Origin of the sequence: Campylobacter sp. IFREMER_LSEM_CL2256, from assembly GCF_025771645.1 — a bacterium.
Taxonomy (GTDB): domain Bacteria; phylum Campylobacterota; class Campylobacteria; order Campylobacterales; family Campylobacteraceae; genus Campylobacter_D.
The window spans coordinates 1-115,343 of the sequence record NZ_JAKMQQ010000005.1; the positions used below are offsets into that span (position 1 = coordinate 1).

Below are 115,343 nucleotides of genomic sequence, written 5' to 3' on the forward strand. Positions count from 1 at the left end.
ATGAGGTGTTTTTTAGATAAATTTATATTCATTGAAAAAGTCCTTTCAAAAAATAGTTAATGTGTTTGATGGGTTATTGTTTATTTGTATATATTTGTAACATTTGTTACTAATATTTTAATAATATGGTCATAATATTAATATTTTATTTATAAATTTTTCCTTAAAAATAATTTAATATAAAAATTATCTTAAATACTTTAAACATAACAATATTAATACTTTCAATAAAAAAAATTATTGTAAAAATTTAATCTTATTTTCTAAAATACTTTTTGGGGTAAGTCCGATGAATTTTTCATTTATTTTGCCTTTTTCATCATAAAAAACTATCACAGGCACACCATAAATTCCACCCACAGCTTTAGATAAAAATGAGCTTGCTTTGGCTTCATATAAAAGTGGCAAGTCTAGCTTTTTTTCCAAAAGAATTTTTTGAGCTTCTTCTTTTGAATTAACTCCATTTAGCACCGCTAAAATAGGAAAATTTCTTTCTTTATAAAGCTCGTTTAACATAGGAATTTGTGCATTACATGCGCCACAATCTTGCGTGAAAAAAAATAAAGCATACGCTTGATTTGTATTTTGTGTTTTTAAGGTTTTTTCAAAACCATCATATTTAAAAGTATAGTTTTGATTTGAATTTAGGGTTTGAAATTCATTGTTTGAGCATGCACTAAAGAAAAAAATGCTTATTAAAGCCGAGAAGCAATAGAAGCTTTTAGTTGCGACCATGGTTTTTCTCCTATAATTTTATCTTGCACAACTCCATCTTTAATGACAAAAGTAGTTGGTACTGCAAAAACACTAAATCTTTGCCATGAGATATCTAAATCATCTTGTAAAAATATGATATTTTTATAATCATATTTTGTAGCAAATTCTTCAAAATCCTTACCTTTATCTATAGAATCAAGCGCTAGAATAGTCATTTTTTTAGGGTATTCGTTAGCTAGTTTTTCCAAAAGTGGTAAATCTTTTAAACAAGATGCACAACCTTGCTCCACAAAAGTTAAAACGATAAGATTATCAAAATCAGCTAGTTTGATTTTCTCACCTTCTAAATTTTTTGCTGCGATTTCTGGTGCTTTTAGGCCTATTTTACCGCCATTTTTATTGTTGTTTTCAAAACAAGCACTTAAAAAAACTAAACATAAACAAGCTAAAATTATACTTTTAATTTTCACTTTTCATCACTCCATGGCTTAAAATGATAGTTCTATCAGCAAAGGTTGCTAAGTCTGGATTGTGAGTGATTAAAACTATGGTTTTACCATCTTGTTTTAATTTACAAAAAAGCTCTAGAATATTTTTTTCATTTGCCTCATCTAAATTTCCAGTTGGCTCATCTGCTAATAAAATTTCAGGATCATTTACTAAAGCTCTTGCTATGCATAGTCTTTGTTGTTCCCCGCCACTTAGTTGGCTTGGTAAATGCGTAAGTCTGTGTGAAAGCCCTACTTTTTCTAGCGCCATTATAGCGTCTTTTTGCTCTATACTTGAGTGATAAAACTGCGCTAGCATAACATTTTCTAAAGCATTTAAATAAGGTATTAAATGAAATTGTTGAAAAATCAAACCTATTTTTTCTCTTCTGATTACGCTTTTTTCTTCTTCGCTTAAATTTCCAACTTCTTTATCATTTAAAAAATACTCCCCGCTACTTTGAGTATCCATCAAAGAAAGTATATTTAAAAGCGTTGATTTACCTGAACCTGATGGACCCATGATAGCTAGCCATTCACCTTGCTTTACTTCTAGGTTGATATTTTGCAAAGCTTTAACTTCATTAAAATTACGATTTAAATTTGAAATTTTTATAATATTTTTCATCACTCACCCTTTAAATTTTCACAAACATTGATTTTTAAAGCTTTTTTTAGCGGCAAAATACTTGCAAAAAATGCAAATACCAAAGAAACAAGCACCGCAAAAAATACTGAAAGCAATCTAAAATCTATACTTGCATTAAAAATCAAATACCCAAAAATATTTGCCAAAAAATATCCACAAAAAGCACCGAGTAAACTAGCACTTAAACTTAAAATAAATACTTCAGCTCCAAAGAGCTTGATGATTTCTTTATGCTTAGCTCCTAGTGCAAGGTGCAAGGCTATTTCTTTTTTTCTTGAAAAAATCACCGCACTAAGAGTGGTATTTACACTCAAAGAACTAATGAGTAAAATAGTTAAACTAATCAAAGCCATTAAAGCTTTGATCTTTTCTAAAATCACACCTTCGCTAATGGACACTGAAGCTATGACTTTGGCTTCTACATTGCCCTTGCTAAGCTCTTTTGCTTTTTGATCTAAACTTTCATAATCACCTAGCAAAATAGCTTGAGCATAATTTATCACTTCTTTAGCTGCTAACTCTTGAGCTTTTTTTAAAGAGATGATTAAAACCCCATCTTGTTCATCATTGCTTCTTAAAATAGCTTTGATTTTTACTTTGACTATTTTGGAAATGCTTGGATTATAAATTTGCAATTCTTGTCCTATTTTAAGTTCAAGTTGTTTAGCTAAATCAGCCCCTACAAAGGCACTATCTTCACTAAAATCACTCAAAGAAAAGCCTCCTTTTAAAACCTCCATAAAAGGCTTGGTAAGCTTTAAATTTGCAAAATCAACCCCAACAACTACAGCACTTGAGCTTTCAAGATTATAAAAACCATATAAAAATGGGGTTAAAGCTTTTACCTTCAAGCTTTCTTTAACTTGATTAAACTCATCCATACTTAAAAACTCATCATCTTTTGGCGTGATGATAAAATTAGCTCCATAAGCTTTTAATTCTTTAGATAATTTTGTGTCAATATCAAAATAAATATTAAAAAATGAAGCACTAACCATAGCACCCATAAACACAGCTATAAAGATAATACAAACTCTTTTATAAGAAAAAATAAGAGATTTAAAAACCTCTTGCATAAAAAAATTATTTCCCATATAAAACCTCTGAAGTAGAAAGTTTAGAAATTCCTTTGATAGAAAACAAGCATCCTAAAAATACTATAAGCACTGCAAAAAATAAACAAATTGGTAGGATAATCCAAGAAATTTCAATGGTATGTTCAAATATACTCAAGGCGATAATCTCTGACATACCTATACCAAAAGCAAAGCCCAAAACTGCTCCAATTAAAGCTACCACAACCCCTTCTAGTGCAAAAATCATATAAATTTGCAAAGTGCTAGCACCTAAAGCTTTTAAAAGTCCTATTTCGCTTTTTCTTCTAAAAATATCCGCACTCATTAAAGATGATATGGCTATGGAAGCTACGATTAAACATATAATACTAACTACTGCCATTAAAGATTGAATTTTAGACACTATTAAACTTTCTGCATCTGAAATCGCACTCACTACTTTTGTGCTAGCACCCTTAAAATCTTCTGCGATTTGATAAGCAATAGAACTTACATAAGCAGTGCAATACCACTGATCATACTCAAGCTGATCAAGACTATCTACATCGCGTCTTGCTTTTTGTGCTAAATCATTTTCAGGTATAGTCAAAGCTGAAACTTCTGCTTTAGCAAATAAACCTTCCTTTTTAGAAAGTTTTTGCGCTAAAAGTAAAGAAGTGATAATTTTATTTGAAAAAGCTTGGGTTAAATCCATAATACCAACAATTTTCACTTTAAAAAATTGTTCATTTTGCACAAGGGTGATTTCATCATCTATTTTTAAATCATACTTTTGTGCTAAATCTATTCCTAGCATTATTTCATCTAAACTATCATCTTTTGGGTAGCTTCCTTTGATTTGACTATATTTGTATAATTCTTTAATACCCGCATAAAAATCATCATCATCTTGAATCTTTATAGCCTTATCAAAATAAGTTCCTACTAAAGAGATATTTTCATAATTTGCATTTGGAGTTTGAATTTTTACTTGGGTATCTAAAAATGGTGCAAAGGCATTAATATTATTTCTCCAAAAAATTTCTTTTATAGTATGAAGCTTGTTTTCTTCTAAAAAATTTTGATTTTTCAAAGGCTCATAGATTTTATTACCCACTTCTACACTTAAACTTGCACCTTTAGGTAAAACTAAAATGTTTGACCCATAACTTCTTAATTCTTTTGTGATTTCATTACCTATACCCAAAGTAAGATTTAACATAGTAGCCATAAGCAAAGTAGCTAAAAAAATCGTTAACAAAGCTAGGGATTTTTGAATTTTATTTTGAAAAATGGAATTTTTTACAATCTTAACTTGCATAGTCATTTCCTAATAAATTATGAATTCTATATTTTGAAGTCTTATTCATATCGATGTATTTTAAAGGATCGTTTTTAAACTCTTCATAATTTTTTTCATTAGCAAAAAAATATGTTCTACCTTTATAAACGTAAGATCTTGGCGCTTTTAAATTAATTAATTCAGTATTATCAATAGGATCATAAACTTTCTTTTCTACTACTTGAGTGAAAAAATTCACCCCATCTAAAATTTCTGAAAAAGGTATGATAACCTTACCATTTTCAAATTTATACTTCATAGGGATAGGATTACACCCACCTGCCTTACCTACACTTGGTAAGAAAATTCTAACATTACATGAGATACAAATTAATTCTCCACCTTTTTTAACATACCCCATATCCCCACATATACTACAAGCATCAAAAACTGCTACTGGTGAGTCTTTATCTTCTCTTTTGTTAATTAAAAAAAATCTCACCACTTTACCCTCATCGCTAATATAAGCAAAGCGATGTAAGTTATTATCTCTTAAAATCGCTACATCAAAGACAAATTCATCATTTTCATTTGGCTCTACATAGGTTGGCTCATCTATGGTTACCGGTCTTGAAGCATGCAAATCATAAAAAAGAAAAATACAAAGACTTAAAATCATAGCACTAAAAATACTTGCACTAAAATTAGTTATAGTTGAATTTTTTGCTTGATTTTTTCTAAATTCTATATCAAAATCTTTTTTCTTGCTATTTTCACTCACTCTTTGCTTTAGAGCTAAAACAATACAAAGTCCTAACAACACAAACCATACATAAGTATAAAATTTAGCATAATATACACTTTTTGCCACATAGCTTAAATATAAACTTTCTGTTTCTACCACGCCTTCTCTCATAAGGTGTAATAAAATTTGCGCTAAAGCTTCATTTAGATAAAAAATTACGATAATAAATAAAAATAAATTTAAAAACTTGAATTTAAATTTCCTTAACCATCTTGTAAAAAGATAAACCCCAAAACACACAACAAAAGCAAGCAAAATTAACCCAAAAGAACTAATCGCTAAAGAATCTAAAAAATTAGTGCTTAATATAGGAAAGTCAATAGAAATATGTAAGTATTTTATACCAAAAGCAAAAGATAGTAAAAAAAGTAATATTGCTTGAATTTTTTCTTTTAAAAAATTATTTTTCATAAAAGAAAAAATGATAATACCCAAAAACAATAAAACAAATAAAATATCATTAGAAAAATATAGCAAATCATAACTTAGTGTTTTAGCGCTAATAAAAAAAGCAAAATAAGAAAAAACAAAACCTACAAAAGCAAGTTTAAACACTAAAGAATTTTTTAGATTATAAAAAAATAAAGCACTCAAAAGCGCATAAGAAAAAAATACTCCAAAAAAATGTACAAAATAAATCGACATAGGCTCTTCTTTGATAGAATTTATTTATAAAATCAATAATTTCATAAATAAACCCTAGCAAAAGCTAGGGAAAAATCACTTAGGTTTTCCTGTGTATTTGAAGTTATATTTAACCGAAAATGGCTCAAACCATTTACCAACACCTGTTTCTTTATCAACATGGCGTCCAAAACCTTGTTTTTCTGGACTTTCTATTAAAAATACTAACTCGTAATTTCCAATGCCTGTATCCATTTTTAAATTTGCACCATAGTGAGGGCCATCATCTGCAACCATAGGCATAAGAGTTCCTGTTTTTACTTTACCATTGTCAAGATTAGTTAGCTTATAAGCTATAGTTAAATAAGGGATCCAAAAGCCTTCTGGAAAGCCGTTTTTATTACCCTTTAATGCATGAATATCTGCTTCAAGGTGAATATCTGCCAAACTTGCTGCAAGGTCAATGCCTCTTGGCTCCATTTCGATTGGTTGTAAATAAACCGCTGCTATTTCCATACCATTTAATTCATAAGGATCGCCAATTGGCACCTCTGCTGCAAAAACTGAACTAGCTAAAATACTAGCTGCTGCGCCTAAACTTAATAAAGTTTTTTTCATATTTTTTCCCTTTTATTTGAAATTTGCTTTGTTATAAAAATACCCATAATGAGTAAGATTAAAACCATAAACTGAGGTATGATACTCTCATAGTAAGGATAAATTCCAAGCCACAAAATTCCTTCAAAATCAAAAGGAAGCAAGCTTGGGGTGATAACCTTAGCTTCTATGAGCTCACCAACGCCTTTGCCCGTAAAGACAAAGACCATATAAAAAATAATGTATGAAGTTATATAAAAAAATTGTTTTACTGGTATTTTTAAAGCACCAGCTTTTAATAAATAATAAAGTACGACAAGTATAATTAATCCGCTAGCTAATCCTATAAATATAAAACTATAATCTGTACTTGTTTTTGCATCAAACAATAAAGCCTGATAAAAAAGAATAGTTTCTGCACCTTCTCTATATACAGCTAAAAACACACTAAACCATAAGGTTTTTGCTGAATTATTTGATATAGCTTCAACTGCTTGAGTTTTTATGTGATTTGCCCATTTTTTATTTTGCGCATTTGATAAAAGCCAAAAACCCACATAAAACAATAATGCAACAGCCACAAGCATAGTAATGCCTTCTAGCAACTCTCTGCTTTGCCCTGCTTGTTCTTTAAAAATCCATGAAATAAAAAATGCTGTTACAAAACTTAAAAATACCCCACTCCAAAGTGCTGAATATACTATATTTAAACGCTTCTTATTGCCACTTTGAACTAGGTATGAAACTATAGCTACAATAATAATTAAAGCTTCCAAACCCTCTCTTAAGATAATACCCAAAGCCCATATAAATAAAGACATAGGCGAGGATTCTTGAATTTTATCCAAAGAGCTTTCTACTAAGGCACTAAGCTCATCGAAATTTTGTTTTAATTCTTCTTTAGAAGCACTTGCTTTAATAAGTGCAACACCTTTTGAAAAATAACTTTCTATTTTTAATTTTAAAGCACTATCAATAGCACCAATTTTACTTTCCATGCCACTTGCTTCAAAAATATCCAAATACACATTTTGCAAAGCATCTATACTATTTAAACTAAATCCCTCATAATTTTGTAAAATATCATTAAGAGCAATTTTCATATCATCATATACTTTAGTATAGTTTTTAGTACTCATAGTACTTTCATCAAAGCCTTTAATTTGAAGCAAAGCTAATTCTTCTTTAGGTAAAGCTAAAAACGCTTCATATAATAAATCTGATATGTTTGAAATTTCATCTCTAATAGTTTTTTCATCTAAAGTATTAGCATTGATTTTTCTTATAATAGTTCTAAGTTTAGTTTGAATTTTTTTATCCACTCCTGCCTTAGTATATCTTGCCACTAAAACTTCTACTTTTGAGTTTCTATAGTCTTCAAACAATGCTGATTGAATCAAATCTTTAGCTTTTTGATAGTCTTTATTTACAAAAGCTAATGCAGCCTGATCAAGCTTTGAAATCATTGAATCCATTAAAAATTGCAACCTTGCATCCAAAGCCGAAGCTTCTTGTAAAGCTAATAATGCTTCATCTTTTTGAGTGTCTTGCTCTTGAGCAATCAAACTTTGAGTTGAGTTTTGTGAAGTTTGTTCTTTAACATTCTCTCCAAGCAAAGCAGCAAACATCGCTTCAGCTTGTGCTTGGCGTTCTTTTTCTGCTTTTAAAGATGAGTTTTCAGCTGCTTTTTTATCATAATTTACATCACTAGCTTCAGCTTTAAGCTGGAAGCCTTTTTCTAAAATAGGAACTATTTCATCTAAATCAAAATACAAACTACTAATCAAGGCTTCTATTTTAGAAAAATCTTCTTTATCTTTATATAACTTCCTTAAATTAACAAATTTACGCTCCATAACAATGGCTTTTCTACCAACATTACGCCCAATAGAACCTTCCATGGTTTCAAAATGCTGAAAATATGCATCTTCTGCCTTTTTTTTCGCTTCTAAATTTTTATTTTCTTTGTATAAAATCATACTTTCATTTAAAATTTGTTTGATTGCTTGGGCTTCTTTTTGATAATCAATCTCTCTAGCATAAACAATAGTACAAAATAAAAAAATTATCAACAAGCTTATTTTTTTAAACACTATTTTACTCCGAAATGATATTCATTTTTAAAATCATAGTTGCAAGTATAGTACTAGCTTTCTTAAATTTAGATAAACATTATCATTATTTATTTCATAATAAATCAGATAAAAATACTACAAAATGCTACTTTTAGCTACAAAATAAGCTAAAAAATTATTATTTTTAAGAGTATTGTTTATTTTTTATTTGTTTTAATCATAAAAATAAGTTTTTCTTTGCTAATATGTGATGGTTTTAAAAATTCAAGGAGTTTTTGTGCTAGTAATTACCCATGAAAAACCAAGCAAGCTCAAAAAAATGTTAAAAAATTTAGGTTTTTGGGTGATTATAGGAATAATAGCTGGTATTAGCCTTGGTTTATTAGACAAAGAACTTGCACTAGCTAGTAAAATCGGAGTGGATTATTTTATACAAGCTTTAAAATTTTTAATAGGACCTATTATATTTTTAACTATTGTTTTAGGAGTTGTTAGCCTTGAAAGTCTAAAGCAAGTTGGAAGTATAGGTGCTAAAGCTTTATTATACTTTGAAGTAGTGAGTACTTTTGCTTTAGCTATTGGTATTTTTATGGCAAATATTATGGGACCTGGAAAAGGAATGAACCTTGATCCAAACACCCTAGATCAAGAAAGTGTAGCTCAATTTGTTAATAAAAATATAGAAATAAGTGCGCAAAATGAAATTTTACATATTTTAAAAGACGCCATACCTACTGATATCATCGCTGCTTTTAGCGAGGGAAAAACCTTGCAAATCTTAGTTATAGCCCTAGCTTGTGCTTTTATTATTTCACTTATGAGAATTGATGAGAGAAAAGCTATACAAAAAACCTTAGAAATAATGCAAAGTTTTGTTTTTAAAATCCTAGAAATCATTATGTATTTTTCTCCTATTGCTGCTTTTTCTGCGATGGCATTTTTAGTAGCAAAATATGGGCTTGACTCTTTGTTAAATTTAGGATATTTACTTGTTGTTATGCTACTTGCTTCTTTGCTTTTTATCTTTGGAGTTTTAGGACTTATTTGTTTTATTGCCAAAGTTAATATTTTTAAATTTATGCGTTTTATTTCAAGAGAAGTTTTGATAGTTTTTGCCACAAGCTCTAGCGAATCAGCATTAGCTCCACTTATGAGAAAGCTTGAAAAAGCAGGAATTTCAAAAGCCACTGTGGGTTTAGTATTGCCAACTGGATATAGTTTTAATCTTGATTGTACTAATATTTATTTGGCTATGAGTTTGATTTTCCTTGCACAAGCTTTTAATGTAGAACTTTCTTTAACGCATGAAATTAGTATTTTAATCGTACTGATGATAGCTTCAAAAGGCGCTGTTGGTGTAACTGGTTCAGGTTTTATCATACTAGGAAGCACACTTGCAGCTTTATCTAATATGCATATTGCAGAAGCTAACAATGGCTTAGGAGCAAGTTTAGGCGAGGTTTTACCCGTAGCTGCTATTTCTATACTTTTGGGTGTGGATAAATTTATGTCTGAAATTCGTGCAGTAGGAAATTTATGCGGTAATAGCGTAGCAGCTTTAATCGTAGCTATTTGGGACAAACAAATAGACTGGGAAAAATTCCGCTACGCTCTTAATAATCCTAAAGAATTTACAAACGCAGGTTTTGATTAAAAAACCTCTTTTTGTATTTTTTCCACATATTTTTCTCTTAGCTTTTGGGTATAAAAGCCTACTTTACCATCATTAATCACCTTGCTATCTGCTTTTATAACACCTAAAATCAAAAAAGTAGCCGCAGAAATAAACACCTCATCAGCCTCATATACTTCTTTCATACTAAAAGCTCTTTGATCTACTTTAAGATCAAGTTCTTTGGCAAATTTCAAGATATTTTTACGGCGAATTCCTGGTAAGATTTCATTAGAAAATGGCTTAGTAATTAAAGTTTTATCTTTTATAATAAAAGCTGAACTACTAGAAGCTTCTGTTACTAAAGCATTTTCTACCATAAAAGCTTCAAAAACCTTAGCTTTTATAGCTTCTTCTTTTGCAAGACATTGAGCCAATAAAGAAATTGATTTTATATCCCTTCTTTTCCATCTTAAATCAGATGTTGAAATAACACTTACCCCATTTTTAGCATGCTCATGCTCAATCACCTTACATTCAAAAGCAAAAGCCATAATAGTATGTTTTAATCCCTTTAAAAGAGCAAAATTTCTACTAGCAACCCCTCTAGTAACTTGCATATAAAGCCCACCTTCTTTAAGAGAGTTTTTAATGATTAATTGCTCTAAAATATTTTCAAATTCTTCTTTTGTATAAGGAATTTGTAGTTCAATTTGAGCCAAACTACGCTCAAAACGTTCCCAAAATTCTTCTTTGTCAGCTATTTTTGCATTTACCACAGGAACTACTTCATAAATTCCATCCCCAAAGATAAAACCTCTATCAAAAACACTCACTTTAGCTTCACTAGCTTTTACAAACTCATCATTTAAAAACACCACTTCCATTTCTTGCATAAGTCCTCCTTTTAATCAAATAAATCAATAATATCTTTTGGTAAATCAAGCTGATTAGAATAATAAAAATACTTAGCCAAAACTAAAATTCCTATATAAATTTCTATCTTTTCATCTAAAAATTGCTCTATGTAAGCATGGGCATTTTGAATGATTTCTTTTGTTCTATGCGGATTAGTTAAATAATAATCAAGCAAAGCTTCTACATTTTCATAATCATCATCAATCAAAGCAAAGTGCTCATTTGGAACTAGCTTTCCTTCCATAAACCAAGTTTCATAGCGCATTTTTGGAGCTAAAACTAAAGAATTTGTTCTCATCGCCCACTTTAAGTTGCTTGCTACGTCATTGCCTTCTAAAGAAAGTAAAAATTTAAACTGCGTTTGATAAGCTCTACTGATTTTAAAATTTAAATTTTTAATCCATTTTTCAGCTTGAATTTTTCTACCACCAACATGAGCAATATCGCAACGAGGATTATCAAAATACTTTTCAAAAAATTTAATACGATGAGGCTGATAAATCGCGCCTCTAAAAAAAAGCAAGTCTTTTTTATCTTCAAATTGATTTTTATCCTGTATAAAATCAAAATGTCTATTTTTATCTAATTTTAAGATGATATTATTAAAACCATTTTCAACCGGTCTTGATTTAGCTATGCTTGGATATTTAAGATTATAACTAATATCCCCAAAACCTTTAACCCATAAAAAATCATCATCAAAATACTTACTGATTGCATAAGCATCATAAGCATAAGAAGTTTTTTTAAAAGGAAATTTTCCTATTTTTTCATAATTTTCAAATTTTTTTATATCAAAAAAATCATTTTGCAGATTATAATAATTCAAGCGAGTAATAATGTTATCTAGATTTTTTAGTTTTAAAATTTCTTTTAAAATATTTTGTAATTGATTTTGATAAATTTTTCTAGGTATAAAACTTTTAGCTATGCCTTTTACATTCATCATAAATCTAGAATCTGCCATTTTTCTTCCATTTTGATATTAAAATAATATAAATTTTAACACAAGATTTCATTTACAAGACTTAAAATTTAGTTTAATTAAAAACAAAAATGTTAAAATCACAAAAATCACATACTGATTGGGTAAAAAATGAAAATACAAGAATTTATTTTAAACTTTATTTTTAAAGTTTCAAACCAACCTGTTAATTTAAAAGATTTATTAGAAGCAAACGCCTTACTTAATGAAGGCATGATGGTAGATCCTGCGAAATTAAATTTTAAATTTAAGGTGTTTAATTCTTATCTTATTTATGCATTTTTTTGCATAGCTATTTTAGTTCCTATGCTTATCATTAGTCATTATTTTTTAACAATTATTGATTTTCATATTAGTATTTTAAGTGCTGTTTTTGTAACCGCTTGTGTTTTTATTGGCTATGATATTTTTAAAATTTACACTAGAAAAGTAATAAGTAAAAGATTATTAAAAAAAGCTTGGGCTTTGCATTTTCCATATTTTGCTTATGAAAAATATTCAAAAATAGCAGAAAATATTTATAACCAAGCCATTAAAGAAGAAATCCCAAAAAACCAACTCGAGCAATATGTTTTAGAAAAAATCATTCAAACACAAGATTAATCTAAAAAGTCTAAAACTTGATTTTGAAAATATAGCGCCTCAAGCTGTCTTTGAAGCTCTTTGTTTTCCTCATCTAAAACAAGTTCTTGCGATCTTAAATCCGCTATATCTCTACTTACATAATAAATTTGATTTCTAATATAAATTTGTGGGAAAAATATCAATAAAGCAAATGCTATCATCAAACCTGCATATATTAAATTTTTAGGACTTAAATTTTTATTCTCCTCACTTACTATACTATCTAAAAGTTCATATTTATCTTCTTGGTTATACTCTTGGTTTTCTTCAAGTCTTACTTTTTCTTCTAAAATTTTTTGTTCTTGCTTGGCTAGTTTTTCTTTTTCTTTTAATTCCTCTTGAGCTTTTCTTAGTTTTTCTTGTTCGATTTTTTTTTGCTCTTTTAGTTCTTGTTTGAGTTTAGCTTTTTCTTTTCTTTTTTCTTTTAAATCTTGAAATTTTGAGGTGACAAAAACATTGCTTTGGGTAAGAATTTTAGATATTTGAATAGGATCTTTATTTTCTTGTTTTTTTTCTATTTTTCTTACTTCTTGAGTTGATTTGTTACTTTTAAGCGTTTTAGAATTTGCAATATTTTTTTTATCGAATTTTTCTTTTTGCTTTTTGAAAAAATTAAGTTGTAATTTAAAAGGCTTTTTTTCTTCTAATTTAACATTAATCAAATCTTCTTTTAAATAAATAGCAGATTGCTTCCTAGGTTTTTCTTCATACTCTTCATCAAAATCTGTAAATTTAGGTCTTTTTTTACGTTGTATTCTATTTTTTAGTATACGATCACTCTCATTAAAATTTTGCTCATATTCTTCATAAGGCCTACCTTCTTTAATAGCCCTGGAATATTTCAACATTTTTTCACGTATATTTTGCTTTTCTTTTAAAAAATCATCTTCAACCATTATTTACCTAAAATAAAAAATTCTCATTTTTGCACAACTTGATCTGCTATTATAGCTTATTTCTTCTTTGGAGGCACTTATGGCTTTTTTACTTAAAATTTTCCCAAGACTATGTCCTTTGCCACATTCGCATTTTATGGCTCTTTCATCGCAAATGCAGTCTTTTTCCCATCTTTTAAAAGTATTTTTTACTATCCTATCTTCCAAAGAATGAAAACTAATAATGGCTAATTTACAATCTTTTAATTTTGCTTTTTCTATGTTTTTAAGCAAGGATTTTAATTCGCCAAGCTCATTATTTACTTCTATGCGTAAAGCTTGAAATACAAGTAAAGCTAAAGACACATTGCGTCCTTTTAGCTTAGCATTTCCTATGATTTGACTTAATTCTTTTGCGCTTGTAATCTCTTTTTGACTTCTTGCATTGATGATTTTTTGAGCAAGCATTGAAGCAACCGGTGTTAAATCTCCATAGTCTTTAAAAATTTGCTCCAAGGCTTCCTTGCTGTAAGAATTTACCACTTCTTTAGCGCTTAAAGGATTATTTTGATCCATTCTCATATCTAAAAAATCAGAATTTAGTGAAAAACCTCTATCATTTTTGTCAAGCTGCAAAGAAGATACACCGATATCAGCTAAAATTCCTCTTAGGTTTTGCGTTGGAATTTGAGTTAAAATGTCTTTAAAACCTATATGATTAAAACTTATCCTATCTTGAAATTTTTTTAAAAATTCTTTAGAAAAATTTAAAGCTTCTAAATCTTTATCACAAGCAATTAATCTTAGTTTCTCATGAGCTTGCAATAACGCCTTAGAATGCCCTCCATAACCCAAAGTGCAATCTAAAAAATCTCCACTATCAAAATCATCAAAAGCGTCTAAAACTTCTTGCAGTAAAACAGGAATATGTGGACTTTGCAAAATAAACCTTTAAAATATTTTTTAGTATAATATCTTAGTTAAGTTTAAAACAAGGTTTTTAATGAATAAAGAAAATATCATTTCTCAAATCAGAATACTTTCTACTTCAATGTTTAAAAAAAATTTTTTTGGAATTTGCCACGGATCAGTTTCAGCAAAACTATCTCAAAGTTCTTTTATTATAAATAAAAATGACACTTTTTTAAATCAACTAGATGAAAAAAGTTTAAGTATTTTAAAATTTGCAAAAGATTATAGCTGGGATGAGGCAAGTAGCGATAGTGAAATCCATAAAAGTATATATGAGAACATACCTGAAGCCAAATTTATATGTTTTGCCTGCCCAACCTATACCTTATCTATGAGTTTAAATCATGATTTTATAACACCTCAAGATTATTTTGGTGAAATTTTTCTAGAAGAAATTCGAGTTTATAATCCTAAAAATTATGAAGATTGGGAGGATAGATCACAAACTGAAATTTATCGTTATATGTTAGAACAAAAACAAAATTTTGTTGTTGTAAAGGGCTATGGTATATTTGCCTATGGTAGAACAAGTTATGAATTAGGTAAAATTATAGATTTAATTGAAAATTCTTGCAAAATTATCCATTTAGCGGAAACAAATTTATCATAATAATTTAAAATTAATCTTTTATTAATCACAAATTATTTATAATTTATAGTTTAATTTATTTAATCAGATTGGGGTAAAAATGCTCACTTGGATGCAGCATCATAAAAAATACTTAGTTGTAACTATTTGGATTAGCGTTATTGCTTTTGTTGGAGCAGGTTTTGTTGGTTGGGGGAGTTATGATTTTAACACCGATAGATCTAGTTCTGTTGCAAAGGTAGGCGATGAAAAAATAAGTTATGATGAGTTTAATCTTAAATATTCTCAATTATTTGGCTATTATTCTCAGCTAAACAATGGCAATTACACACAAGAACAAGCACAAAAAGATGGCTTAGATACCCAAGCTATTAATGAACTTATACAAGAAAAACTACTACTTTCTTATGCTAAAACCTTGGGTTTAAATGTGAGCGAGGAAGAAATCGCTTATGATTTAGCACATCAAAAAATCTTTCATAATGCTTCAGGTGTTTTTGACAAAAATTTATACTATAATCTGCTTGCAAGAAACAACTATACACCAAAAACTTATGAAAAAATCATTCACGATGAGTTATTACTTAAAAAAATCAATGCTATTTTAAATTTGCAAATCAAACCAAATGAACTTGATATGTTTGGCGCAAGTTTTTTAATGCAAGATAGTTTAAAAGTTCAAGCTATAAAACTTGATAATAAAAACATAACAATAGATGAAAAAGAGTTAAAACAAACTTGGGAGAAAAATAAAGAGCTTTATAAGACGCAAAAAAGTTACGAGCTTGCAACTTATTTTTTAAACCCTGATATAATCAAAATTGATGACAAAGAAATCCAAGCTTACTATGAAGAAAATAAAAATGACTATAAAGATTTTGCAGGGAAAATTCTAAGTCTAGAACAAAGCAAAGATAAAGTTATAAAAGATTTAAAACTTTCTAAACTTAAACTTAAATCCAATGAAAGCTATGTGGCTTTGAGAAAGAACGAGCTTAGTTTTGATAAAAATATCACAATCAGCGATGCTGATATTTATTATCCTTTAGAAAATATACAAAAAGCTAAAGAAAATGATTTTATTAAGCCTTTTAAATTTGAAAACGGCTATATGATTGCAAAAATTATAAAAATAAATCCTATACAAACTATGACTTTTGAGCAAGCTAAAAACGAAGTAAGTAAACTTTACATTAAAGAAAAAACTAAAGCCTTATTAGAAGAAAAAGCAAAACTCGCCCTAGATAATTTCCAAGGTATAGACATAGGTACTTATAGCCGTGACTCAAGCAAAAATGCAAAAGTGGGTAATATGATGAATGATACTGAATTTAGCGAGTTTTTAATGCATGTATTTGACTCAAACAAAGCTAAATCTTATGTATTATTTGATGATAAAGCAATAGTTTATGAGATCACAAAACAAACTTTAGAAAATAAAAACAAAGAAGAAATTTACAAATTTATCATAGAGCAAAGCGCTAAACAAACTAAACAAGCTTTACTTAAGGAAGAATTATTAAAAAAACTTATAGAATTATATCCAATTCAACGCTATTATAAAGGAAATACAAATTGAATATTTTAGGAATTGATTTAGGCTCAATACAAACTTGCGCCATATTAGCACAAAAAAGCGAAGAAGGACTAAAAGTCATTGGTTTTGGAAAATCAAAATCAAATGGTATAAAAAAAGGAGCAATTACTAATATAGAACTTGCTTCAAAATCCATAGAAGAAGCAGTAGCTGATGCACAAATGATGTCAGGCGTGCATTATGATAAAGTAATTGTATCTATTTCAGGTGCTTATGCAAAAAGTGTAGATAGTATAGGTGTAGTTAATATACCAAATCATGAAATAGGTATTAAAGAAATTCACAGAGCAGTAAGCACAGCAAAGCATACTGCAAATATACCTAGTGGATATGAAATCATTCATGTATTACCTTATAATTTTAAAGTAAATGATCTTGAACATGTAGAAGATCCTTTGGGAATGAGTGGAAATCGCCTTGAAGTTTCTACGCATATTGTAATCTCACAAGAAGTGCATATTAAAAATCTAAAAAAAGCTGTGGAGCTTGCTGATCTTAGAGTAGATAACATCGTTCTTTCAGGATATGCTTCTTCTATTGCTTGCTTTGATGATAGTGAAAAAGAATTAGGCGCTATTTTAATCGATATGGGTGGAGCAGTTTGCGATATGGTCATTCATGCGGGTAATTCTATACGCTACAATGAATGCTTACAAATTGGCTCAGTAAATATCACCAATGATTTATCCATAGCTTTACATACCCCGCCAAAAGAAGCAGAAAAACTAAAATTAAATTATGCATCTTTAGCGCAAAATGAAAACTCAATTATACAAATTCCATACATGGGTGATGAAAAAAGAAAAAATGAAGTTTCAGTAGAAGTCATATCCAATGTAATTTATGCAAGAATTGAAGAAACTATTATTATTTTAGCTAAAATGCTAAGCGATAATACTTGTGCAAATCAAGCAGGAGCAGGTATAGTATTAACAGGTGGAATGACAAAATTTGCAGGACTTGACAAGCTTGCTTCAGCTTATTTTGATAATAAAGCTGTTAGAATAGCGACTGCAAAAAAAGATACTATGGATGGTTTTAAAGAAATTTTTGAAGATGCAGAAAATAGCTGTGCTATAGGTCTTTGTTTATATGGTGGTGGGCATTTTACTCCTTATGAATTAGATTCTAATGAGAAACTAAGATACAAAGGAGAGCCTGAATTTATCAATAAACAAATCAAACAAAATCTTACCATAGATGAAAACGAAGAAGAAAATAAAGATTTTGAAGAAATTTTTCAAGATCAAAAAGAATTTGAAGATGAAAAAACAGAATTAGCAAAAATAGAAACAAAGAAAGATAAAAAAACGAATTTAATGCATAAATTTTGGAATAAATTAATAAACCAGTTCTAATAGGAGACACAATGAGCGAATATCTAGTGGAAGAAATGCAACACGCAAAAGGTGCAAAAATAAAAGTCATAGGCTGCGGTGGCGGTGGCGGTAACATGATAGATCATATGGTAAATATGGGTTTACATGATCTTGATCTTATTTCAGCTAATACTGATGCACAAGCTATAGCTAAATCTTTAGCAAAAACTAGAATTCAACTAGGTGAGAAAAAAACCAAAGGTTTGGGTGCTGGAATGCAACCAGAAATTGGGGCAGAAAGCGCAAGAGAAAGTTTTGAAGAAGTAAAAGCTGCTTTAAGTCAAAGCGACATAGTATTTATTTCAGCAGGACTTGGTGGTGGAACTGGTACAGGTGCAGCTCCTGTTGTAGCACAAGCTGCTAAAGAAGTAGGTGCGCTAACTGTTTCAGTTGTAACTATGCCTTTTGCATTTGAAGGAAAACAAAGAAAAAAATTAGCAGAAGCTGGTTTAGCTGAATTAAAAAAAGAAAGTGATTCTATCATTGTAATCCAAAATGAAAAACTTCTTAGTATACTCCCAAAAAAAGCAGGTATAAAAGAAGCATTTAAACTAGTTGATGATATTTTAGCTAGAGCTGTTAGGGGTATGGTGTCTATCCTTTTAGAAGATGGCGATATTAATGTTGACTTTGCTGATGTTAGAACTGTTATGAGCCACAGAGGTTTAGCACTAATGGGCGTGGGTCATGGAGAAGGTGAAAATGCTATCATGGATGCATTATCAAGTGCTATAGAATCTCCATTATTAGACGGCATGACTATGAAAGGCGTTAAAGGCGTAATCATCCATTATAAAATTGGTCCTGAATGCTCATTGATAGAAATTTCACAAGCTACTCAAAGCATTAGCGATATAGCAGATGAAAACGCAAAAGTAATCTTTGGTGCAACGACTGATGAGAGTATGGGTGATCGCGTTGAAGTTACTATCATTGCTACAGGTTTTGAAGATAAAGCTGAAATAGAAAGTGCTAAAGAACAAGAAGAAAGTAAAAAAAATAGCTATATGAATTTACGTAAAGCTAGCGGTGGATTTGATGAAGAAGTGATTTCTCAGCTTGATGTTCCTGCTTTCTTGCGTCGCCAAATGGATTAATTTTTTAGTAAAAATCCTTATATGAATTCTTCATTATTATGTGATTTTTACGAACTAAGTATGGCTTATGCTTATTTTAAACAAAATATGCATAAGCAAATTGTTTATTTTGAAGTTTTTTTTAGAAAAGCTCCTGATAATGCTTCTTATGCTGTTTTTTGTGGATTAGAACAAATCATAAATCATATTAATCATTTTTCTTTCTCTAAAGATGACATAGATTTTTTGAAAAATACTAAAAAATTTGATGATGAATTTTTAAACTACCTTTCAACTTTAAAATTTAGTGGAGATATACTAAGCGTTAAAGAAGGTGAATGTATTTTTGCTAATACACCTTTAATGATTATCAAAGCACCTATAATAGAGGCTTTATTGTTAGAAACTTTCATACTTTTAACCCTAAATCATCAATGTCTAATTGCCACTAAAGCTAGCAGAATTACTCAAATTGCAAAAGAAAAATTGCTTTTAGAATTTGGTTCTCGTAGAGCTCATGGAGAAAGTGCGGCTTTAAATGGTGCTAGAGCTGCTTTTATAGGTGGTTTTCATGCAAGTGCTTGTACTTTAGCTGGGAAAAAATTTAATATTCCTATTAGTGGAACCATGTCTCATGCTTGGGTACAAATGTTTGATGATGAGCTAAGTGCTTTTAGAGCATATTGTCAAATTTATAAAGATAATATAAGTCTTTTGATTGATACTTATGATTATAAAAAAGGTATTGAAAATGCTATTTTAGTGTTTAATGAGTTAAATGCACAAGATTCCATACAAAATTATTCTATCCGTATTGACTCAGGAAATTTGCTTAAAATCTCTAAATATATTAGAAAAAAACTAGATTTTACTGGATTAACAAAATGCAAAATCATAGCTAGTAATACTTTAGATGAGTTTATCATAGAAAAATTACTAAAAGACAAAGCCCCAATCGATGCTTTTGGCATTGGAGAAAAGCTTATTACTTCGGCAAGTTCGCCTATTTTTGGAGCTGTTTATAAGCTTGTTGCATTAGAAAAAAACAATCAAATCATCCCTAAAATAAAAATCAGCGCAAACTCAGACAAAACAACCTTGCCACATTTTAAAAAACTCATAAGGTATTATAAAAACAATAAAGCGAGTTTTGATATTTTATATACACATGATGAAAGTATCAAAAATTACCAAGGTTATATATATAAAAATCTACATGAGCTTATTTTTAAAGATGGAAAATTAATCTATGAGCTTCCTAACTTGAAAAATATTCAAGAGTATCATAAAAAAAGTGTTGATGGCTTGGATTTTAAACTAAAAAAACTTCAAAATCCAAGTATTTATAAAGTAAAAATTTCTAAAAAATTACAAAATGTGCAAAAAACTTACTTAGAAAAAAATTAATCTTTTTCTCTAAGTTTTACCTCATCTTCTACTTCAAGTAAAAATCTATCTACAAGCTCATCTTCTTTTAATTTCGCCACTACTTCACCATGTCTTATAACTAAACCTTGATTTTTTCCAAAAGCAATCGCCACATCAGCACCCTTAGCCTCACCCAAGGCATTTACAACACAACCCATAACACTTATATTTAATGGTTCTTTTATATGCTTAGTTTTTTCTTCTACTATTTTAATCGCTTTTATCAAATCACTTTGAATTCTTCCACAAGTTGGACATGAGATGATATTTACTCCACTTTTTTGCACTCCACTATCTTGCAAAATAGCCCTTGCTACTTTAATCTCTTCTTCAAGCTCCCCTGTCATAGAAACTCTCATTGTATCGCCTATACCTTTTAAAAGCAAATTTCCTAAGGCGATCGAGCTTTTAACCGTGCTATGAAATTTAGTCCCTGCCTCAGTAACTCCTAAATGAAATGGATAATCACAAAGTGGTCTTAGAGCTTCATAAGCTTTTATGGTATTTTGCACATCTGAAGTTTTCATAGAAATTTTAATATCAAAAAAGTCTAAATCTTCTAGTAATTTTATATTATATAAAGCACTCCCAAGCATAGCTTCTATATTATAACCATATTTATCGCTAAATTGCTTTTCTATAGAGCCATGATTTACCCCTATTCTAATAGGAATTTTTCTTTGTTTGCAAGCTTGCACCACTTCTTTGATATTTTCTTTTGAGCCTATATTTCCTGGATTAATTCTCACCCCATCGATAAATTCAGCACAAAAGACTGCTAGCTTGTGATTAAAATGTATATCCACTATTAAAGGCAAGGGGCTTTTTGCTTTGATTTCTTTTAAAGCTCTTGCATCTGCCATATCCAAACAGGCTAAACGCACTATATTTGCACCAGCAAAATAAAGTCTGTTAAGCTGCTCTAGACAACCTTCAATATCTCTTGTTTTAGTAAAAAGCATAGATTGCACTGAAATAGGAGCATCTCCGCCTATTAAAACATCACCTACTTTTATTTGTCTTGTTTTGTATCTTGTCATTAAAATCACTCTAAAAATATTTTTAGAGTATTATAGCCCAAAAATGGGCTATATCATTAATCTTTTTTATTTTTATTAAGAGATTTATATTTTATATCTGTATCTCTTGTTAAAAGGGTAAAAATTTGATTTGTCAAATCTTGAGTAAGTTTTTTAGCTTCCATTTGATTTTGCAATGAAAAATCAACTAAAATTTGCTTTGCCTTGTTCTTATCTTTTTTATAAAGACTTAGATATTCTTTTTCCATAGCTTCTTGTTTTAAAGATGTGTCTTTTTCAAATTTAGCATAAGCATTTTTTACGATAGGAGCATATTTATTATAATCACTCATTACAAGAGTTTGCAACTTGCGATAAATCCAATAAATTGATTTATCATCAGCTTCATTTGTTCCTTGTTGATATCCTGCAATAAACTCATCATTACCAAAATAATAAGGCAAATACACACTCAAATCAGCCATTCCTATTGCGACATAATTTAACCTACCTATTTCTTTAGGAAGCCACGGCCTAACTTGCATAATGTGAGATTCATAAGTTCTAAACACACTCACAACACGGTAAATGTTTTCATTTTCATTGAAATTTGCATATGGATCATATTTTGTTCCATCATAGTGCGATCTTAAAGCTTTTTTTAAATCATCCACACCAAGTTTTTGCTCAGGTTGCAAAAACACATTAAAATTAGCACCATTTTTTACATCTTGATTTAAAGATGGATTAAACATTTTTTGTATCCACCAAACTCTAGGATAATTATAAGTTAAATCTCTATCATCATTTCTTGTATAAACTTTAAAAAAATCAAAATCCTTATCCACTTTAGGATTATACGCTTTATGTATTATGGCAAAATTTATTAAATTTTTAGAATGCAAGGTATTTTCATCGTTGAATTTTAGTTGTTTTAGCCTACCTTGATTCGCACTAACAAAATACGAATTATTAGGAATTTTTACAGCCATCCACTGATGTGCTGTAGCACTTTCTAAATACCAAATTTCTTTAGAATCCACAAAAGCTACTCCAAAGCCCTCAGCAGCTCCTTGTTTTTCTATAATATCACCCAATAATAAAACACCTTCTTTTGCGCTTTTAATTCTTGGAAGCAAAACATCCAAAATATCATCTTCGCTAATGCCATTTTTCTCATTATAAGGATCAAATTTTAAAAGTTCATCTTTTGCATAAATTGATTCAGTAGCACTTATTCCAACACCCATTTCATTAAAACCAGTAGCACCGTGTAATTTACTTTGCCAATTAGCTATAGTGCTATATTGAAAAGATTTAGTAGGTAAAGGGTAAGTAAAATCATTCATTCCTTGATGTGCTTTAGTGCTATAAATGCCTTTTTGATTTTCAACTCTTGGGTGGATTAGAAAAACCTGTGCCTTATCTGCTTTACTATCAGCACTTCTTGCAACCAACATAGAGCCATCTTTACTTGCTTCATTTGGTACTAAAATAGTAGTGCAAGCTAAAGCATTATTAAACAAAGCACCAAAAAGCACACAGTTTGTAAGAAAACTAAACTTTTTCATTTTCTTTCCTTTAAATTTAAGAAATTAAAAAAGTATATTCTTATCAAAATAAATTTAAAATTAAAAATAAAATATTGTTTTTATTATAAAATAATAATTATTTATAAATAAATATATTTTTCAAGAAAAATCAACTGGATCTATATCGCAAGTAATATTTTTAAAATTTAAAGCAAAATGCTCAAATTTTATAAGCTCTAGGTGAGTATTAGCACGCAATAATACATAAAAACGCCATTTTTTATTTAGCATTTCAATACCACAAACACCATAGCCTACTAATTGCACTTGTTTTAATTCTTGAACTTTATTAGCTATAAATTCACATAAATTTAAAGCTTTATTTTTATCCTCATCTTCAATAATTAGCCTTAAAAGTCTTTTAAATGGAGGATAAAGTTCATTTCTAGCATTTAATTCATCTTTTAAAAAACTATCGTAATCTTGTATATATTTTTCAAAAAAAGATCTATTTTTAGTTTGTAAAAGCACCCTACCATCACCCTTTCGACCTGCACGACCTGCTACTTGCATAGCAAGAGCCAAAGTCTCTTCCAAAGCTTTAAAATTAGGTCTAAATAAATACTCATCAAGACCCAAAATCACACTCAAATCCACGTTGTGATAATCATGTCCTTTAGCAAGCATGGAAGTACCTACTAAAATATCAATTTTTTCTTGGTTAAAATCTTTTAAAATCATATCAAGCTTTTTTACACTGCTGATCTCATCACTATCAAATCTTTTTATGATAGGATTAAACTCAGCTAATTCTTTTTCTAAAAGCTCACAAAGTTCTGCTGTGCCCATTTTTTTAGCTTCAAGCATAACTCCATTGCAAGTTGGGCAGGTTTGATCGATTTCTTTAGTGAAATTACAATAATGGCATTTTAATGCATTTTTATTTTTGTGCAAACTCAAAGCAATAGAACAAAAAGGGCATTTAATAGTATTAGCGCATTCTTTGCATAAAATTTGTCTAAAATTTGCCCTTGTAGGCAAAAATACCACGGCTTGCTTTTTATTTCTTAAGCTAATTTTTAATTCTAAAAGCAATTTTGATGAAACACTAAGCTCACTCTCATCGTATAAAAACTGCTTTTTACTTTCAAAGAAAGTTCCTTTAAGTCTAAAACAAGGATGTTTATAAAAACTTACAACACTTGGAGTAGCAGAACCCAAAAGAACTTTTATATGCATTTTTTTTGCTATAAATAAAGCCAAATCTCTGGCATTGATTTTTGGATTATTAGAAGCTTTATAAGAATTATCATGCTCTTCATCAATAATAATCAAACCTAAATTCTTAAAAGGTAAAAACAAAGCCGATCTAGCTCCCACCACTAAAAGAGCTTTTGAATTTGCTAAATCTTGCAAACATTCTTGCTTTTTTTTCTTAGTAATTTTAGAATGCCACAAGAAAAAATGCTCGCCAAAATACACTTTTAATCTTTTTTGCATTTGTGGAGTTAGAGCGATTTCTGGCATTAAAAGCAAAACTTGCTTTCCTTGCTCTAAATATTCTTTTATCAAGCTAATATAAATTTCAGTTTTACCACTTCCTGTATCGCCAAATAGCAAACTAGTTTGTTTAGTTTTTATAAATTCCAAAGCCTCTTGCTGGTTTTTACTTAAACTAGGTGCTTTTTTTATATGAATTTTTTCATTTTCATACTCTTTAATGCTTTCAAACATGCCCAAAACAAAAGCTATTTTACTAGCATAATAATAAGCAATAAATTGAGCAAGTTCGTATTGGTATTGCGTTAGTTTAAAACCTGTTTTTTCTTTTATAGCTTGGGTTTTAAAATCAGGCTTTGGGCATTTTTGTAAAATTATAGCTTTAAGATTTTTTTTCCTTGCAAGATCAATTACCACCTCATCTAAAATTTCAATTTCTTCTTCACTTTCATAAGTTAAGGTATCTAAATAATATCCTTTAATAGCAAGTTGATAAAAATTCAAAACCCATAATCCTTACAATTTAAACTCACACATTCTAAAAAAACTTTTTCACTATTATAAGAAAAATCTATGTAATTTTTAGAATTTATAAAAAATCTATATTGAGTATTTGCTATTTTCATCCACGATTTTTTAGATGAAATGATTGGTTTATCTAAAACGCTGTAAGTGCATTGTTTTGTATTTTTATAATTTTGAGAATGAGAACATACAAATAATTTTTGATTTTCACTATTTATTAAAGCTTCATCTAAAATTGCTGGAAAATCCTTACTTTCTTTAAATAAAAACTGATTTCTAAGTAAAGACAAAGAAGCATTGATAAGCTCCACCTCACTTTTTACTTGAATGAGTTTAGCATCGTTTTTTCCAAAAGAAAAATACGGATAAGCAATTACGCTAAGAATAGCAATAATCATCATACAAAAAACAAGCTCTATCAATGTAAAAGCTTTTTTTGTTTGCATTTATTTTATTTCTTCATCGATAGTATTGATAAGTTTATTGAGTTCTTTTTTTAAGATATAGTTTTCGTAGCTAAGTTTTACAAAAGCATTAATGAAATTTGCAAGCTCTATCTTGCCTGTACCTCCAGAAATTAAAGCAATTTCATCTTCAAGATGATTTGCAAATTCATTACTGCATGTTACAACAAAGTCTTTTGCATAGACATTAATTGTAACTTTTCTTTGGTTATTGTTTGCCAAGAACTGCCTCTATTTTTTTGATCACATCTTCGCTTTCAATATTTTTATTTTTAAGCTCTTCTTCTAAACGTGCGATTTGATTATTTTTAGCTTCATTTTGTGCTTTTACACTTACTAATTCATTTCTTAAATTTTCATTGATTTCACATACTTCATTATATTTAGCCAAAAGCTCATTTACTTTATCTGTCATTGTGTTGATTATTCTTTCATCATACATATTTTCTTGCCTTTATTGATTTTATATTTAGAGTATTTTAAACACATAATTGTAACAAAAAAAAATTTAATTTTGCATAGCTTTTTGTTTTAAAATTTAAATTTTTACAAAAAATTTTGTGTAAAATTAGCAAAAATACAAGTTAGGAAAATTTATGTTTGAACTTACTAGTGATTTTAAGCCAAGTCCTGATCAAAAACAAGCCATTGATGGTATAGTAAAAAGCATTAAAGCGGGTAATAAATACCAAACCTTGCTAGGTGTTACAGGCAGTGGAAAAACTTTCACTATGGCAAATATCATTAAAAACTTAAACATGCCTACTCTTATCATGAGTCACAATAAAAGTTTATGCGCGCAACTTTATAGCGAATTTAAAGGTTTTTTTGCAAATAATCATGTAGAGTATTTTATAAGCTATTATGATTATTATCAACCCGAGGCTTATATACCAAGAACCGATGTTTTTATAGAAAAAGACAGCTCTACTAATGAAGACTTAGAAAGATTAAGACTAAGCGCAAGTGCTTCGCTTTTAAGTTATGATGATGTTATTTGCATAGCTAGTGTTTCAGCAAATTATGGTTTGGGAAATCCAAGTGAGTATGTGGGTATGGTTTTGATTTTAGAGCTTAATATGCAAATAAATCAAAAAGAACTTTTAAAAAAACTTGTAGATATGGGCTATAAACGCAATGATAATTTCTTTGATAGGGCTGATTTTAGAGTAAATGGAGATATAGTAGATATATATCCAGCTTATTATGAAGATGAAGCTATTAGGCTTGAGTTTTTAGGCGATGAGCTTGAGGCGATGTATCATTATAATGTCTTAGAAAATAAAAAAGGTAAAGATTTAAAAAAATTCATACTTTACCCAACCAGTCAATTTAGCGTAGGTGAGGCTAGGCTTAAAGAGGCCATAAAAGGCATAAAAGCTGAATTAAATGAACGCCTTGCTTATTTTGAAAATGAAAATAAACTCGTAGAAGCACAAAGGTTAAAACAAAGAGTAGAATTTGACCTTGAAATGCTTCAAAGCACAGGTATGTGCAAAGGAGTTGAAAATTATGCTTTGCATTTAACAGGACTTAAAAGCGGTGATACACCTTATACGCTTTTTGATTATTTTGCCATTAAAAATCAAGATTTTTTAGTCATTGTAGATGAATCTCATGTATCTTTACCACAATTTCGCGGAATGTTTGCAGGGGATAGAAGCAGAAAACAAACTTTGGTTGATTATGGTTTTCGCTTGCCAAGTGCCTTAGATAATAGACCTTTGATGTTTGATGAATTTATTAATAAAAATTGTAAATTTTTATTTGTTTCAGCTACACCTGCACCTTTAGAACTAGAATTAAGCAAAGAAAATATTTTTTATCAAATCATGCGTCCAACAGGGCTTTTAGATCCTAAAATAGAAATCAAAGATAGTGAAAATCAAGTAGAAATTTTATACGATGAAGCTAAAAAAGTTATAGAACGCAATGAAAGAGTTTTAATAACCGTTTTAACTAAAAAAATGGCTGAAGAGCTTAGTAAATACTACTTAGAACTTGGCTTAAAAGTAAAATACATGCACTCAGAAATTGATGCAATAGAGCGTAATGAAATCATCCGTGGTTTAAGAAGTGGTGCTTTTGATATTTTAATCGGGATTAATCTTTTAAGAGAAGGACTTGACTTACCTGAAGTTTCTCTTATAGCGATTATGGATGCAGATAAAGAAGGCTTTTTAAGAAGTACCACTGCACTCATTCAAACGATGGGGCGTGCTGCTAGAAATGTCAATGGAAAAGTTTTACTTTTTGCCAAAAAAGTCACAAAATCTATGCAAGAAGCTATCGATACTACTAACGAAAGAAGGGCTTTACAAGAAGCTTATAATAAAAAACACAACATCACACCAACCTCAGTAAAAAGAAATATAGAAGAAAGTTTAAAACATGAACTTGAGCAAGGAGAAATTTATCGTAAAGGCAAAGAACTTGAAAAAATGCCTGCAAAAGAACGCGCAAAAATAGTAAAAGAGTTAAGAAAACAAATGTTAGAAGCTGCTAAAAATCTTGAATTTGAAAAAGCAGCAATGCTTAGAGATGAGATTAATAAATTAAGAACTTTATAAACTCTTATTATTTAAGATTATTTTCATAATATTTTTAATAAACTAAAAATAAATAATAAATTTAAAGTGAAACTATGCTCAAATTTCTTTTGCTTGCCATGTCAATATTTTCTTTCTATGCATGCTCTAATCCAAATGACAAATTTGATGCAATGGGGATTTTTGAAAGTGATGAGATAATTGTCTCTAGTGAAATACAGGGAAAAATTTTAGAATTTAATATCCAAGAAGGACAAAAACTACAAAAAAACCAGATAATAGGAAAAGTAGATAGTGTTTCTTTGGAGTTAAAAAAGAAAGAACTTTATCATATTATTGAAGCGTTAAAACTACAAAAACTAGATATAAAAAACCAACTCTCACCTTTATTTCAGCAACTCAAAGACACCTTAGTAGATAAAAAACGCTATTATACACTTTTGAAAAATGAGGCAATTTCTCAAAAAGAATATGATGATATTAATGCAAAATATTCATTATTAGAAAAAGAGATCGATGCTAAAAAAGAAAATCTAACTCTTAAAAACGCTTCTATAGACGAACAAATTCAAACTGCATTGATTCAAATTGCTATCTTAGAAGATAGTATTGCCAAAAGCTTTATAAGATCTCCTATTTATGGCACTGTTTTAGAAAAGTATGCTTTCGCTGGAGAATTAAGTAAAAATCAAGCGTTATTTAAAATAGCAGATTTATCAAACTTATATCTTAAAGCTTATATCATCAATCAAGATTACAACAAAATAAAGCTTAAAGATAAGGTTAAAATAATTTCTGACACGGACAAAAGCTATCAAGGTGTTGTATCTTATATTTCACAAAAAGCTGAATTTACACCAAAGACTATCATGAGTAAAGATGAGAGAGAAAATCTTGTTTATATGATAAAAATAAATGTCAAAAATGATGGTTATTTAAAAATTGGAACCTATGCCGAAGTACATTTTTACCATGATTGAAGTTAAAAATCTTTACAAAAGTTATAATAATAAGAAAGTTCTAAGTGATATTAATTTTAATCTAAATGATGGTGAAATTTTAGGCATTATTGGAGCAGATGGATCTGGCAAAAGTACTTTGTTAAAAATTTTAAGCACTCTTGTATTGCCCGATACAACAAAAACTAAAATTTATGGATACGATCTAGTAAAAGACTATCAACAAATTCGAAAAATAATAGCCTATATGAGTCCTTGTTTTAGCCTCTGTGGCGATCTTAGTATAGAAGAAAATATAGATTTTTTTGCCAAAATTCACTCTTGCAATTGGAAAGAAAATTTACAAGAAATATTACCTATATATCAGCAACTGCAACAAGTAAAAAATAGAAAAGCAAGCGCTCTTTCTGGAGGAATGAAACAAAAGTTAGCTCTATGTTGCGCTCTCATTCATAAACCAAAACTTTTAATACTAGATGAACCTACAACTGGAGTGGATCCTTGTTCAAGAAAAGATTTTTGGGATATATTGTTGTCTTTAAACAAAAGTATTGTCATAACAAGTTCTTATATGGATGAAATTGCAAGATCAGATAAAATCGCTTTTATACAAAATGGTAAATTTATAAGATTAGACAAACCAAAAACACTATGTGAAAATATTCAATCAGAAATTTATGCTCTAGAAGGAATAAAAATCAAAAATATTATGACAATTTTAAAAAATGATGATAATGTAAAAAAATTTTATGCTTTTAAAGAAAATATTCATATTGTTTTTAAAGAACATACTAATATTTCTAAATGGTTATCTATAATAGAAAAAAAATGCAATCAAAAACTTTCCTTATATAAAATCAATGCAAATCTTGAAGATTGTTTTATGGAATTAAACTATGGATAGTGTTATAAAAACTTCTAATCTTTGTAAATATTTTGGAACCTTTAAAGCAGTAGATGATCTAAATTTTGAAGTTCACAAAGGAGAAATATTTGCCTTTTTAGGAGCCAATGGAGCAGGAAAAACCACTGCTATAAAAATGCTTTGTGGCTTGAGTTTACCAACAAGTGGAAATGCTTTTATTGGTGGATATGATGTATATAAAGATAGTGAAAAAATCAAACAAAATATAGGTTATATGAGTCAAAAATTTTCGCTTTATGAAGATCTAAGTGTTTTTGAAAATATAGAATTATTTGGCACAATATATGGTTTAAACACTAAAACAATAAGAGAAAACGGGGACTCATTGTTAAATTTTTTAAATATATATGCCTACAAAAACAAGCTTGTAAAAGATCTATCTTTAGGTTTTAAACAAAAGCTAGCCTTTTGCGTAGCAACTTTACACAAGCCAAAGATTATTTTTTTAGATGAACCCACAAGTGGTGTAGATCCAAAAACAAGAAGGGATTTTTGGGAGCTTATTTACAAAGCAAGCAATGAAAATATTTCTATTTTTATCACAACGCACTATATGGATGAAGCAGAATATTGCGATAGAATAAGCATTATGATAGATGGCAAAATTAAAATTTTAGATACTCCCAAAAATCTAAAAAGAACATATAATGCTAAAGATATACAAGAAATATTTTTTCAATTAGCAAAAGAAGCAAAAAGATCTTAATATGAATATTTTTCTAGCTATTGTTAAAAAAGAGAGTTTGCATATTATAAGAGATAAAAGGACTATGTTGATAGTATTTTTCATGCCTATAGTGCAAATTTTACTCTTTGGTTTTGCACTTACCATGGAAGTAAACCATATAAAATTTAGCATTTTAAATTTATCAAAAGATAATACTAGTAAACAAATATCTCAAACACTAATAAATAATCCTTATTTTGAATTTATACAAACTTACCATAACATTAAACAAAAGCAAGATGATTTTAAAAACTCTAAAATAGATATGACTCTTATATTTGATCATAATTTTGCAAAAAATCAAATAATTCAAATTTTAATCGATGCAAGCGATCCTAATAGGGCTAGCATTATCAATGCTTATATTGAAAATATTTTATTAGAACAACTTGATGTACAAAATTTCAATATACGTTTTTTATATAATCCTAGTTCTAAAAGTCAATATGTATTTATACCTGGACTAATGGGTATGATTTTAATGTTAATTTGCGCGATGATGACTAGCATATCCATAGTGCGCGAAAAAGAAAATCAAACCATGCAAATGCTACTTAGTGCCCCAATAAGACCTTTTATAATTATATTTGCAAAAATGTTACCGTATTTTTTTATTTCTAATATTAGCTTATTTATTATTTTGTTGTTATCGGTTTTTGTTTTAAATATACATATTCAAGGAAATCTTTTTATCTTGCTTTGTTTTTGTATGTTATACATTTTTCTAGCTTTAAGCATAGGGCTTTTTGTATCATGTATAACAAAAACACAAGCAAGCGCTATGTTAATATGTGGAATGGTATTTTTAATCCCTATAATTTTACTTTCAGGTATGATATTTCCCACTGAAAGCATGCCAAAAATTCTAGAATTTTTCACCCATTTGATCCCTGCAAAATGGTTTATCATAGGCATTAAAAAAATTATGTTTATGGATGTTAGTTTAAGCTTTTTATTAAAAGAACTTATTATTTTATTGTCGATGAGTTTTATTTTCCTATTTGCAAGCATTAAAAAATTTAAAGATAGGATTGAATAATGCTGTTAAAAGCTTTATTAAAAAAGGAATTTTTACAATTTAAACGTAATAAATTTTTACCACGATTGGTTTTGATTTATCCTTTAGTTCTAATACTTATTATGCCATGGGCAACAAATCTTGAAGTTAAAAATATCAATATAGCAGTAATTGACTGGGATAAAAGTCAGAGTACTAAAAATATAATAAATACTATTGCTAATAACAAATATTTTGACAAAATATACACATTTTCCACGTACCAAGATGCTAAAAAATGTATAGAAAATAACATTTGTGATGCAATATTAGAATTTAACTCAAATTTTGAGCGCGATTTTTTCAAAGAAAACAAATTAAATTTATCTCTTTATATTAATGCTATAAATGGAGTAAAAGCCAATATAAGCTTAATCTATATAAATAAAATCATCACTTCAAGCTTAAATTTAAAACAAGACAAAATTAATATCTTAAGCAATTTCAAATTTAATCCAAATCTTAATTACCAACATTATATGATTCCTGCTTTAAGCACTATAGTACTCACTTTACTTTGTGGTTTTTTACCCGCAATTAACATTGTAAGTGAAAAAGAAAAGGGAAATATTGAACAAATAAATGTTAGTCCTATTTCTAAATTTAATTTTATACTAGCCAAGCTCATTATGTACTGGATAATTGGTATAGTTGCCTTTAGCATATGTCTTTTGGTTTCATTTTTTGTTTATGATTTGTATCCTAAGAGTAATGTGTTGTTACTATGTGCTGTGGTGTTTATTTATATTTTGGCTATTTCTGGATTTGGGATTATCATTTCTAACTATTCTAATACCATAGCACAAGCTATGTTTGTAATTTTTTTCTTCATGATGATTTTTATATTAATGAGTGGCCTTTTTACTTCTATACTTTCTATGCCAAAGTGGGCTTATGCTTTAAGCCATCTAAATCCATTAAAATACTTTATAGAATCTTTAAGAATGATTTTTCTAAAAGAAGTTAATATAACAAATTTATATTCTAATTTTATAATACTTGGTATGTTTGCGATTATATTCAACTGTTTTGCTATAATAAGTTACAAAAAAAGAAGCTAAAAGCCTTAAAAAAGGCTTTTATTTATTTGCTCTTTCTATATATTCTCCACGCACAGTATCAACGCGAATTACTTCCCCTTCTAATACATGGAAAGGAATTTGCACTACTGCACCTGTTTCTAAAGTAGCTGGCTTTTTGTTTGAACCTTGAGTATCACCTTTAAAATTTGGTGCTGTTTCGATAATTTTAAGCTCCATTACTTGAGGCACTTCCACACCTATTGCTTTTCCATTGTGGAATAAAACATCCACCATAGTTCCATCAAGCATCCATTTTTTAGCTTCACCCACATCTTCATCGCTAATTGCAACTTGCTCATAAGTTTGAGTATCCATAAATTGACAATTTTCACCATCATCGTATAGATATTGCATTTGTTTTTCTTCTAAATTTGGAGATTCACATTTATCTCCTGCATGGAAAGTTTTTTCTAAAACCTTACCATCGATAAAAGATTTAATTTTAATACGAACAAAAGCAGGACCTTTTCCTGGTTTTACATGTTGATATTCTACGATTTTAAAAGGAATACCATCAATTTCTATTTTTAAACCTTTTTTTAAATCTCCCATTCCATAAGAAGCCATATATTTTCCTTAATTTTAAAATTAAAAAATAATTGTAACAATTAAGGCTTATAAAAAGCCTTAAATTTCTGCATATTCTGCAAAAATACAAGCATCAACTGCCCTTAATTCCTCAAGCAAAGCTTTTGAAATTTTTGCATCAAGCAAAATCACAGCTAAAGCTTTTCCAAAGCCATTTCTACCAAGTCTAAAATCAGCTATATTGACATTATTTTTAGCTAAAATTCCGCTAACATTAGCAATAACTCCTGGTATATCATTATTATTTAAAATTATCATTTTCCCTTTTGGTTTAAAATCTACATCAAAGCCATTTAACTCTACTATCCTTTGTTCATTTTCACCAAAAATAGTCCCTGAGATAGAAAGGTTAGAATTATCTGTAATTACCTTTATCGTGATTTTGTTACTATAACCACTACTTGGTAAAATACAAGAAGAAAGTTCCACGCCCTTATCTTTAGCTACAAAATGTGCGTTAATATAATTAATATTTTCACCTAAAATTCCTCTTAAAACACTCACTGTTGCAAAAGTTAGCAAAGACTCATTATACTCACTAATTTGTCCTTCACTTTCAAGTTTAATAGCCTTAATAGGAGTTTTATCAAGCTGAGCAGCCAAAAAGCCCATTTTAGAAATAAGCTCAATATAAGGTGCTACAAAACTTGGCAAATCTTCAGTTTTAATTGGTAAATTTAAAGCATTAGGATAAGAAATTCCTCTTGCGGCATTTAAAGCTTGCTCACATGCTTGGATAGCTATATTTTCTTGACTTTCTAAGGTATTTGCACCAAGATGAGAAGTAACAGAAACATTTTCAAAGTCTAAAAATGGATGATTAGTTGCAGGTTCTTTATTAAACACATCGATACCAAGCCAAGCTATTTTACCACTTTTTAATCCTTCACGCAAAGCATCTTCATTATAAAGACCACCTCTAGCACAATTTATCAATCTTACGCCATCTTTCATTTTAGAAATTTCTTCAAAAGAAATCATATCTGTTGTTTCTTTTGTTTTTGGTGTATGTATAGTAATAAAATCACTTTGAGTTAAAATTGTATCTAAAGAATTCACGCACTCAATACCCAAATCAGTCATTTTAGAAGCTACCACATAAGGATCATAAGCTATAACTTTCATACCAAAAGCTTTTGCGCGTACAGCTACTCTTGAACCTATATTACCAAAACCTATAACCCCTAAAGTTTTGTTCATAAGTTCAACACCATACCACTTTTCTCTTTCCCATCTTCTTTGTGTTTTTAAAAAATTATGAGCATTTACAAAAGATCTTGCAGAGCATAATAGATGATTCATAGTAAGTTCAACTGCTGCTATGGTATTAGCCGTTGGCACATTCATAACTATAATGCCTTTTTTAGAACATTCATCTATATCAACATTATCAACTCCAACACCTGCTCTAACTAAAGCTTTTAAATTAGAACATGCATTGATAAATTTCAAATCCACATCTGTTGAACTTCTAGTAATAGCTACATCCACATCACTTAATTTTGTTAAAAGCTCATCTTTAGGTAAATGCGCTGCTTCAATAAGTTCTACATCATCAGCTTTTCTTAAAAGCTCCACACCCTTGTCTAATATTGCATCACATACAATAATTTTTTTCATAACCAAACCTCCTTTAATTTTGCATTTATGTTGTAAATTTTTAATTTGTCGATCAGTGCGTTTAAAACTTTTTCATTATTTGTATCTAAATAAATTGCCACTTCATCTTTGCTTTGTGTTAAAGTGTATTTGATAAAAAAAGAATGCAATGTTTGCTTTAAACAAAACATAGAATAAACATCATTTTTATTTACATCGAGCATATAAAATTTTTGTTTTGGTTTTACTACAGAATCATCCATATTAAAACTCATATAAAATTCATTCGCTGCTGGAGAAAAATCATTAACTTTAAGATTTGAAAGTTTATCTTGCCAAGTTTGTGGTAATTCTTTTTTTATCTCATCAAAAGAATATTTAACATTTTGTGAGATAGGTAAATTTCCAACACTTACATATCTCACCATAAAAACAAAAGCAACAATCAAAACTAGGCTTAAAAAGCCTAAAATACCATAAAGGGTATATTTTTTCATTTGTTATTATGAAAGTTGATCTTTGATAATATCACCTAAAGTTACTTTATCATTATCATTGATTTCATTTAACGCTTCTCTTTCTTTCATTCTTGCAAGACTTTTTACGCTTAAACGAATTCTATTTTTCTTTTCATCAATGAAAACAATTAAAGCTTCTATTGTATCGCCTACTTTTAAACTTGAAAAATCAATATTACCTAAATCTTCTTTGTGAATTAGCGCATCAACGCCCTCTTCAAGCTCTACAAAAACTCCAAAATCCTTAATATCTCTAATTTTTCCTGAGATAATATCATTTACTTGGTGTTTTTGAGCATAAACTTGCACAGGACTTTTTTGCAATTCTTTAGTACTTAAAGAAATTTTTTGATTTTCTTTATCTAGCTTGATGATTTTAACTTCTATAACATCACCAACTTTATACATATCTTTGCATTTATCGTTTCTATTCCATGAAGCATCTTCATTATGCAACAAACCTTCTAAGTTTGCAATTTTTACAAAGGCACCAAAATTAGTCACAGAAGTAACACTACCTTTTACCACATCACCTACTTTATGTGATTTTAAAAACTCATCAAAAGGTTTTGCTAATAAATTTTTTAAAGAAACTCTAAGTCTTCTTTCTTTAGCATTAATCTCAATTACTTCCACATCAAGCTCTTGGCCTTCGCTAATATAATCTTTTGGATTTTTAGCATTTTTATCCCAAGAAATTTCACTTATATGTAAAAATCCTTCTATATCATTTCCCAAATCAACAAAAGCACCATATGGCTCTATATTTGAAACCGTAACCTTAATAGTGTCACCAACCTCTAAACCATCTTTAATTTCATCCCAAGGATCAGGCATAGCAAGTTTGATAGATAAAGAAAGATGTTTTTTATCTTTATCATATTTAATCACTTTTACAGGAACCTTATCACCCTCATTATATAATGAACTAGGATTTACCGGTCCTTTATAAGAAATTTCACTATAGTGAACCAAACCATCAACACCGCCTACATCAACAAACATACCATAGGTAGTGATTTTTTTAACAATACCTTCTATGATTTCTTCTTGATTTAACACATTTGAGATAATCTCTTTGCGTTTTTTTCTTTCTTCATCTACTATTTTTTTTCTAGAAACTACTATACTTTGAGCTTCTTTATCAATTTTGATGATTTTAACTTTGAAAGTTTTATTGATGATGTTATTTGAATCTTTAAAGCTACTTTGTGATTTTGGCAAGAAAAATTCTACTCCATTTTCATCCACAGCTACAAAACCGCCTCTATTTTTACCAATGATTTTTACATCAATCATACTTTCATCATCTTTATAATTATCAATAAATTCTTTAACTTTTTGCTTTCTTAAAGCTTTTTTATGAGAAAGTAAAGATCTGCCACCGCGAGAACCCACTATAGCAACTTCTAATGTATCGCCTTCTTTGAAGATAAATTCGCCTTTGTCGTTTTGAATTTCTTCTATTGCCAAAATACCTTCTGATTTTTGCCCTACATTTACAAATACTTCATCGCCTTTAATCGCGACAATTATACCCTGTGTAGTTGCCTCCTCATCAGACTTGAAAGATTCCTCGAGCATTTGCTCAAAATCTTCTTCTATAATAATATCCTCTAGTCTGTTTTGAACTTTTTTGTTCACCTCGCTCATCGTGGTCCTTTGTTTTAAATTTTAATTCTTGATTATAGTATTGTTTTCTTTAAACTTAGTTAATTTTGGTGTATTCTTTGATTTTTTCCAAAACCAAGTCAATTACCCAATCCGGTGTAGAAGCACCTGCGCTAATACCGCATTTTTCTTTGCCACTAAACCATTCTTTTTGAATTTCCTTTTCATTTTCGATTAAATAGCTATCCTCGCAGTAATTTTTTGCTATTAAAAAAAGTTGCTTAGTATTAGCTGAATTTTTTCCTCCAACTATTATCATTACATCACTTTTTTTAGCAAGTTCATTGATTGCTTCTTGATTTTTAAAAGTCGCATCACATATGGTATTAAAAACGCGCACTTCCTTAACCCTAAGCATTAAAAAATTCACAATTTCCATAAATTTTTCTATCTTTTTTGTAGTTTGTGATACTACTGCGATTTTAGAAGGTAATTTAATATCAAATAATTCTTTTTCATCAAGAACCACATAAGCTTTAGTGCTTACATAACTTCTAACCCCTTTTACTTCAGGATGATTTTCATCTCCAAAAATCACAACTTCATAACCTTCATTGCTCATTTGCTCACAAATTTTTTGAGGTTTAGTTACAAAAGGACAAGTTGCATCAAAAATTTCTATATCTTTTTGCTTTAATTTTTCTAAATCTTGCTTTGTAATACCATGGGTTCTAATGATAGCTTTTTTTTCTGTGCTTAATTCATTAATATCATTTAATGTTTTAACATTATAATTTTTCCAAAGTCTTGTGATTTCTTCATTATTATGGATTAAAGGGCCTATGGTGGCTGCATCTTTAATCTGCTCGGCTTTTTTAATAGCTCTTTTTACTCCAAAACAAAATCCATAACTTTTTGCTAATTCAATCTCCAAATTTAGCTCCTATTTGCTTTAAAATCTCAATAAAATTTGGAAAAGAAGTTTTGATGCATTCACTATCATCTACTTCCATTCCACATCTTAAACCTAAAATTAAAAAACTCATCGCGATTCTATGATCTCCAAAGCTTTCTATTTTAGCACTTTTAACTTCGCCACCTTCTACTTCAAAACCATCTTCTAATTCTTTTACTTTTATGCCACATTTTTGCAAATTTAATACAATTGATTTGATTCTATCACTTTCTTTTACGCGTAATTCTTTAGCATTTTTTATAATGCTTTTTCCTTTTGCACAAGCAAAAGCTATGGCCAAAGCTGGAATTTCATCAATCAGCCATGCGATATTTTCACTCACACTTACTGCCTTTAAAGGCGCACTTTCAACACAAATTTCTCCAATACTTTCAAAATCTTCATTGATAATACTATAAGTGATTTTTACACCCATTTTTTCTAAAATTTTAAAGGCTTCAATACGTGTTTTATTTAACAAAACATTTTTTAAAACTACTTTTGAATGAGGTAAAATACAAGCAGCTAAGGCAAAATAAAAGGCTGATGATGGATCATTTGGTACACATACTTCAAATGCTTTTAATTTTTCTTTTAAAGGATTGATTTTGATAAAAGTTTTATCCTCATTTAAATACTCAATGCAAGCCCCCATTTTATTAAGTATAATCTCACTATGATCTCTTGAAAGCTCAATTTCTTTAAAATAACTTTCTTTTTTGGCAAATAAAGCTGCTAAGATTAAAGCTGATTTTACCTGAGCTGAAGCAATATTACTACTAAAATCAAAACCATCCAACTTAGCTCCTTGTATACAAATAGGCGCTAAATTTGCATTAGCTCTTCCATAAATTTTAGCTCCTAAACTCATCAAAGGCTCACTTACACGTCTCATCGGCCTAGCATTTAAATAACAATCCCCACTAAGTACAAAAAATTCATCTTCAATAGCGCTTAAAAGACCTATTAAAAGTCTCATAGCTGTACCTGAATTTCCACAATCTAAAACATAATTTGGAGATTTTATATATTTTGGAGCTTTAATGCAAATTAATCCATCAATTTCTTCAACCTCAGCTCCCAAAGCTTGAATGATTACTAAAGTATGTAAAGTATCTTGGGCTTTTAAATAATTTTTAATCTTACAAGTTCCTTGAGTAAGCAAAGAAAAGATAGCAAAGCGATGAGATATAGACTTATCAGAAGCTATATCTTCAAGCTCTGCTGTAAAAGAACTAATAGGACTGATTTTCATCGAAGTTTTAAACCATACTCATCATCTAAAGCTTTGATGATTTTATCAATATATTCAAGAATAATATTATCTTCTAAGGTTTTTTCAAAATCTCTAAATACTAAATTAATAGTCAAGCTATAAAAATCGCCTAAATTCTCATCTGTATATAAATCTACTACTCTAAAACTTTCTAATCTTTCAATATCTAATTTAGCAATGGTATGTTTGATTTTTTCATATTCAAAACCCTTAGGTATAACTATACTTAAGTCCCTGCTCATAGATGGAAATTTAGAATAAGCTTTAGCGGTTTTAAAGTCTTGTTTTAAGCCTTCTAAATCAAGCTCACAAATATAAGTTTTAACCAGATCTCTTTTATTTTCTATACTTAAATGCACTCTACCTATAAACCCTATACGCTTGCCATTTTTATATACATTTGCTTGCTCATATGGGCTTAAAAATACATATTCTGATTTTTGCAAACTAAAATCACCTATAATGCTTTTTAATTCTGCTAAAAAAGTATAAAAATCTACCAAAACAGGCTTAGCCTTATTTGTGATTTTAGCTTCTTCTTTGTAGCCACTAAAGATCATTGCAAATTTAGCATGCTCGTTTGAAAACTCATCAAAAACACTACCACATTCAAAAAGTTTGATTTTCTTTTTTGAATTTCTTAGATTAAAACTTGCTGCATTTAAAAGATGATTTATCAAAGTGCTTCTTAAAGTATTAAGCTCATTGGTGATAGGATTAATGAGTTTGTTTTTAATACATTTAAATCCTAATTGACTTAATTCTTCTTCATTATCTAAAACATAATGCACACTTTCAAAATACCCATTACTACTTGCTTTTAATCTTAAATTTTTAAGCTCTTGATAATCAAAATATACTTGATTTAGGCGATTTTTTTCTTTAAATTCTAAAGCTTTTGATGGGATATTATCAATGCCAATAATTCTTACTATTTCTTCACTAATATCAGCTATATTTGCTATATCACTGCGATGAAGTGGGATTTTGATATTAAATTGCTCATCATTTACCACACTTATTTCAAAGCCTAGTTTTTTAAGAATTTTTACTAAATTATTTTTATCTATAGGCATACCAATGATTTTATCAATCTCTGCACCAAAAATACCAATAATATTTGCTTCATTTTCTTTAAAAACTTGTTGACTTCCAGAAAAAACACTCATCGTGCTAATTTTCAAGCACTCATTAAATAAATACTCCATTCCCAAAGAAAGCTTAGGCTCACTACCTCTTAAAGAACGATATATAGTGTCATTTTTCTTTTTATAAAAGGCTATTGCATTTGCTATAGTTTGAGGATGAGTATAGCTTGCTTCTATAATGATGATTTTACTTTCATCATTGATTTTAAATTTATCTTCTTGCTCTATACCTGCTAAAGCAATCAATTCATCTTTATAATAAACTCCATATTCTCCATGTTCTTGAGTTTTAATTTCTAAAACAATCTTTTCATCGATTTGACAATCTTGACAAAGCTTATGAAAATCATAAGCACAAAAAATCACTCCACTTGCATGAGTTGCATATGTTAAAAGATTTTCTATATTATTATTTTTATATGCTTCAATCAAGGCAAGGCGAATTTGTATCGTAATATTTAGCTTAAATTCTTCTTTAATCTCTAATGCTTTATAAGTAAAAAAGCCTTCAACATCGCTTTGATTTTTAACACTTAGTATTCTTCCTATACCTACGCTATTTTCACTTTCTTTTAAAGAATTTAATTCTTTTAAATTTAAATCAAGTGCTGCGCTTAAATCTCTAGCAACACCATATAAGCTCAAGCAATCTCCACGATTTGGAGTAAGTTCAATTTCAATTAATTCATCATTAAAAAGTTCATAATCATTTAAAGCTTTTCCTAGAACTAATTCTCCCATGCTTTCATCTAAAACCATAATGCCTTCATTGCTTTTTCCAAAACCAAGCTCACTAGAAGAGCAAATCATACCCATAGATTCAACCCCTCTAAGTTTGGCAGGTTTTATCTCAAGTCCATTTGGAAGCACTGCACCCACTAAAGATACGGCTACAAATTGATCTTTATCAACATTTTTTGCCCCACAAACAATTTGTAAAATTTCATTCCCAACATCTACTTTACAAATATTCAATTTATCTGAATTTTCATGTTTAACTTTTTCTAAAACCTTACCTACTACAACTTTTTGGGGAGCTTTAACACTTTTGAAACTATCAACTTCTAATCCTATAGAATTTAAAGTATTTACTATAGTTTGCGTCGATATTTCACTTAAATCAATCCATTCATTTAACCAATTTCTACTAATAATCATCTAAATTGCTCCAATAATCTTAAATCACCTTCAAACATAGAACGCAAATCAGGAATTTTATGTAAAAGCATAGCAAAACGCTCCACACCCAAACCAAAAGCATAGCCACTTACATTTTTATAACCAACAAATTTATAAACATTAGGATCAACAACACCACATCCTAAAACTTCAAGCCATCCTGTTTGCTTACAAACCCTACATCCACAACCTTTACAAAATACACAAGAAATATCTACTTCAGCAGATGGCTCTGTAAAAGGAAAAAAGCTAGGTCTAAAACGCACTTTTACATCACCAAACATATGTTTTAAAAAATGTTCTAGCATATCTTTTAAATTTGCAAAATTTACCTTATCACCCTCTTCTACCACAAGTCCTTCCACTTGATGAAACATAGGTGTATGGGTAATATCAAAATCTCTTCTAAAAACTGCACCTGGTGCTATCATTCTAATAGGTGATTTTTGAGATAGCATAGTTCTAATTTGAACTGGAGAAGTTTGAGATCTAAGCAAGGTTTTATCTTCAAAATAAAAAGTATCTTGCATATCTCTTGCAGGATGATTTTGTGGTAAATTTAATGCTTCAAAATTATGAAAATCATCCTCAATCAAAGGCCCTTTTTCTATGCTGAAATTTAAAGCTGTAAAATATTCTATGATTTTATCCATAGTTTGCATGATTGGGTGCAAAGCACCTGCATTTGAAGTTTCATCAAAAAAACTAAAATCTTGCACATCTTGTTTCATTTTTTCATTTAAAGCTTTTTCTTCCAATTCTTTTAATTTTACTTGATAAGCTTCATTAAATTCATCTTTTGCTTTATTTAAACCATTAGCAAATTCTTTTTTTTCTTCACCTTGCAAATCTTTTAACTTTGCAAATTCCAAAGTCAAAATACCTTTTTTTCCTAAAACACTTACTTTTATATTTTCAAGTTCTGCTAAAGTACTTGCAGAAGCAATTTTTTCTATCATATCTTGCAATTTTAGCTCCAACTAAATTTTTTTTAAACATTCTAATGTAAAATTATTTAAAATTAGCAAAAATAACAAAAAAAAAGGACTACTAAATGAGAGAAAAAACCGTATTTGAACTAATCATAGAAGGAAAAATCCCTGCTAATAAAGTTTTAGAAAGTGAAAAATTTTTAGCCTTTCATGATATTAATCCTAAAGCACCTATTCATATTTTAATCATTCCAAAAGAACATTTTGAAAACTTTCAAGAATTAAGACCTGAATTAATGAGTGAAATGACACAATTTATTCAAGAACTAGCTATTCTTTTAGGGCTTGATAAAAGTGGGTATAGATTAATCACAAATTGTGGAAAAAATAGCGGACAAGAAGTCTTTCATTTACATTTTCATATGTTAGGTGGATTTGAGCTTCCAAAAAATAAAGAAACCCAAATCAATCCTGAATCACTATTCTAAAAAGAGCTTAACTCTTTTTAGATAGCAGGACCAGCTAATTTAAATTCTGCTCCTTCTTTTACATCTTCATAGCGTTTAAAATTTTCTATAAACATTTTTGCAAGCTTTAATTTGGTTTCCTTATAAGCTTTTTTATCTTCCCAAGTATTAATAGGGTTTAATAGCTTACTTTCTACACCTGCTAATTCTTTTGGAACTGCAAGATTAAATAAATCATAGTTTTCAAACTCACAATTTTGTATACTACCATCTAAAATCGCATTAATGCAAGCTCTAGTAGCTTTAATACTCATTCTTTTGCCTACACCATAAGCTCCACCGCTCCAACCGGTATTTACTAGATAAACATTCACATTATGCTTGCTGATTTTTTCGCCCAAAAGTTTTGCATAAACAGTTGGGTGTAATGGCAAAAACACTTCTCCAAAACAAGCTGAAAAAGTCGCAACAGGCTCAGTAATACCTCTTTCAGTTCCTGCTACTTTTGCAGTATAACCACTTAGAAAATAATACATTGCTTGTTCTTTGCTAAGTTTACTAACCGGAGGTAAAACACCAAAAGCATCTGCCGAAAGGAAAATAATATTATTAGGATGACCTGCGCTAAGACTTGGCTCGTGATTTAAAATATGATCTATTGGATAAGAAACTCTAGTATTTTCAGTTTTAGAACCATCATTAAAATCAACGCTTAAATCATCTTTTAAAACTACATTTTCTAAAAGTGCATTTTGCTTTATAGCTCCATAAATTTCTGGCTCACTTTGAGGGTCAAGGTTAATACATTTTGCATAACAACCTCCTTCAAAATTAAACACACCCTCATCATCCCAACCATGCTCATCATCGCCTATTAATTTTCTTTTTGGATCGGTTGAAAGAGTAGTTTTACCTGTACCGCTAAGTCCAAAGAAAAGCGCCACATCACCTTTTTCTCCAACATTAGCACTACAATGCATAGGAAGTTTATTTTCTAGCGGAAGCCAGTAATTCATCATAGAAAAAATTCCTTTTTTCATCTCTCCGCCATACCAAGTCCCACCAATTACTGCTATATTTTTTTCTATGTTAAAAATGACAAAAACTTCTGAATTTAAACCATCTTTTTCATAGTCTTCATTCACACATTTGCAAGCATTATACACCACAAAATCAGGTTTAAACTCACCAAGCTCTTCTTCTTTTGGACGAATAAACATATTTTTTACAAAATGCGCTTGCCAAGCAATTTGTGTTACAAAACGCACAGCTTTGCGACTTTTTAACGAAGCACCACAATATGCATCTTGGATATAAATGTCACTATTACTAAGCTGCTTTTTAGCTTTTGCTAAAAGTTTTTCAAATAATTCCTCGCTAATAGGTTGGTTAATCTTACCCCAAGCAATATATTTTTGTGAAGGATCTTGTTTTACAAAATATTTATCCTTAGGGCTTCTTCCGGTAAAAATTCCCGTATCCACACTAAAGGTACCATTTTTAGTACATACACCTTCATTGTTATTTTTTTCATGTTTTAAAAGCTCATCATAACTAAGATTATGAAAAACTTGCCCGATATTTTCTAAACCTAAATTTTCTAAACCTATCATTTTTGCCTCCTTATTTATAAGTCATTAAAACCTGGCCTTCACTTACACTCTCACCAGCATTTATTAAAAGTTCTGCAATTTCTCCATCTTTACTTGCACTAACTTCAATCTCCATTTTCATAGCTTCAAGCACAGCTACAACTTGACCTGCTTTAACACTGTCATTTTCTTTTACTAAAATTTTAAATACATTTGCATTCATACTCGCAACGATGGCATTAGCACTATCATCTACTTGTGCCTTTTTCACTTCTGTTTTGTCTGAATTTACCTTGACAGCACTTTTAACATTAACATCTCTATCAAAGCCTGCACTTACTTCCACATGATATTTATTACCATTAACTGAAACGGTAAATTGATTTTCATTGATAAGACTTGGTTTTAATTTGCTATTTTTTCTAACATTAACCTTAGCTTCACCTTTTAAGAAAGCTATACCTTTTTCTTTACAAGCTGCAACGATAAAAATATTTTCTTCACTTGTTTCTAAATTTTCTTTTTCCAATAAGTTTTTAATATAAGCTATACTTTTACTCTCATCTGCATCAGCGATATCTGTAGCTAATTTTGTAGTTGGTTCTAATTTTAATTGCTCGCTTGCAAGCTTAATTACTTCAGGATCTGGAGCAACGGGAGTTTTTCCAAAATATCCTAAAACCATCTTACCATACCCATCTGCTATTTTTTTCCAAGGTCCAAACATTACATTATTAAAAGCTTGTTGAAAATAAAATTGCGATACAGGAGTAACCGAAGTACCATAACCACCTTTTTCTACCACTTCTTGCATGGCTTTTATAACTTGAGGAAATTCATCTAAAATATTATTATCTCTCATCATTTGGGTATTAGCAGTTAATGCTCCACCTGGCATAGGCGAAAAAGGTATTAAAGGATTTACCGCTGTTGCTTCAGGTGGTAGAAAATAATCTTTTAAACAATCTTTTAACACTTCTTCATATTTTAAAATTTTTTCTTCATCCAAACCAAGATCAAAATTACTTCCCTTTAGAGCATGAAGCATGGTTAAAATATCAGGTTGGCTTGTACCACCACTAACAGGAGCAGCAGCCAAATCTATACCATCAACACCTGCTTCTAAAGCCGCTAAATAGCATGCTATGCTTACCCCTGCAGTTTCATGCGTATGTAACCTTATATGCATATTTTCAGGCAAGTTTTTTCTAGCCATTTTAATAACTTCATAAATTTTATTTGGATTTGAAGTTCCACTTGCGTCTTTAAAACAAATACTATCAAAAGGAATTTGTGCTTGTAGGATTTCTTTTAAAATTCTTTCATAAAAAGGTACATCATGCGCGCCTTTACATTTTGGAGGTAAATCCATTAAAGTAATAGTGATTTCATGTTTTAAACCATGTTTAACTATGCATTCTCCACTAAATTTCAAATTATTTACATCATTTAATGCATCAAAATTTCTTATGGTAGTTGTACCATGTTTTGCAAACATTTTTGCATGTAAATCAATAATTTCTTTACTACCTGTATCAAGTGCTACAGTATTAACCCCTCTTGCAAGGGTTTGTAAATTTGCTTCTTTTCCAACGATGGCTCTAAATTTATCCATCATTTCAAAGGCATTTTCATTTAAATAAAAAAATAAGCTTTGAAACCTAGCTCCACCGCCAAATTCAAAATGCTTAATATCTGCTTCTTTAGCTGCTTCTAGGGCAGGAAAAAAGTCATTCATCAAAACTCTAGCACCATAAACAGATTGAAAACCATCTCTAAATGTGGTATCCATCACATCAATTAATTTTTTAGCCATAATTTTTCCTTATTTTTGCATCTTTGCAATTATAACCTTATTTCTTAAAAAATAAATTTATAAAATTTGATTTAACATAATGATAATAATCGCAACAGGCGCAACAAATCTAAGCAAAAAATACCATATTTCAAAAATACTTTTACTCATAAATTTAGAAAATAAATTATAGATTTTCATTTTATCTACAAAAAATCCTACAAAAATAGCACTAGCAATAGCTCCAAGTGGGAGCATAAAATTAGAAGTTAATTTATCCAAAATATCAAAAAAACTTAGACCAAAAAAGCTAAAACTAGTTCCATAACTAGCACTAAAAGATAAAATACAACTCATCCCTAAAAGAAAAACCACAAAACCTATAAAAACCAAAGCCTTTTTTCTTGAAATTTTATATTCATTCACAAGATAAAAAGTAAAAGGTTCTATCATAGAAACTGCTGAAGTAATCCCTGCAAAAAACAAAGCCAAGAAAAAATAAAAGGCTAAAAAATGCCCAAAGATAGCACCTAAGTTGGAAAATAAAGTCGTTAAAGATATAAATACAAGTCCAGCACCTTCTGCGGGATTGGCATTAAATTTAAATATAAAAGTAAATACAATAAGCCCCATCATTAAGCCTATGCTGATATTTAAAAGCACAATTATGGCTGAACTTGTGATTAAATTTGTATCATCTTTTAATGAAGCTGCGTAAGTAGTAATACAACCTATACCTAAACATAAGGTAAAAAAAGCAAGGCCTAAAGCTGTTAAAACCGAGTTTAGATTAAGTTTAGTAAAATCAGGATAAAACAAATAAACAAAAGCTTCTTTAAAACCATCTTGAAAAAAGCAATACACTAGCATTAATACAAGCATGATAAATAAACTTGGCATGATCCAAACATTCAGTTTTTCTATACCACTTTTAACCCCTCTTGAGACAACAAACAAGGTAAGAAAAAAAGCAATTAAAAAATACAAACTACTTTCTAAAATACTATTTTGTATTAAATTTCCAAACAAAGCTCCTGCCTCTTGGGTATTGCTAGGCAAATAATAAATCGAAGTTATCATGTATTTTAAAACCCAACCCATAATAACAAGATAAAAAGATAATACAAAAATTCCACCAAGCATAAAAAATCCCGCAAATTTCCATTTTTGAGCATATTTAGTTGCTAAGCTTTTATAGGCATTTACAGGATCACTTTGACTTAATCTTCCCATAGCAATTTCAGCCAAAAATACACAAAATCCCACACTAATAGTCAAAAGCAAATACAAAAGTACAAAAGCAAAACCACCATTTTGCCCTACTAAGGTTGGAAACTTCCAAGCATTTCCAAGCCCTATAGCACCACCTGCAACGGCTAATACAAAGCCTATTTTAGAAAATTTATCATTCATTTTAATGCCTTAGAAAAAAAGCTGTCTGGCCATGATTAAAATCACTGCTAATGGAGAAATATATCTTAAAAAGATATACCAAATTTCAAAATATACCCCACGCATAAATGGTTGAAATAAAATTTGCAAAGCTTCTTTTTTAAGCACAAAACCTACAAAAAATGCTGTAATTAAAGCAGAAATTGGCATTAATAAATTTTGTATGAAAAAGTCTAAAATATCAAAAAAACTTTTTCCAAAGAAATTTAAACTTGGCGCGCTTACATGATAAAAAGAAAGTATAGATAAACTTCCAAGAAAATAAACAATCACACCTACAAAAACCAAAGCTTTCTTTCTTGAAATTTGATAACGATTTATAAGATAAAAAGTAAAAGGTTCTATCATAGAAATAGCTGAAGTAATTCCTGCAAAAAATAATGCAATAAAAAAGGCTATGGCTAAAATATTTCCCAAAAATCCTAATTTTGCAAAAAGTGTTGTTAGTGATATAAATATAAGCCCTGGACCTTGTTGAGTAGGATCAGCTCCAAATTCAAATATAAAAGTAAATACAATAAGCCCCATCATTAAGCCAATGATAGTATTAATAATAATAATATTTAAAGCACTACTTATAAAATTTGTTTTATCAGGCAAGCTTGCTGCATAGGTTAAAATCACACAAACACCCAAAGACATACTAAAAAATGCAAGCCCTAGCGCATCTAATATAGAATTAACACTTAATTTTGAAAAATCAGGCACGAATAAAAACTCACTCGCTTTAGAAAAACCATCCATACTAAAAGAATACCCAAGCATTAAAATAAGTAGTATAAATAAACTTGGCATCATCCAAACATTGAGTTTTTCTATACCACTTTTAACACCTTTTGATACTACATAAAAAATAACTATAAATACAAAAGTAAAACATATAAATTGAGATAAAACATCATTAGAAAGTAAATTTCCAAAAATAGCGCCTGCTTCATTTGTATCTTTAGGTAGTTCAAAAAATCCAAAATAAGCATATTTTGCTATCCAACCTATCACAACACTATAAAAAGACACTAAAATAATAGCACCAAGCATAAAAAATCCCGCTAGTGACCATGCCTTTTTATTTTTTGGTGCTAAAGTATAATAAGCATTTACAGGATCTTTTTCGCTAAGTTTTCCTATGCTAAGTTCTGCTAAAAATATTACAAAAGCCACACCCAAGGTTAAAAGTAAATACACCACTACAAAAGCTGAGCCGCCATTGTTACCCACTAAAGTTGGAAATTTCCAAGCATTTCCAAGCCCAACGGCTGAACCTGCCACTGCTAATACAAAACCTATTTTAGAAAATTTTTCATTCATCTTTTAACCTTAAAAAAATAATTGTTTTATCATGATTAAAATCACCGCCAAAGGTGAAATATATCTTACAAAAAAATACCAGCACTCAAAGTATTTACCCCTCATATAAGGATAAAATAAAGTTTGCAAAGCTTCTTTTTTAAGTACAAAGCCTACAAAGATTGCACCAAATAACCCACCCAAAGGCATCATTAAATTTGAAGCTATAAAATCTAATATATCAAAAAAACTTTTTCCAAAAAATTCCAAAGAATCTTTACTCCACTCAATTCCTGATAAAATACACAAACTTCCCAAAAAATACACAATGAAAGCTATAAAAATCAAAGCTTTTTTTCTTGTAAAATTATAAGAATTAATTAAATAAAAGGTTAAAGGTTCTATCATGGAAACTGCTGAAGTAATCCCTGCAAAAAATAAAGCTATAAAAAAGGCTATGGCTAAAATATTTCCCAAAGGTAAAAAGCCAATTGGATCAATATTTGAAAACAAACTCATTAAAGATACAAAAATCAAACCTGGACCTTGCTGAGCTGGATTGCCATTAAATTCAAATATGAAAGTAAATACAATAAGTCCCATCATAATACCAATGATAATATTAATAATAATAATATTAATAGTACTTGTAATAAAATTCGTTTTATCAGGTAAACTTGCAGAATAAGTTATAATTGAACCCACTCCAATAGATAAAGAAAAGCAAGCAAGTCCTAAAGCACTCAAAAACGCCCCTACACCAAGCTTAGAAAAATCAGGAGAAAACAAAAACTCACTCGCTTTAGAAAAACCATCCATACTAAAAGAATACCCAAGCATTAAAATAAGTAGTATAAATAAACTTGGCATCATCCAAACATTGAGTTTTTCTATACCACTTTTAACACCTTTTGATACTACATAAAAAATAACTATAAATACAAAAGTAAAACATACAAATTGAGATAAAACATCATTAGAAAGTAAATTTCCAAAAATAGCGCCACTTTCTTCTATGCTTTTTGGTAAAGGAAAAAATCCAAAATAAGCATACTTCACAATCCATCCTATAATCACACTATAAAAAGAAACAATCAAAATAGCGCCTATTAAAGAAAAACCGACTATAGACCAAGCTCTTTTGTGTTTTGGTGCTAAAGTATAATAAGCATTTACAGGATCTTTTTCACTAAGTTTTCCTATACTAAGTTCTGCTAAAAATATCACAAAACCTACACCCAAAGTCAAAAATAAATACAAAAGTACAAAGGCTGAGCCTCCATTTTGTCCTACTAAAGTTGGAAATTTCCAAGCATTTCCAAGCCCAACGGCTGAACCTGCCACTGCTAATACAAAGCCTATTTTAGAAAATTTATCATTCATAAAAATAACCTTAAATTTTATAAGCACATAAAAAACATTTAATGTAGCTAAAAAAAACTTTAATTTATTTTAAAATATGCTTATTAATTTAAATTTCAATAATTTTAAAGCTATATTAATATATAATTTCGCTTTTATAAATCACGAGTAGGGATACGCAAGCCGAAAGGATTTAAATTTTATATCGAGGGAATACTATGAAAAAAATCGTATTTTTAATGCTAGCTTTAAGTGGTTTTGCATTCGCTGCTGAAGGCTCTATGAATCAATGGTTAGCTTCTTTTTCTATCTTAGCAGCAGGTTTAGGACTTGGCGTTGCAGCTTTAGGTGGTGCTATTGGTATGGGTAATACTGCGGCAGCAACTATAGCAGGTACTGCTAGAAACCCTGGTCTTGGTGGTAAATTAATGACTACTATGTTTATTGCTTTAGCGATGATTGAAGCTCAAGTTATCTATGCACTTGTTATTGCTCTTATCGCTCTTTATGCTAATCCATTCCAAGCATTAGTAGCAGCTTAATCACAAAAGCCCTTTTAGGGCTTTATGCGGTTATGGTGGAACTGGTAGACACGCCATCTTGAGGGGGTGGTGCGCTCAGCGTGTGCGAGTTCAAATCTCGCTAACCGCACCATTTAAGGAATTTTAAAAAATGGTTTTTTATCTCTTAATTAGCGCAATAGCTTTTTTAATTCTTTTTTTTGCTATTAAAAAATATACACTAAAATTAGATGAGCAAGCCTTACTTGAACCCATTAAAAATGATATTTATCCTGAGTTTTGTGATCTTATTAACGAAGAAATAAGAAATATCAAAAACAATCTTTTACAAAACACTTTTACACTTCAAAATGAAAATAATAAAGATGAATTTTTGGAAAATTTAAGCGATATGAGTAGAAAGCTTAACCATATTCAAACTATGAATTTAAGTAAAAAAAGCAATGCTTTGTGGGAAGAAGCTCTTTTTGACTTTTTAAAAGAGCTCGAAAAGCTTAATGAACAATACTTAAAGAATAGTGATGAGATTAATGATTCAATCAGAACTTCTTTGCAAGAAAAATTTTCTAATTTAACAAAAAACTAATACAAACAAATTATTTATTTCAAAAAACACTTTATAATTTTAAGCTATTTTTATAAAGGAAATTCATGTTTGTCAATAAGAAAAAAATCAATGAACAAATTATTCAATTAGAACAATCTAATCAAGCTTTTCAAGATATACTTAATGCTATTAGCAAAACTATGGCGATGATAGAATTTCAAACAGATGGGACCATCATTAGCGCTAATGAAAATTTTCTAAAAACTATGAATTACTCTCTAGATGAAATTAAAGGAAAACACCATAGTATGTTTTGCTTACCTGAAGTAGTAAAATCTCAACGCTATGCTGATTTTTGGAGAGATTTAAAAGGTGGTAAATCAAGAAATGGTCTTTTTAGACGCATCGCAAAAGGTGGAAAAGACATTTATCTTGAAGCTAATTATCTTCCTATTTTAGATCAAAATAACAAAGTATATAAGGTTATTAAATTCGCCAATGACATTACTCAAAGACACTATGAAATGCTTGATTTAAAAAATACCATAGATGCAGCTAATCGTTCTATGGCTATTATTGAATTTAATCCTTATGGAGAGATTTTAAATGCTAATGAAAACTTCACTCAAACTATGGGTTATTCACTAAATGAAATCAAAGGAAAACACCATAGTATGTTTTGCGAAGAAAAGTTTAGAAACTCAAAAGAATATACAATTTTTTGGGAAGAATTAAGAAGTGGTAAATTCCAATCAGGAAAATTTATACGCTTTGGTAAAAACAATAAACTAATCCACCTAGAAGCAAGTTATAATCCTATCAAAAATGATGATGGAGAAATTTATAAAGTTATTAAATTTGCAACAGATATTACCGAGCAAGTTGTAAGAGATGAGGAAAAACTAAAGCTCATTAGCGAACTAGCAGAACAAAATGATAATTTAACACAAGAAGGCGATAGTGTTATAGAAAATACGGTTCAAAATATTCAAAATATTGCCGAGATGATGAATAATAGTAGTAATTTAGTTTCATCATTAAATGAACAATCAGAAGAAATCAAAAATATCATTCAAACTATTAGTGATATAGCAGATCAAACCAATCTTTTAGCGCTAAATGCTGCCATAGAAGCAGCGCGTGCTGGAGAACATGGACGTGGTTTTGCCGTGGTTGCTGATGAAGTTAGAAATCTAGCTGAAAGAACTGGACATTCAGTAAATGAAATTACTACTACCATTAATTCTATTAGAAATGTAACAGCTGAAGTGGTGCAAAGTATTAAAGATGGTTTAAGTGGTGTAAATCAAAGTGTGGATTTAGCCAAAGAAGCTAGAGAATGTATGGAAAAAATTAGAAATAGCTCAACTAAAGTAGCACAAGCTATGCAGGATAAATAAGAGTTTTTAGCTCAAAAGCTAAAAACTTTTCCTGCTATAAAGCTTTTTTCTACCTTACCTTGCAAGGTATCATTTGCATATAAACCTTCCCCTTTAAAAGAAAGATTTTCTTCAAATACAACCAAATCAGCATCAAAACCAAGTTCTATTTTACCTTTGTTTAATCCTAAAAATTGCGCTTGATTATAGCTTGTAAAATCACATAATTCTTTCCAAGTTAAAATACCTTCTTTTACTAAATATGTAAAACATAAACTCATATACATAGCTATGGCATTAATTCCAAAGTCTGCTTCATCAAAAGCTAAATCTTTTTTAGTGCTAGGAGTATGCAAAGAGCTTAAGAAAGTAATTTTTTTATCTTGAAGTAATTTTTTAAGACCTATTAATTCATTTTTTGCTCTTAGTGGAGGTAAAATTTTTGCTTGAGTATTGAAATTTTCACAAGCGTTTTCATCTTTGATTAAATGATGGATTGAAATTTCACTATATTGATCATGTAGTAATTCAAATGATCTTGTAATTGCTAAAGAGTTAAAACAAGCTTTGTTTTTATAAAACTCCACCAATTCTTTCATTTTTGCTACTTCACTAGTCTCAGCTATATCACTAATTCCTATAAGTCCTAATTCAAAACTTGTTTGCCCATCATTCATCACCCCATGATCATCAAAACTCTCATCAAAACACTTTAAAAACACCGGAGTTGATTTCATATTAGCATATTGCATGCACTGTCTTAAATAATTTGCACCTAAAGTACTTGAAAGTTCCAAGCCTTTTGCACCCATATCAATTAAGGTGGCGATATTTTTTAATTTTTCTGTTTTATCTAATACATTAATAGTAGGTAAAACATTAATATCTAAAGATTTTAATTTATCAAAATAAAGTGCATAGCCTTGAGTGTTAGCTTCTAAACTATCTTTTAAAACAATAGTCCCTACCCCGCCTTTTAAGCATGCTTTTTCAAGATCATATAATTTATCTATACTAAATTCATTATCAAGTAAACTAACATTTAAATCAATAAACGAAGGAAGCAAAGTTTTGCCTTTTATATCAACAATATACTCATCATTATTTAAATCATTGGCAATTTGAGTGATTTTTCCATCTTCTATTTTAAGATCAAGCTTTTGCTCACCATAAATTTTTGCATTTTTGATAATCATGATATTTCCTCCTTTGATGACATCAAATCTTTCAAAGATTCCCAAGCATTCTTACCCTCTAGCATTAAAACCACTTCATTGACAATCGGGGTATAAATTTGAAATTGCTTTGATAAGGCATGTATAGCATAAGCAGTTTGTACTCCTTCGGCTACCTCGCCAAGTTCCATTAAAATATCTTTTATATTTTTACTACTAGCCAAACTTAAACCTACTCTATAATTTCTTGATAGATTGCTTGAAGCTGTTAAAAATAAATCTCCAGCCCCACTAAGTCCCAAAAAAGTTTCTTCTTTAGCGTTAAAAAATTGTCCAAAACGGTGCATTTCTACTAAGCCTCTTGAGACTAAAGAAGCTCTTGCATTATTACCTAAATTTAAACCATCGCAAACCCCACTTGCAATTGCTAAAACATTCTTATATGCACCACAAATCTCAGCACCTTTAACATCAGAACTTGTATAAGTTTTAATATAATTTGGAAAAAAACTTGCAAATTGATTGCAAAGATCTTGATTTTTACCGCTAACAACCAAAGCACAAGGTTTTTTTTCTAGCACTTCACTTGCAAAAGAAGGACCACTTAAAAAACAAAGTCTATCACTACTTATAAACTCGCTAAAAACCTCATCCATAAATTTTAAACTTTTACAATCAATACCCTTAGAAGCTACAAGAATTTTTTGATTTAAATCTTTAAAATTATTTGTAAGCCACTCATGTATTCCTTGAGCATATAAAGCAAAAACTAAATATTCATATTCTAAAGCTTCTTTGGTGCTAACAAAATAAGAAAGATCTTTTTCATGAAAAGAAGTTATTACGCATTCATTTTTAACGCTCAATACATCATATAAAGCACTTCCCCATTTTCCTGCACCAACAACTGCTATTTTCATATTTAACCAAGTTTTGCTTTTAAAATTTCATTCACTTTAGCAGGATTAAATGCACCTTTACCCGCTTTCATTGCCTGACCGACAAAGAAACCAAAAAGTTTATCTTTACCACTTTTATATTCAACCACTTTATCTTCATTGTTTGCTAAAATTTCATCAATAATCTTTTCAATAGCACCATCATCACTTACTTGTTTTAAACCAAGTCTTTCAATAGCATCATCAATTTCAACTTCTGTATTTTCAAATACATAAGCTAAAATATCCTTACCTGCTTTAGCGCTAATAACACCTTCTTCTATGCGCTTGATTAAAATAGCTAATTTTTCTTGTTTTACAGGTGAGTTTTCTATAGTCAACTCACCTTTTAAAAGTCCCATTAACTCAGTCGTAAGCCAAGTAACACAAAGTTTTGGGTTTAATTTTTGGTTAATTAGATACTCAAAATATCTACAAAGCTCTAATGAAGAAACAATCACTTCACTATCACTTTCTTTAATACCTAATTCACTAACAAATCTAGCTTTTTTCTCATCAGGAAGTTCAGGTATATCTTGACTTAGCATTTCATCATCTAAAATTACAGGTAAAAGATCAGGATCAGGGAAATATCTATATTCAGCAGAGTCTTCCTTGCCTCTCATACTTCTAGTAACTAAATTAACCGTATCAAATAATCTTGTTTCTTGCATAACTTCTTGATCGTATTTTCCATCTTCCCAAGCTTCACTTTGACGTTTTACTTCATACTCAATCGCCTTTTGGATAAAACGAAATGAATTTAAGTTTTTAATCTCCACTCTAGTATAAAGCTTATCATCACCCTTTGGACGAATACTAACATTAGCATCACATCTAAAACTACCTTCTTGCATATTTGCATCTGAAATATCTAAAAATCTTATAATAGAATGTAACTTTTTCAAATAAGCCACTGCCTCATCAGAGCTTCTAAGTTCAGGCTCACTAACGATTTCAAGCAAAGGCGTGCCTGCTCTATTTAAATCTACTTTTGAAAAATTACTCTCATGTATATTTTTCCCTGCATCTTCTTCTAAATGAGCTCTAGTAATACCTATGCGTTTATTTTCTCCATTTACATTAATAAACAACTCACCATTTTCTACTATAGGAATGTCAAATTGCGAAATTTGATAAGCCTTTGGTAAATCGGGATAAAAATAATTTTTTCTATTAAAAATACTTTTTTTATTTATAGTTGCATTAACTGCTTTTCCAAATGCTATAGCTTTTTTCACTGCTTCTTGACTTAATACAGGTAAAGCACCTGGTAAAGCTAAACATGTTGGACATACATTAGTATTTGATTTTTCTCCAAAAGAAGTTGCACATGAACAAAAGATTTTTGTTTTGGTATTTAATTGTGCATGAACTTCAAGTCCTATAACAACTTCAAACATTAAAATTTTCCTTAGAATTTTTTGTTTATTCTAGCGTTTTTTATTTCAAAAAGAGTTTAAAAAAGAATAAAAGAGAAACATTAAAAAAGAAAAAAGCAAAAAATATTTTTTGCTTTTTAAAAATTAATGATGTTCATCAACTACAGTTGCACCTGCTAAATAAACATAAGTTAAAATCATAAAAATAAAAGATTGTAAAAATGCCATAAAAGTTAGAAGCATATAAGCAGGTAGTGGTGCAACCCAAGGCACAAGAGCTAAAATAACTGCTAAGAATAAATCATCTCCTTTTATATTACCAAATAAACGGAAAGATAAAGAAATAACTCTTGAAAAATGAGAAACCACTTCTATAGGAAACATTAAAGGTGCTAGAATTTTAACAGGTCCCATAAAATGTGCAAAATACTTAAAAAATCCTTGAGTTCTAATGCCTTCAAAATGATAATACACAAATACTATAATAGCCAAAGAAGCACTAAAATTTAAACTAGCACTTGGGGCTTCAAAACCTGGGATGATTCCTATAATATTACTAAAAAACACCATAAAACCTATAGTTGCAACTAAAGGCAAGTATTTTCTAGCAGCTTCATCACTACCCATGGTATCTCTACCCATACTTAAAATGCCTTCCATATAAGCCTCAGCTAAATTCTGACTACCTCTTGGGACAATTTGCATGGATCTTGTAGCAAGTTTTGCTAAAATCAAAGAAATCACAACCACTATACCCAAATGAAAAAAGTATGCAAAAGTGTGACTAGAATCTATAAAAGAACTAAATAAAAATAAATCTTTCATTAAAAATCCTTAGCAGAATAAATATTTCAAAGCTAATATTATAAAAAAAAATTGCTTATATTTTAATGAAAATTCATTTTATTAGCGCAAAAATATCCTCCTAAAATCGCACCTGTAAAACCACCTCCAGGAAATATAAAAGCATTAGCAAAATACAAATTTTCTATACTTTTACTTTTATAATGCAATCTATATTTAACCCCTTCTTGATCTTGAGAAAATCCATAAATTGTACCCTCATAAGCTTTGGTATATCTTTGTATAGTTTTTGGCGTAGCTAATTCTTGATGGATTAAGTGTGAACTTAAATTTGGAAATATCTCATCTAGTCTTTGCACTATAGCTTTTAATACCTCTTCTTTTTTAGCTTTATAATCTTGTTTATTTAAATCCCATTCATTATAATTTGAACTAAAAGCTACAACACCTATGTATTTATCGCTAGCTAAACCACTATCAATTTTAGAATAATTCACAAAAGCCATAGGTCTTTTTTTGATATCTAATTTTAAAATATTAGTATTTTCATATGAACTATTTAAAAAATCATCTTCAAATATAAAATTGCAATAATCCATATTTTCATAAATTTTAGAAATATCTTTATCATAAATAAAATAAGCACTTACCAAAGAACAAGCGCGCTTTTTAGACTCTATTGCTTTGATTTCTTGGGTTAAATTTAAATCTTTAAGCAAGTCTTTATATACGATTAAAGGATCACAATTTGCAATGATATTTTGCGCATAGATGGTGTGTTTTTGATTATTTTGAATGTATTCTACTCCATAAGCTTTTTGATCTTTTGTGAGTATTTTAACAACTTCAGCCTTAGCTAAAACCTGTCCTTGATTTTCTTTTATAACCTCAGCCAAAGCATCACTTAAAGCTTGTGAACCACCTTTAATATATACCCCACCATCATAATAATGCTTTTGAGCAATGCCATGAAAACTAAAAATAAATTCCTTACTATCATGATGATAATAACTCATATTTGCATTTAAAATCTTTTTTAACTTATCATTTTTAATATAAGCATTTAAAACATCATAAACTTTTTTATTAAACAATCTATTTTTGATAAATATCCAAGAAGTGCTAAATGGAAATAACAATAATTCACTTAATTTTAAATCCCAAGGAAACCTTCGAATAGCATAAGCTTGCGTTTTTATAGCTTTAAAATATTTATCAATACCTTTACTTTCTTGTGGAAATTCTTTTTTCAAAACCTCTTTTACGTTTTCTATGCCATGAGGTAAAGTTAGATTATAATTTTTACTTTTAATACTCCATGCACTTGGTAAAGGTAAAATTTCAATTTTATTCTTTATACCAAGTTTTTCAAAAATCAAATGCTTCATGTCAGTTTTTGCTTCACCTAGGTCCATTTCATGAAGCCCCGCATCAATCAAAACACCTTTTCTTTTAAAACAAGTAGCACAACCACCGATTAAAGAATGCTGTTCTAAAACTAAAACTTTTTTACCATTTCTAGCTAAAAAAGCACCCGCACTTAAGCCTCCAAGACCTGAACCTATAATAATTACATCAAATTTTACATCCATTCTAAAACCTCACGTAATTCTTTGGCTACAAAACATTTTAAACCAAGTTCTTCCATAGGTTTAACCGGCACTATGGCATTTTTAAATTTTTGCATTTTAGCTTCTTTTAAACGCACATCAAGCGAAAATACTTCTTTAATCTCGCCATTTAAACTAAGCTCACCCACAAAAACACTATCTTTGCTTAAAGGGCGGTTTTTAAAACTTGAAATAATCGCTGCAACCACCGCTAAATCTGCCGCAGTTTCACTAATTTTCACCCCACCACTTACATTAATAAACACATCATAATACCCCAAAGGAATTTCAAGCTTTCTCTCAAGTAAAGCTATGAGCATATCTAAACGATTTTTTTCATAGCCTGTTGCACTGCGTTTTGGGTAAACACTCTCACAAACTAAGGCTTGAATTTCTAGCACTAAAGCTCTGCTTCCTTCCATCACTACACTCAAAGCGCTACCACTTACTGCCTTGCCACGCGTAAAAAATCTATTAGCTATGTCTTTAGCACTAATTAAACCCTTAGAGGTCATTTCAAAAATACCAACTTCGGAAATATTTCCAAAACGATTTTTAAAACCTCTTAAAATCCTTATTTCTTTATTAGCATCGCCTTCAAAATAAAGCACCACATCTACCATATGCTCTAAAATTCTAGGTCCAGCTATAGCTCCATCTTTAGTAATATGACCTATGATAAAAGTGCTGATATTATTAGCCTTAGAATAGCGCATTAACTCAAAAGTAATTTCTCTAACTTGAGTGATACTACCTGCTGCTGAAGTAATTTTATTAGAATATAAAGTTTGAATAGAATCAATAATTAAAATTTCATAATCTTTTTTAGAAAGCTCACTTAAAATATCTTCCAAGCAAAGTTCAGTAAGTAAAAATAAATTCTCACAATTTGCATTCAAACGATCTGCGCGCAGTTTGATTTGAGATTTACTCTCCTCTCCACTTACATAAAGTACTTTTTTACCACTTTTTGCCAAATTGGAAGCAATTTTTAATAAAAGTGTGGATTTTCCAACCCCAGGTGAACCCCCAATTAACACCAAAGAGCCCACAACAAGCCCGCCACCTAAAACCAAATCAAGCTCATTATCATCAGTGCTAATGCGAGTGAAATTTTCTGCTACAACGTCATTTATACATACTGCAGAACTTGGAGTGTTTGAGAGCGAATTTAACTCTTTTAAAACCTTAATTTGCTCTTGCTTTAGCTCAATAAAACTATCCCAAGAACCACATTCAGGACATTTGCCTAGCCATTTACTTTGCTGATTTCCACAAGCTTGACATTCAAATAAAATATGTTTTTTAGCCATAAATTATGCAAAAATCTCTTCAACTAAAGTTTTAACGTATTCATTAGGATTAAACTCATGAATTTGTCCTAGTTGCTCCCCTACTCCTACATATAAAATAGGAAGCTCAAGTTCTCTTGCTATACTAAATAAAGCTCCACCTTTAGCGGTTCCATCAAGTTTTGTAATAATCACTCCATCAAGTTTTACTAAATCATTAAAAGCTTTTGCTTGCAAAATTCCTGCCACACCTTGAGTGCCATCAAGTACAAGGATTTTTCTATGAGGAGCTCCCTGCATAGCTTTATCACTTATACGAACAATTTTTTCAAGCTCATTTGCAAGATTTTTTTGATTTTGCAAGCGTCCTGCTGTATCTAAAATAACCCTATCATAGTTTTTTGCCAAAGCTTTAGAAATAGCATCATAAGCAACCGCCGAAGGATCATGTCCTTGTGAAGTAGCTATGATATCTATATCTAATTTTTGCGCCCATAATTTTAACTGCTCTATAGCTCCTGCCCTAAAAGTATCACAAGCTCCAAGTATAACCTTTTCACCATTTTCTTTATGCAAATGTGCCATTTTAGCAATACTTGTGGTCTTACCCACTCCATTTACACCTAAAATCAAATCCACAAAAGGTTTGACATTAACAAGTTCTGGTTTATCATAAATAAAATAAGTTCCCATAACACGCTCTAAATCAGCCTTTTTGACCTCATCATTTGGAGGAAGATAGTAAATAATCTCTTCAACTATCTCATATGCCACATCGGCTTCTAAAAGCATTTCTTCAAGTAAATCTTTAGTAATGATTTTATTTGAAGCCTTAACTAAATGAATACTTTCTAAGGTTTTTTTCAAACCATTTTTTAAAAATCCAAACATCACATTATCACTTTTTGTATATCTATATCTAACATTTCTTCAGGGATTATCCCTAAATACTCTTTAATCTTTTCACCTTTTGTATTAAATAACACCATTGTTGGTATAGAACTGACATTTAAAACTTTAGAAAAAACAAAATTATTCTCTCCTATAGCTACTGGAAATTTAATTTTTTCATCTTCTATAAAAGTTAATATTTCTTGCTCCTTATTCTCTTCTAAAAAAAGCGCTATTACTTCAAATCTATCTTGATATTTATTATTTAAATTATTTAAATGTGGAATTTGAGCCTTACAAGGTGCACACCAAGTCGTAAAAAAAACAAACAATTTAGCTTTAGCTGTATCATCAAAATTAAATGCTTGCTCATGATATTTCACATACATTTTTCTACCATCTAAAAATTTTAAAGTAAAATCAGTATTTTCACTTTGAGTTAAACTTGCATTGTCTGTATTTTCAGTGCTAGAATTTTCTTTATCACTCGAACATGAAGTAAAAAATATCATAATAAAAATTACTAAAAAAATTTTAAATTTCAAGTCTTATCCTTATGATTTTTTAAGCTTAAAAGTATAACATAAAAAGTTAAAAACTTTAAGGAAAGCCTTGATAAAAAACAATTTTAGAATAAAACAAAAATCCAAAATGCATTTAAAATTAAAGTATCAATACAAAAGGGATTTTTTGGTTTTTCAAGAAATAAAGAAAATTCTAAATTTATGCAAAAATTGTAGAAATATCCTTATATATATCCCTTTAAAATATGAAATTAATCTTTATAAATTCAGGCATTTTCTAACAAAAAAATATCAAATTTTCGTCCCATTTATGCAAGATAAAAGTTTAAAGGTAGTAAAATTAAGATTAGCTCTTGAAAAAAAGAGCTTTGGGGTGTATGAGCCAAAAGATTCTTTTTTGCAAACTCGCATTGATATTGCGATTATCCCTGTAATAGGCGTAGATGCAAAGTTAGGAAGAATCGGTCATGGTCAAGGTTTTTACGATAGGTTTTTTGAAAGCATTTCTTATAAAAAACCTTTGGTTATTTTTACGCAAATGATCGATGCAAAATCTGATCAATTTTTTAGCCAAGATCATGATATAAAAGGAAATTTTTATATAAACCCTTATAAAAAATATTTTAGGAAAGTTAAAAACAATGATAGAAATATTAGTCGCATTAATAGCCGTTTTTATAGGCGGAGGGATTGGGTATATAGTCGCCAAAAAGATTAATGATGCAAATTTCAATATCTTTTTAGAGCAAGCAAAAGCAAAAGCAAAAGCCATTGAATATGAAGCTGAACTAACACTTAAAGATGCTAAAAATTCAGTTGCTGAAGCTGAATTTGCGGCAAAGAAAAAATTTGATGAAAAAATTCAAAAACTTCAAAAAGAACATTCTATTAAGCTAGAAGAGCTTAATAAAAAAGAACAAAATCTTCATTATCAAGAAAAACTTCATGAGGAAAACAAAAACAAACTGGCAAAAGAACAGCAAGCTATAAAAGCTTTACATGAGGAAAATGAAAATTTAAAACAAAATTATGAAACAAAGCTTAGTGAAGTATTAAAAATTCTTGAGCATTCAGCTGGTCTTACACAAGAAGAAGCAAAAAATATAGTTTTACAAAAAGTAGAAGAAAACTCAAGAGCTGAGATTGCTCATATTGTTAGAAAATACGAAGAAGAAGCTAGAAATGAAGCCAAAAGAAAAGCTAATTTTATCTTAGCGCAAGCTACTTCAAGATTTGCAGGAGAATTTGCCGCTGAAAGATTAATCAATGTAGTAAATATAAAAAATGATGAGCTAAAAGGTCGTATTATAGGTAAAGAAGGAAGAAATGTTAAAACCTTAGAAATGGTTTTGGGCGTTGATATTATCATCGATGATACACCTGGAGCAATTATAGTAAGTTGTTTTAATCTTTATAGACGCGCCATTGCTACAAAAGTGATTGAACTTTTAGTTGAAGATGGCAGAATACAACCTGCAAAAATAGAAGAAATTCATGAAAAAGTTTGCAAAGAATTTGAAGATAATATCTTAGAAGAAGGTCAAACTATAGTAATGGATTTAGGACTTAATAATATACATCCTGAAATTGTTAAATTAATAGGAAAATTAAGATATAGAGCAAGTTATGGCCAAAATGCTCTAGCGCATTCTTTAGAAGTAGCACATTTAGCTGGAATCATAGCAGCTGAGTGTGGTGGAGATGAAAAATTAGCAAGAAGAGCTGGAATTTTACACGATATAGGCAAGGCTTTAACACATGAATTTGAAGGTTCTCATGTGGATTTAGGAGCTGAGCTTTGTAAAAGATACAAAGAACATCCTGTTGTAATTAATGCAATTTATGCTCATCATGGGCATGAAGAAGCTATAAGTATAGAATCAGCTGCAGTTTGTACAGCAGATACACTAAGCGCTGCGCGTCCTGGCGCAAGACGTGAGGTTTTAGAAGCCTTCTTAAAAAGAGTGAGTGAGCTTGAAGATATAGCAAAGAGCAAAGAAGGGGTTAAAAAAGCTTATGCTATTAATGCTGGTAGGGAAATTAGAGTTATTGTTAATGCAAAATTAGTCAATGATGATGAATCTGTGCTTTTAGCTAAAGAAATAGCTGAAGAGATTCAAGAAAAAGTTCAATACCCTGGCGAAATAAAAGTTAATGTTATCAGAGAGCTTAGAGCGATTGATTTTGCAAGATAAGGTTTTTCATGCAAGAAATGATAGATAATCTAAGTACTTATGGCTATTTAATTTTATTTTTTTATTCTTTTGGTGGAGGTATGGTTGCTATACTTGCTGCAGGAGTGCTTTGTGCAAGTTCCACTAAACTTGATTTGCATTTATGTATATTTTTAGCCTTTTTAGCTAACACCATAGGCTCAACCTTGTTGTTTATCTTGGGAAAATACTACAAAAAAGACATAATGCCTTATTTTAAAAATCATAGAAGAAAAATCGCTCTTGCTATGATGAAAATCAAAAAATACGGCGACTTGCTTTTAGTAGTGCAAAAATTTATCTATGGAGTAAAAACTATCATTCCTATAGCAGCAGGTCTTTGTAAATTTAGCTTTGTAAGATTTTTTATCATCAATACCTTAGCTAGTTTAATTTGGGCTGTTATTTTAGGTTATGCTGGTTTTATTTTTGGAAATACCCTAAAAGAAGCTTTTGAAGCATTTGCCAACTATCCTTACATAGCTCCTGTTTTTATAATCACTTTAATTTTTATTATATGGTTATATTTATCACGCTTTTCTAAGAAAAAATGAGTTTAAAATTCTCTATAAAAGAAACTTATAGAGAATTTTTTATTTTATTATTGTGTTTTTTAGCAATTTTTAGTTTAAATCTCATCTATGAGTATAAAAAATATCAAAATTTTAAACTTACTAAGCATTTATTACTTAAAGATAACATTGTTTTGTCTTCTTATGAAAAAACTAATAAAAAAGGTAAAAAATATCAAGTTTTAAAACTCAAAAATTCTGATTTTATTTTTTACACCACTAGCTTTAAAGATCTAAATTTAAGTAAAAATGATGTGATAAATCTTAGAATTATCACTAAAAATATTAACTTCAAAGATTATCTTAGTAAAAGTTTTTATGCACCAAGTTATGATTTTAACAAAACTAAAACACAAAAAGAAAATACACTAATAAGATATTTTTTAAATCAACATCATAATGAAAAAGTCAAAGAATTTTATGGGGTTTTATTTTTTGCCAAAAATGTATCAAGTGAGCTTAGAAATGATGTAAATTTTTACAATATCGCACATTTAATTGCCATTAGTGGATATCATTTGGGCTTGTTATTTAGCTTTTGCTTTTTGATTTTTGCTCCTTTATACGCTTTTTTTCATAAACGATATTTTCCTTATAGAAGTTTAAAGCTTGATATTAGTATTTTTGCTTTCTTGCTTTTAATTTTTTATATATTTTTAATAGATTTTAGCCCTTCTTATACAAGAGCTTTACTGATGAGTCTTTTTGCTTTTTATTTATTTAGTAAAAATATTAAAATACTCAGTTTTAAATTTTTATTTTTAAGTATAGTCTTTTGCATTAGCATTTTTCCAAAACTTCTTTTTAGTGTTGGGTTTTTATTTTCTATTTTAGGAGTTTTTTATATTTATTTATATCTTCATCATTTTAAAGATCAATTTTCAAATTTTACTCATGTTTTTTTGCTAAATATCTGGACTTTTTTAGCAATGATTATCCCTGTATTATACTTTTTTCCTCTACTTAGTTTTCAGCAATTTTTAGCCATACCTTTAAGTTTAGCCTTTATAATATTTTATCCTTTGGTTTTAATCTTGCATATTTTTTCTTATGGAAATTTATTAGATTTATATTTAATGCATTTTTTTGAGTTTAAAATGTATGCGATTAATCTATCAATACCTTTTGTGTTTTATTGTATTTATTTAATTTTATCTTTAATCGCTATATTTAATAAATACTTAGCTCTTTTTGTAATTTCTCTTGGGTTTATTCCCTTTATTTTCTTGATTTAAAAGCAAATAAGCCTTTAATCCCAAAAGATAAATAATCCAAGAAATGTAAATCCACAAAAAGAAAAATAATATTACAGAAAAAGAACCATATACATTTAAATAAGTTTTATTATATACAGCATAATACACAAAAATCATCTTAGAAATATACCAAATTACAGAAGCACCAAAAGAACTAATAAGTAAAGTTTTTAAATCGCCTTTTTTGCTTACTGAACTTGAATAAGAGACAAAAAATAAAGCCCATATAATCACATAAGGTAAAATCTCAAAAAAATTTAAAGCAATATTAAAATCATCTAAGGTTTTTTGTATAAAACCTGAAATATAAAAACTCACCCCAAGTCCAAGTGGAGTTAATGTTGCTAAAGTCCAATAAGAACTTATACTGTGCCAAAGACTTTTAGAATCTTCCTCTAAAAGCTTATTAATCACATAATCATAACCTGAAAAAAAAGCCAAAGAAGTCAAAGCCATAGCCAAAAGCCCTATAAGACCTAAATTTACGCTGTTTTTTAAAAAGGTATTGATATATTGTATGATTAATTCTTGTTGAGTTGGGATTAAAAAAGTAAAAATTAAATTTTTAATTCTTTCTTGATACATTTCAAAACTTGGAATTTGAGTAAAAACCCAAAAACACAAAAACAAAAGTGGTATTAAAGACAAGATAGTATAAAAACTCAAAGCCGCAGCATAATTTAAAATTTCTTTATCTCTTAAAGCTAAAAGAATTTTAAATAAGTTTTTAAAACTCATCAAAGTCCCATTTTAAAAGGATTGAGTATATTATTTGGATCAAATGCTTTTTTGATATTTCTCATTAAGTCCATTTCAGCTTCACTAAAAGCAAGCTTCATAAAAGGAGCTTTTGAAATGCCTATACCATGCTCTCCACTTAAAGTCCCACCTAAAGAGACCGTAAGCTTAAACACCTCTTCCACAGCCTCATAACCTTTTTTAACTAATTCAGGATTGTTTTTATCGCTTACCATTACATTAGTATGTACATTCCCATCGCCAGTATGACCAAAACAAGGGATTTTAAAACCATATTTTTTAGAAATTTCAGCTATGCCTTTTAAAAGCTCAGGTAGTTTTGAACGCGGTACTGTAATATCTTCATTGAGCTTTAAATTTCCATACATCGCTATGCTTTGAGAACAATTTCTTCTAGCAAACCAAATATCAGCTGCTTCTTGTTCATCTTTTGCTATTTTAAACTCTCTTACGCCAGATTCATAAAAACTCTCTTGCAAGATTTTTAAATCTGCTTCAATAGCTTCTTTTACATTACCATCTACATCAGCAATTAAAATCGCACCCGCATCCATAGGTAAACCTTTTTGGAATTTTTGTTCTAATGCTCGTATGCTTAATTGATCTAAAAATTCCATAGATACAGGAGTTACACCTTTAGCTAAAGTTTTATAAACTGCATTCATCGCTTCATCAATGCTGTTAAAAATCCCCATAGCTGTCTTTTTAAACTTTGGCAAAGCAACTAGTTTTAATGTAATCTCACTAAGCACAGCCAAAGATCCCTCACTTGCTATTAAAATTCCAGCTAGATTATAACCTGCTACATCTTTTATGGTTCTTTTACCTGCTCTAATGATTTCTCCATTAGGTAAAACTGCTCTTAAAGCCATTACATAATCTTTAGTTATGCCATACTTAGCAGCCCTCATACCTCCTGCATTTTCGCTTACATTTCCTCCTAAAGAAGAATACTCCATACTAGCAGGATCAGGTGGATAAAATAAGCCATATTCTTTTGCTTTTTCTTGTAAAGCCATATTTATCACACCAGGTTGTACCACTGCGACTAAATTTTCAAGATCAATTTCTAAAATTTTATTCATATGTTTTTCAAAGCTTAGCACCACTCCACCATTAACAGCCAAGCTTCCACCGGTAAATCCGCTACCTGAGCCCCTAGGAATGATGATGATTTTATTTTCATTGCAATATTTTAGAATTTGACTAATATCATTTTCATCTCTTGGGAAAAGCACTCCATCAGGCAAATAATGCTTTTTAGTAGCATCATAACTATATGCTCTTTTATGGATAGGATCAAAATGCGCATTTTCAACCCCTAAAAGATCTTGAAAGAATTTTTGATGGATTTCTTGCATTATTTTTCTCTAGTTAAGCTAATTAGTTTTTCATAATATACATAATAATTTCCAATGGCCTCATCATTTAAGCTAAAAATATCACTTTTATAACCTGTGATTCTTGAATAAAATGGAATTTGCAAACTTTGAGCTTGAGGTATAGCAAATTCTTCAATCTTGCCAAAGTCTTGACAATCAACTATCTCAGCTTTATTTTCTAAAGCTACTACTAAAAGCCCCACAGCATTTTTTGAACAAAAAGATCTAAAATCTGATCTTCTTGGAGTTTGGCGGTATTCTTGTATCATATGCGCACCAAATAAATCAGGGTGTAAAAAATAAATTCCATTTAATTTTTGAGCTATAAAATCATACACACTTTTATCAGGAGCTATAATCAAAGCTCTATCGTATAAATAATTTAAAACTATTTTATCCCCTACTTGTGGCAATACATTTGGCAAAGGCATAGCATCTTGAGCTAGCATATCAAAAACTTTAAATTGTAATTTAACTAAGCCATTTTCACGCCCTATTACACTAGCTCTTGCAATAATTGATTTTTGTGTATCAATTTCATGCACAACTATACCACTTGAGTGCAATAAAATTCTAGGATCATCTTTTATATAACCATAAATATCATCTACTTTTTCAAGTTTTGTTTGTATTAAATCAAAATTTTTAGCTTGTAAAAATGCTAAAAAACAGCAAAGCATTAAGATAATTCTTGACAATTTATACTCCTTAAAAAGTGTAAAAAATAAATTATATTGTTTTTTCCTTACAAAATTGTAAGAAAAATTAAGTAAAATACAAATTTATGTTTAAATTTTAGAAGGTTTTAGATTATCATGAAAAAAATTTTCATATCTTTACTTTTATCTATAAAACTTTTTGCTATTTCAAGTGTTGAAGAACTTTCTTGGGAAAATGGCAAAACCTTACTTGATTTTTTACAAGATCATTCTATACCACTTAATTTATATTATAATCTTGATGGAGAAGATAAAGAACTAAGTGCAGAAATCACAAGTGGTGTTAAATACCAAATGCTAAAAGATGAACAAGGTGAACTTGAGCAAGTTTTAATCCCAATTAGCGATGATTTACAAATTCATATTTACAAAAATATAGAAAATAAATTCGTATTGAGTTTTACTCCTATTTCTTACACTAAAGAAAAAAGAACTATTCGCGTAGCTATTAACAACTCAGCTTATCAAGATGTTTATGATGAAAGTGGCAGTGTAACCTTAGCAAGAGCCATGGTGAGAGCTTTTAAAAATAGTGTTAACTTTAAAAATGTCAGAAAAGGCGATAGTGTAGTATTAATTTATGAGCAAAAAAGAAGACTAGGAAGACTTTTTGGCGATATTAATATCCAAGCAGCTTTAGCTAACATTAGAGGTAAAGAATATTCTGTATTTTTATATAAAGATTCTTATTATAATGCTCAAGGAAAAGAGCTTGAAAATTTCTTTTTAACTAAACCTGTTAAATACACAAGAATTTCAGATCGCTTTACTAGAGCAAGATATCATCCTATCTTAAAACGCTATAGAGCACATTTAGGTATTGACTATGCAGCTCCAACGGGTACTCCAGTTAAAAGTGCAGGAGATGGAACGATTAGCTTTGTTGGGACAAAAGGTGGTTATGGTAAAGTTGTTCAAGTAAAACACATGTCAGGCTATATGACTTTATATGCTCATCTTAGTCGATTTGCAAAAATCAAACGTGGTCAAAAAGTCAAACAAGGACAAGTGATTGCTTATGTAGGCTCTACTGGTATGAGTACTGGACCACATTTGCATTTTGGACTTTATCTAAATAACAAAGCAATTAATCCTGAAACCATAGTAAAAATTCCAAAATCAAGCCTAAGCGGTAAAAATAAAGAAGAATTTTTAAAAATGGCAAAAGAGTATGAAAATCGCTTGCAAAGCATTGATGAAAACTATAAAAATCCACCAAAAGAACAAAATATAGAAAATTCTATGGAGCTTTGAGATGATGAATGATTTTTTAGAAGCACAAGAACTTTTAAAAAATATTTCCAAAGATCAAAGCACCTATGAAACCAATGAAGCCCTAAAGACTATCAAAAGATATAACGAAGAGCTTTATTTGCAAACTCTTAAATCTTTTGATACTTACACACTTGCAAATGTAGCTACTATAACGCCTGAACATATCTTAGAAGATATTTTAGAACACTTAAGCATTATAAAGATTGCAAAAGCAGTAGAAGAGCTTGAAAGTGATGATGCAACAGACTTAATTAAGCGTTTTGAAGAGCTAAATCCGCAAAAAACTTTAGCTATTTTAAACCGCTTAAGCTCTGAAGATAAAGAAGAAATTTTACGCCTTAAAAATTATGATGAAAATACTGCTGGTGCTTATATGCAAACAGAAATTTTCACAGCTTCTATTGATGAGAGTATAGAAAAAGCTATTAAAAGATATAGAATTTTAAAACATTCAGGACAAGTAGATCAAATTTTTCAAGTTTATATCATAGATAATCAAGGAAAGCTTTGCAATGCTATCAACCTAAGCGATCTTTTGCTTTGGGATTTTAAACTAAGTTTTGCAGATATTATTAAAAACAATAATGAAAGATATAAAAGCTATAGCATAAAAGATCATGAGGATATACAAAAGGCTATTGATATAGTAGAAGATTATGATTTGAGTGTTTTAGCGGTTGTAAATGATGATGGAGTGCTTTTAGGTAGAATTACCTATGATGATATCCATGATTTAATCCAAGAAAATGCAACAGAACAAATTTATAACTTAGCCGGAGTCGATGCAGATGTTGAGGAAGAAAGTGCTTTTAAAGCGGCTAAAGCTAGAGCTTTTTGGCTTATGATTAATCTTACCACCTCATTAATCTCAGCTAATATCATTAGCCTTTTTTCAGGTGAAATAGAACAACTTGTAGCCCTAGCAGTACTTATGCCTATCGTAGCTTCCATGGGAGGTAATACAGGCTCACAAGCTTTAGCAGTAACAGTTAGAAAACTCTCACTCAATGAAGTAGAATTTAAAGATGCTAAAAAAGTTATATTAAGAGAGAGTGGAATTTCTTTACTCAATGGATTTATATTTGCTAGTATTATGAGCATTATAGCTTTCATATGGTTTAAAACAGCTCTTTTGGGACTTGTTATAGCCTTATCAATGCTAATTAATCTAGCCTTAGCCGGTTTTGTAGGTTCTTTTGTACCTCTAACTTTGAAAAAATTTAAAATCGATCCTGCGGTAGGATCAAGTGTAGTGATTACTGCGATTACTGATGGTTTGGGATTTTTTAGCTTCTTACTTTTAGCAAAAATGATTTTATTATAAAAAAGGGAAATTATGTCAAGCATTACATATAAAGGTCAAATTATAGAACTTGCAGGAATTGAACTAGAAGTTGGAGATAATGCTCCAAGGGTAGTTCTAAGAACCAAAAATCTTGCCCCAGTAGAAATAGCACCACCTGGGAAAACTCAAATTTTATTAACTCTACCCAGCTTAGATACACCAGTATGCTCAAAACAAGCCAAAGAAACCAATAAAAGACTAGCTTCTATGAAAAATATTGAAGTTATTATTGTTAGCATGGATTTACCTTTTGCTATGGATCGTTTTTGTGCTACTGAAGGGATTGATAATATTATAACCGCAAGTGATTTTGCCTTTAAAGATTTTGGCATAAACTATGGGGTATTAATAAATGATAGTATATTTGCAGGATTGCTAGCAAGAGCAGCTTTTGTAATTAAAGATGGAAAAATAGTATACAAACAGCTTGTAAAAGAGCTGATGGGAAAAATCGATTTTAAAGATTTAGAACTTTTTATGCATAGAAATTATGGTTACCCTTTGAATTAACCTTCAAAGTTTGTAACCACAAAATCTTCTTTTGGAGCTTCAATAAAGCATGATTTTTCTTTCAAAAAAAGCAAATCCACATGCCCTACAGGGCCATTTCTATTTTTACCTATAATAAGCTCAGCCTTTTCTTGTACAGGATTTGGCATAAATTTTCTCTCATAAGTCTTGCCTTCATTTTTGGCTTTATTTTCTCTTTCTTTTTCTTCTTGCTCTCTATAAACTTCATCTCTATATACAAATAAAATCGTATCTGCATCTTGTTCTATAGCACCACTTTCTCTTAAATCACTAAGCATAGGACGTTTATTTGCTCTACTTTCTAATGAACGATTTAATTGCGAAAGTGCCACTACTGGCATATTTAATTCTCTTGCTAAAAGCTTCAAACCTCTTGAAATTTCACTCACTTGCAAATGCCTATCATTAAAAGCTGAGTTACTCATCATAAGACCGATATAATCTACCACGCAAAGCTCAATACTTTCATCTTGAGCTTTAATTTTGCGTAAAATCGAACGAATATCAGCTATACTAGCATAACCACTATCATAAATATAAAGATTTTTTTGTGCATATTCATTACAAGCATCACCCACCCTACTCCACTCATCATCGTTTAAATCTGCGATTAGAATTTTTTGCAAAGAAATGGAAGTTTTTGCACTGATTAATCTTTGCATGATTTGTGTAGCAGGCATTTCTAGTGAAAACATCACAACGCCTTTATTTTGTCTTAGTGTTTTTTCTATAAAATTTAAACAAATTGTAGTTTTTCCCATACCTGGGCGTGCAGCGATGATTACAAGATCGCCAGGTTTAAAGCCTTTTGTCATTTTATTAAGCTCACTAAAACCTGTATCAAGTCCTAAAATATCTTTGTTTTCAGCTTCTTTTTGCTTTTTAAACTCATCCATAAGCTCAGACATAACCATAGTCATATCTTTAATACTATTACTATTTACACGGTTGGTAAGATTAAAAATCTCTTTGCCTATTTCATCTGAAATTTGAGAAATGCTTTTATCTTCATTAACCCTTGTAGGTATAGTATAAGCAAAATTTAAAAGTTGGCGTCTAATGGACTTTTCTCTTAATTCATATGCGTATTTACTCACATCTGCTATGGAAGTAGTAGCTAAAACTTCAGCTAAAATTTGCTCATCTATTTTTTTATGTTTTCTTATAAAACTTGCACTTATAGGCTCGCCTGCATTCACACAAGCTAAAATAGCTTTATAAATATCTTGATGAGCTTTGAGCGAAAAATCATTAATCTCAATATCTGAAGAAATACTAAAAAAAGAATCCTCACTATATATACAAGAACTTAAAATCGCCCTTTCAAGATCTAAATCAAAATGCTCATTATTTTGACTCATATTCACTCCTAATTATAAATTTACAAATAAATCAGTTGATAAATACCGCTCGGCTGTATCATTTAACATAGTCAAGACTTTTTTATTTGGATTTTCTAAAGCAATTTTTCTAGCCATATATACATTTGCCCCGCTTGAAATTCCTGCCATTATGCCGTTTTTACCAAGCTCTAAAGCTGTATTTATAGCATCTTCATTGCTTACACAAACTATCACATCTATGATTTTTTGATTTAAAATTTTAGGGATAAAATTTGCACCTATACCTTGAATTTTATGACTTGCAGCGGTATTTTTGCTCAAAAGCGGCGAAGCTGCGGGTTCTAAGGCTATGATTTTAATATTAGGATTGTGTTCTTTTAAAATTTCTCCTACCCCACTAATAGTCCCACCTGTACCAAAACCTGCTAAAAAAATATCAAGATCAGGTAAAGCTTTTAAAATTTCTAAGGCAGTATTTTTTCTATGTGCGTTTTTGTTATTGATATTTTCAAATTGACTTACCATAAACGAATTTGGAATTTCACTCAAAAGCTCATTAGCTCTATCAAGTGCTCCTTGCATGCCTTTGCTTGCTTGAGTAAGCTCTAGCTTTGCACCAAAAAAACTCATCATTTTTCTACGCTCAATACTCATAGACTCAGGCATAGCTATGATAAGTTTAAGCTTTAAGCTTGCACAAATCATTGCTAAAGCTATGCCGGTATTTCCACTTGTGGCTTCTATAATGGTTGTTTCTTGATTGATTTTACCTTCATTTAAAGCTTGTTTTATCATCTCCACAGCTGCTCTATCTTTTATAGAATGACTTGGGTTAAAATACTCGCATTTAGCATAAAGATTTGGAGCAAATTCTTTTAAAGAAATAATCGGGGTATTACCTATACAATCTAAAATATTATTATAAACTGACATTGTTTTCCTTCTAATTTTTTAAAACAATATCAAAAGAAAATTAATACTTAATTATGAAGAAAAACGCAAAAGTTAGAAACTTTTGCGAAAGAATTATTTTTTAGCTTTTTTAGCAGTTTTAGCAGCAGCAACTGCGTCTTTAAGGTTTTTACCTACTTTAAATTTAGCAACTTTAGTAGCAGGTACTTTGATAGTAGCACCAGTGCTTGGCACTCTAGCTTCTCTAGCAGCTCTTTCAGCTACAGAAAATGTACCAAAACCAATAAAGCTAATGCTATCACCTTTAGCTAATACATCAGTAATAGTAGCGATTACTGCATCAGTAGCTGCAGTTGCATCTTTTTTAGTTAGCCCAGCAGTTTGAGCAACTTGAGAAATAAAATCTGCTTTAGTCATAAAAAGCTCCTTGATTAAAAATGATTGTTAAGTTTAACACATTTATCAAGCTTTTGCAAGAGGTTTAAACCCAAATCACAAAGAAAAATATGTTAAAAAAATGTTTTTGCTAAATTTATTACCACTTCAGGCTTTAAATCTTTCATACATTTATGGTGTTTTAAAGGGCATATCTTTTGCATACAAGGCATACAAACTAAATTTAAATGTGCTATTTTAGCATTTTCTTGCCAAGGAGAGGTTTGACTGAATTTGGTAGAACCAAAAACAGCCACCGTTTTTACCCCATAAGCTGCACCTATATGCATAGGACCACTATCGTTTGTGATGAGTAAATCAAGCATAGAAATATTTTTACATAAAGTATAAATGCTAGTTTTACCACAAAGATTTTTTGCCCTTATGCCTTCTTTTAGAAGAAATTGTTCAATTTCATCACAAATTTCTCTCTCACTTTCTACTCCAAAGATTAAAATTTTATGCGTGGGGCTAAATTCTTTTGCCACCCTTGCAAAATAGCTCGCTTCCCATCTTTTAGCACTTCCAAAATGCGCACCCGGGTTTATACCTAAGATTTTTTGAGTTAATTTTGCTTTTATAGGGAGTTTTAAAACATTTGAAGTGGCTTTAAAATTTAAGGCTTTTTCTATGAAATTTAAGTATTTTAAGACTTGGTGTTCTTCTTTTAGAATATTTTTATCAAAATAAAATCTTTTTTTTGCTTTGATTAGATTTAAAATAATCTTGCTTGAAAATGCCGAGCGAAACGAAAAAGCTAGATCAAATTTACCAAGGTTTTTTCTAGCTTGTAAAATTTGTTTATATCTTTGCTTTTTATTTTCTACTAAAATTTGAGCATTTTTAAAATGTTTAAAAAGCTCTGTACTCACAAAAGAACCATAAAAAGTAAATTTAGCTTGGGGGTATTTTTCTTTTATAGCATAAATAGCCGCACTAGCCATCACTGCATCGCCAAGCCAAGTAGGAAGGTTGATAAAAATATTCATGATTTTCCTTAAAATAAAAGCTATAATTATATCAAAAAATAAAGAGTTAAAATGAGTCAAATTTCCATCATACTACCAACTTATAATGTAGAAAAATATATAGCTAGGGCATTAGAAAGTTGTATTAATCAAACTTTTAAAGATATAGAAATCATTGTAGTAGATGATTGTGGAAGCGATAAAAGTATAGATATAGCCAAAGAATATGCTAGTAAAGACAATAGAATAAAAATCATACATAATGAAGAGAATTTAGGAACTTTTGCTAGTAGGAATATAGGTGTATTAAATTCAAGCTCACCCTATATAATGTTTTTAGATCCTGATGATTATTTAGAGCTTAATGCTTGTGAGCTTGGGCTTGAAAAAATCAAAAATATAGATATAGTAGTGTTTGATGCATATGTACATAGAGTGAAATTTAAGAAATTTTATAGATTTAAGCAAGATGAGTTTTTTAATAAAGATGATTTTTTGGAATTTTTACTTAAGCAAAAACATTTTTGCTGGAGTGTTTGGGCAAAAGTATATAGGAAAAATTTGATTTTAAAAAGTTTTGAATATATTGATTTTAAAGAAAGGCTTTGCTATGGGGAGGATGTGCTTTTTAACTATATAAATTTTATGCTAAGTGAGAGTTTTTTAGTGTCAAAAGAATGTATATACCGCTATGAATTTAATGAAAATGGTAGGTATGAAAACAAAAATAAAGAAATTTTATGGCAAAATTACGAGCATAAAAAACAAAGTTTAAAGCGCATTAAAAAATTAGCTAATATTTTTTCACATAAACATTTTAATGAAAAAATATTAGAAATCTTAGAGAAAGAAATTTTAGGGTTAGAGGGTAGAGTTTGAAAAAAGTAAAAGTTTTTATCATCAATCTAGAACGCTCAGAAGATAGAAAAAATTTTATGCAAAAACAGATTCAAAAACTCTTCACATATAATCCGAATTTAAAAAATCAACTAGAATTTAAATTTTTAAAGCTATCGATGGTTCTAAAAATGAGCATTTACAGTTTAAAAGCCACTTCCCATGGTGGTGTCAATTTGTACTTGGACGCGAACTTAGCGATAGTGAAAAATCATGCTTTGCATCTCATTATAGTTTATGGAAAAAATGCCAAGAACTTAATAACCCTATCATCATTTTAGAAGATGATGTTATTTTTAGCGATGAGCTTTTAAACAACTCAAATATCATTGAAAAATTACTAAATAGCAACTATGAATACATAAGATTTTATTATCTTTTTAATAAAAGAATACACCATTTAAATAACAATTTTTACATAAGTTACGAGAATACTGGTGGCACGCAAGGATATTTTATACACCCAAATGCTGCAAAAAATTTTATTGAAAAAGCGAGATATTGGTTTAAGCCTGTAGATGATTATATGGATATGTATTATTATAATAAAATACAAAACATTATATATAAACCATTTTTGCTTGACTTAAATCATGTAGAAACTACCATAACACAAAGAAAAAAGAAACTTAGCATACCATCTAAAATTATAAGAGAAATTATAAGATTTTATTTTTCAACTTTAAAAATTATTTATAAATAAAAAATTGTTTGCTTTTAAATGTGCAACTTGCAAGTGATAATTATTAGATTTCTACCAAATAATAAAAACAATCATTCTAAAGCAAAATTATTATATGTATTTATAATTCTATCTTCATTTAACAATTTCTCATCAATCCTTGAATTTATAAGGTAAGAAAATTGATCTTTAAAATCACTTAACAATATCCAATCATTTCGAATTTTTAATTTCCTATGCTGCTTTACAAATGGAAAATGCCAATTGGTTAATTCTGTATGATATATATTTCTTCCTTTTAAACATAATATTTCATATGAAGAAAAATTATCATATTGATATAAATTATCTTTAGAAATTTCTATCCAATCAAATCCATCTTCTACAATCAAAACTTCTTCCCATTTTAATTGATTATTTTTTATAAGCCAGTGATCAGCAACATCAACAAAATAATGAGGGACAATATATACTTTATTATTTTCGACAGCAATATTTAATCTAGCTATACTAACTATATCGTTATCCTTTTGTGGTATATAAAAACTTTTATATAATTTTTTAGCATCATAAATATGATCTACATCTATTTTTATAAGCCATTCATTTTTCGGTATAAAGCTAGCAATATAATTATAATAATTATACAGCTTATTCTTTTCAGATTGTGGATTTTTAATTTGCACTTCATAAGGATATTTTACTGGTATAAAAGAAGGGTATTGTTTACAAAATTCTAAAATAATTTCTTCACTTCCATCAGTACAATCATTATATCCTATAACACCTCTTTGTATTGCAGGCAATATACTTTCTAATGAAGCTCTTAAAGTAATAGCTTCATTTTTGACTCTTATATAAGCCCAAGGATTTAAAGAAGATTTTGGATCTTTTGATTTTGGATCAAAGTCAAAATAGCCATTATGCCTCCCCCCCCCCATTAATGGTTTTATTAATTTTATAAAAATACTTATTATTGTATGTTTTTATTTTGTTTAAAATATTTTTAGGTAACTTAGAATCGGTTTTTTGTAAAGATATGATTTTATTGTTTAAATTATATCTTATCTTTTTTCTTACAGATTTTATTGGTATAAATATAAGTAATAAATTTATAAATATTTTTCTAACTTTCATATTTTTTAATGTTTCCTTATGTACAATAAAATACAAAGAAAGTATATATGAATAATCCTTTAATTACAATTATCATCCCAATATGTAATGTAGTACCTTAACGTAATAAATCAAACTTATAAAGATCTAGATATTATTTTAGTAGACGATGGAAGCTTGGATGCGGCTTTGGAATATTTAAACAAAGATGAAAGAATATTTTTAATCTCCAAAGAAAATTGGGGGGGGGGATTAAGTTCTGCAAGAAATATAGGATTAGAATTTATAAAAGGAACTAAATTAAGAGATTTTTTTGAAAACAAAGAAAATATTATCAGTTATGAAAAATCAAATAATTTTAAAATAGTATAAAAGAACTTGCAAAAGAATAAATAAAAACTTTACAAAACTTAGTAAAAATATAGTCCAAACAAAGTTAAAAAAAACATTAATGATTTTATCATTCAAGATTTACCTGATGATATTATTCATTTTTTTTAGATTCTGTGATTATTTAATGCTTAATACATACGAACTTAGGTTTGAGAAAATTAAAAATATTAACTATGAAAACAAAAATAAAGAAATTTTATGGCAAAATTACAAACATAATTAATAAAATACATAAATAAATTTTATTTGTTTTTAAGTTAATATAAAAAATCTTTAAAAAATAAAAGGAGATTTTTGGATAATAATCTAATAAAAGACTTTCAAAGAAAGCAAAAATGTATTTTTATACATATACCAAAAGCAGCAGGAACAAGTATAGAAAAAGCTATTTTTCAAACAGATAAATGGCTTAGTGGGCATATTAAAGCTCAAGATTACATACAAAGTAATCCCAAAGAATTTGAAAATCTTTTTTCATTTGGATTTGTAAGAAATCCTCATGATAGACTTGTTTCTGCTTTTTTCTATCTTAAAAAAGGAGGTGGCAATATAGAAGATTTGCAATGGTCACAAGAACATATACAAAAATACAATTCATTTGAGCAATTTGTTTTAGATCTAGAAAATATAAAAATTAGAAATAAAATTTTTAATTGGATTCATTTTATCCCTCAATATTGCTTTCTTTGTGATGAACAAAAAAATATACTGGTCAATTTCATAGGAAAAGTAGAAAATATTCACAATGATTTTCAATTTGTTTTATCAAAATTAAATATAAAAAGAACATTAACAACATCCAATCCTAGTAGCCATCGACATTATTTATCATATTACAACAAGACAACTTATAAAATTATCTACAAGCTTTATCAATATGATTATAAATTATTTAACTATGACTCTGAAGAAGAAAAAATAAAAAAAGATTTTTATTTTTTCTTTAAAGTTCAATTATTTCTAAAAAAAATATATCATAATTCAAAATTTTATCTACTTCATCCTAAAAAATTTTCCAGGATAAACCATGAGTCAAATTTCCATCATACTACCAACTTATAATGTAGAAAAATATATAGCTAGAGCATTAGAAAGTTGTATAAATCAAACTTTTAAAGATATAGAAATCATTGTAGTAGATGACCTTGGCAATGATAAAAGTATAGATATAGCTAAAGAATATGCTAGCAAAGATAATAGAATAAAAATCATACATAATGAAGAAAATTTGGGAACCTTTGCTAGTAGAAATATAGGTGTATTAAATTCAAGCTCACCTTATATAATGTTTTTAGATCCTGATGATTATTTAGAACTTAATGCTTGTGAAAAATGTATTAAAATTTTAAACAAAAATGATAAAATAGATTTAATATGGTTTGATTTCTTATATCATTCCAATAACACGATAATAAAAAATAAAATCTTACAAGATAATATTTTTTCTATTAATGAATACTGTCAATATGTAATATCACACGATGGTTTATGCTACTGGACTCTTTGCTCAAAAATAATAAAAAAAGAAATTTACGCAAAAGCACTAACCTCTCTAGCTTATATCAACACAAAACTAACCATGGCAGAAGATGCTTTAATGTATTTTTTTATCATACAACATTGTAAAAACATCCAAACAAGCTCTCTTAATATATATCACTATTATCAAAACAGCACAAGCTCTATGTTAACAAATAACAAAAAAAGAATTGAAAACTACATAAAACAAGAAACACAAATCATAAAAATAATGAACAATTATCTAAAAAACAATAAACTCGACACTCTTTTATTTATTTTCCTTGCTATTCTAATGCAGAATATCAAATTTGGACAAAACGAAAGAAAAATACAGCTATATAAAAAAAATTATCTAACTTATCTAGCATATTTTAAATTACCACTAAAAATAAATAGAAAAAGAATCATACTTTTAAAAAAATATCTAAAATTTATCTTTAATAAAAAGTTTTATCAATGAAAACAACACTTTCCATTATCATACCAATATACAATGTAGCACCATACCTAAAAGAATGTCTAGATAGCGTTATCAATCAAAGCTATAAACATTTAGATATTGTTTTAGTAGATGATGGAAGCTTAGATATAGCTTTAGAATATCTCAATAAAGATGAAAGAATATTTTTAATCTCTAAGGAAAATGGAGGATTGAGTTCGGCAAGAAATATGGGATTAGAATTTATAAAAGGAACTAAACTTAGAAGCTTTTTTGAAGATAATAAAGAACAAGATATAATTTCTTTTACTTCAACTCATACCTTTGACAAAAATACAAAAATAATTAACAAAGAAACTGTAAAATCAAATTTTATGCAAATTCAAAAAAGATACATAAAAACAAATATAGAAAATATAAATGATTTATTAGTGCAAGAGCTACCAAATTCTATAATTCACTTTTTAGATTCTGATGATTATTTTTTAAACGATTGTATAGAACTTTGCGTGAAAGAAATGATTGAAAAAAATTTGGATATTTGCACACATGGGTTTGAAGAATATCATGAAGAAAATTCTTATTTTTTAAAAAAACCACCAACAGACCTAATGCAAAAAAGTAAAAAAATATTTTTTAATACCGGCATAGAACTATTGCAAGAAAATAACTTTTTTCAGTTTTATTTTGCTTGGCAAGGAACTTTTAAAGCTAAAATTTTAAATCAATATAATCTTCGTTTCACACATGGAATTTATCATGAAGATCATGATTTTGGAACTATATTGTTTTGCTTGGCGAAAAAAGTTTTTTATATCAATACAACCTTAATGATATATAGAATTAGAAAAGGCTCCATAACAAATATCCAAAATACTTTAATACCGCAAAAATTACCTAAATATCTAGAGCCGCTAAAAGAGCATTTTAGCGATTATAAAGAGCTTAGAGAATATTTTAGAATTTATTGCCTTGTTAAAATAGCGAAACAATTATATATTTTTAATATTGATATTAAAAATGATTTTTTTAAAAAAGGCATCAAAGATTATTGTATGTATTATTTTAATATGCAAATAGCTAAAGATCCTCTAAAAATCAAAAAAGAAATTATTTTTTTTAAAAAAAATATTGAAATTTATAAAAAATACCTGAAATTCAAAATGATTATTCGTCATCCTAAAAAAATTTTTCAGGATAGAACATGAGTCAAATTTCCATCATACTACCAACTTATAATGTAGAAAAATATATAGCTAGAGCATTAGAAAGTTGTATAAACCAAACTTTTAAAGATATAGAAATCATTGTAGTAGATGATTGTGGTAATGATAAAAGTATAGATATAGCTAAAGAATATGCTAGCAAAGATAATAGAATAAAAATCATACATAATGAAGAAAATTTGAAACTTTTAAGAGCAAGATATGAAGGTGTTAAAGTAGCAGCTTCACCTTATATTATGTTTTTAGATCCTGATGATTATTTAGAGCTTAATACTTGTGAAGAATGTGTTAAAATTTTAGATAAACAAAAAGTTGATTTGATATGTTTTAATTATTATGAATGCGATGATTATAAAAAAGAATGGAATTTTTTTGAAAGTGCATTTTATAATAATGAAAATTTTTGCTATTTTTTATTTTCAAGGTATCCTAAATTTAGTTGGAATATTTTCAATAAAATATTGAAAAAAGAATTATATCTTAAAGCTTTTAATACAATTAGTCTTCAACCAAATGAAAAAAATACTATGGCTGAAGATTTTTTATTGGTTTTACATAGCTTAAAATTTATAAATGCAATTGGTATCACAAAACAATATTTATATAATTATAATATTTCAAATGAGAATTCATCAACTAGGGAAAAAAAAGATCTTAATAAAATTAAATCCTATATTCATGACTTATCTTTTGTTTCAGAAAAAATTTCAAATCTTACTCAAAATCAAACAAATAAACTTCATTCACTGATTTTTAAAATCGCCATATACGATCTAAACATCCATAAAATAGATTTAACATATAAATACACAAATAAAAATTTTTTTGAAAAAATTTTCCTTAAAATACAAAGAAAAAAAATTAAAATTAAAAAAAATATCCAAATAAAAAATGCTAAAAATATCCTGAAGGAAGCAAATGTATCACATTGTTTTTAGTGCAGATGAAAATTATATTAAATATACAGCTGTTTTGATTACAAGTATTATTAAAAATACAGATAAAAATAAATTTTATCAAGAAAATGAAATATATTATTTTCATATTTTAAGTAATTCTATTAGCAATTATACTAAAAATAAACTTCAAAAATTAGAACAAGAGCTTAATTTAACTTTCCCATGCAAAATACAAATTCATATTCAAAATGATGAAGATTTTAAACATTATCCCATCAGCGGAGCTGCTCATAGCTTAAAACTTCCTTATTATAGATTAAAATTAAATTCTATATTAGATGATGAAATAAATACTTGTTTATATTTAGATTCTGATATGCTATGTTTATGTGATATAAGAGAAATTTTTACTATTAATTTAGAAGGAAAAATAGCCGGTGTTATAGGCGATCCTGGTTCTAAACGTGTAAAAATAAAATTTAAAGAAAATAGCCAAAAATGCACTTTGCATTTTGATGAAAATTATTTTAATTCAGGTTTTTTACTTATCAATCTAAAAGAATGGAAAAAACATAATATAGAACAAAAATGTGAGGATTTAGCTTGTAAATGCTACTACATAAAAGCCGCAGATCAAGATTTACTTAACGCCACCATAAAACCACAATATCAACTAAAACTTGATTTTTCATATAATTTCAACATCATTACTCTTTTTTATGCTATATGCAAAGATGAACAAGCAAATAGACTTAATTACACAAGAGATGAATTTACCAAAAGCGCAAGAACACCTAAAATTTTACATTATGGAGAAAAACCTTGGAAATTTTTAAAATCATACACAGATTTGCAAGGTAAAAATATAAATGATTATTGGTGGCAAATAGCAGAAAAAACACCTATTTTTAATGAAGAATTGCTTGAACAAAAAACAAACATTAAAGATCATTTGCTTTATAGTGCTTTAGGGTTTGAGCTTTTAAAAGCTATAAAAAGTTTTAATTTTATGAAAATTTCATCTTTGATTCATAATACTAAAAAAGATGAGTATATTTTAAAAAAACCACAAAAGATTAATGATGATATTTTTGGACTTTGTTGCATGCTTGGAGAAAGTATTTTATATGCAAGAAAAAATCAAAAAAATACCTTCAGTGTTTTTTTAAAAGCTATCAAAATGCTCAAAAATTTTAAAAAATACGCAAACAAATCAAGAGTTTAATAACTCTTGCCATTTTTGTATAACTTTTTCTTTAGAGAAGTTATGAGAAATATTTTCTTTTGCACTTTGCCCCATTTGTTTTCTTAAATTTTCATCATCCATAAGCAAACAAAGCTTATTTGCGAATTCTTGCAAATTACCATCCTCGATTAAATATCCATTTCTACCATTTTCTATAATATCACTTGGACCTGTATCAACATTAAAGGCGATACTTGGAATAGTATAATTTGCGCTCTCAACCAAAACCATACCAAAACCTTCCCAATAACTACACATTACATAAACACTAGATTGCAAATATTCTTTTTTTATATCTTTTGTAAAGGGCTTCAATATAACTGAGTTTTCAAGTTTATATTTTTTTATTTTATCTTCTATAGTATTCTTTAACTCACCTTCTCCAACTATAGTTAAAGTCCATTCTTTGTATTTTACATTTTTTTGCACAAGCTTCCAAATTTCAATAAGTCTTAAAAACCCTTTTTCATCATTTGCTGTCATACGGCCTATGCTTAAAATATTTTTTTGAGTTAAAATAGAATTTATATTGGATAAACAAGGTAGAAAATTTGGTATAACCCAAACATTCTTATGATATTTTCTCCACTGATTAATTTGCTTGACTGATAATACCACTAAAGTATCAAAATAATTATTTTTAAATCGATATTTTTTAAAATGATTATGAATAAAATTAATATATTTTGTATTCTTATTTTTAAAGAAAGGAAAATGAGGACAATTATTAAAAATCATCACATCAACATCTTTATATCTTTGTTTTAGCAAAAAACTCTCATAATGCTTGTAATATAACTTATAAAATAATCTTTCTTTTTTTACATCAGCTCTTGATTTGCTATGCAAGTAATCTATTTTAATATTGTCATTTAATTCATAAGCTACATCAACTCCTTGTTTATAAAAACTAAAAATTTTTACATCATATCCAAGCTCAAAAAGCGCATTTGCTAAATTTACGACAACCCTTTCAGCACCACCTCCTATAGTAATATCCCCAATAAGTAATAAAATTTTCATTTCCAAGTCACTTTTTCATTTTTTATAGTTTCAAGATAAATTTGATGATTAATTTCAAGCATATTTTTGCTATTTTCTTCATGGTAAATATGATAAGCTAGAGCATTAAATTTAAGTCTTTTAAACACTCCATTATTAAATAAAAATCTAGCTACAAACTCGCTATCTTCCCTGCCCCAACCTATAAATTTTTCATTAAATCCCTCAATGGCTTCAAAATCACTTTTATAAAAACTCATATTGCAAGTTTTACTACCTTTGACAAGTTGTGATTTTTTAAAAAATTTCTTAGTTAATTTTGAAAATTTATATACACATTTAGCTAAAAAAATATTTCTTTGATTTTTAAAACCTTTTTTATCAAATGCTAAACTAAAATCATTTTTTCTTAAAAGTTCTTTGCTTTCATTTTCATTTAAAATAGTTCTTGAGCCTTGCAAAATAGTCTTGAAACTAGCAAATTTTAAATGATCATTAATGAAGTTTTTTTCTAAAATCATATCCCCATCGATTAAAACAATATATTCACTATTAGAAGCATTAATTGCCTTATTGCGACTTGCCGCAGCACGAAATCCCTCATCTTCTTGCCAAATATGCTCTAACTTACATGGAAAATCCTTTTGATAAGCTTGTATAAGCTTAGCTGTATCTTCCCTGCTTCCATCATCAGCTATTAAAACCTCATCTGGTAAAGGCTCTAAGTTTTTAACACTATCAAGCACTAAAGCAAGTCTTTCTTTTTGATTATAAGTAGTGATAATCAAAGCACAAGTTTTTGGCTTTTGTTTTTTTAACTCATACAATTTCATATATTTAAAAAAAGCTCCAAGTCCATTACAAGTACTTATGATAAAGCCTTTATAACCATAAAAAATCCCTTTTTTTAAAACATAATTTCTAAAAAAAGTCCAAATTCCTCTTAATAATGCTTTGCAAACACTACTTTCTTTATGTAAATTTTGCAAAGCCCAAAGCTTGGAGTATTTTTGAAGTTTATCTAACAAACTATCGATATCTTCAAAAGCAAAATGCCTCAAACCATTTTGCAACTTAATCTTTTTGCTATCTTCATGTAAAATCAAACTCTCATGTACCAAATTTTCATTAAAACTAGTATGGGTTTTATTAAACACTCGCATTACATGATCAGGCCACCACCCACAAGCTTTAATCCACTCTCCATTGTATAAATTTTCTCTTGGCAAAGCTATGATATCTTCTTTATTAGGCTCAATTTGCCCTAACTCTTGTAAAAATTCTTTCTTAGCAAGCTCATCTGCGTCAATATTAAAAATCCAATCATTACTAGCATAACTTATGGCTAAATTTTTCAAAGGTCCAAAACCTATAAATTTATGCTGATAAATCTTGATATTTTTATAGTTTTTACTAAATTCATAAGCGATTTTCAAAGTATCATCATTGCTATCATTTTCTATTAAAACTATCTCGCCAAATTCTTGCAAAGATTCCAAGCAAGCTTTTAAAGTTTTTTGAGCATTTTTAACAATCATTATCACACTAATTTGCTTTAAATCCATTTTATATCCTATAAATACAACTCATGATTATATCTTTTAAATCTCTTATGAAAGAAAAAATACTCATCAGGTTTAAATTTAACCATCTCTTCACAACACTTTGCTTGATACTTAGTAAGCTCTTCTATACTTGCCTTGCTTGCGTCTAAAGCCTTAAAAGTTTTTACAAAAAATTTCTCATCTTTTTGATACACAAAACAAGGCAAAATCATAGCATTTGTTTTTTTTGCAAGCACACTTGCACCTGCTATAAAATTTACTTCTTGATTAAAATATTGTATTTTTATACTTTCACTATCCACTGCATCTTGATCGGTTAAAATTCCAAGCGATCTACCTTCTTTTAAGGCTTTTAGCATTTTTCTAAGCCCGCCTTTTTTCTCTATAAGCTCTATATTAAATTGCGTGCGATTTTTACTTAAAATTTTATCCATTATCACACTATCAAGCGCTCTTCCAACTATGGAGATTCCTTGAAATTTAGCTCCAAAAGATAAAGCCAAAAGTTCCCAGTTACCATAATGAGCCGTAGTTACGATCAAGGGTCTTTTACTTTGCATTATATTTAAAATTTGCTCCTCATCATCAAAGCAAATTTTATTGATGATTTCTTCTTTGCTTGCATTTTGATTTTTGATAAAATCAATCCCAAATTTAGCAAAATTTTTATAGATATTAAGACTAGTTTCATCACGCCATTTTTGATCTTTTTCAGGAAAGCAAATTTTTAAGTTTGTGTCAATGATTTTGCGGTGTTTATGATTAAACCTATAAGTGATCAAAGCAACCAAATTTGCAAAAGAGTTTAAAAGCTTTGAAGGTAAAATCTTCACAAGAACTTTTAACACGTAAAAAAGGCTTAAATATATATAATTTATCATTTTTCTAAAAGCTCACAAGCAAGTTTAAAAATATCTTTTTCATCGATATTTTGTATGCAAAAATCACTTTTATCTATATGCTTTGAATGCAGTATTTTTTTACCTGCATTGATCGTTTTGTTGATATTTGTTTCATAAGCATTTCTTTGACTAGGAGTAGCACCAAAAATCGTTATAGAAGGCTTGTTTAATGCAAAGGCTAAATGAGTAGGCCCACTATCATTTCCGATAATCAAATCGCTTGCCTTAGTTAAAGCACAAAGCTCACTTAAGCTTAATTTTGGCGCAAGTTCTATTTTTAAATGTTTTAAATTTAAAACTATATCTTTAGCAAAATTAAACTCATTAACATTACCCCAACCAAGCATGATTTTTGCACTAGTAAAATACTCTAAAAGCATTCTACAAAGTAGTATCAAACGCTCTTTTGGGTAAATTTTATTAGGCATAGATGAGCCTACATGTATGAGTATATTTGGCGCACTTTCACTTAAAGAAAGTCTTTGTTCTAACTCTTCTTTTAACTCATCATCTATACTAAAACAACTTTGTTTTAACTCTATATCACTATGATCAAAATGCTCATTTAACACATAAGCTACCAAAGAAAGATTACGCACAATAATATTTTCTTCATAATTACACGCAAATTTATGCGTATAAAAATTGCTCGCAAAACCCTCTTTGATACTTTCTTGATCAAAACCAAAAGTATTAGCACATAAAAATTTACCCACTAAAGCGGATTTAATCAAACCTTGCAAATCAATCACAACATCATATTTATTTTGTCTAGCTTCAAAAAGCATAGCAAAAACTTCTTTGAATTTTCTATCTTTTAAAGGCAGGGCATATACTTCATTGATCATTGGATGATCTTGCAATAATCCTGCAAATCTTGCATCTACAAACCAATCAATATTCGCCTTAGGATAATGCTTTTTAATAAACTGTAAAACAATTACCGCATGGATGATATCTCCAAGTGCGGATAATTTAACCAAACCTATTTTCATATACTACTTTATTTTTAAATTTTCTGTTATGATTTTAACAAAGATTTTTTTAAAAAAAGGTTTATCATGCAAGAATACATTTGCGTTTTTGATTGTGAGAGCATTCCTGATGTAGAATTGATAAAACATCTTTATGATTTTAATGGCGATGATTTAAGCATAAGCAAGCAAGCTTTAGAAAGACAAAAAGAAGAAAGCGGAAGTGAATTTTTACCCCTGCCTTTTCATAAAGTTGTAAGCATTTGTGCAGTGATTGCAGATAAATTTGGAAATTTCATCAAAGTCAATAAAATCAAAGGCGAAAATGAAAAACAAATGTTAGAAGAGTTTTTTAACTTCATAGATAAACACCAACCCCGCCTTGTAAGTTTTAATGGTAAAAGCTATGACATGCCTTTGTTTGTTATAAGAGCATTAAAATACAATATCAACGCAAGTGCTTATTTAGACGCAAGTGATAAATGGAATAACTACAAAAGTAAATTTGTAGAAAATAAACATTGTGATTTATTAGAATCTTTAGGAAGTTTTGGCCAAAAAGGCTTAAGACTTGACACACTTTGTGCTATGGCAGGACTTCCTGGAAAGTATGATATACATGGAAATGAAGTATTAGAACTTTTTTATCAAAACAAATTAGAAAAAATTCACGAATACTGCGAAAGTGATGTGTTAAACACCTATATGCTATTTTTAAAATACGAACTCATTAAAGGTAATTTAACCCAAGAAGATTATCTTAATATTTTAGAAAATTTCAAAGAAGAGCTTTTGCAAAAACATAGCGATAAAAGCTATCAAAAGCCATTTTTAGAGGCCACAGAAAAAGAAAAGAGCAAGTTTTAAATTAATTAAGAAAAGTATATTAAAATAACTATTATTAAATATCACAAAAAGGATAAAAATGAAAATTTTAATCACCGGTGGCGCAGGATACATAGGCTCTCATACTTTAAAACAATTTTTAGAAACAAATCATGAAATTTGTGTATTAGATAATCTTTCAAAAGGTAGCAAAAAAAGTTTGGATGAACTTTCTAAAATCAGACCTTTTAAGTTTTTTGAGCAAGATTTAAGCGATTATGCTGGGATTAAAAAACTTTTCAAAGAAGAAAATTTTGATGCGATTGTGCATTTTGCAGCTAGCATTGAAGTTCCTGAAAGTATGGAAAATCCTTTAAAATACTATATGAACAATACCGCAAATACAAGTAATCTAATCCAAACTTGTTTAGAAACAGGTGTGAAAAAATTCATTTTTTCTTCAACCGCAGCTACTTATGGAGAACCACAAACTCCTATTGTAGATGAGCAAAGTCCATTAGCACCGATTAATCCTTATGGACAAAGCAAACTAATGAGTGAAAAAGTCTTACAAGATGCTAATATGGCTAATCCTGAATTTAAATACTGCATTTTAAGATACTTCAATGTAGCAGGTGCTTGCATGAGTTATCCTATAGGTCAACGCTATCCAAAAGCTACTTTACTTATCAAGGTTGCTGCTGAAGTAGCCACAGGAAAAAGAGAAAAACTTTATATTTTTGGCGATGATTATAATACTAAAGATGGTACTTGTATTAGAGATTTTATCCATGTTGATGATATTTCAAGTGCGCATTTAGCTGCTTTAGAATACCTAGAAAACAATGAAAGTAATATTTTCAATGTAGGCTATGGGCATGGCTTTAGCGTAAAAGAAGTTATTGAAACCATGAAAAAAGTAAGTGGAGTAGATTTCACAGTAGAACTTGCACCAAAAAGAGCTGGGGATCCTTCTGTGCTTATTTCAAATGCGGATAAAATCAAAACTCTAACTAATTGGAAACCAAAATATGATGATTTAGAATTAATCTGTAAAAGTGCTTATGAGTGGGAAAAACAGTGTTAAAAAAACTTTTTTTCATACTCAATACTCATGATAAGAAATTTTTATTTGCTTTGCTAATTTTTTCTATTTTTATAGGATTTATAGAAAGCTTTGCTATTTCTTTAATCATGCCTTTTGTATCGGTAGCGAGTAATTTTGAGCTTTTAGAAAAAAGTTCCTATTTTCAACCTATATATGAGTATTTAAATTTACCAAGTTATAAGATTATTGCTTATTTTGGCTGTATATTAATTGCCTTTTATATTTTTAGAGCCTTTTTAAATGCCTTTTATTTTCATTTGCTTGCGCGTTTTTCTAAAGGGCGTTATCACAGCCTTGCTTGTCGTATTTTTGATAAATACTTACATCTTGAATATGAAAATTTTACTAATAAAAATCAATCAGAACTTTTAAAAACTATCACTCAAGAAGTATTTCACTTAAGTACTTTAATTAGCGCATTTTTACTTATGCTAAGTGAAAGCTTTGTGGTGTTTTTGCTTTATACTTTATTGCTAATTATCAACTATAAAATCACTCTAGCTTTGAGTGCTTTTTTACTTTTAAATGCTTTTATTTTAATCAAAATTCTCTCACCCTTGGTAAAAAAAGCTTCCATAGCTAGAGAAGAGGCGATGAAAAATTATTTTGAAATTTTAAATGCAAATTTAAACAATCTTAAAATCATCAAACTCAAAACAAAAGAACAAAGCACACAAAAGCTTTATGAACTCCAAAGTGGGCTTTTTGCCAAAGCAAATATTAGCAATGAAAGCATGTCAAGCATTCCTAGAATTTACCTTGAAGGTATAGGTTTTTGTATGCTTTGTTTTATTGTGGTATATTTAGTTTTAAGATATGAAAGTGATATTTCCTCTATCTTAGCAACCATTACTATTTTCGTAGTAGCTCTTTATAGGCTTATGCCAAGTGCTAATCGTATCATCACAAGTTATAATGAAATCACATATTATAAAAACTCTTTAGATATTATTTATAATATGCTTAATGAAAAAGAAGAAAAGTTAGGCGATGAAAACATTGAATTTAAAGAAAAAATCGTTTTGAAAAATCTTTTCTTTGCTTATAAGGGTAAGAAAAATTTATTTAAAAATTTAAATTTTGAGCTTAAGAAAAATGAAAAAATCGCTTTTATAGGTAAAAGTGGAAGTGGTAAAAGTACTTTAGTTGATCTTATCATAGGGCTTTTAAAACCAAGCGATGGAGCTATTTTTGTAGATGGAATTAAACTTGATGAGAGCAATATAAAAAGTTTTAGAAGTAAAATTGGATACATACCTCAACAAATTTATCTTTTTAATGATTCTATTGCTAAAAATATTAGCTTTGGAGAAGAAGTGGATGAAGCACTTTTGTATAAGGTAATCAAACAAGCTAATCTTGAAAGCTTTGTAAATTCACTTGAAGATGGAGTGCATACTAAGGTGGGTGATTCAGGTTCGTTTTTAAGTGGGGGCCAAAGACAAAGAATAGCCATAGCAAGAGCGCTTTATCAACAACCTGAAATTTTAGTTTTAGATGAAGCAACTAGCGCTCTTGATCAAGAAAGTGAAGCAAAAATCATGGAAGAAATCTATAAAATTTCAAAAGATAAAACCCTCATCATCATAGCCCATAGGCTCTCAACCATACAAGGTTGTGATAGAGTATTTGAAGTAAAACATGGGCATTTAAAGGAACAAGTATGAAAATCACTTTCATCATAGCTACTTTAAATTCAGGTGGTGCTGAAAGAGTATTGGTCACTTTAGCTAATGAGCTTTGCAAAAAGCATGAAATAAATATTATTAAATTTCACAAAGAAGACTCTTTTTACAAGCTTGATCCAAAAATCAAACTTTTTACCCTAGAGCAGTTTGACTTTTCCACTCTTTATAATAAAATAGCCTCACGCATTAAAAAATTCAAAGCCTTAAAACAAGCACTTAAAGAGCATAAAAGCGATATTTTTATCTCATTTTTAGATACCACTAACATCGCTTGCGTTTGGGCAAATAAAGGTTCTAATACACCTTTAATCATTAGCGAGCATAGCTCTTATACTTATTTAAAATCTAAAATTTGGAAATTTTTACGCCGTATAAGTTTTCCTCATGCAAATGCTCTAACCGTGCTAAGTAATGATGATAAAAATTATTATGAAAACTTTGTTAAAAAAGTTATCAATATGCCAAATCCTTGTCATTTTAGCCCCATTAAAGAAAATTTAGAAAAAGAAAATAATGTCATTTTCGTAGGCAGACTTGATCATAATAAAAATGCTTCTATGTTTTTAAAAGCCATAGCAAGACTAGATACAAATTTACAAAAACAATACAATTTTTTCATAGCAGGCGATGGAGAATTAAGACAAGATTTAGAACAAGAAGCCAAGAATCTAAATATCAAAGTTAATTTTCTAGGTAAAGTTGAAAATATGCAAGATCTTTATAAAAAAGCAAAAATAATCTGCCTTTGCTCTTTCATAGAAGGCTTGCCAACGGTTTTACTTGAAAGTTTATATTATCAAGTAGCGCGTATTAGCACAAAATACACAAGCGGCCATAAAGATTTAATTGATGATGGAAAAGATGGATTTTTAGTAGATTTAGATGATGAAAAAGCTTTAAGCGAAAAACTCACCCTTTTAATGCAAGATGAAAATTTAAGAAAAACACTAGCGCTTAATGCACAGCAACGATGTAAAGATTATGAAGTGGCCAATGTAGCACAAAAATGGATTGATTTGATCAAAGAAGTAAGGGTTTAACATGAAAAAACTAGCAATTTTTATTTATTCATTAGGAAGCGGTGGTGCTGAAAGGGTTGTATCTACGCTATTACCTGTGTTAAATTTAAAATATGAAGTACATTTGATTTTAATGAATGATAAAATATCCTATGATATTCCTGAGGTTAATATCCACTACCTTGAAAAATCAAATCCAAGCGAAAGCAACTTAGCTAAATTTTTAAAACTGCCCTTGCTAGCTATGAAATACAAAAAGCTTTGCGAAGATTTAAAAATCAATTTGCAATTTGTATTATTAAATAGACCTAATTATATTGCGTTAATGGCAAAATCTCTAGGACTTAAATCAACCCTTATTATCAATGAATGCACTACTCCAAGTGTGATTTATAAACATAATAATCTAAATTCTTTTATCAATAAATTTCTTATTAAAAAACTTTACAATAAAGCAGATTTAATCTTAGCAAATTCTATAGGAAACAAAGAAGATTTAATACAAAATTTCAATATAGAGGCAAAAAAATGTGATATTTTATACAATGCCATAGACTTAGAAAACATTATAGCAAAATCTAAAGAAGAAATAAACTTTAAAGATCCTTTTATATTAAGTGTTGGCAGACTTGATCATGGTAAAAATCATGCTATGCTTATAAGAGCTTATGCAAAAGTTAAAACTGATTTAAAATTAGTCATTTTAGGCGAGGGTATTTTAAAAGATGAGCTTTTAGCTTTAATAGAAACTTTAAATTTAAAAGACAAAGTCTTTTTACTAGGTTTTGATAAAAATCCATATAAATACATGAGCAAATGTGACTTTTTTGCTTTTGCTTCAAGTTTTGAAGGTTTTTCCAATGTTTTAATCGAATGTCTAGCTTGTAATACTGCCGTGCTTTGCACTGATCATAAAAGTGGCGCAAGGGAGTTATTTTTAGATGATGAGTTTGGACTTTTAGTAAAAGTAGATGATGAAAAAGCCATGCAAGAAGGCTTAGAGAAAATGTGCAATGATGAAGCATTAAAAGCTTCATATAGACAAAAGGCTTTTTTGCGCGCAAAAGAATTTGATAAAATTAGCATAGCAAAGCAATTATTTGAATTTTTCAACAAGGCATAAAATGAAACTACAACAAAATTTCACTGATAATAATTCTATAAAATATACCTGTATTTTAATCCTTATAGCCTTTGCTTTTAGTGTTTTGTGTAGATTATACTGGGTAGCTTGGGCAAGTGAGTTTTATGAGTTTTTCTTTAATGATCAACTTATGATTACTACTAATGATGGCTATGCTTTTGCAGAAGGTGCAAGAGATATGATAGCAGGTTTTCATCAACCTAATGACTTATCTTATTTTGGAAGCTCACTTTCTACTTTGACTTACTGGCTTTATAGTATTTTACCTTTTAGCTTTGAAAGTATTATTTTATATATGAGTACTTTTTTTGCTTCTTTGATTGTTGTGCCTATTATATTAATCGCAAGAGAGTATAAACTCACTGCCTATGGCTTTATAGCAGCCTTACTTGGAAGCGTTGCAAATAGTTATTACAACCGCACTATGAGTGGGTATTATGATACAGATATGCTAGTATTAGTTTTACCAATGCTTATTTTACTTACTTTTATACGCTTAACTATTAATAAAGACATTTTCACCCTACTTTTAAGTCCAATTTTCATCATGATTTATTTGTGGTGGTATCCATCAAGTTATTCTTTAAATTTTGCCATGATAGGACTTTTTGGTCTTTATACTTTAGTATTTCATAGAAAAGAAAAGATTTTTTATCTAGCTATTGCTTTGATGATCATAGCTTTAAGTATGCTAGCATGGCAATATAAACTTGCTTTGATTGTATTGTTATTTGCTATTTTTGCTTTTAAAGAAGAAAAAATTAATTTTTATATGATTTGGCCTTTGATTTTTATTAGCATTTTGATATTACATTTAAGCGGTGGTTTAGATCCTGTTTTATATCAACTTAAATTTTATGTTTTCAAAGCTTCTGATGTGCAAAATTTAAAAGATGCTGCCTTTGTGTATTTTAATGTCAATGAAACCATTATGGAAGTAAATACTATCGATCCTGAAGTGTTTATGCAAAGAATTAGCTCTAGTGTTTTAGTATTTATCCTTTCTTTTATAGGTTTTATCTTACTTTGCAAAGATCACAAAAGTATGCTTTTGGCTCTACCTATGCTTGCACTAGGTTTTATGGCTTTAAGAGCTGGACTTAGATTTACCATTTATGCAGTTCCTGTGATGGCTTTGGGTTTTGGGTATTTTTTATATACTTTTTTTAATTTTTTAGAAAAAAAACAAATCAAACTTAGTCTAAGAAATAAAAATATCTTACTTATACTCATTGCATTTTTTAGCATAAGCCCTGCCCTAGTACATATTTATTATTATAAATCCTCTACTGTTTTTACTTCTTATGAAGCTAGTATTTTAAATGATTTAAAAAATAAAGCTCAAAGAGAAGATTATGTTGTTGCTTGGTGGGATTATGGTTATCCAATACGCTATTATAGCGATGTAAAAACCTTGATCGATGGTGGAAAACACCTAGGAAAAGATAATTTTTTCTCATCTTTTGTATTAAGCAAAGAACAAATTCCAGCAGCCAATATGGCAAGACTTAGCGTAGAATACACTGAAAAATCTTTCAAAGAAAACTATCCTGATGTTTTAAAAGCTATGGTTAAAGATTATAACCAAACAAGTGCTAAAGATTTTTTAGAAAGTTTAAATGATAAAGATTTTAAATTTGATACCAATAAAACTAGAGATGTATATATTTACATGCCTTATAGAATGTTGCGTATCATGCCTGTGGTGGCACAATTTGCAAATACAAATCCTGACAATGGAGAGCAAGAAAAAAGTTTATTTTTCTCCCAAGCTAATGCTATAGCTCAAGATAAAACCACAGGTTCTGTTATGCTTGATAATGGAGTAGAAATTATTAATGATTTTAGAGCCTTAAAAGTAGAAGGTGCAAGTATACCTTTAAAAGCTTTTGTGGATATAGAATCTATCACTAATGGCAAATTTTATTACAATGAAATTGATTCAAAAGCTCAAATTTATTTGCTCTTTTTAAGAGAGTATAAAAGCTTTGTGATTTTAGATGAAAGTCTTTATAATAGTGCCTACATACAAATGTTTTTATTAAATCAATATGATCAAGATTTATTTGAACAAGTCACTAATGATGCAAGAGCAAAAATTTATAGGCTAAAAAGATGAAAATAGGAATTTTAACCCATAGTGCAATGAGTGTGTATTATTTTCGTCTTGCACTCATTAGGGCTTTAGAAAAAAATAATCATGAAGTTATAATCATCACTCCAAAAGATGATTTTGCTATTAAATTACAAGAACTAGGTTATAAGGTTTGTTTTTATGATTTAGCTAGATCAAGCGTTAACCCTTTAGTCGTTTTTAAAAATCTACTTAGTTTAAAAAATACACTCAAAAGTTTAAATTTAAATCTTTTACAAACAAGTGCTCACAAAAGCAATACAACAGGTATCATAGCAGCTAAAATGGCGGGTATTAAATACACTTTTGGTTTGGTTGAAGGCTTAGGAAGTTTTTATATAGATGATGATTTTAAAAGCAAATTAGTAAGAATGAGTATTAATTTACTTTATAAAATTTCTTTTAAACTTGCTAATGGTTTTATTTTTGTCAATGAAAGCAATGCTTTATTTATGAAAAATTTAGGCTTAAAAGAAGAAAAAATCAAAATCATCAAATCCGTAGGACTAAATTTAAAACAATTTTTACCTTTAAAAATTAGCACAGAAGAAAAACAAGCTTTTTTAAAAGAACACAATATGCCCAATAAGCCTATCGTTTTAATGATTTCAAGAGCGCTTTGGCATAAAGGTATTAAAGAATTTTATGAAGCAAGTCAAATTTTAAAAGATAAGGCAAATTTTGTTTTAGTGGGTGGAAGAGATGATAATAAATCTTGTGCACCATTAGAATTTTTAAACTCAAATGATGTTTTTTATCTTGGCGCAAGAAGTGATATTACACATTTATTAAATTTATGCGATATTTTTGTTTTACCAAGCTATAAAGAAGGCTATCCAAGAACGGTTTTAGAAGCACAAGCTTGTAAAAAAGCGTGCGTGGTAAGTGATGCTGAGGGTTGCATTGAGGCAGTGGATAATGCCATAGATGGTTTAATTTGTAAATGCAAAGACAGTAAAGATTTAGCCGAAAAAATCGCAGTTTTATTAGAAGATGAAAAACTAAAAAATACTTTAGCACAAAATGCTTTTCTTAGAGCGCAAAATTATGATGAAAATATCATAGCTTTGAAATATCTTGATTTTTATAGGGGTTTTACAAATGTATAAAAATGGTTTAAAGCGTGCTTTTGACTTTTTTTTAGCTTTGATTTTATTGATTATTTTTTTACCCTTTATAGTGCTTATAGGTATTGTTTTAAAAATTGTTCAAGGAAGTGTGCTTTTTAAACAAGCAAGACCAGGATTAAATGAAAAAATTTTTTATATTTATAAATTTAAAACCATGAGTGATGAAACCAATGAAAATGGAGAATTACTTCCTGATGAATTACGCTTAAAGCCTTTTGGTAAGCTAGTTAGAAGCTTGAGCTTGGATGAATTACCACAGCTTTTTAATGTATTAAAAGGCGATATGAGCTTCATAGGCCCAAGACCTTTACTTGTAGAATACTTGCCCTTATACAATCAAGAACAAAAAAAACGTCATGACGTAAGACCAGGCATTACAGGTTGGGCGCAAATCAATGGACGCAATGCTATTTCTTGGGAGCAAAAATTTAAATATGATGTAGAATATGTGCAAAATTGCTCTTTTTTATTTGACCTTAAAATCTTTTTTATGACCATTGTTAAAGTTTTAAAAAGAAGTGGGGTTAATAAAGAAGGAGTAGCTACAACGGATAAATTCAATGGACACAACTAAAAGTATTTATATATATGGTTCTAGTGGACATGGTTTAGTCTGTGCTGATGTAGCTAGAAATTTAGGATATGAAAAAATCATCTTTTTGGATGATAATAAAGGCTTAAAATATCACTCCAACTTAGAAAAACACGATATGTTTATTGCTATTGGTGCAAACTCTATTAGAGAAAAACTTTTCAAAAAAGCAAAAGAAGATGGATTTAGATTAGTAAATTTGATACACAAAAGTGCTATTATTAGCCCAAGTGCTTTTTTAGATGATGAGGGTATTTTAATCATGCCAAATGTCGTAGTTAATGCTAAAGCTAGCATTGCAAAAGGTGTGATTTTAAATACTGCTTGTGTGATCGAGCATGAGTGTTTTGTAGATGAGTTTAGCCATATTAGCGTTGGAGCTAAACTAACAGGAAATGTAAAAATAGGAAAGCGTTGTTTTTTGGGAGTTAATTCAAGCGTTATTCCTTGTATGAGTTTAAATGATGACATAACTTTAGGCGCAGGAGCAGTTGTAGTTAAAAACTTAACTTCTAAAGGCATTTATGCCGGAGTTCCTGCTAAGAAAATAAAGGAGGTAAAATGAGATTTTTTCTATCAGCGCCACATATGAGTGGAAAAGAATTAGAATACATACACAAAGCTTTTGAAAGTAATTATATAGCACCTTTGGGTGAGTTTGTTAATGCCTTAGAACAAAGTATTAAAGATTATACAAAAAGTTCTAACGCACTTGCTCTAAATGCAGCCACTGCAGCCATTCATCTAGCTTTAAGAGTTTTGGGTATTAAAGAAGGTGATGTAGTTTTAGCTTCAAGTTTTACTTTCATAGCTTCAGTAGCACCTATTTCTTACATGAATGCTACGCCTGTGTTCATTGATTGTGATGAAACTTATAATTTAGATGTAAATTTATTAAAAAAAGCCATCAAAGAAAGTCCTAAAAAGCCAAAAGCTCTCATTTTAACACACCTTTATGGTAATGCTTCTAAAATGGATGAGATTGTCCAAATTTGTAAAGAAAATGAGATTTTTTTAATCGAAGATGCTGCTGAAGCTTTGGGAAGTTTTTACAAAAATAAAGCTTTAGGTACTTTTGGGGATTTTGGAGTATATTCTTTTAATGGTAATAAAATCATCACAACAGGTGGTGGTGGTATGCTTGTGAGTGAAAATCATGCTAATCTTGAAAAAGCAAGATTTTATAGCACTCAAGCTAGAGAAAATTGTCTTCATTATGAGCATAAAGAATATGGCTACAACTATAGAATGAGTAATATCTTAGGTGCAATCGGCACTGCTCAAATGGAAGTTTTAGAAGAAAGAGTAAGTAAAAAGCGTGAAATTTATAGCTGGTATAAAGAATTTTTAAGTGGCACCTTTACTTTTTTAGATGAACTTGAAAATACCAAGTCAAATCGCTGGCTAAGTACTGCTTTACTTGATTTTGATTTAAATAAACTTAATACTTATGAAAAACATTGTATATGTGAAAATAAAAATATTCAAATTCAAGATAAAATTTTAAAAATCATACAAGTTTTAAAAGATAATAAAATCGAAAGTCGCCCGCTTTGGAAACCAATGCATTTACAAGAACTTTACAAAGGTTGCGATGCTTACTTAAATGGCAATAGTGAGTTTTTCTTTAGCAATGGAATTTGCCTTCCAAGCGCAACTACTATGAGTAAAGCTGATGTAGAGGAAGTTTCTACTTTAATCTTAAACACCTTAAAGGACTAAGATGGATTATAAAAGCAAACGCTTAGGATTTTTCCTAGGCGCTGATATTTTACTTTTTGTTATAAGTATTTATTTGTCTTTTTCTTTACGTTTTAGCGCAGACATCCCGAGTGAATTTTATGAAGGTATGTTTAAAAGTGCTGTGATTTTGATTTTACTTAAAATCATTTTTCTAGCTTTTTTTAGAATTTATCAAGTTGCTTGGAGATTTTTCTCACTCAATGAAGCACGTAAATTAGTTATCGCTTTAGCTTTAGCTGAACTTGTATTTTTAGCAATTTATTATTTTTATGATGATTTTTTTAATCCTTTTCCAAGAAGCGTTATAGGTATAGACTTTGTTTTATCTTGTATGCTAATTGGAAGTTTGCGTATAAGCAAAAGAATGATAGTTGATTTTAGAAAACCAAAATACAACGAAGAACATCCTTGTATAGTAGTTGGTGCCACTTCAAAGGCTTTGCATTTATTAAAAGGAGCCAAAGAAGGGAGCTTAGGACTTTTTCCTGTAGCCGTGGTAGATGAGCGTAAAAATTTAATAGGTACTTATTGTGATAAATTTATAGTTGAAGAAAAAGAAGCCATTAGAAAATATACCGCTGAAGGTATTCATACTGCTATCATTGCTTTAAAACTTGAGCAAGAAGAACTCAAAAAGCTTTTTGATGAGCTTATTGCTTATGGGATTAATGATATAAAACTTTTTTCTTTTACACAAAATGAAGCAAGAGATATAAGCATCGAAGATTTATTAGCGCGTAAACCAAAAGATTTGGATAATGCTTGCGTGATTGATTTTATCAAAGATAAGGTAGTTTTAGTTAGTGGGGCTGGTGGGACTATAGGAAGCGAGCTTTGTAAACAATGCATTAAATTTGGCGCAAAACACTTAATCATGCTTGATCATAGCGAGTATAATTTATATAAAATCAATGAAGAATTAAGCTTGCATAAAGAAAAAATTGAACCTATTATGATGAGTATATTAGACAAAGAAGCGTTAGAAAAACTTTTACAAGAAAAAAACATAGATTTGATTTTACACGCAGCAGCTTATAAACACGTGCCTTTGTGTGAGCAAAATCCACATTCAGCTATTTTAAATAATATCATAGGTACTAAAAATTTAATCGATCTTGCAAAAACTTACAAGGTTGCTAAATTTGTTATGATAAGCACTGATAAAGCTGTAAGACCAACTAATATCATGGGTTGTACAAAAAGAATTTGTGAACTTTATGCGCTAAGTTCAAGTTGTGAAAATTTTGAAGTAGCTTGTGTGCGTTTTGGTAATGTTTTAGGCTCAAGTGGAAGTGTTATACCTAAATTTAAAGCTCAAATTGCAGCTAATGAACCACTTACTCTTACTCATCCTGATATAGTGCGTTATTTTATGCTTGTGGATGAAGCTGTACAACTTGTTTTACAAGCTGCTGCTATTGCTAAAGGTGGAGAATTATTTGTACTTGATATGGGTGAACCTGTTAAAATCATGGATTTAGCTAAAAAAATGCTTTTACTTTCTAATAAAAAGTTAGAAATTAAAATCACTGGACTAAGAAAAGGTGAAAAACTTTACGAAGAGCTTTTAATCCATGAAGATGATTTGAAAACTCAATATGAAAGTATATTTGTTACCACTAGTGAAATTAAAGATTTAAAAATTTTAAATCAAGAAATAGAAAAATTACTCCAAAGCACAGATCCTGCAAAAGTTTTGAAGGAAATTGTGCCTGAGTTTAATCACAATAAAAATGGAGAGTGATTAAATTCTAATTTTATTTTAAAATGGTATAATATAAACTTTTAATTGATTAATAAAAATAAAAACGATACAATTACACTTATGTAATTACATCGAAATAAAGGAAAAAAAGTGAAGTTATTAGTAGTTGATGATAGTTCTACCATGAGAAGAATAATCAAAAACACTCTTGTAAGATTAGGTCATAAAGATGTTTTAGAAGCTGAACATGGAGTTGAAGCTTGGGATTTGCTTTCACAAAATGATGATATTAAAATTTTAATTACCGACTGGAATATGCCCGAAATGAATGGCTTAGAATTAGTAAAAAAAGTAAGAGCGGAAGAAAAATATGCTGATATGCCTATTATCATGGTAACTACAGAAGGTGGTAAGGCAGAAGTTATCACAGCTTTAAAAGCAGGTGTAAATAACTATATTGTAAAACCTTTTACACCTCAAGTATTAAAAGAAAAACTTGAAGATGTTTTAGGAACAAACGAAGGCTGATTATAAGTTTTTATGCAAACACATTATTACGAACTTTTTTTTCAAACAGATAAGGAATATTTAGATTTATTCCTTGATCTTGTTTTTTCTCTAGATATAGATGCCATAGAAGAAAAGAATGATGGCGTTTATATACGATCAGAAGAAGATATAAAACTCATTCAAATAGCCTTGCAAAGCTTTCATCAAAAATTATGTGAAAAATTTAACACTAAGATTTATTTTCATTCTACTTTAGAAAAAAAAGAAAATAAAAACTGGATAGAAGAGTATAAAAAAGGTATACAAGCTTTAACCATTGACAATATCCACATTCACACCACTTGGCAAGAAGCTATACAAGATAAAATCAATATCATTATAGACCCTGCCCTAGCTTTTGGCTCAGGACATCATGAAAGCACTTACACTTGTATAGAATTTTTACAAAAATACACAAATGATTCTAAATTTTGCTTAGATGTAGGCTGTGGAAGTGGGATTTTAAGTATCATCATGGCAAAGCTTGGAGCTAAAGTGCAAGCTTGTGATACAGATGAGCTAGCCATAGTTGCAAGCAAGGAAAATGCAAAATTAAATCAAGTTAGTTTTGATGATATTTGGGTAGGTTCTATTAATAAAAGCTTACATAAATATGATATAGTTGTGGCAAATATCATTGCTGATATTTTAATCATACTAGAAAAAGATCTTAAAGAAAAAACCAAAGAAGATGGAATTTTAATCTTATCTGGTATTTTAAACAAATATGAAGAAAGAATTAAAGATAAATTCAAAGATTTGACTTTGTTAGAATGTAAACACAAAGGAGAGTGGTTGAGTTTAGCTTACAAAAAGGAAACAAAATAATGAATAAAAAACCAAATGAACCAAAAGATAATCCAAACAATAATAGCTTTTTTAATAAAAATCCTATTTTTATTTTCGCTATTTTTGCCATTGTGATGATTCTTTTATTTAAAGGATTTTCAGATGATGGTAGCATGGGTATTATGGGCGGAGAAAATACCAAAAAAGTTACTTATTCTGAATTAAAAACTTTAATTGAAAACAATCAAATTGCCCAAGTTAACATAGGTCAAACTACCATAAAAGCAGTGTCTAAAGCAGGAAATATGGTATATATTACTAAAAAAGTTCCAAATGATGCTACTTTTGTGCCTTTGCTTGATTCAAAAGGCGTTTCTTATGGAGCTTTTAACGAGAGTAATTGGTTTATAGATATCTTGCTTTCTTGGGTTTTACCGGTATTTATTTTCTTTGGTATATGGATGTTTTTAGCTTCTCGTATGCAAAAAAATATGGGCGGATCTATACTTGGTATAGGAAGCTCTAAAAAGCTTGTAAATTCAGAAAAACCAAAAGTTAAATTCAATGATGTTGCAGGTGTTGAGGAAGCAAAAGAAGAAGTTAAAGAAATAGTTGATTTTCTAAAATATCCTGAAAGATATATCAATCTTGGAGCAAAAATTCCAAAAGGACTTTTGCTTGTAGGTCCTCCAGGTACAGGTAAAACTTTACTTGCAAAAGCAGTGGCAGGTGAAGCTGATGTACCATTTTTTAGCGTCTCAGGTTCATCTTTCATAGAAATGTTTGTGGGTGTTGGAGCTAGTAGGGTTAGAGATTTATTTGAAAATGCTAAAAAAGAAGCTCCAGCTATTGTATTTATAGATGAAATTGATGCTATAGGCAAATCACGTGCAGCAAGTGGCATGATGGGTGGAAATGATGAAAGAGAGCAAACTTTAAATCAACTTCTAGCAGAAATGGATGGCTTTGGTACTGAAAGCTCGCCAGTAATCGTACTAGCAGCGACAAACCGTCCTGAAGTCTTAGATGCAGCATTACTTAGACCAGGACGTTTTGATAGACAAGTTTTGGTAGACAAGCCTGATTTTAAAGGCAGATGTGATATTTTAAAAGTTCATATGAAAGATGTTAAAATTTCACCTGAAGTAAAAGTAGAAGATATCGCAAGATTAACAGCAGGTCTAGCGGGTGCTGATTTAGCAAATATCATTAACGAAGCAGCTTTACTTGCAGGTAGGGATTCTAAAAAACATGTAGAACAAAAAGACTTAGTTGAAGCAGTAGAAAGAGCTATAGCAGGACTTGAGAAAAAATCACGTAGAATTAATGATAAAGAGAAAAAAATCGTAACTTATCATGAATGTGGCCATGCTTTAATCGCTGAAACCACAAAAGGTGCTAAAAAAGTAAGTAAAGTTTCTGTTATACCGCGTGGTTTAGCAGCTTTAGGATATACGCTCAACACCCCTGAAGAAAATAAATTTTTAATGCAAAAACATGAGCTTTTGGCTGAAGTTGATGTGCTTTTAGGTGGACGTGCAGCTGAGGAAATTTTCATTAAAGAAATTTCAACTGGTGCAAGCAATGACCTTGAACGTGCAACTGACATCATAAAAGCTATGATTTCTATGTATGGTATGAGTGAAATTGCAGGTTTAATGGTGCTTGAAAAACAAAGAAATACTTTCTTAAGTGGTGGACAAACTATCAAAGATTATTCTGATAAAATGGCTCAAGATTTAGATGAGTATGTGAAGAAAACCTTAGATGAACGCTATGCGGGTGTAAAAGAAATTTTAAAAACTTATAGCGGTGCTATAGAAGTAATGGTACAAGCACTTTATGAAGAAGAAACTATTGATGGTGCTAAAGTAAGAGAGATTATTAAAAACTATGAAGAAGAAAACAATCTTCCAACGCGCTTAGAAGAAAAAGAGCAAGAAGTTACTAAGGATAACTAATGAAAACAAATTTTATTGCAAAGGCTGGCTGGAATTTACTCATAGTTCTAGCTATAGTTTTTGCAATAGCTCAATTTATATGGGGATTTTCTTGGCTTTTATGGTGTATTTTTATACTTTTTGCTTGCCTTTTTAGAGCTAGTAAAATCGATTATATAGCAGATCCAAATACTATCATAGCTCCTATAGAAGGAAAAATAAAATGCATTAAAACAAGCTCATATAAAGAGCTTGGCGAATGCATAGAAGTGCAAATTATAAACAATATCACCCATCAAGGCAGCATCATAGCTCCACTTAATATGGATATAGAAGAAACTAGACCAAGACACGGACTTTTTTTATGTCCATTTATGAAAAATACAAATTTAATGGGCGAAAGAATGCTATTTTTAGCACGTTCTAAAGGCAAACAATGGGCATTACGCATCATTTTTGGCGCCTTAAATAGAAAAGTTCATATTGATGATTTTGGTCATCATTTAAACCATGGACAAAATATAGGTTTTATGTTTGATGGCAGTGTGAGTTTATTGCTTCCAAAAGATACTAGAATTTGCGTAAATGAAAACGATAAAGTACGCATTGGTGCATTGATAGGGTATTTAAATCCATGAATTTTAAACTAATTTATATTTTACCTAATCTTTTTACAGCTGCTTCCATATTTTTAGGCATTATTTCAGTGATTGCTTCTATTAATCAAAATTTTGATAAAGCATTAATTTATATCATTTTATCATTAATTTGTGATGGCTTGGATGGACGCGTTGCAAGAGCTACTAATTCTACTTCTAAATTTGGAGTTGAGTTTGACTCACTAGCAGATTTAATAGCCTTTGGTGTTGCACCTGCTATGCTTTTTTATATGAGTATAGGTTATGAATATGATCGTTTTGGCTCCTTAATAGCTGGTTTATTTGTAGTTTTTGGCGCTATACGCTTAGCAAGATTTAATGTCACCACAGGTACTTATGAACCTTCAGTTTTTATAGGACTTCCTATACCAACAGCTGCAGTTGTAAGTGCTTTATGGGTAAGCGCTTATTTATATTATGATTTTTTACGTGATTTTTCTTTGATGATAGTATGTATTCAAATGCTTTTAGCTTTTTTAATGGTAAGCAATATAAGATATCCAAGTTTTAAAAAAATTGATTTAAAACGGGCAAATGTTTTAAAAGTATTAATCCTTTTAGTAATCTTATTTTCCATGCTTTATTTGTATTTTTTAGAAAGTGCGTTAATCGTCGCAAGCTTATATGTACTTTATGGAATCATTCGAAGCTTTTTTACTCTAGCTCGTAAATTTAAAAAAGATTAAAATTTTATTTTCACTTCACTTTTTAATAATATACTTCTCATTATTTTCAAAAAGGAGTAAAAATGAATAAAAACAAATTATTCAGACAAATTCACATTTACATTAGCTTATTTTTCTTACCACTAGCATTTTTATATGCTGTTACTGGTTTTGCTTATATAGCTGGTTTTGATGGGGAAAGTGGAGCTAAAATTCAAACTCAAAAAGTTCAAGCTATTATCCAAGAAGGCGCTGAAGCTGAATTTTTAATTGATTTTTTAAAGAAAAATAACTTAAAACTTCCTTCATCTTTGGAACCAAAACTTAACAAAAAAGGCGATGGAATAGAGCTTGGCACTATAAACTATAGTGCAAGTATTGTCAAAATAGATGAAAATAATTATGAAATTATCACAAAAGAAAGAAGTTTACTTGGAAATATGATTTTACTTCACAAAGATAAAGGTATGTGGTATTTTTCTGTTCTTGGGCTAGCTTTTGCACTTGCTATGATAATCCTTTATATTTCAGGACTTTTAATCACTATCATAGCTATACGCAAAGACAGGGGCAAACAAATCGCAGTTTTAGGTGCTGGTTTTGTTATAACTTTAATTATAGCTTATCTTAGTGTATAAATTTAAGGTATATCTTATAATCAATAAGATATACTTTCCCTTTTAATACGGACAGATGGGTGAGTGGCTGAAACCACACCCCTGCTAAGGGTGCAGATCTTAACGGGTCTCGAGGGTTCAAATCCCTCTCTGTCCGCCACCTTATAAAATTCATTTCCTTTCATCTATTTTAATAGTTTTTATTGTTATAATTAATACTATCAAACTGAATAACCTAAAGGTAAGTTTCACATACTATGCAAATTTATGCTTCTATTGATTTGAAATCTTTTTACGCTTCAGCTGAATGTGTTTTAAGAAATCTAGATCCTTTAACAACTAATCTCATTGTAGCAGATGAATCAAGAACAGATAAAACCATCATACTAGCAGTTTCACCTGCACTAAAAACTTACAATATACCTGGTAGATTAAGACTTTTTGAGTTTAAACAAAAAATCCACTCAATCAACCAAGAAAGATTAAAACAAACTCAAAAACACTGCTTTAAAGCTAAAAGTTTTGATACATTAGAACTTAAAAATGATTTAAATTTAGAACTAGATTACATCATCGCCAAGCCCAGAATGGCTACTTATATAGAATTTAGCACAAAAATATACAGCATTTATTTGAAGTATTTTGATGCAAAAGATATCCATATATACTCTATTGATGAAGTTTTTATCGATCTTAGTTCTTATCTTGAAAAATACAAACTATCAGCTTATGAGCTACTTACTAAGGTTTTACTTGATATTTCACATACAAGTAAAATCACTGCAACAGCAGGTATAGGCACAAATTTATACTTAGCTAAAATTGCTATGGATATACTTGCTAAAAGACAACAAGTAGATGAAAATGGCTTGCTTATAGCCTTTTTAGATGAAAAATTATACAGATATAAATTATGGCAGCATAAACCTTTAAAAGATTTTTGGCGTATAGGTAAAGGCATTGCCTTAAAACTTGCGAATTTAAACATTCATACTATGGGAGATCTTGCAAGATTTTCTTTAAAACACGAAGCTTTGCTTTATAAACACTTTGGTGTTAATGCTGAATTATTAATCGATCATGCATGGGGTATTGAAACTTGCACGATGAAAGATATTAAAAATTACAAATCACAAAATCACTCTAAAATCATGGCTAAGGTTTTACCTTTTGCATATGATAATAATCAAACAATAAAAGTTTTAAAAGAACTTGTAGATCATTTAGTACTTGAACTTATACAAAATAACCTTAAAACAAACCATATTACGCTAGATATACAATATGATAAAAGCAATTTAGAAAATTCAAGCTTTTTGGGTTCTTACAAAGGAGCTACTACTAAAGATAATTATGGAAGAACTATACCTAAAAATGCTCATGGAAGTATAAATCTAGAAAATTTTACCCATTCTTTAAAAATCATCAATAAAAAATCCTTGGAACTTTTTTGCAAAATCAGCGATAAAAACTTAAGTATTAGAAAAATCAGCCTAAGTTTAAATAATATCACAGATAAAGCTCAAGAAAATTTCCAAGAATTAAATTTATTTAGTGATTTTAATGCAATTTCACAAGAGAAAAATCAACTTGAAAAAGAAGAAAAGCTCCAAAAAGCAAGACTTCAAATCATGCAAAAATTTGGTAAAAAAGCTATTTTAAAAGCTTCAAGCTTGGATGATGAGACTAAAGAAATTACTTCTTTAATAGGAGGTCATAATGCATGATGATTATAAAGATATAATAAATATAAAATATCAAAAATCAAAACATTTTCCACCAATGCCAAGAGAAAAAAGAGCGGCGCAATTTGCTCCATTTTCAGTACTAAATGGCTTTAGCAAAGCGATTTTAAAAACGCAAAAAGATATGGAAAAAGCATTAGAAAATAGCAAATATCAAGAAGAAAGCTAAGTTCTTCTTGATTAAATTTTATTTTATATTAGAGTATTTTTCAAACTCTCCACTTTCATCGATTTCATTACCATAAAGTTTGTGTAATTCATAGTAGTATTTTACAAATTCCTTACACTCTTCATCAAGTGGTAAAAACACCTCATCTTCTAAAACACAAAACTCATCTAAATAATTTTTAGCATCTTCTTTTAGCATATAATGTCTTGCTAATTTATAGTAATTTTGCATAAACACAGCCTTAAAGGCTTCATAAGCTTCCTCATCAAATTTAATGTTTAATTTCTCGTTTGCAAAAGATAACACCCCTGATTTAAACAACAATGATAAATGAATCAAACCTTCTGTATAATAAGGCTTAACCTCCTCTACTCTTTGCCAAGCAATCAATCCTATAGCTCTTTTAATAAGCTCATAAAACACTGGAAGCTTTAAATCATCTTCTTCATGTAAAAAGAAATTCGCAAGCCCGCCCGCAGTAGCTTTAAACTCTTCTATATTTTTAAACACACCGCTTTCATTCATTTTCTTTTCACTATCATTTGCTACAAAGAAAATATGTCCAAACTCATGACCTATGGTAGAAACTTCATAAATTCTTTTCCATAATTTTTCATTATAAAATAAAATTTCTCTACCATAATCTAAAAATTCTTTTTCAAATACCATAGAAGAAAGCTTCATAAAAGGTTTAGTTTTAGCATTTTCATAAACATAATTTAAAAAAGCAAAAATCTTTTTGCCTGCTATATTGCTTACATACTCATCATTTGGCACTACTTGAGCAGAAAAAAGCCCCTTAAGCTCTGCTCCATAAAAAATCATAGGCATACAAATATAAAGCTGAGTTTTTTCAAGATTAAAATTCACCTCATCAAACAAAGCCTCATCTTCTTCATCTAAATTTGCATACACCATTGCAAAACTTTCTTTGATTTTATCTTTAAACTCACTCCCATTAAAATCACTCACATCTTCTAAGCGTATATCCCACTCAAGTGCTACTGCATGCGTGTAAGAGTCTTCATAGTATTCTAAAGGATGGCCAATTTGTAATGGACATTTTACTTCCATCCACGCAAGCTCTGCTTCTTGCCATTTTTTAACTACTTCGTTATTATCTTTTTCACAAAATGCAAATTTTAATTTTTCTATATAGTCAATATAAGCATTTTTTTCATCATCTAACGCACAATTTCTTAGTTTTTCTAAAAGTTTATCAAACTCATATTCAAGCTTTAAAACCTCATTTTCAAAAGCCTTTGCATAAGGTAAAAATCTCCAAAGTGTTCCTATTTTAACTAAAGCCCCATAGCTTCTTTCACAAATTTCACCATCTTGATTAAGCTGATAAAGCTCATTTTGTTTTAAAAACTCCAAAGCATCACTTAAATTTGGAAATTGTTCTTTTAAAATTTTATTATTTGTATCTAAAATTTGCTTGCTCCAAACAAGCTCAAAAGAATTCATAACTACACCTATATTATGCACACCTTGAACTAAAGCCAAATAAAACTCATCAAGTAAATTTTTACTCTTAATCTCATCGATTAAATCTTGATGTTCTACTTCATAAAAGGCTCTTACTAAAGAAAAAACTTTATATTTTATTTGAGTAATCTCTTCTTCATTTGAACCTTTTTTCTCAAGTTCTTGGACTAAATTTTCCTCTTTTAAATCCACCAAACGACGCAACATTGCCAAAACATTGCTTTTTTCATTTTCAAGATTAGCTAGTTCTAAAGCTCTATCTATCAAAGGATGACTTTGATTAGTTTGAAGTATATTATAAAGACTATTGATATTTTGTTTCCTATTTTTCACAATTTTTGCTATTTGCTTAAAATCATTCATTTTTTACCTTTCTTTATTTTTAAAACTTAATTATAATGTTTTTTTTAAAACACAAGGAGAATGTATGAAAGATATGGGAGAACCTAAGCTAAGAGTTATAGCTATGCCAAGCAATACAAACCCCGCTGGTAATATCTTTGGTGGTTGGATCATGTCACAAATTGATCTAGCCGGAGCCATTGCTGCAAGAGAACTCTCCCCACAAAGAGTTGTCACGGTTGCGGTAGATAAAATCATTTTTAAAGAACCAATTTTCGTAGGTGATTTGGTATCTTGCTATGCAAAAATCATCAAAGCAGGTAATACATCCATCACTGTAGAAGTAGAAGTAGTTACTCAAAGAGCTAATGAATATGGCCGTGTGTATTGTATGCATGTAACTTCAGCTGTAGTAACTTATGTGAGCGTAGATAAAGATGGAAATAAATTTCCTATTGATGCGGATTTAAAAAGATTACATGGCTTTTAATATGTTTTATTGTATTTTTAAAAAACTTTTTATATCATCACAAAAAACTTTCTAAGGCTTATATATGCGTGGATATAAAATATTTTCTGGTTCAGCAAACGAGGAATTTGCTAAAAAAATCTCAAAATACCTTTCATTGCCTCTAAGCAATGCGGGTGTGAAGCGTTTTAGCGATGGTGAAATTAGCATTCAAATAGATGAAAGCGTGCGTGGTAAAGATGTGTTTATCATTCAAAGTACTTGTGCTCCAACAAATGATAATCTAATGGAACTTTTAATCATGACAGATGCATTGCGTCGCTCAAGTGCAAGCTCTATCACAGCTATCATCCCTTATTTTGGTTATGCTAGACAAGATAGAAAAGCAAGCCCTAGGGTGCCTATTACTGCAAAATTAGTAGCAAATCTTATAGAATCAGCTGGCGTGGATAGAGTAGCTACCATAGACTTACATGCTGGACAAATTCAAGGCTTTTTTGATATACCTGTGGATAATCTTTATGGAAGTATTATTTTTAATGATTATATTAAAAATAAAAACTACAAAAATCCTATCATCGCAAGTCCTGACATAGGCGGTATAGCAAGAGCTAGAAGCGTGGCAAAAGCTTTAGGACTTGATATAGTTATAGTAGATAAAAGACGCGAAAAAGCTAATGAAAGCGAAGTGATGAATGTCATCGGTGATGTAAAAGATAAAGAAGTGATTTTAGTAGATGATATCATTGATACAGCAGGAACCATAGTAAAAGCTGCTGAAGTATTTAAAAGCAAAGGTGCAAAGTCAGTTATAGCTTGCTGTACTCATCCTGTACTTAGTGGCGTAGCTTATGAAAGAATAGCTAAAGATGCATTAGATGAGCTAGTAGTAACTGACACTATACCTTTAAAACAACAAATGGATAAAATCAAAGTCCTAAGCGTAGCACCTATTTTTGGTGAGGTAATACGCAGAGTTTATCACAATGAAAGTGTGAATTCTTTATTTGTATAAATTCTTTGCAAGGATAGTCTTGCAAAGAAAATCTAAACTTCAAATAATTCTATAATTTTATATTAATTAAAACTATATTTTGCTATAATTAATAAATTATTATTAATTAAGGAGCTATTATGATTAAAAATTTAATCTTAAATTTTGGTAGAACTATACTTGATATAGCGGCTGCATTAAGCTTTATTATAGCGATTATTTATTCTATTGCGCTGATGTTTACTCTAGGATTTATAGTAGGTCTAGTAACACTTATTGGATCTTTGATTGCGATATTTTTAAGCTTTTTTGTGATTTATCTTGTCATAGATATAAGAGATGCACTAGTTAATAAAAACTAATTACTGGTGGAGACGAGGGGAATTGAACCCCTGTCCAAAAATAAAACAACCACGGCATCTACATGCTTAGCAAAGGTGAAAATTTCATCTAGCCAAACTCACCTTCCAAAATTTCAAGCTAGACTAAGACTTTAACTTCAATCAAAACTTGTCAAATTTCAATCTACACTATCAAAAATGACCAAATTCTAAGCTAGATAGTATCACTTAAAATTCAGGCTCAACTGAACTTACGCAGCTTTAGCGTAAGCAGGAGCAAATTTAACGTTGTTTGCGTTTAATTTTAATTTGAGCTTTATACGCTTTGCTCAAAGCGACATGCCACCAAGGCCACTCTACTCCTGTCGAAGCCAAGTCGTCCCCATTATTTAGAAATTTTATCTGGAACATTTGCAATTTGAGGGTTAAATACGCTTAAAAAAGAAGCATTTTTTTCATAATCACTGCAATATCTATCAAGCTGCTCACACACTAAAAACATCCAATCCACAAATTCATCGCTAGCAGGCCCATCAAATTTAGCTGCTTCTTGCATAATTTCCTCACAAAATGTGCAAAAATTTGCAATCTCATCTAAATTTAATCTTTTAGCAGCCCAAACCACGTTGTGGATATTTTGCTCTAAGTCTTTTAAAGCTTCTTTGTATTTTGAGCTATCACTGCTTAGCTTTACTATCAAAGGCTCTAAAACATCGCAAAGACTTCTAAAAAAATACAAAAAACGCTCGATTTCTTCAAGCTCGTAATCTAACTCTAATTGCTCTAAAATTCCCATAAAAACTTCTATAATCTAAGTTTAAATGTTTATTTTAGCAAATTTTAGATAAAATTAAAATTTCTTACAAAATAAAATGGAAAAAATATGGATAGAATCGTAGAGATTGAAAAATTCTCCCCTGATGAAACTTATGAAACAAGCCTTAGACCTTCAAATTTTGACGGCTACATAGGACAAGAAAACATTAAAAAAAATTTAGAAATTTTCATCAAAGCTGCTAAAAAAAGAAATGAATGTCTAGATCATATCCTTTTTAGTGGGCCTGCAGGACTTGGCAAAACAACTTTAGCAAACATTATCTCATATGAAATGAATGCAAATATCAAAACTACCGCTGCACCCATGATAGAAAAAAGCGGGGATTTAGCTGCGATTTTAACTAACCTTAGCGAGGGAGATATTTTATTTATCGATGAAATTCATCGCTTAAGCCCTGCCATAGAAGAAGTGCTTTACCCTGCTATGGAAGATTTTCGTCTTGATATCATCATCGGCAGTGGACCTGCTGCGCAAACAATCAAAATCGATTTGCCCAAATTTACTTTAATAGGTGCTACTACAAGAGCAGGTATGCTAAGCAATCCTTTACGCGATCGCTTTGGTATGCAATTTCGCTTGGAATTTTATAAAAATGAAGAACTTGCTATCATTTTAGAAAAAGCAGCTCTAAAGCTTAATAAAACTTGTGAAAAAAAAGCTTCTTTAGAAATAGCCAAACGCAGTCGCTCAACCCCAAGGATTGCTTTAAGATTGCTTAAGCGTGTAAGAGACTTTGCTGATGTAAATGATGAGGAAATCATTAGCGAAAAAAGAGCTAAAGAAGCGCTTGATTCTTTAGGGGTAAATGAGCTTGGTTTTGATGCGATGGATTTAAGGTATTTAGAGCTTTTAACTGAAGCTAAAAGAAAGCCTATAGGACTTTCTAGTATAGCTGCAGCATTGAGTGAGGATGAAAACACCATAGAAGATGTGATAGAGCCATATTTACTAGCAAATGGCTATATAGAAAGAACAGCCAAAGGTCGTATTGCGAGCTTAAAAAGTTTTGATGTTTTAAAATTAAAATACAACAAGGGTTTATTTGATGAAAAGTAGTAATTTTTTCTTAATTAGCTTTATTTTATTTATTTTATTTTGGGTGCTTTTTTTATTTAAACCTTTTTTGATGAATATAGCCATAGCAAGTTTAATGGCTGTTTCTACTTCTAATGTTAATGTTAAATTCTTAAATATATTCAAAGGTAAAAAAGTCATAGCTGCAGCAGCTACTACTGCTTTTATGTTAGCTTTATTTTTTATACCTTTTGTATATGCTATTATAGAACTTGCAAAAGCAGCTAGCGGTTTTAATATAAGTTATATTCATAATACCATAGAATATTTTAAAAATTATTCTTTGCACCTACCTGAATCTCTAAGCTTTATAGAGCCAAAAATCAAAGAAGCGCTAGCAAGTATTGATTTAAACTCCATCTCTAAAGATGTTTTAACCTATCTTTCAAGCGCGACTAAATTTGGGACTAAATTTCTAACTGATATGGTATTAATTTGTGTGTTTTATTTCTTTGCTAATCTTTATGGAGCCCAACTCATTGGCTATATCAAAACCATAGTACCTATGAAAAAAGAAGAAACTCAAGGTATTTTAAGCGAAGTGAGTAATGTAATGTCTGTTGTGTTTTATTCTATGGTGTTAAATGCCATTTTACAAGGGGTGCTTTTTGCCATCATTACTAAATTTTATGGTTATGATGCGATTTTAATGGGGATATTATTTTGCTTTAGCTCTTTAATCCCTGTAGTAGGCGGGGCATTAATTTATGTGCCTGTTTCTTTATATGAATTTGCAAATAATAATCTAAGCGGTGCTTTAGTGATTTTCATTTATAGCGTGATAATGATATCTTTTATCGCAGATACTTTAGTAAAACCTTATATCATTAAATGGATTAATGAAAAACTTGTTCAAATTCCAACGCAAATTAACGAACTTTTAATTTTCTTTGCAATGATAGCAGGAATTTCAAGTTTTGGTTTTTGGGGTATTATCCTTGGACCTGCTATTTTAACTTTCTTTATTTCTACTTTAAAATTATATGTGATTTTAAAAGAAAAGCATTTTGTATAAAAGCGATTATTTTTCAATAATCGCTAAAATTTCTTCTTCGCTTGTAAGTTTTTTATTGTATTTAATCACTAAAAATTTAGAGTTTTTATACACATCTAAAACTCCATTTATACCTTTAATATTATTTAAATCATGCTTTGTTTCTAAAGATAAATAGACATTTTTAAAATCTGCTGGACTTTGTAAAAACAAAAGCAACACAAACCAAATTACAGACAAAGCTATCAAAATAAAAGCAAGAGAAACTAAACTAAAATGGTGTAAAAAATACCCCCCTACAACACCACCTAAAAAGCTTCCAAAATAGCCAAAAGCATTAAACACACCCAAAGCTGCGCCTTTTTCATTTACTTTGGCAAATTTACTCGCACAACTTTGCATAATAGGCTCATGCAAATTAAATCCTATAAAAAATACTACAACACCCACCATAAACACTAAAGCATTATGCGAAAAAGCAAATATAATATAAGCAA

Annotated in this window: 108 protein-coding genes, 2 tRNA genes, 1 other RNA gene and 2 pseudogenes (1 of these 113 running past the window's edge); 58 read left to right on the top strand and 55 right to left on the bottom strand. The window is 29.4% G+C overall.

Annotation, left to right across the window (positions count from 1 at the left end; all coding sequences use genetic code 11):
* Window positions 1-237: 237 nt before the first annotated feature.
* The 8 genes from L8U00_RS03235 to L8U00_RS03270 form a co-directional block, all read right to left on the bottom strand.
* Window positions 238-735, bottom strand: coding sequence for a TlpA family protein disulfide reductase (locus tag L8U00_RS03235; protein WP_263708480.1), 498 nt, complete (start codon window positions 733-735; stop codon window positions 238-240).
* Entirely contained in the window at window positions 696-1,187 is a 492-nt protein-coding gene (locus tag L8U00_RS03240; protein WP_263708481.1) for a TlpA family protein disulfide reductase, read from the bottom strand. Before L8U00_RS03240 ends, L8U00_RS03235 begins: the two co-directional genes overlap by 40 nt.
* On the bottom strand, window positions 1,177-1,833 hold the full coding sequence (locus L8U00_RS03245; RefSeq protein ID WP_263708482.1) for an ABC transporter ATP-binding protein: 657 nt from the start codon (window positions 1,831-1,833) through the stop codon (window positions 1,177-1,179). The genes L8U00_RS03240 and L8U00_RS03245 overlap by 11 nt, the downstream gene beginning before the upstream one ends.
* On the bottom strand, window positions 1,833-2,948 hold the full coding sequence (locus L8U00_RS03250; protein WP_263708483.1) for an ABC transporter permease: 1,116 nt from the start codon (window positions 2,946-2,948) through the stop codon (window positions 1,833-1,835). The genes L8U00_RS03245 and L8U00_RS03250 overlap by 1 nt, the downstream gene beginning before the upstream one ends.
* The gene (locus L8U00_RS03255; protein ID WP_263708484.1) at window positions 2,938-4,230 is read right to left on the bottom strand and encodes an ABC transporter permease; all 1,293 of its coding nucleotides are present in this window, start codon (window positions 4,228-4,230) and stop codon (window positions 2,938-2,940) included. Before L8U00_RS03255 ends, L8U00_RS03250 begins: the two co-directional genes overlap by 11 nt.
* The gene (locus L8U00_RS03260) at window positions 4,220-5,641 is read right to left on the bottom strand and encodes a Fe-S-containing protein (RefSeq protein WP_263708485.1); all 1,422 of its coding nucleotides are present in this window, start codon (window positions 5,639-5,641) and stop codon (window positions 4,220-4,222) included. Before L8U00_RS03260 ends, L8U00_RS03255 begins: the two co-directional genes overlap by 11 nt.
* 75 nt (window positions 5,642-5,716) lie before the next feature.
* Entirely contained in the window at window positions 5,717-6,238 is a 522-nt protein-coding gene (locus tag L8U00_RS03265) for a ferrirhodotorulic acid transporter, periplasmic binding protein (protein WP_012661874.1), read from the bottom strand.
* A complete protein-coding gene (locus L8U00_RS03270) occupies window positions 6,235-8,310 on the bottom strand; it encodes an FTR1 family iron permease (RefSeq protein WP_412175420.1) in 2,076 nt (691 codons plus the stop codon). Before L8U00_RS03270 ends, L8U00_RS03265 begins: the two co-directional genes overlap by 4 nt.
* A 301-nt stretch (window positions 8,311-8,611) precedes the next feature.
* On the opposite strand from L8U00_RS03270, the gene L8U00_RS03275 reads away from it, so the two are divergent.
* Window positions 8,612-9,946, top strand: coding sequence for a cation:dicarboxylate symporter family transporter (locus L8U00_RS03275; RefSeq protein ID WP_263708567.1), 1,335 nt, complete (start codon window positions 8,612-8,614; stop codon window positions 9,944-9,946).
* On the opposite strand, the gene L8U00_RS03280 is transcribed toward L8U00_RS03275, so the two are convergent.
* Together L8U00_RS03280 and L8U00_RS03285 are read right to left on the bottom strand one after the other, a co-directional pair.
* Window positions 9,943-10,800 carry an aminotransferase class IV gene (locus L8U00_RS03280; RefSeq protein WP_263708486.1) on the bottom strand — a complete coding sequence of 286 codons (858 nt, stop codon included), beginning with the start codon at window positions 10,798-10,800 and terminating at the stop codon, window positions 9,943-9,945. The genes L8U00_RS03275 and L8U00_RS03280 overlap by 4 nt on opposite strands.
* An 11-nt stretch (window positions 10,801-10,811) precedes the next feature.
* Entirely contained in the window at window positions 10,812-11,789 is a 978-nt protein-coding gene (locus L8U00_RS03285; RefSeq protein ID WP_263708487.1) for a glycosyl transferase family 90, read from the bottom strand.
* A 129-nt stretch (window positions 11,790-11,918) separates the two neighbouring features.
* On the opposite strand from L8U00_RS03285, the gene L8U00_RS03290 reads away from it, so the two are divergent.
* On the top strand, window positions 11,919-12,410 hold the full coding sequence (locus tag L8U00_RS03290) for a hypothetical protein (RefSeq protein ID WP_220517091.1): 492 nt from the start codon (window positions 11,919-11,921) through the stop codon (window positions 12,408-12,410).
* On the opposite strand, the gene L8U00_RS03295 is transcribed toward L8U00_RS03290, so the two are convergent.
* Both L8U00_RS03295 and rsmH read right to left on the bottom strand, forming a co-directional pair.
* A complete protein-coding gene (locus L8U00_RS03295) occupies window positions 12,407-13,327 on the bottom strand; it encodes a hypothetical protein (RefSeq protein WP_263708488.1) in 921 nt (306 codons plus the stop codon). The two genes, L8U00_RS03290 and L8U00_RS03295, sit on opposite strands and share 4 nt — an antisense overlap.
* A 3-nt stretch (window positions 13,328-13,330) precedes the next feature.
* Window positions 13,331-14,248: a 16S rRNA (cytosine(1402)-N(4))-methyltransferase RsmH gene (rsmH, locus tag L8U00_RS03300; protein ID WP_263708489.1), complete on the bottom strand. Its 918-nt coding sequence runs from the start codon at window positions 14,246-14,248 to the stop codon at window positions 13,331-13,333.
* A gap of 61 nt (window positions 14,249-14,309) precedes the next feature.
* Here rsmH and L8U00_RS03305 point away from each other — a divergent pair, with 61 nt between their 5' ends.
* From L8U00_RS03305 to L8U00_RS03325, 5 genes are all read left to right on the top strand, one after another.
* Complete coding sequence (locus L8U00_RS03305; protein WP_263682328.1) at window positions 14,310-14,888, top strand: class II aldolase and adducin N-terminal domain-containing protein; 579 nt, start codon at window positions 14,310-14,312, stop codon at window positions 14,886-14,888.
* Window positions 14,889-14,967: 79 nt separating this feature from the next.
* Entirely contained in the window at window positions 14,968-16,446 is a 1,479-nt protein-coding gene (locus L8U00_RS03310; protein ID WP_263708491.1) for a peptidylprolyl isomerase, read from the top strand.
* Window positions 16,443-17,822, top strand: coding sequence for a cell division protein FtsA (ftsA, locus tag L8U00_RS03315; RefSeq protein WP_263708492.1), 1,380 nt, complete (start codon window positions 16,443-16,445; stop codon window positions 17,820-17,822). The genes L8U00_RS03310 and ftsA overlap by 4 nt, the downstream gene beginning before the upstream one ends.
* Window positions 17,823-17,833: 11 nt before the next feature.
* Entirely contained in the window at window positions 17,834-18,940 is a 1,107-nt protein-coding gene (gene ftsZ / locus L8U00_RS03320; RefSeq protein ID WP_039626779.1) for a cell division protein FtsZ, read from the top strand.
* A gap of 21 nt (window positions 18,941-18,961) precedes the next feature.
* Window positions 18,962-20,326: a nicotinate phosphoribosyltransferase gene (locus tag L8U00_RS03325; protein WP_263708493.1), complete on the top strand. Its 1,365-nt coding sequence runs from the start codon at window positions 18,962-18,964 to the stop codon at window positions 20,324-20,326.
* Here L8U00_RS03325 and ispG read toward each other — a convergent pair.
* From ispG to L8U00_RS03355, 6 genes are all read right to left on the bottom strand, one after another.
* The gene (ispG, locus tag L8U00_RS03330) at window positions 20,323-21,387 is read right to left on the bottom strand and encodes a flavodoxin-dependent (E)-4-hydroxy-3-methylbut-2-enyl-diphosphate synthase (RefSeq protein ID WP_412175039.1); all 1,065 of its coding nucleotides are present in this window, start codon (window positions 21,385-21,387) and stop codon (window positions 20,323-20,325) included. The genes L8U00_RS03325 and ispG overlap by 4 nt on opposite strands.
* Window positions 21,388-21,443: 56 nt before the next feature.
* Window positions 21,444-22,937, bottom strand: a complete 1,494-nt coding sequence (locus tag L8U00_RS03335) for a C69 family dipeptidase (RefSeq protein ID WP_263708494.1) — start codon at window positions 22,935-22,937, stop codon at window positions 21,444-21,446.
* Between the two features lie 120 nt (window positions 22,938-23,057).
* Window positions 23,058-24,902 carry a primosomal protein N' gene (locus tag L8U00_RS03340; protein ID WP_263708495.1) on the bottom strand — a complete coding sequence of 615 codons (1,845 nt, stop codon included), beginning with the start codon at window positions 24,900-24,902 and terminating at the stop codon, window positions 23,058-23,060.
* Window positions 24,899-25,369: a type II secretion system protein gene (locus L8U00_RS03345; RefSeq protein ID WP_263708497.1), complete on the bottom strand. Its 471-nt coding sequence runs from the start codon at window positions 25,367-25,369 to the stop codon at window positions 24,899-24,901. Before L8U00_RS03345 ends, L8U00_RS03340 begins: the two co-directional genes overlap by 4 nt.
* Entirely contained in the window at window positions 25,370-25,609 is a 240-nt protein-coding gene (locus L8U00_RS03350) for a hypothetical protein (protein ID WP_012661889.1), read from the bottom strand.
* Window positions 25,596-25,829 carry a hypothetical protein gene (locus L8U00_RS03355; protein ID WP_012661890.1) on the bottom strand — a complete coding sequence of 78 codons (234 nt, stop codon included), beginning with the start codon at window positions 25,827-25,829 and terminating at the stop codon, window positions 25,596-25,598. The genes L8U00_RS03350 and L8U00_RS03355 overlap by 14 nt, the downstream gene beginning before the upstream one ends.
* Window positions 25,830-25,983: 154 nt before the next feature.
* Between L8U00_RS03355 and uvrB the strand changes: the two genes are divergently transcribed.
* The 6 genes from uvrB (at window position 25,984) to L8U00_RS03385 (ending at window position 32,665) form a co-directional block, all read left to right on the top strand.
* Window positions 25,984-27,957, top strand: a complete 1,974-nt coding sequence (gene uvrB / locus L8U00_RS03360) for an excinuclease ABC subunit UvrB (protein WP_263708498.1) — start codon at window positions 25,984-25,986, stop codon at window positions 27,955-27,957.
* A 74-nt stretch (window positions 27,958-28,031) separates the two neighbouring features.
* On the top strand, window positions 28,032-28,916 hold the full coding sequence (locus L8U00_RS03365) for an HlyD family secretion protein (RefSeq protein ID WP_263708500.1): 885 nt from the start codon (window positions 28,032-28,034) through the stop codon (window positions 28,914-28,916).
* On the top strand, window positions 28,888-29,799 hold the full coding sequence (locus L8U00_RS03370) for an ABC transporter ATP-binding protein (RefSeq protein WP_263708501.1): 912 nt from the start codon (window positions 28,888-28,890) through the stop codon (window positions 29,797-29,799). Before L8U00_RS03365 ends, L8U00_RS03370 begins: the two co-directional genes overlap by 29 nt.
* Window positions 29,792-30,526, top strand: coding sequence for an ABC transporter ATP-binding protein (locus L8U00_RS03375; RefSeq protein WP_263708502.1), 735 nt, complete (start codon window positions 29,792-29,794; stop codon window positions 30,524-30,526). The genes L8U00_RS03370 and L8U00_RS03375 overlap by 8 nt, the downstream gene beginning before the upstream one ends.
* A 1-nt stretch (window position 30,527) precedes the next feature.
* Window positions 30,528-31,586, top strand: coding sequence for an ABC transporter permease (locus tag L8U00_RS03380; protein ID WP_263708503.1), 1,059 nt, complete (start codon window positions 30,528-30,530; stop codon window positions 31,584-31,586).
* Window positions 31,586-32,665 (top strand): ABC transporter permease, encoded by a 1,080-nt coding sequence (locus tag L8U00_RS03385; RefSeq protein ID WP_263708504.1) that lies wholly within the window; start codon window positions 31,586-31,588, stop codon window positions 32,663-32,665. The genes L8U00_RS03380 and L8U00_RS03385 overlap by 1 nt, the downstream gene beginning before the upstream one ends.
* 18 nt (window positions 32,666-32,683) lie before the next feature.
* Here L8U00_RS03385 and efp read toward each other — a convergent pair whose 3' ends face one another.
* Genes efp through pheS form a run of 8 tightly spaced genes read right to left on the bottom strand, consistent with a single transcriptional unit; the run spans window position 32,684 to window position 42,528 of the window.
* Window positions 32,684-33,253: an elongation factor P gene (gene efp / locus L8U00_RS03390; protein ID WP_039618934.1), complete on the bottom strand. Its 570-nt coding sequence runs from the start codon at window positions 33,251-33,253 to the stop codon at window positions 32,684-32,686.
* Window positions 33,254-33,313: 60 nt separating this feature from the next.
* Entirely contained in the window at window positions 33,314-34,894 is a 1,581-nt protein-coding gene (gene serA, locus L8U00_RS03395) for a phosphoglycerate dehydrogenase (protein ID WP_263708505.1), read from the bottom strand.
* On the bottom strand, window positions 34,891-35,370 hold the full coding sequence (locus L8U00_RS03400) for a hypothetical protein (RefSeq protein WP_220555329.1): 480 nt from the start codon (window positions 35,368-35,370) through the stop codon (window positions 34,891-34,893). Before L8U00_RS03400 ends, serA begins: the two co-directional genes overlap by 4 nt.
* 6 nt (window positions 35,371-35,376) lie before the next feature.
* Window positions 35,377-37,044, bottom strand: coding sequence for a 30S ribosomal protein S1 (locus L8U00_RS03405; RefSeq protein WP_263682341.1), 1,668 nt, complete (start codon window positions 37,042-37,044; stop codon window positions 35,377-35,379).
* 55 nt (window positions 37,045-37,099) lie between these two features.
* A complete protein-coding gene (locus tag L8U00_RS03410) occupies window positions 37,100-37,936 on the bottom strand; it encodes a 4-hydroxy-3-methylbut-2-enyl diphosphate reductase (RefSeq protein ID WP_263682342.1) in 837 nt (278 codons plus the stop codon).
* On the bottom strand, window positions 37,926-39,212 hold the full coding sequence (gene aroA, locus L8U00_RS03415; RefSeq protein WP_263708506.1) for a 3-phosphoshikimate 1-carboxyvinyltransferase: 1,287 nt from the start codon (window positions 39,210-39,212) through the stop codon (window positions 37,926-37,928). Before aroA ends, L8U00_RS03410 begins: the two co-directional genes overlap by 11 nt.
* On the bottom strand, window positions 39,209-41,539 hold the full coding sequence (pheT, locus tag L8U00_RS03420) for a phenylalanine--tRNA ligase subunit beta (protein WP_263708507.1): 2,331 nt from the start codon (window positions 41,537-41,539) through the stop codon (window positions 39,209-39,211). The genes aroA and pheT overlap by 4 nt, the downstream gene beginning before the upstream one ends.
* Window positions 41,536-42,528: a phenylalanine--tRNA ligase subunit alpha gene (gene pheS / locus L8U00_RS03425; protein ID WP_263708508.1), complete on the bottom strand. Its 993-nt coding sequence runs from the start codon at window positions 42,526-42,528 to the stop codon at window positions 41,536-41,538. Before pheS ends, pheT begins: the two co-directional genes overlap by 4 nt.
* Window positions 42,529-42,614: 86 nt before the next feature.
* Between pheS and L8U00_RS03430 the strand changes: the two genes are divergently transcribed.
* Complete coding sequence (locus tag L8U00_RS03430) at window positions 42,615-42,980, top strand: histidine triad nucleotide-binding protein (RefSeq protein ID WP_240379776.1); 366 nt, start codon at window positions 42,615-42,617, stop codon at window positions 42,978-42,980.
* Window positions 42,981-42,997: 17 nt separating this feature from the next.
* Here L8U00_RS03430 and pckA read toward each other — a convergent pair whose 3' ends face one another.
* Genes pckA through L8U00_RS03455 form a run of 5 tightly spaced genes read right to left on the bottom strand, consistent with a single transcriptional unit; the run spans window position 42,998 to window position 50,468 of the window.
* On the bottom strand, window positions 42,998-44,572 hold the full coding sequence (gene pckA / locus L8U00_RS03435) for a phosphoenolpyruvate carboxykinase (ATP) (protein WP_263708509.1): 1,575 nt from the start codon (window positions 44,570-44,572) through the stop codon (window positions 42,998-43,000).
* 10 nt (window positions 44,573-44,582) lie between these two features.
* Complete coding sequence (locus L8U00_RS03440) at window positions 44,583-46,367, bottom strand: biotin/lipoyl-containing protein (protein WP_263708510.1); 1,785 nt, start codon at window positions 46,365-46,367, stop codon at window positions 44,583-44,585.
* A 57-nt stretch (window positions 46,368-46,424) separates the two neighbouring features.
* Window positions 46,425-47,759, bottom strand: a complete 1,335-nt coding sequence (locus tag L8U00_RS03445; RefSeq protein ID WP_263708511.1) for a sodium-dependent transporter — start codon at window positions 47,757-47,759, stop codon at window positions 46,425-46,427.
* 9 nt (window positions 47,760-47,768) lie between these two features.
* Entirely contained in the window at window positions 47,769-49,106 is a 1,338-nt protein-coding gene (locus L8U00_RS03450) for a sodium-dependent transporter (protein ID WP_263663468.1), read from the bottom strand.
* Window positions 49,107-49,115: 9 nt separating this feature from the next.
* Window positions 49,116-50,468, bottom strand: coding sequence for a sodium-dependent transporter (locus L8U00_RS03455; RefSeq protein ID WP_263708512.1), 1,353 nt, complete (start codon window positions 50,466-50,468; stop codon window positions 49,116-49,118).
* Window positions 50,469-50,665: 197 nt separating this feature from the next.
* Here L8U00_RS03455 and L8U00_RS03460 point away from each other — a divergent pair, with 197 nt between their 5' ends.
* The 4 genes from L8U00_RS03460 (at window position 50,666) to L8U00_RS03475 (ending at window position 52,915) form a co-directional block, all read left to right on the top strand.
* On the top strand, window positions 50,666-50,989 hold the full coding sequence (locus L8U00_RS03460) for a F0F1 ATP synthase subunit C (protein ID WP_012661906.1): 324 nt from the start codon (window positions 50,666-50,668) through the stop codon (window positions 50,987-50,989).
* A 26-nt stretch (window positions 50,990-51,015) separates the two neighbouring features.
* Window positions 51,016-51,101 (top strand) — tRNA-Leu (locus L8U00_RS03465).
* An 18-nt stretch (window positions 51,102-51,119) separates the two neighbouring features.
* Window positions 51,120-51,554, top strand: a complete 435-nt coding sequence (locus tag L8U00_RS03470; protein WP_263663465.1) for a hypothetical protein — start codon at window positions 51,120-51,122, stop codon at window positions 51,552-51,554.
* 65 nt (window positions 51,555-51,619) lie between these two features.
* Entirely contained in the window at window positions 51,620-52,915 is a 1,296-nt protein-coding gene (locus tag L8U00_RS03475) for a methyl-accepting chemotaxis protein (protein WP_263708514.1), read from the top strand.
* 11 nt (window positions 52,916-52,926) lie between these two features.
* Here the strand turns inward: L8U00_RS03475 and L8U00_RS03480 are convergent, their stop codons facing one another.
* The 8 genes from L8U00_RS03480 to L8U00_RS03515 all read right to left on the bottom strand — a co-directional run bounded on the left by L8U00_RS03480 (window position 52,927) and on the right by L8U00_RS03515 (window position 61,531).
* Window positions 52,927-54,090, bottom strand: coding sequence for a metal-dependent hydrolase (locus tag L8U00_RS03480; RefSeq protein WP_263708515.1), 1,164 nt, complete (start codon window positions 54,088-54,090; stop codon window positions 52,927-52,929).
* The gene (locus L8U00_RS03485) at window positions 54,087-54,989 is read right to left on the bottom strand and encodes an NAD(P)H-dependent glycerol-3-phosphate dehydrogenase (RefSeq protein ID WP_263708516.1); all 903 of its coding nucleotides are present in this window, start codon (window positions 54,987-54,989) and stop codon (window positions 54,087-54,089) included. The genes L8U00_RS03480 and L8U00_RS03485 overlap by 4 nt, the downstream gene beginning before the upstream one ends.
* 2 nt (window positions 54,990-54,991) lie before the next feature.
* Entirely contained in the window at window positions 54,992-56,410 is a 1,419-nt protein-coding gene (gatB, locus tag L8U00_RS03490) for an Asp-tRNA(Asn)/Glu-tRNA(Gln) amidotransferase subunit GatB (protein ID WP_263708517.1), read from the bottom strand.
* A 123-nt stretch (window positions 56,411-56,533) separates the two neighbouring features.
* The gene (locus L8U00_RS03495; protein WP_039668715.1) at window positions 56,534-57,214 is read right to left on the bottom strand and encodes a F0F1 ATP synthase subunit A; all 681 of its coding nucleotides are present in this window, start codon (window positions 57,212-57,214) and stop codon (window positions 56,534-56,536) included.
* A 62-nt stretch (window positions 57,215-57,276) separates the two neighbouring features.
* Window positions 57,277-58,785, bottom strand: a complete 1,509-nt coding sequence (locus tag L8U00_RS03500; protein ID WP_263708518.1) for a phytoene desaturase family protein — start codon at window positions 58,783-58,785, stop codon at window positions 57,277-57,279.
* On the bottom strand, window positions 58,776-60,116 hold the full coding sequence (gene radA / locus L8U00_RS03505) for a DNA repair protein RadA (protein ID WP_263708519.1): 1,341 nt from the start codon (window positions 60,114-60,116) through the stop codon (window positions 58,776-58,778). Before radA ends, L8U00_RS03500 begins: the two co-directional genes overlap by 10 nt.
* A gap of 3 nt (window positions 60,117-60,119) precedes the next feature.
* Entirely contained in the window at window positions 60,120-60,986 is an 867-nt protein-coding gene (ftsY, locus tag L8U00_RS03510) for a signal recognition particle-docking protein FtsY (RefSeq protein ID WP_263708520.1), read from the bottom strand.
* Window positions 60,986-61,531 (bottom strand): TlpA family protein disulfide reductase, encoded by a 546-nt coding sequence (locus L8U00_RS03515; protein ID WP_263708521.1) that lies wholly within the window; start codon window positions 61,529-61,531, stop codon window positions 60,986-60,988. Before L8U00_RS03515 ends, ftsY begins: the two co-directional genes overlap by 1 nt.
* A 67-nt stretch (window positions 61,532-61,598) precedes the next feature.
* Between L8U00_RS03515 and L8U00_RS03520 the strand changes: the two genes are divergently transcribed.
* Genes L8U00_RS03520 through L8U00_RS03535 form a run of 4 tightly spaced genes read left to right on the top strand, consistent with a single transcriptional unit; the run spans window position 61,599 to window position 65,530 of the window.
* On the top strand, window positions 61,599-62,228 hold the full coding sequence (locus L8U00_RS03520; protein WP_263692177.1) for a 5-formyltetrahydrofolate cyclo-ligase: 630 nt from the start codon (window positions 61,599-61,601) through the stop codon (window positions 62,226-62,228).
* A complete protein-coding gene (gene rny, locus L8U00_RS03525) occupies window positions 62,152-63,705 on the top strand; it encodes a ribonuclease Y (RefSeq protein ID WP_039628788.1) in 1,554 nt (517 codons plus the stop codon). The genes L8U00_RS03520 and rny overlap by 77 nt, the downstream gene beginning before the upstream one ends.
* 8 nt (window positions 63,706-63,713) lie before the next feature.
* The gene (locus L8U00_RS03530; protein ID WP_039668721.1) at window positions 63,714-64,277 is read left to right on the top strand and encodes a DedA family protein; all 564 of its coding nucleotides are present in this window, start codon (window positions 63,714-63,716) and stop codon (window positions 64,275-64,277) included.
* Window positions 64,274-65,530 (top strand): ComEC/Rec2 family competence protein, encoded by a 1,257-nt coding sequence (locus L8U00_RS03535; RefSeq protein ID WP_263708522.1) that lies wholly within the window; start codon window positions 64,274-64,276, stop codon window positions 65,528-65,530. The genes L8U00_RS03530 and L8U00_RS03535 overlap by 4 nt, the downstream gene beginning before the upstream one ends.
* On the opposite strand, the gene L8U00_RS03540 is transcribed toward L8U00_RS03535, so the two are convergent.
* From L8U00_RS03540 to L8U00_RS03550, 3 genes are read right to left on the bottom strand one after another with little or no spacing between them, the layout of a single operon-like run.
* The gene (locus tag L8U00_RS03540) at window positions 65,477-66,289 is read right to left on the bottom strand and encodes a YihY/virulence factor BrkB family protein (RefSeq protein WP_087685400.1); all 813 of its coding nucleotides are present in this window, start codon (window positions 66,287-66,289) and stop codon (window positions 65,477-65,479) included. The genes L8U00_RS03535 and L8U00_RS03540 overlap by 54 nt on opposite strands.
* The gene (locus L8U00_RS03545; protein WP_263708523.1) at window positions 66,289-67,671 is read right to left on the bottom strand and encodes an FAD-linked oxidase C-terminal domain-containing protein; all 1,383 of its coding nucleotides are present in this window, start codon (window positions 67,669-67,671) and stop codon (window positions 66,289-66,291) included. Before L8U00_RS03545 ends, L8U00_RS03540 begins: the two co-directional genes overlap by 1 nt.
* Window positions 67,671-68,381, bottom strand: coding sequence for a plasminogen-binding N-terminal domain-containing protein (locus tag L8U00_RS03550; protein WP_412175041.1), 711 nt, complete (start codon window positions 68,379-68,381; stop codon window positions 67,671-67,673). The genes L8U00_RS03545 and L8U00_RS03550 overlap by 1 nt, the downstream gene beginning before the upstream one ends.
* Before the next feature lie 126 nt (window positions 68,382-68,507).
* Between L8U00_RS03550 and L8U00_RS03555 the strand changes: the two genes are divergently transcribed.
* From L8U00_RS03555 to tpx, 3 genes are read left to right on the top strand one after another with little or no spacing between them, the layout of a single operon-like run.
* A complete protein-coding gene (locus L8U00_RS03555) occupies window positions 68,508-69,665 on the top strand; it encodes a peptidoglycan DD-metalloendopeptidase family protein (RefSeq protein WP_263708524.1) in 1,158 nt (385 codons plus the stop codon).
* Window position 69,666: 1 nt separating this feature from the next.
* Entirely contained in the window at window positions 69,667-71,010 is a 1,344-nt protein-coding gene (gene mgtE / locus L8U00_RS03560) for a magnesium transporter (protein WP_263663450.1), read from the top strand.
* A 12-nt stretch (window positions 71,011-71,022) separates the two neighbouring features.
* Entirely contained in the window at window positions 71,023-71,541 is a 519-nt protein-coding gene (tpx, locus tag L8U00_RS03565) for a thiol peroxidase (RefSeq protein ID WP_263663449.1), read from the top strand.
* Here tpx and L8U00_RS03570 read toward each other — a convergent pair.
* The 4 genes from L8U00_RS03570 to waaF form a co-directional block, all read right to left on the bottom strand.
* Complete coding sequence (locus tag L8U00_RS03570; protein ID WP_263708525.1) at window positions 71,538-72,923, bottom strand: replicative DNA helicase; 1,386 nt, start codon at window positions 72,921-72,923, stop codon at window positions 71,538-71,540. The genes tpx and L8U00_RS03570 overlap by 4 nt on opposite strands.
* A 12-nt stretch (window positions 72,924-72,935) precedes the next feature.
* Entirely contained in the window at window positions 72,936-73,838 is a 903-nt protein-coding gene (cysK, locus tag L8U00_RS03575) for a cysteine synthase A (protein WP_263708526.1), read from the bottom strand.
* 93 nt (window positions 73,839-73,931) lie between these two features.
* On the bottom strand, window positions 73,932-74,234 hold the full coding sequence (locus L8U00_RS03580) for an HU family DNA-binding protein (protein WP_039619003.1): 303 nt from the start codon (window positions 74,232-74,234) through the stop codon (window positions 73,932-73,934).
* A 92-nt stretch (window positions 74,235-74,326) separates the two neighbouring features.
* Window positions 74,327-75,241 carry a lipopolysaccharide heptosyltransferase II gene (gene waaF / locus L8U00_RS03585; RefSeq protein WP_263708527.1) on the bottom strand — a complete coding sequence of 305 codons (915 nt, stop codon included), beginning with the start codon at window positions 75,239-75,241 and terminating at the stop codon, window positions 74,327-74,329.
* A 51-nt stretch (window positions 75,242-75,292) separates the two neighbouring features.
* Between waaF and L8U00_RS03590 the strand changes: the two genes are divergently transcribed.
* Window positions 75,293-76,099 (top strand): glycosyltransferase family 2 protein, encoded by an 807-nt coding sequence (locus L8U00_RS03590; RefSeq protein ID WP_263708528.1) that lies wholly within the window; start codon window positions 75,293-75,295, stop codon window positions 76,097-76,099.
* Between the two features lie 56 nt (window positions 76,100-76,155).
* Window positions 76,156-76,820: pseudogene (locus tag L8U00_RS03595) on the top strand (glycosyltransferase family 25 protein).
* 71 nt (window positions 76,821-76,891) lie between these two features.
* On the opposite strand, the pseudogene L8U00_RS03600 reads toward L8U00_RS03595, so the two are convergent.
* Window positions 76,892-77,936 (bottom strand): annotated as a pseudogene (locus L8U00_RS03600) (beta-1,4-N-acetylgalactosaminyltransferase).
* A 105-nt stretch (window positions 77,937-78,041) separates the two neighbouring features.
* Here L8U00_RS03600 and L8U00_RS03610 point away from each other — a divergent pair.
* The 6 genes from L8U00_RS03610 to L8U00_RS03635 all read left to right on the top strand — a co-directional run bounded on the left by L8U00_RS03610 (window position 78,042) and on the right by L8U00_RS03635 (window position 83,618).
* The gene (locus L8U00_RS03610) at window positions 78,042-78,287 is read left to right on the top strand and encodes a glycosyltransferase family A protein (protein ID WP_263708568.1); all 246 of its coding nucleotides are present in this window, start codon (window positions 78,042-78,044) and stop codon (window positions 78,285-78,287) included.
* 315 nt (window positions 78,288-78,602) lie between these two features.
* The gene (locus L8U00_RS03615; RefSeq protein ID WP_263708531.1) at window positions 78,603-79,370 is read left to right on the top strand and encodes a sulfotransferase family protein; all 768 of its coding nucleotides are present in this window, start codon (window positions 78,603-78,605) and stop codon (window positions 79,368-79,370) included.
* Window positions 79,336-80,289 (top strand): glycosyltransferase family 2 protein, encoded by a 954-nt coding sequence (locus tag L8U00_RS07810; protein ID WP_318529515.1) that lies wholly within the window; start codon window positions 79,336-79,338, stop codon window positions 80,287-80,289. The genes L8U00_RS03615 and L8U00_RS07810 overlap by 35 nt, the downstream gene beginning before the upstream one ends.
* Complete coding sequence (locus tag L8U00_RS03625; protein WP_263708532.1) at window positions 80,286-81,476, top strand: glycosyltransferase family 2 protein; 1,191 nt, start codon at window positions 80,286-80,288, stop codon at window positions 81,474-81,476. The genes L8U00_RS07810 and L8U00_RS03625 overlap by 4 nt, the downstream gene beginning before the upstream one ends.
* On the top strand, window positions 81,473-82,432 hold the full coding sequence (locus L8U00_RS03630) for a glycosyltransferase family 2 protein (RefSeq protein ID WP_263708533.1): 960 nt from the start codon (window positions 81,473-81,475) through the stop codon (window positions 82,430-82,432). Before L8U00_RS03625 ends, L8U00_RS03630 begins: the two co-directional genes overlap by 4 nt.
* Complete coding sequence (locus L8U00_RS03635) at window positions 82,413-83,618, top strand: glycosyltransferase family 8 protein (RefSeq protein WP_263708534.1); 1,206 nt, start codon at window positions 82,413-82,415, stop codon at window positions 83,616-83,618. The genes L8U00_RS03630 and L8U00_RS03635 overlap by 20 nt, the downstream gene beginning before the upstream one ends.
* On the opposite strand, the gene L8U00_RS03640 is transcribed toward L8U00_RS03635, so the two are convergent.
* The 4 genes from L8U00_RS03640 to waaC are packed head-to-tail and all read right to left on the bottom strand — an operon-like array spanning window position 83,607 to window position 88,103.
* A complete protein-coding gene (locus tag L8U00_RS03640) occupies window positions 83,607-84,662 on the bottom strand; it encodes a glycosyltransferase family 4 protein (protein ID WP_263708535.1) in 1,056 nt (351 codons plus the stop codon). The two genes, L8U00_RS03635 and L8U00_RS03640, sit on opposite strands and share 12 nt — an antisense overlap.
* Window positions 84,659-86,206 (bottom strand): glycosyltransferase family 2 protein, encoded by a 1,548-nt coding sequence (locus L8U00_RS03645; RefSeq protein ID WP_263708536.1) that lies wholly within the window; start codon window positions 86,204-86,206, stop codon window positions 84,659-84,661. The genes L8U00_RS03640 and L8U00_RS03645 overlap by 4 nt, the downstream gene beginning before the upstream one ends.
* Before the next feature lie 8 nt (window positions 86,207-86,214).
* Window positions 86,215-87,087 carry a lipid A biosynthesis lauroyl acyltransferase gene (locus L8U00_RS03650; protein WP_263708537.1) on the bottom strand — a complete coding sequence of 291 codons (873 nt, stop codon included), beginning with the start codon at window positions 87,085-87,087 and terminating at the stop codon, window positions 86,215-86,217.
* Complete coding sequence (gene waaC, locus L8U00_RS03655; RefSeq protein WP_263708538.1) at window positions 87,084-88,103, bottom strand: lipopolysaccharide heptosyltransferase I; 1,020 nt, start codon at window positions 88,101-88,103, stop codon at window positions 87,084-87,086. The genes L8U00_RS03650 and waaC overlap by 4 nt, the downstream gene beginning before the upstream one ends.
* A gap of 66 nt (window positions 88,104-88,169) precedes the next feature.
* Between waaC and L8U00_RS03660 the strand changes: the two genes are divergently transcribed.
* The 20 genes from L8U00_RS03660 (at window position 88,170) to L8U00_RS03755 (ending at window position 108,303) form a co-directional block, all read left to right on the top strand.
* Window positions 88,170-88,949 carry a 3'-5' exonuclease gene (locus L8U00_RS03660; RefSeq protein WP_263708539.1) on the top strand — a complete coding sequence of 260 codons (780 nt, stop codon included), beginning with the start codon at window positions 88,170-88,172 and terminating at the stop codon, window positions 88,947-88,949.
* Between the two features lie 58 nt (window positions 88,950-89,007).
* A complete protein-coding gene (gene galE / locus L8U00_RS03665; protein ID WP_263663437.1) occupies window positions 89,008-89,994 on the top strand; it encodes a UDP-glucose 4-epimerase GalE in 987 nt (328 codons plus the stop codon).
* Window positions 89,988-91,682: an ABC transporter ATP-binding protein gene (locus tag L8U00_RS03670; RefSeq protein ID WP_263708541.1), complete on the top strand. Its 1,695-nt coding sequence runs from the start codon at window positions 89,988-89,990 to the stop codon at window positions 91,680-91,682. The genes galE and L8U00_RS03670 overlap by 7 nt, the downstream gene beginning before the upstream one ends.
* Window positions 91,679-92,743, top strand: a complete 1,065-nt coding sequence (locus L8U00_RS03675; protein ID WP_263708542.1) for a glycosyltransferase — start codon at window positions 91,679-91,681, stop codon at window positions 92,741-92,743. The genes L8U00_RS03670 and L8U00_RS03675 overlap by 4 nt, the downstream gene beginning before the upstream one ends.
* A 1-nt stretch (window position 92,744) precedes the next feature.
* The gene (locus tag L8U00_RS03680; protein ID WP_263708543.1) at window positions 92,745-93,845 is read left to right on the top strand and encodes a glycosyltransferase; all 1,101 of its coding nucleotides are present in this window, start codon (window positions 92,745-92,747) and stop codon (window positions 93,843-93,845) included.
* A 1-nt stretch (window position 93,846) separates the two neighbouring features.
* Window positions 93,847-95,985 carry an STT3 domain-containing protein gene (locus L8U00_RS03685; protein ID WP_263708544.1) on the top strand — a complete coding sequence of 713 codons (2,139 nt, stop codon included), beginning with the start codon at window positions 93,847-93,849 and terminating at the stop codon, window positions 95,983-95,985.
* Window positions 95,982-97,109, top strand: coding sequence for a N,N'-diacetylbacillosaminyl-diphospho-undecaprenol alpha-1,3-N-acetylgalactosaminyltransferase (pglA, locus tag L8U00_RS03690; protein ID WP_263708546.1), 1,128 nt, complete (start codon window positions 95,982-95,984; stop codon window positions 97,107-97,109). The genes L8U00_RS03685 and pglA overlap by 4 nt, the downstream gene beginning before the upstream one ends.
* Window positions 97,102-97,704, top strand: coding sequence for an undecaprenyl phosphate N,N'-diacetylbacillosamine 1-phosphate transferase (gene pglC, locus L8U00_RS03695; protein WP_263708547.1), 603 nt, complete (start codon window positions 97,102-97,104; stop codon window positions 97,702-97,704). The genes pglA and pglC overlap by 8 nt, the downstream gene beginning before the upstream one ends.
* Window positions 97,691-98,287, top strand: coding sequence for a UDP-N-acetylbacillosamine N-acetyltransferase (gene pglD / locus L8U00_RS03700; RefSeq protein ID WP_114640582.1), 597 nt, complete (start codon window positions 97,691-97,693; stop codon window positions 98,285-98,287). Before pglC ends, pglD begins: the two co-directional genes overlap by 14 nt.
* The gene (gene pglE, locus L8U00_RS03705) at window positions 98,284-99,444 is read left to right on the top strand and encodes a UDP-N-acetylbacillosamine transaminase (protein ID WP_263708548.1); all 1,161 of its coding nucleotides are present in this window, start codon (window positions 98,284-98,286) and stop codon (window positions 99,442-99,444) included. Before pglD ends, pglE begins: the two co-directional genes overlap by 4 nt.
* 1 nt (window position 99,445) lies before the next feature.
* A complete protein-coding gene (pglF, locus tag L8U00_RS03710) occupies window positions 99,446-101,209 on the top strand; it encodes a UDP-N-acetylglucosamine 4,6-dehydratase (configuration-retaining) (protein WP_263708549.1) in 1,764 nt (587 codons plus the stop codon).
* 111 nt (window positions 101,210-101,320) lie between these two features.
* Window positions 101,321-101,698, top strand: coding sequence for a chemotaxis response regulator CheY (locus L8U00_RS03715; RefSeq protein ID WP_039619063.1), 378 nt, complete (start codon window positions 101,321-101,323; stop codon window positions 101,696-101,698).
* A gap of 12 nt (window positions 101,699-101,710) precedes the next feature.
* The gene (locus L8U00_RS03720; RefSeq protein ID WP_263708550.1) at window positions 101,711-102,547 is read left to right on the top strand and encodes a 50S ribosomal protein L11 methyltransferase; all 837 of its coding nucleotides are present in this window, start codon (window positions 101,711-101,713) and stop codon (window positions 102,545-102,547) included.
* The gene (gene ftsH, locus L8U00_RS03725; protein WP_263663426.1) at window positions 102,547-104,469 is read left to right on the top strand and encodes an ATP-dependent zinc metalloprotease FtsH; all 1,923 of its coding nucleotides are present in this window, start codon (window positions 102,547-102,549) and stop codon (window positions 104,467-104,469) included. The genes L8U00_RS03720 and ftsH overlap by 1 nt, the downstream gene beginning before the upstream one ends.
* Window positions 104,469-105,086: a phosphatidylserine decarboxylase gene (locus L8U00_RS03730; protein ID WP_263708551.1), complete on the top strand. Its 618-nt coding sequence runs from the start codon at window positions 104,469-104,471 to the stop codon at window positions 105,084-105,086. Before ftsH ends, L8U00_RS03730 begins: the two co-directional genes overlap by 1 nt.
* Window positions 105,083-105,793 (top strand): CDP-diacylglycerol--serine O-phosphatidyltransferase, encoded by a 711-nt coding sequence (gene pssA, locus L8U00_RS03735; RefSeq protein WP_257399294.1) that lies wholly within the window; start codon window positions 105,083-105,085, stop codon window positions 105,791-105,793. The genes L8U00_RS03730 and pssA overlap by 4 nt, the downstream gene beginning before the upstream one ends.
* Before the next feature lie 62 nt (window positions 105,794-105,855).
* Window positions 105,856-106,410, top strand: coding sequence for a PepSY-associated TM helix domain-containing protein (locus L8U00_RS03740; protein ID WP_263708552.1), 555 nt, complete (start codon window positions 105,856-105,858; stop codon window positions 106,408-106,410).
* Window positions 106,411-106,459: 49 nt separating this feature from the next.
* Window positions 106,460-106,549: transfer RNA gene (locus tag L8U00_RS03745), tRNA-Ser, on the top strand.
* A gap of 97 nt (window positions 106,550-106,646) precedes the next feature.
* Window positions 106,647-108,116 carry a DNA methylase gene (locus tag L8U00_RS03750; RefSeq protein ID WP_263708553.1) on the top strand — a complete coding sequence of 490 codons (1,470 nt, stop codon included), beginning with the start codon at window positions 106,647-106,649 and terminating at the stop codon, window positions 108,114-108,116.
* Window positions 108,109-108,303 carry a hypothetical protein gene (locus tag L8U00_RS03755; RefSeq protein WP_263663422.1) on the top strand — a complete coding sequence of 65 codons (195 nt, stop codon included), beginning with the start codon at window positions 108,109-108,111 and terminating at the stop codon, window positions 108,301-108,303. Before L8U00_RS03750 ends, L8U00_RS03755 begins: the two co-directional genes overlap by 8 nt.
* An 18-nt stretch (window positions 108,304-108,321) precedes the next feature.
* Here the strand turns inward: L8U00_RS03755 and ciaB are convergent, their stop codons facing one another.
* A complete protein-coding gene (gene ciaB / locus L8U00_RS03760; RefSeq protein ID WP_263708554.1) occupies window positions 108,322-110,157 on the bottom strand; it encodes an invasion protein CiaB in 1,836 nt (611 codons plus the stop codon).
* Between the two features lie 64 nt (window positions 110,158-110,221).
* On the opposite strand from ciaB, the gene L8U00_RS03765 reads away from it, so the two are divergent.
* From L8U00_RS03765 to L8U00_RS03775, 3 genes are all read left to right on the top strand, one after another.
* On the top strand, window positions 110,222-110,626 hold the full coding sequence (locus L8U00_RS03765; RefSeq protein ID WP_039619080.1) for an acyl-CoA thioesterase: 405 nt from the start codon (window positions 110,222-110,224) through the stop codon (window positions 110,624-110,626).
* 64 nt (window positions 110,627-110,690) lie between these two features.
* On the top strand, window positions 110,691-111,620 hold the full coding sequence (locus L8U00_RS03770; RefSeq protein WP_039619082.1) for a ribose-phosphate pyrophosphokinase: 930 nt from the start codon (window positions 110,691-110,693) through the stop codon (window positions 111,618-111,620).
* Between the two features lie 119 nt (window positions 111,621-111,739).
* Window positions 111,740-111,961, top strand: coding sequence for a hypothetical protein (locus tag L8U00_RS03775; RefSeq protein WP_263708555.1), 222 nt, complete (start codon window positions 111,740-111,742; stop codon window positions 111,959-111,961).
* A 4-nt stretch (window positions 111,962-111,965) separates the two neighbouring features.
* Here L8U00_RS03775 and ssrA read toward each other — a convergent pair.
* Both ssrA and L8U00_RS03785 read right to left on the bottom strand, forming a co-directional pair.
* Window positions 111,966-112,324: a transfer-messenger RNA gene (gene ssrA, locus L8U00_RS03780) on the bottom strand.
* Window position 112,325: 1 nt separating this feature from the next.
* Window positions 112,326-112,736: a histidine phosphotransferase gene (locus tag L8U00_RS03785; protein ID WP_263708556.1), complete on the bottom strand. Its 411-nt coding sequence runs from the start codon at window positions 112,734-112,736 to the stop codon at window positions 112,326-112,328.
* Window positions 112,737-112,823: 87 nt separating this feature from the next.
* On the opposite strand from L8U00_RS03785, the gene ruvB reads away from it, so the two are divergent.
* Entirely contained in the window at window positions 112,824-113,834 is a 1,011-nt protein-coding gene (ruvB, locus tag L8U00_RS03790) for a Holliday junction branch migration DNA helicase RuvB (RefSeq protein WP_039619088.1), read from the top strand.
* Window positions 113,824-114,867: an AI-2E family transporter gene (locus L8U00_RS03795; protein WP_263708557.1), complete on the top strand. Its 1,044-nt coding sequence runs from the start codon at window positions 113,824-113,826 to the stop codon at window positions 114,865-114,867. The genes ruvB and L8U00_RS03795 overlap by 11 nt, the downstream gene beginning before the upstream one ends.
* A gap of 6 nt (window positions 114,868-114,873) precedes the next feature.
* Here the strand turns inward: L8U00_RS03795 and L8U00_RS03800 are convergent, their stop codons facing one another.
* Window positions 114,874-115,343 carry the 3' portion of an MFS transporter gene (locus L8U00_RS03800; RefSeq protein ID WP_263663419.1) on the bottom strand. The gene runs 832 nt beyond the window's last position, so only the last 470 of its 1,302 coding nucleotides appear in the window; its start codon lies beyond the right edge, outside the window; its stop codon occupies window positions 114,874-114,876.

What these genes read in the sequence shown, in the direction of transcription:
- L8U00_RS03245 (WP_263708482.1), bottom strand. Translation starts at nt 1,833, where the DNA reads ATGAAAAATATTATAAAAATTTCAAATTTAAATCGTAATTTTAATGAA.
- L8U00_RS03580 (WP_039619003.1), bottom strand. Translation starts at nt 74,234, where the DNA reads ATGACTAAAGCAGATTTTATTTCTCAAGTTGCTCAAACTGCTGGGCTA.
- L8U00_RS03400 (WP_220555329.1), bottom strand. Translation starts at nt 35,370, where the DNA reads ATGAAAAAATATACCCTTTATGGTATTTTAGGCTTTTTAAGCCTAGTT.
- mgtE (WP_263663450.1), top strand. Translation starts at nt 69,667, where the DNA reads ATGATGAATGATTTTTTAGAAGCACAAGAACTTTTAAAAAATATTTCC.
- L8U00_RS03405 (WP_263682341.1), bottom strand. Translation starts at nt 37,044, where the DNA reads ATGAGCGAGGTGAACAAAAAAGTTCAAAACAGACTAGAGGATATTATT.
- ftsH (WP_263663426.1), top strand. Translation starts at nt 102,547, where the DNA reads ATGAATAAAAAACCAAATGAACCAAAAGATAATCCAAACAATAATAGC.
- L8U00_RS03370 (WP_263708501.1), top strand. Translation starts at nt 28,888, where the DNA reads ATGCCGAAGTACATTTTTACCATGATTGAAGTTAAAAATCTTTACAAA.
- L8U00_RS03645 (WP_263708536.1), bottom strand. Translation starts at nt 86,206, where the DNA reads ATGGATTTAAAGCAAATTAGTGTGATAATGATTGTTAAAAATGCTCAA.
- L8U00_RS03255 (WP_263708484.1), bottom strand. Translation starts at nt 4,230, where the DNA reads ATGCAAGTTAAGATTGTAAAAAATTCCATTTTTCAAAATAAAATTCAA.
- L8U00_RS03495 (WP_039668715.1), bottom strand. Translation starts at nt 57,214, where the DNA reads ATGAAAGATTTATTTTTATTTAGTTCTTTTATAGATTCTAGTCACACT.
- L8U00_RS03555 (WP_263708524.1), top strand. Translation starts at nt 68,508, where the DNA reads ATGAAAAAAATTTTCATATCTTTACTTTTATCTATAAAACTTTTTGCT.
- pglD (WP_114640582.1), top strand. Translation starts at nt 97,691, where the DNA reads ATGGACACAACTAAAAGTATTTATATATATGGTTCTAGTGGACATGGT.
- waaC (WP_263708538.1), bottom strand. Translation starts at nt 88,103, where the DNA reads ATGAAAATAGGTTTGGTTAAATTATCCGCACTTGGAGATATCATCCAT.
- L8U00_RS03785 (WP_263708556.1), bottom strand. Translation starts at nt 112,736, where the DNA reads ATGGGAATTTTAGAGCAATTAGAGTTAGATTACGAGCTTGAAGAAATC.
- L8U00_RS03325 (WP_263708493.1), top strand. Translation starts at nt 18,962, where the DNA reads ATGAATTCTTCATTATTATGTGATTTTTACGAACTAAGTATGGCTTAT.
- gatB (WP_263708517.1), bottom strand. Translation starts at nt 56,410, where the DNA reads ATGTTTGAAGTTGTTATAGGACTTGAAGTTCATGCACAATTAAATACC.
- L8U00_RS03455 (WP_263708512.1), bottom strand. Translation starts at nt 50,468, where the DNA reads ATGAATGATAAATTTTCTAAAATAGGCTTTGTATTAGCAGTGGCAGGT.
- L8U00_RS03430 (WP_240379776.1), top strand. Translation starts at nt 42,615, where the DNA reads ATGAGAGAAAAAACCGTATTTGAACTAATCATAGAAGGAAAAATCCCT.
- L8U00_RS03675 (WP_263708542.1), top strand. Translation starts at nt 91,679, where the DNA reads ATGAAAATCACTTTCATCATAGCTACTTTAAATTCAGGTGGTGCTGAA.
- L8U00_RS03345 (WP_263708497.1), bottom strand. Translation starts at nt 25,369, where the DNA reads ATGCAAACAAAAAAAGCTTTTACATTGATAGAGCTTGTTTTTTGTATG.
- L8U00_RS03590 (WP_263708528.1), top strand. Translation starts at nt 75,293, where the DNA reads ATGAGTCAAATTTCCATCATACTACCAACTTATAATGTAGAAAAATAT.
- L8U00_RS03450 (WP_263663468.1), bottom strand. Translation starts at nt 49,106, where the DNA reads ATGAATGAAAAATTTTCTAAAATAGGTTTTGTATTAGCAGTGGCAGGT.
- ruvB (WP_039619088.1), top strand. Translation starts at nt 112,824, where the DNA reads ATGGATAGAATCGTAGAGATTGAAAAATTCTCCCCTGATGAAACTTAT.
- L8U00_RS03635 (WP_263708534.1), top strand. Translation starts at nt 82,413, where the DNA reads ATGTATCACATTGTTTTTAGTGCAGATGAAAATTATATTAAATATACA.
- galE (WP_263663437.1), top strand. Translation starts at nt 89,008, where the DNA reads ATGAAAATTTTAATCACCGGTGGCGCAGGATACATAGGCTCTCATACT.
- pglA (WP_263708546.1), top strand. Translation starts at nt 95,982, where the DNA reads ATGAAAATAGGAATTTTAACCCATAGTGCAATGAGTGTGTATTATTTT.
- L8U00_RS03480 (WP_263708515.1), bottom strand. Translation starts at nt 54,090, where the DNA reads ATGATTATCAAAAATGCAAAAATTTATGGTGAGCAAAAGCTTGATCTT.
- uvrB (WP_263708498.1), top strand. Translation starts at nt 25,984, where the DNA reads ATGTTTGAACTTACTAGTGATTTTAAGCCAAGTCCTGATCAAAAACAA.
- ciaB (WP_263708554.1), bottom strand. Translation starts at nt 110,157, where the DNA reads ATGAATGATTTTAAGCAAATAGCAAAAATTGTGAAAAATAGGAAACAA.
- pglF (WP_263708549.1), top strand. Translation starts at nt 99,446, where the DNA reads ATGGATTATAAAAGCAAACGCTTAGGATTTTTCCTAGGCGCTGATATT.
- L8U00_RS03440 (WP_263708510.1), bottom strand. Translation starts at nt 46,367, where the DNA reads ATGGCTAAAAAATTAATTGATGTGATGGATACCACATTTAGAGATGGT.
- L8U00_RS07810 (WP_318529515.1), top strand. Translation starts at nt 79,336, where the DNA reads ATGAGTCAAATTTCCATCATACTACCAACTTATAATGTAGAAAAATAT.
- L8U00_RS03305 (WP_263682328.1), top strand. Translation starts at nt 14,310, where the DNA reads ATGAATAAAGAAAATATCATTTCTCAAATCAGAATACTTTCTACTTCA.
- L8U00_RS03770 (WP_039619082.1), top strand. Translation starts at nt 110,691, where the DNA reads ATGCGTGGATATAAAATATTTTCTGGTTCAGCAAACGAGGAATTTGCT.
- L8U00_RS03335 (WP_263708494.1), bottom strand. Translation starts at nt 22,937, where the DNA reads ATGAAAAAGTTTAGTTTTCTTACAAACTGTGTGCTTTTTGGTGCTTTG.
- L8U00_RS03385 (WP_263708504.1), top strand. Translation starts at nt 31,586, where the DNA reads ATGCTGTTAAAAGCTTTATTAAAAAAGGAATTTTTACAATTTAAACGT.
- L8U00_RS03375 (WP_263708502.1), top strand. Translation starts at nt 29,792, where the DNA reads ATGGATAGTGTTATAAAAACTTCTAATCTTTGTAAATATTTTGGAACC.
- L8U00_RS03250 (WP_263708483.1), bottom strand. Translation starts at nt 2,948, where the DNA reads ATGGGAAATAATTTTTTTATGCAAGAGGTTTTTAAATCTCTTATTTTT.
- L8U00_RS03460 (WP_012661906.1), top strand. Translation starts at nt 50,666, where the DNA reads ATGAAAAAAATCGTATTTTTAATGCTAGCTTTAAGTGGTTTTGCATTC.
- ispG (WP_412175039.1), bottom strand. Translation starts at nt 21,387, where the DNA reads ATGACAAGATACAAAACAAGACAAATAAAAGTAGGTGATGTTTTAATA.
- L8U00_RS03470 (WP_263663465.1), top strand. Translation starts at nt 51,120, where the DNA reads ATGGTTTTTTATCTCTTAATTAGCGCAATAGCTTTTTTAATTCTTTTT.
- L8U00_RS03310 (WP_263708491.1), top strand. Translation starts at nt 14,968, where the DNA reads ATGCTCACTTGGATGCAGCATCATAAAAAATACTTAGTTGTAACTATT.
- pheT (WP_263708507.1), bottom strand. Translation starts at nt 41,539, where the DNA reads ATGATTATTAGTAGAAATTGGTTAAATGAATGGATTGATTTAAGTGAA.
- efp (WP_039618934.1), bottom strand. Translation starts at nt 33,253, where the DNA reads ATGGCTTCTTATGGAATGGGAGATTTAAAAAAAGGTTTAAAAATAGAA.
- L8U00_RS03500 (WP_263708518.1), bottom strand. Translation starts at nt 58,785, where the DNA reads ATGGATGTAAAATTTGATGTAATTATTATAGGTTCAGGTCTTGGAGGC.
- pssA (WP_257399294.1), top strand. Translation starts at nt 105,083, where the DNA reads ATGAATTTTAAACTAATTTATATTTTACCTAATCTTTTTACAGCTGCT.
- L8U00_RS03640 (WP_263708535.1), bottom strand. Translation starts at nt 84,662, where the DNA reads ATGAAAATTTTATTACTTATTGGGGATATTACTATAGGAGGTGGTGCT.
- L8U00_RS03750 (WP_263708553.1), top strand. Translation starts at nt 106,647, where the DNA reads ATGCAAATTTATGCTTCTATTGATTTGAAATCTTTTTACGCTTCAGCT.
- L8U00_RS03235 (WP_263708480.1), bottom strand. Translation starts at nt 735, where the DNA reads ATGGTCGCAACTAAAAGCTTCTATTGCTTCTCGGCTTTAATAAGCATT.
- L8U00_RS03570 (WP_263708525.1), bottom strand. Translation starts at nt 72,923, where the DNA reads ATGAGTCAAAATAATGAGCATTTTGATTTAGATCTTGAAAGGGCGATT.
- L8U00_RS03685 (WP_263708544.1), top strand. Translation starts at nt 93,847, where the DNA reads ATGAAACTACAACAAAATTTCACTGATAATAATTCTATAAAATATACC.
- L8U00_RS03540 (WP_087685400.1), bottom strand. Translation starts at nt 66,289, where the DNA reads ATGAGTTTTAAAAACTTATTTAAAATTCTTTTAGCTTTAAGAGATAAA.
- ftsY (WP_263708520.1), bottom strand. Translation starts at nt 60,986, where the DNA reads ATGTTTGGATTTTTAAAAAATGGTTTGAAAAAAACCTTAGAAAGTATT.
- L8U00_RS03365 (WP_263708500.1), top strand. Translation starts at nt 28,032, where the DNA reads ATGCTCAAATTTCTTTTGCTTGCCATGTCAATATTTTCTTTCTATGCA.
- L8U00_RS03775 (WP_263708555.1), top strand. Translation starts at nt 111,740, where the DNA reads ATGATTAAAAATTTAATCTTAAATTTTGGTAGAACTATACTTGATATA.
- pckA (WP_263708509.1), bottom strand. Translation starts at nt 44,572, where the DNA reads ATGATAGGTTTAGAAAATTTAGGTTTAGAAAATATCGGGCAAGTTTTT.
- L8U00_RS03720 (WP_263708550.1), top strand. Translation starts at nt 101,711, where the DNA reads ATGCAAACACATTATTACGAACTTTTTTTTCAAACAGATAAGGAATAT.
- L8U00_RS03445 (WP_263708511.1), bottom strand. Translation starts at nt 47,759, where the DNA reads ATGAATGATAAATTTTCTAAAATAGGCTTTGTATTAGCCGTTGCAGGT.
- serA (WP_263708505.1), bottom strand. Translation starts at nt 34,894, where the DNA reads ATGAAAAAAATTATTGTATGTGATGCAATATTAGACAAGGGTGTGGAG.
- L8U00_RS03530 (WP_039668721.1), top strand. Translation starts at nt 63,714, where the DNA reads ATGCAAGAAATGATAGATAATCTAAGTACTTATGGCTATTTAATTTTA.
- L8U00_RS03765 (WP_039619080.1), top strand. Translation starts at nt 110,222, where the DNA reads ATGAAAGATATGGGAGAACCTAAGCTAAGAGTTATAGCTATGCCAAGC.
- radA (WP_263708519.1), bottom strand. Translation starts at nt 60,116, where the DNA reads ATGGCTAAAAAACATATTTTATTTGAATGTCAAGCTTGTGGAAATCAG.
- L8U00_RS03260 (WP_263708485.1), bottom strand. Translation starts at nt 5,641, where the DNA reads ATGTCGATTTATTTTGTACATTTTTTTGGAGTATTTTTTTCTTATGCG.
- L8U00_RS03280 (WP_263708486.1), bottom strand. Translation starts at nt 10,800, where the DNA reads ATGCAAGAAATGGAAGTGGTGTTTTTAAATGATGAGTTTGTAAAAGCT.
- L8U00_RS03475 (WP_263708514.1), top strand. Translation starts at nt 51,620, where the DNA reads ATGTTTGTCAATAAGAAAAAAATCAATGAACAAATTATTCAATTAGAA.
- L8U00_RS03650 (WP_263708537.1), bottom strand. Translation starts at nt 87,087, where the DNA reads ATGATAAATTATATATATTTAAGCCTTTTTTACGTGTTAAAAGTTCTT.
- rny (WP_039628788.1), top strand. Translation starts at nt 62,152, where the DNA reads ATGATAGAAATATTAGTCGCATTAATAGCCGTTTTTATAGGCGGAGGG.
- cysK (WP_263708526.1), bottom strand. Translation starts at nt 73,838, where the DNA reads ATGTCAGTTTATAATAATATTTTAGATTGTATAGGTAATACCCCGATT.
- L8U00_RS03285 (WP_263708487.1), bottom strand. Translation starts at nt 11,789, where the DNA reads ATGGCAGATTCTAGATTTATGATGAATGTAAAAGGCATAGCTAAAAGT.
- aroA (WP_263708506.1), bottom strand. Translation starts at nt 39,212, where the DNA reads ATGAAAATCAGTCCTATTAGTTCTTTTACAGCAGAGCTTGAAGATATA.
- pglC (WP_263708547.1), top strand. Translation starts at nt 97,102, where the DNA reads ATGTATAAAAATGGTTTAAAGCGTGCTTTTGACTTTTTTTTAGCTTTG.
- pglE (WP_263708548.1), top strand. Translation starts at nt 98,284, where the DNA reads ATGAGATTTTTTCTATCAGCGCCACATATGAGTGGAAAAGAATTAGAA.
- L8U00_RS03265 (WP_012661874.1), bottom strand. Translation starts at nt 6,238, where the DNA reads ATGAAAAAAACTTTATTAAGTTTAGGCGCAGCAGCTAGTATTTTAGCT.
- L8U00_RS03355 (WP_012661890.1), bottom strand. Translation starts at nt 25,829, where the DNA reads ATGTATGATGAAAGAATAATCAACACAATGACAGATAAAGTAAATGAG.
- L8U00_RS03660 (WP_263708539.1), top strand. Translation starts at nt 88,170, where the DNA reads ATGCAAGAATACATTTGCGTTTTTGATTGTGAGAGCATTCCTGATGTA.
- L8U00_RS03545 (WP_263708523.1), bottom strand. Translation starts at nt 67,671, where the DNA reads ATGCAAGAAATCCATCAAAAATTCTTTCAAGATCTTTTAGGGGTTGAA.
- L8U00_RS03380 (WP_263708503.1), top strand. Translation starts at nt 30,528, where the DNA reads ATGAATATTTTTCTAGCTATTGTTAAAAAAGAGAGTTTGCATATTATA.
- L8U00_RS03535 (WP_263708522.1), top strand. Translation starts at nt 64,274, where the DNA reads ATGAGTTTAAAATTCTCTATAAAAGAAACTTATAGAGAATTTTTTATT.
- L8U00_RS03680 (WP_263708543.1), top strand. Translation starts at nt 92,745, where the DNA reads ATGAAAAAACTAGCAATTTTTATTTATTCATTAGGAAGCGGTGGTGCT.
- L8U00_RS03295 (WP_263708488.1), bottom strand. Translation starts at nt 13,327, where the DNA reads ATGGTTGAAGATGATTTTTTAAAAGAAAAGCAAAATATACGTGAAAAA.
- L8U00_RS03275 (WP_263708567.1), top strand. Translation starts at nt 8,612, where the DNA reads ATGTTAAAAAATTTAGGTTTTTGGGTGATTATAGGAATAATAGCTGGT.
- L8U00_RS03630 (WP_263708533.1), top strand. Translation starts at nt 81,473, where the DNA reads ATGAGTCAAATTTCCATCATACTACCAACTTATAATGTAGAAAAATAT.
- L8U00_RS03485 (WP_263708516.1), bottom strand. Translation starts at nt 54,989, where the DNA reads ATGAAAATAGCAGTTGTTGGTGCAGGAAAATGGGGAAGTGCTTTATAT.
- L8U00_RS03740 (WP_263708552.1), top strand. Translation starts at nt 105,856, where the DNA reads ATGAATAAAAACAAATTATTCAGACAAATTCACATTTACATTAGCTTA.
- L8U00_RS03290 (WP_220517091.1), top strand. Translation starts at nt 11,919, where the DNA reads ATGAAAATACAAGAATTTATTTTAAACTTTATTTTTAAAGTTTCAAAC.
- L8U00_RS03755 (WP_263663422.1), top strand. Translation starts at nt 108,109, where the DNA reads ATGCATGATGATTATAAAGATATAATAAATATAAAATATCAAAAATCA.
- L8U00_RS03795 (WP_263708557.1), top strand. Translation starts at nt 113,824, where the DNA reads ATGAAAAGTAGTAATTTTTTCTTAATTAGCTTTATTTTATTTATTTTA.
- L8U00_RS03625 (WP_263708532.1), top strand. Translation starts at nt 80,286, where the DNA reads ATGAAAACAACACTTTCCATTATCATACCAATATACAATGTAGCACCA.
- ftsZ (WP_039626779.1), top strand. Translation starts at nt 17,834, where the DNA reads ATGAGCGAATATCTAGTGGAAGAAATGCAACACGCAAAAGGTGCAAAA.
- waaF (WP_263708527.1), bottom strand. Translation starts at nt 75,241, where the DNA reads ATGAATATTTTTATCAACCTTCCTACTTGGCTTGGCGATGCAGTGATG.
- tpx (WP_263663449.1), top strand. Translation starts at nt 71,023, where the DNA reads ATGTCAAGCATTACATATAAAGGTCAAATTATAGAACTTGCAGGAATT.
- L8U00_RS03730 (WP_263708551.1), top strand. Translation starts at nt 104,469, where the DNA reads ATGAAAACAAATTTTATTGCAAAGGCTGGCTGGAATTTACTCATAGTT.